Origin of the sequence: Xanthomonas graminis pv. graminis (genome assembly GCF_030168915.1) — a bacterium.
Lineage (GTDB): Bacteria > Pseudomonadota > Gammaproteobacteria > Xanthomonadales > Xanthomonadaceae > Xanthomonas_A > Xanthomonas_A translucens.
The window spans coordinates 401,379-516,228 of the sequence record NZ_CP076255.1 but is presented as its reverse complement, the minus strand read 5'-3'; the positions used below and the strand labels follow the sequence as shown (position 1 = coordinate 516,228).

Here is a 114,850-nt window from a genome sequence, read left to right as displayed (position 1 = left end):
GATCCACGGCTTGATGGAACCCATGCAGATCGCGCAGATGGAACGGATGTACGACCCGGCCACCGCCGCGCACAAGCTCGGCCGCGACAGCGGCGACGACTGGCAGATGTTCGGCCACTACATCATGAACAACATCAGCATCGGCCTGCGCACCTTCGCCAGCGGCCTGCTGGCCGGGCTCGGCACGGTGCTGGTGCTGTTGTTCAACGGCGTCACCATCGGCGCGGTGGCCGGGCACCTGCATCAGATCGGGTACGGCGTGACGTTCTGGCGCTTCGTCGCCGGGCATGCGCCGTTCGAACTGACCGCGATCGTGATCGCCGGCGGCGCCGGCCTGCAACTGGGCTTGAAGCTGCTGGCGCCGGGCCGGCGCCGGCGCATCGATGCGCTGGTCGAAGGCGGCACCATCGGCGCCAAACTGTGCCTGGGCGTGGCGTTCATGCTGCTGGTCGCCGCCTTCATCGAGGCGTTCTGGTCCTCGATCGGCGCGCTGCCGGCGGCAGTGAAGTACACCGTGTCCGGGCTGCTATGGACGCTGGTGCTGGTCTGGCTGTGGCGCGGCGGACGCGGCATGGCGGAGGCCGGCGATGCGGATTGAGCGCCTGGACGTGGTGCTGCGCGCACGCTCGGCCTGGGAGGCGATGGAGCTGGGCAGCGCGCTGGTGCGCCGCCATGCCGGCGCGATCTGGAAACCGTGGCTGCTGATCAGCGTGCCGCTGTTCGCGCTGCTCAATCTCGGCGCCTGGGCGATCGACCAACTCTGGCTGGCCGGGCTGCTGTTGTGGTGGCTGAAACCAGTGCTGGACCGGATCCCGCTGTTCGTGATCTCGCGCGGCGTGTTCGGCGACGTGCCAAGCGTGCGCGACACGCTGCGCGCGCAGCTGGGTTGGGGCTGGCGCCCGATGCTCGGCTACCTGACCTGGCGCCGGCTGAGCCCGGCGCGCACGGTGCTTATGCCGCTGGAGCTGCTGGAAGGGGCCAGTGCCGAACAGCAGCGGCAGCGCCGCCGCACCCTGGGCGGTGCGGTGTACGGGCATGCGCTGCTGCTGGCCAGCGTGTGCTGGCATTTCGAGGCGATGCTGCTGCTGGCGTGCATCGCCGCGATCGCGATGTTCGTGCCGGTGGACCTGCTGCCGGAAACGGCGCGCGCGGCGTGGGCGCTGATCGGCGATGAGAACCCGGTGTGGGCCGACGTCGGCCTGAACGCCTTCGGCTGGTTGGCGACGACGCTGATCGAACCGTTCTTCGTCGGCGCCGGTTTCGGCCTGTACCTCAACCGCCGCACCGAGATCGAAGCCTGGGACGTGGAAATGGCGCTGCGCCGGCTGCGCGATCGGCTGGGCGGCGCCGCACCGCTGCTGCTGGCCCTGGTCCTGCTCGGCGTACCGGGCGCCGCGTTGCGCGCGCAGACCGCAGCGCCGGGCAGCGAAGGCCCGGTCGCGGCCGACCCGCATGCGCTGTCCCCGCTCCGGCGACGGAAGCGCCGCACGACGCCGCCAACGCCGCGGACGACGGCACCGCGATGGGCGATCCGCACAAGGCTCAGGACGATGGAGATGACGAAGACGAAGACGCTGCCGAGCCTGCCGCGCTCGACGACATCTTCAACACCGTGCCCGCCGCCGACGCGCGCTTCGACCGCGCCGCCGACCGCGCCTACCAGGATCCGCTGCTGTCGGGCAAGCGCAGCATCGGCTACTGGAAGAAGCGCGACCGCAACGACGACGACGAGAAACCCAAGCCGGACAAGATCGATCCGCGCTTCGGCAAGGGCTTGCTGGCGAGCCTGGCGGCCGTGTTCGCGTTCGTCGGCGAATGGGGCATGTGGTTGCTGGCCGGCATGCTGGTGCTGGTCCTGCTGCTGACCGCCAAGCACTGGCTGCCGTGGATGCGCGGCAGCGTGCGCAAGCGTGCCGCGGTCGAGACGCCGGTGGCGCATGCGCCGGTGCTGAGCGCCGAGCCGCTGCCGGACGACGTCGCCACCCTCGCGCGGCGGCTGTGGCGCGAGGGCAGGCAGCGCGACGCGCTGGCGCTGCTGTATCGCGCCAGCGTGGCGACCGTGTGCGAACGGGCCAACCTGGTGCTGCCGCCCGGCGCCACCGAAGCGCAATGCCTGCGCGCCTCCAGGCGCCTGTCGGACGATGCCGACCGCAGCCTGTTCGCGCGCATGGTGCGCACCTGGCAATACGCCGCCTATGCCGGGCGTCTGCCCGACGACGACGCCTTCGCCGGCTTGCTCGACGAGCTGCAGCAGCAGTACCGGTGGCGCGCATGAACAGCGGCACCCGCAATGCGCTGATCTTCCTGCTCGGGCTATTGGTGACCAGCGTACTGGCGGCCTGGTTCCTGGGCCGCTACGAACGCGCCGAACGCGAACTGGCGCTGCCGCCGCGCGGCGAGGCCGCGTACAACCCGCTGTATGCGTTGCGCCAGACCCTGCGCGCCGACGGCGTGCGCGCCGAATCGCGGCAGCGCCTGGACCTGGCGGCGATGCGCCTGCAGTCGCACGACAGCGTGCTGCTGTTCGGCGACCCGCGCGCGCTGAGCAAGCCCGACAGCGATGCGCTGCTGGCCTGGGTCGAGCGCGGCGGCCACCTGATCCTGCGCACGCCGGCGGCCGACGGCGACGACGACAAGACCACGCTGCCTATCTTCGATGCGCTCGATGTCAGCCTGGAGGACGGCACGCCGGACGCCTGCCTGAAACTGGCCATTCCCGGGCAGCCCGAACACAGCGAGTTCTGCAACGGCCGGCGTTTCCAGGTCGACTATGACGCGGCGAGCAATCTGTGGGGCAGCGACGAGGACTACGCCTACGCGCGCCTGCCGTACGGCGACGGCAACGTCGACGTGCTGGCGGAGATGGACTTCCTGCAGAACGAGGATTCGCGCATGCGCAAGACCCTCGAAACCAAGGGGTCGCCGATGGAGGACTCGCCGTTCTTCCGCCAGGGCGGCCTGCGCGACGTGCCGCACCGCCTGCTGGCGCGGCAGATCCTGGCGCCCAACTACGGCCACGGCACCATCTACCTGATCTACTCCGCCGAACTGCCGTCGCTGTGGCGCACGCTGTTCACCCGCGGCTGGCCGGCCTGGGTGCCGGCGCTGTTGATGCTGCTGGCCTGGCTCTGGTCGCGCATGCAGCGCTTCGGTCCGCTGCGCGCCTCGCCGGCCGGCGACCGCCGCTCGCTGCTGGAGCACGTGCGCGCCAGCGGCGAGCACCTGTTCCGCAACGGCAAGTCCGCGCTGCTGTACGCGGCGATGCGCCAGGCGTTCCTGACCCGGCTGCGGCGCCGCGCACCGCTCGCCGCGGCGCTGCAGGGGCCTGCGCAGGCCGCGGCCATCGCCGAACGCCTGAACCTGTCGCCAGCGCAGGTCGAACAGGCGCTGCAGGCGCCAGCGCCGAAACAACACGCCGCCTTCCGCGATCGCATTCGCCTCCTCGTCCAGATGAGAAACCAGTTATGACCACCGCCCCCGCCGAATCCGTCGCCCCCCTCACCGGCCCCGCCCTGATCGAACGCGTCGAGGCGATCCGCGACGCGGTCGGCCAGGCCTTCATCGGCCAGCCGGAGGTGCTCGAGCAGATCCTGATCGCGCTGCTGGCCGGCGGCCACGTGCTGATCGAAGGCGTGCCCGGGCTGGGCAAGACCCTGCTGGTGCGCGCGCTGGCGCAGGCGCTGGAACTGAACTACGCACGCGTGCAGTTCACCCCCGACCTGATGCCCAGCGACGTCAGCGGCCATGCCGTGTACGACCCCAAGACCGAGAGCTTCAAGATCCGCCGCGGCCCGGTGTTCACCCACCTGCTGCTGGCCGACGAGATCAACCGCGCCCCGGCCAAGACCCAGTCGGCGCTGCTGGAAGTGATGCAGGAAGGCCAGGTCACCATCGAGGGAAAAGCGTTTCCGCTGGCGCCGCCGTTCCTGGCCCTGGCCACGCAGAACCCGGTCGAGCAGGAAGGCACCTATCCGCTGCCGGAAGCGCAGCTGGACCGCTTCCTGCTGAAGATCCTGATCGACTATCCGCAGCTCGAAGACGAAAAGCGCATGGTGGAAGCGGTCACCACCGGGCGCAGCGCCGGCGACTTCGACCTGTCGCAGGTGCCGCGCGTGCTCAGCGCCGAAGACGTGGTGGCGATGCAACTGGGCACCGCGGCGATCGCAGTGGACCCGCAGGTGATCGACTACGCGGTGCGCATCGTCGCCGCCACCCGCAGCTGGCCGGGCATCGCGCTCGGCGCCGGCCCGCGCGGCAGCATCGCGCTGATCCGCGCCGCGCGCGCGCAGGCGGTGCTGTCCGGCCGCGACTTCGTCACCCCCGACGACATCCGCGACATCGCCAAGCCGGCACTGCGCCACCGCATCGCGCTGGCCCCGGAACTGCAGATCGAAGGCCAGAGCGCCGACGACGCGCTGGGCGCGCTGCTGGCGAAGGTGGAGGCACCGCGGAAATGAGGCTCGGGACTGGGGACTCGGGACTCGGGACTCGGTGCTGGGTCGCGGCTGATCGTATGCAGGCATGGCACGCGACATGCGGCAGGTGCTTCACTTACGTTCCGCGCAGCGCCGTGCTGTTCCGGGTCCCGAGTCCCGAGTCCCGAGTCCCGGCGAGCCCCCCATGAGACCCGCCCCGCCCCTGCTAGCCCTGCTCGGCCTGTGGGCGCTGTGCGGCCTGGCCACGGCGCTGGAGTTGCTGCCGCTGTGGCCGTGGCAGGCGCTGGGGGCGGCGATCGCGGTGGTCGCCGCGCTCGATGCGTGGCGGCTGTGGCGCAGCCCCACCCCGCAGCTGCGCCGCGAATTGCCCGAAGCCTTGCCGCTGGGCGTGGAGCGCGAGGCCGGGCTGCGCATCGACAGCGCGCAACGGCAGACGCTGGACGTGTTCGATCTGGTGCCCGGCGGCTGGTGGATGCAGGGCCTGCCGCGGCGCGTGACCCTGCCCGCCGCCAGCGAAACCCGCCTCAGCTACCGGCTGCGCCCGACCGCGCGCGGCCGCTTCGACTTTCCCGGCACGCACCTGCGCCTGCACTCGGCCTGGCGCCTGTGGCGGCAACGGCGCGTGGCCGGCGCGGCGCAGACCGTGCGCGTGTATCCGAACTTCGCGCCGCTGACCCGCTTCGCCCTGTTCAGCGCCGAACAGGCCTCGCGGCTGGTCGGCGCGCACCTGAAGCGGCGCCGCGGCGAAGGCACCGACTTCCACCAGATGCGCGAATACCGGGTCGGCGACAGCCTGCGCCAGATCGACTGGAAGGCCACCTCGCGCGCGTGCAAGCTGATCTCGCGCGAATACCAGGACGAGAAGAACCAGCAGCTGCTGATGCTGATCGACACCGGGCGGCGGATGATGGCCAGCGAAAGCGGCCTGTCGCATTTCGACCACGTGCTCAATGCCGCGCTGGTGGTGTCGTACCTGGCGCTGCGCCAGGGCGATGCGGTGGGGCTGATGGCCAGCGGCGGCGACGCGCGCTGGGTCGCGCCGCAGCGCGGCATGGGCACGGTCGATGCGCTGCTGCGCGCCAGCTACGACCTGCAGCCGCAGGCGGTAGCCACCGATTACCTGGCCGCGGCGACCGAACTGTCGCTGCGCCAGCGTCGGCGTTCGCTGGTGATGCTGATCAGCAACGTGCGCGACGAAGACATCGAAGACCTGCTCGCCGCGGTGCGGCTGCTGCAGCGCCGGCATCTGGTGTGCGTGGCCAGCCTGCGCGAACGCGCGCTGGACCAGGCGCTGGCGCAGGACGTGCACGACCTGCAGCAAGCGGTGCAGGCAGGCGCGGTGGCGCGCTATCTGCAACAACGCGGCGACGCCCACGACGCGCTACGCAGCCACGGCGTGATGGTGCTCGACGTCACCGGCGAGGAGCTGCCGGGCGCGCTGGTGGAACGCTATCTCGCGGTCAAACGCGACGGATTGTTGTAGCGGCGCGTCCGCCGCGCGGACGATCTCGTAGACAAGTCGCCATGGCGCCGCACCGACGCCGGCCACGCGGCGGCTCGAAGTATTTCAAGACGAATTCGGCGTTCGATCACGCCGTGCTTCGCGCTGCGCGATGCAGATGACGATGCATCCCGCATTCATGTTTCCGCTTTCGTCATTTGCATAGTATTTGTGGCAGAAACTTTACCTGCGCCGTCATAAAAGCGTTCGCGGATAGTCATTTTGCGCCCCTATGGTCCTCGCCGCATTGAAGCGGTCTTCCTAGGCGGCATCGCGCCGCGCGCCGAAGTCAGGGGATATTTTCAGATGGAGTTGCGAATCTTCGCAGCGCTCGGCATGGCCGTGTGCAGCGTGCCGTGCGCCTTCGCCGCAGACGCGCCGACCGCGCGTTTCGACGTGATGGCCTACCAGGTGGTCGGCAACAGCGAATTGAGCGCAACGGAGATCGAGCGCGCGGTGTATCCGTTCCTCGGCCCGCAGCGCAGCGAGGCCGATGTGGAAGCGGCGCGTGCCGCGTTGCAGACGCTGTACGCCGGCAAGGGCCTGGCCACGGTGGCGGTGAGCATTCCCGAACAGGATGCCGGCAATGGGCTGGTCACGCTGCAGGTGAGCGAGCAGCGTATCGGCCGGCTGCGGGTGAATGGCGCCGATTATTTTTCTCCCGATGCGATCGCCGACAGCGCGCCGTCGCTGCAGGAAGGCACCGTGCCCGACTTCAACGCCGTGCAGCGCGACATCGTCGCGCTGAACCAGTGGCCGGATCGCCGCGTCACTCCCGACGTCAAACCCGGCATGCAGCCGAACACGGTGGACGTGGACTTGAACGTGGAGGACACGCTGCCGCTGCACGGCAGCCTGGAACTCAACAACCGCAACAGCGCCAACACCTCGGAACTGCGGCTGAGCGGTTCGGTGCGCTACGACAATCTGTGGCAACGCGGCCACAGCCTGACCTTCTCGGCGCAGACCGCACCGCAGCAGCCGTCCGATGCACGGGTCTTTTCCGCCTCGTACCTGGCGCGTTTCGGCGCATCGCCGTGGTCGCTGCTCGGCTACACGGTGCGCAGCGACAGCGAGATCGCCGCGATCGGCGGCTTCAACGTGATCGGCAACGGCAGCCTGTCCGGCCTGCGCCTGATCCGTGCGCTGCCAGCCGCTGCCGGTTTCTTCCATAGCCTGAGCATCGGCGCCGACTACAAGGACTTCAAGGAAGACACCCTGTTCGGCGGCGACCGCAGCTCCGCGCCGATCCGCTACCTGCCGCTCAGCGCCGCCTACAACGCCACCTGGAGCCAGCCGCGCGGCACCGACACGCTGGAGCTGACCGCGACGATGAACGTGCGCGGCGTCGGCGACGACAGCGCGCGCTTCGACATCAAGCGCTACAAGGCGCGTTCCAATTTCTTCCACCTGCGCACCGACGCCTCGCGCACGCGCAGCTTCGGCGGCGACTACCAGTGGTATGCGCGGCTGCAGACCCAGCTGGCGTCCGAACCGCTGATCAGCAACGAGCAATTCAGCATCGGCGGTATGGACAGCGTGCGCGGCTACAGCGAAAGCCAGGCGCTGGGCGACTACGGCGCCGCCGGCCAGTTCGAACTGCGCAGTCCCTCGTTCGCCTCCGCGGCCGGGCGCATGGTGCAGGAAGCGCGCGTGCACGCGTTCGTCGACGCCGGCTATGCGCGCATCCACGACCCGCTGCCCGAGCAGTCGGTCAGCGAAACCCTGGTTTCGACCGGACTGGGCGCGGCCTTCAAGGCATTCGCGCATCTCAACGGTGCGCTGGAAGTGGCTGCGCCGCTGTCCAGCCCCGGCGGGCACAAGCAGAAAGACATCAACGTGCTGTTCCGGCTGTGGAGCGAGTTCTGACGCCGGCGTCGTTCAAACATCAATCGGGGTAGATCGTGATCAGACTACGTATTTTCGTGCTGCTGGGGTTGTTGCTGCTCGCGTTGCCGGCGATGGCGGCGACATGGTGGGACGGCAAGTGGAACTATCGGGCCAAGCTCACCCTGGACACCACGTCCACCGGTGCGGCGCTGAGCCAGCTGTCCGGGCGCACCCAGGTGCTGGTGCGCCTGCACACGGGCAACTTCAATTTCGCCGATGCCAAGGCCGACGGCAGCGACGTGCGTTTCGTCGCCGGCGACGACCACACGCCGCTGAAGTACCACTTCGAGAAGTACGACGGCCTGGTCGACCAGGTGGCGCTGGCCTGGGTCGATCTGCCCGACCTGCCGGCCAATGCGAGCACGCCGTTGTACGTCTACTTCGGCAATCCCGAAGCCAGCGGCGGCAGCGACGCCAAGGGCAGCTACGATGCCGACACCGTGGCGGTCTACCACTTCGCCAGCGCGCAAGCCGCCGGCGCCGACAGCACCGCCTACGCCAACAACGCCGCCACGGCGCCGCCTCTGGCCGACGCCGCGCTGATCGGCGCCGGCCTGCGCATGGACGGCCGCGCGCCGGTGACGGTGCCGGCCTCGGCCTCGTTGAACTGGCCGGCAGCGCAGCCGGCGACCGTGTCGCTGTGGGCCAAGCCGGCCAGCGCCACTGGGTCGGGCGTGCTGCTGGCGCTGCCCGGCGTGCTCACCCTGCGCCTGGACGAAGGCCGCGTCCTGGCCGAGTTCGGCGCGACCGCGCAGATCGCCGCGACCACCGCGCTGCCGACCGATGCCTGGGCGCATGTGGCGCTGCGCAGCGACGGCAAGACCGCGACCCTGTTCGTCAACGGCCAGCCCGCCGGCGAAACCGCGGTGGCATTGCCAGCCAGCAGCGGCGGCCTGCTGCTCGGCGGCGAGCCCGGCGCGGCGCGGCCGAACTTCATCGGCCTGCTCGACGAGGTCGAAATCGCCAGGAACGCGCGCGCGATCGGCGCGATCGAAGCGGCGGCGCGCAGCCAGGGCGTGGATGCGCGGCTGCTGCGCTTCGATCCGGTCGAACAGCATTCCGGCGATGCCGGCCACAACTACTTCGGCATCCTGATCGCCGCGCTGACCCCGGATGCGTGGGCGGTGATCGGGATCCTGGGGGTGATGGCGCTGATCAGCTGGTGGGTGATGGTGCGCAAGGGCCTGTACCTCAACGCCACCGCCGGCGCCAACGCGCGTTTCCTGCATGCCTACCGCCAGCAGGTGGCCGCGCATCCGCTGCACGCGCCGCACTGGCAGCAGCTCGGCACGACCGCCGGCGTGCGCTCCAACCTGGCGCGGCTGCTGCAGGTCGGCCAGCAGGAGCTGCGCGAACGCCTGCAGGCCAGCGGCACCACTGTCGTGCGTCCGCAGTCGATCGCCGCGATCCGCTCGGCGCTGGATGCGGCCGCGGTGCGCGAAGGCCAGCGCATCCACAAAAGCATGGTGCTGCTGACCATCGCCATTTCCGGCGGCCCGTTCCTGGGCCTGCTCGGCACCGTGGTCGGGGTCATGATCACCTTCGCCGCGGTGGCCGCCGCCGGCGACGTCAACATCAATGCGATCGCGCCCGGCATCGCCGCCGCGCTGCTGGCCACGGTGGCCGGCCTGGCCGTCGCGATCCCGGCGCTGTTCGGCTACAACTACCTGCTCAGCCAGGCCGAAGCGGTCTCGGCGGACATGCAGGTGTTCGTCGACGAACTGGAAAAGCGCATCGCCGAAGACTATGCCGGCGACGCACCGGTCCGCACGGGCGGAGGCTGAGCCGATGAAGGTCCAAGGCAAGAAGCCCTACGACGACATCAACATCACGCCGATGCTGGATCTGGCGTACGTGCTGCTGGTGATCTTCATCATCATGACCACCGCCGCGGTGCAGGGCATCAAGGTCGAACTGCCCAAGGCCAGCGCGGCCAAGCCGCTGTCCGAGCCCAAGACCAAGGTCATCGCGATCGACAACAACGGCCAGGTCAGCCTGGACGCGGTGCCGGTGAGCATGGTCGAATTGGAACAGCAGCTACGCAACGCGCTGGCCAGCGATGCCGAGTTGCCGGTGATGCTGCGCGGCGATCGCACAGTGCAGTACGAGAAAGTGATGGCGGTGCTGGACCTGTGCAGCCGGCTCGGCATCGCCTCGATCGGTCTGGCCACGCAACGCCCGGCGGCCGGCTGAGTGAACACGATGGATCCCCTGCAGTACACCGAGCCGCCGCGGCGCTGGCTGAAAGTCGGCGCCGCGTTGCTCGCGCTGCTGCTGCTCGGCTGGCTGGTCTCGCTGCTGCTGCGCCCGCAGCAGGCGACGCCGGCGCGCGCGCAACCGCCGCGCATCACCCAGGTGATGCTGCCGCCCCCGCCGCCTCCGCCGCCGCCCAAACCCGATCCGCAGCCGCCCAAGCCGCAAGAACGGCCGCAGCCCTTGCAAGCCGCCGAGCCAACGCCACAACCCAAGCCGGATGCCGAGCCCACCCCGCCGGGCGACCCGCTGACCGCGCCGGCCGGTCCCGGCGACAACGCCTTCGGCCTGCAGGCCGGCAACGGCGGCGGCACCCGCATCGGCGGCAAGGGCGGCGGTGGCAGCCCGTTCGGCAGCTATGCGGCCAGCGTGCAGCGCGCGGTGCAGCAGCTGCTGCAGCGCGACGAACGCACCCGCAAGGGCCGCTACAGCGCCACCGTGGCGCTGTGGCTGAACCCGGACGGCAGCATCGGCCGCCTGCAGATCCTCACCTCGGCCGGCAAGCCGGAACTGGACGCGGCGATCGTGCGCGCGCTGCAGGACCAGCCGCTGCCGCAGCCGCCGCCCGCCTCCCTTCCCCAACCCATCCAGTTGCGCATCGGCGCGCTGGCGCCGGGCTGACGCCGCGTTTCGCATCAAGGACTCCCGCATGACCACTCCGTCTCCTCTCCACCGTCCGTCCCGGCTGCGCCTGGCGCTGCTGGCATTGCTGCTGGCGCCGGCCGCGGCCATGGCCCAGTCCGCGGCGCCCGCGATCGACCCGGCGCAGATCAACCCGCAGGTCACGCTGCGCTTGATCGACCTGCTGGTCGCCAAGGGCGTGATGACCCGCGCCCAGGCCGACGACCTGATCCGCGAAGCCTCCACCACCGCCGCACCCGCGCCTGCACCGGCGCTGGCCGGCGCCGCGGCGTACAAGACCCAGCCCGGCGCGGTGGTGGTGCCGTATGTGCCCGAGCCGGTGCGCCAGCAGATCAAGGACGAGCTGCGCGCCGAAGTCACCGCGCAGGCCAAGTCCGAAGGCTGGGCCGCCCCCGGCGCGTTGCCGGAATGGACCCAGCGCGTGCGCGTGTACGGCGACCTGCGGGTGCGCGGCGAAGGCGTGTTCAACGCCGACGACAACTACGCGGCCTTCCCCAACTTCGGCGCCATCAATGCCGGCTCCGGCTTCGATACGGTGGGCAGCAACAACGCCCCGTTCCTCAACACCACGCAGAACCGCAGCCGCATGCGCGTGCGTGCGCGGCTCGGGGTGAGCGCGCAGATCGCCGACTGGGTGCAGGCCGACCTGCGCCTGGCCACCGGCAGCGACCGCAGCCCGGTGTCCACCAACCAGACCCTGGGCGGCAACGGCAACCTGTCCAAGTATTCGCTGTGGCTGGACCGCGCCGCACTGCAGCTGACACCGATCGACGCCTTGACCCTGTCCTTCGGCCGCTTCGCCAATCCGTTCTGGAGCAGCGAGCTGGTCTTCGACAACGACCTCAACTTCGACGGCGTGGCCGCGCGCTACGACCTGGCCGACGCCGATGCGGAGTTCGCACCGTGGATCAGCGCCGGCCTGTTCCCGGTCTACAACACCGAGTTCGATTTCGGTTCCACCAGCACCAGCAAGACCCGCAGCCGCGACAAGTGGATGTACGGCGCGCAGTTGGGCATGCAGTGGCGCTTCGCCGACGCCATGGCGCTGCGCGTGGGCCTGGGCTACTTCCAGTACGACCAGTTCGAGGGCAAGCGCTCGTCGCCGTGCCTGGCGCCGACCTCGGCCGACAGCTGCGACACCGATGGTGCGCGGCCGCAGTTCCAGCAGTTCGGCAACACCTTGTTCGCGCTGCGCGACATCGTCGCCGATCCCGCCAACCCCAATGGCCCGCAACTGCAGTACTACGGCTATGCCAGCAAGTTCGGCGTGGCCGACCTGCATGCGCAGCTGCAGCTGGACCAGTTCGCCCCGGTCGCGGTGCTGGTCGAGGCCGACGTGGTCAAGAACACCCGCTACAATGCCGCACGCGTGCGCTCGCTCGGCCCGGTCAACAACCTCGGCGACCAGGGCGTGTTCGATGGCGGCGACATGGGCTACTACCTCAATTTCACCATCGGCCAGCCCAAACCGGTCAAGCCTGGCGACTGGAACTTCAGCGTCGGCTACAAGTATCTGGAATCGGACGCGGTGCCGGACGGCTTCACCGATTCGGATTTCCACCTGGGCGGCACCAATGCGCGCGGGCTGATCGTCGGCGGCAACTATGCGCTGGCGCGCAACACCTGGGTCGGCCTGCGCTGGCTCAGCGCCAACGAGATCTCCGGCGCGCCGTTCGCGGTGGACCTGCTGCAGCTCGACCTCGGCACGGAGTTCTGAGCATGCTCCGCCTTCCCTCCTCCCTGGCCTGCGGCATGCTGGCGGCGACGCTGCTCGCCGCCGCCCCGCTGCACGCCCAGGACAGCACCGAGACGCGATTGCGCGAAGCGCTGCGCGAGACCGGCACACGCCTGCGCAAGGCCGAAGCGGACCTGGTGCAGCAGCAGCTGGCCACCGCCGCCGCCGAACGCGAGCGCGATGCGCTGCGCGCCGCGCCAACGCCAACGCCAACGCCACGCGCCGCAAGCGCCGATCCGGGCCGCGCGGCCGCGCTGCAGCGGCAACTGCAACAGGCGCAGCGCGAACGCGACGCGGCACTGGCGCAACAGCGCGAACAGCAGCAGGCGCAGGCCAGGATCGCGCAGGCCGCAGCGCAGCAGGCGCAGACGCAGGCGACGCTGGAGGCGGAACTGCAGCGCCAGCGCGCGCGGATGGCGCAGTGCGCCACCGGCAGCGAGGCCTTGTACGCCACCGCGCGCGAACTGGCCGCGCTGTACCGCGACCCGGCGTTCGTGCGCTTCGTGCGCAGCCACGGCCGCGAGATGTTGGGCATGGCCCGGGTGACCCGCGAGAACCGCGTGCGCGCCCTGGAAGACCGCCTGGCCGAACAGCACGCGCAGACCCAGGCCTGCGCTGGCGCCACCGCGACCACCGCGACGGCCACGGCACTGCAGGACACCCCCCAATGAACCGCCGCGGCGCCGCGCTGGCATCGCTCGCGCTGGCCGCGCTGGCACTGCACGCGCACGCCGCGCCAACCACACCCGCGGCGACTGCGCCATGCGTGCAGGTGCGGATCGGCGAGGACGTCGCCGGCCACCTGGACTGCCTCAACCAGACGCTGCGCGCCGCGGCCGCCAGCGCCCGCCCCGGCGCCTCGCCGCTGGCCGCCGCCGCGACCACGCTGGATCCGCTGCAACGCGGGCAACCCACGCCGGCGGCGCTGCGCCAGCGCTACGGCGATGCCTACGGCCGCTCGCTGGTGCCGCAGCGGCCGCAGCCGCGCTACCTCCCCACTCCGTTCGCTCCGGCGCGCTGACGCGCCGCTACCGAGATCGCCGCCATGCCCCGCACCCGCCGCCGCACCCGCCGTCCCCTTCGCCTGCTGGTGCTAAGCGTGGCGATCTCGGCCGCCCTGGTCGGCCGCAGCCAGGCGCAGAGCAGCCCGTTCGTGCGCCGCGGCGCCGATCCTGGCGCGCAGGCCGCGGCCGCGGCGCAGCAGCAGGGCCTGCAATCGGCGGCGGCCAGCAAGCTGGCGCAGACCTCGCTGCAGGCGTTCCAGCGCGCCGCGCAGGCTCGCCAGGCCCTGGACGCGACCCAGGCCGCCGCGCGCGCCGCGGCGCAGGCAGCGCAAGCCGGCATGGTCCCCGATGGTCTCGGCAAGGGCGGCCTGCAACTGCCCGACGGCGCAGTCATCGATCCGGGCGCGGTGCGCAGCGACGATCCGCGCCTGGGCCAGCGCAACGTCTGGCTGGGCGCGCGCGCGCCGACCCAGCAGACGGTCGGCGGCGACACCCAGGTCACCATCCAGCAGACCCAGAAGAAGGCAATCCTCAATTGGGAGACGTTTAACGTCGGCAGCCGCACCGTGCTGCAGTTCGACCAGTCGGCCGGCGGCAGCGACGCGGCGCAGTGGATCGCGCTGAACCGGGTCAACGACCCGGGCGCGGCGCCAAGCAGGATCCTGGGCCGCATCCAGGCGCCCGGCCAGGTCTACCTGCTCAATCGCAACGGCGTGCTGTTCGGCGGCGCCAGCCAGGTCAACGTGCATTCGCTGCTGGTGTCGTCGCTGGATCTGTTCGACAGCAATCGCGCGCTCAGCGACCAGACCTTCCTCGCCCGCGGCCTGTTCGGCAGCAGCGGGCAGAGCGGCACGGTGCTGACCGGACTGGACAGCATGGCCGCCGGACAGACCCCGGGCGACATCCAGATCGACAGCGGCGCGCGCATCGCCAGCGGCAGCCAGGGCTATACCCTGATCGCCGCGCCGAACGTCGGCAATGCCGGCACGGTGACCGCGCAGGACGGGCAGGCGCTGCTGGCGGCGGTGCTGGGGCTGCGGCAGTCGCAGGAGCTGCAGACCCTGCTCGGCACCAGCAGCGGCAACACCATGCCGCTGGGCTTCAGCGGCTTTTTCTCGCCGACCGGCAGCGACAGCTCCGCAATCGGTTCGCTGGTCAACAGCGGCACGATCGCGGCGACCCGCGGCAACGCGACGCTGGCCGGCTACAGCGTGCAGCAGCGCGGCCTGGTCCAGGCCAGCACCAGCATCAGCCGCCCGGGCAGCGTGATGCTGCTGGCGATCAACCAGGACAGCACCTCAGGCGGCGATGCGCTGGCCAACTACAGGGGCGGTGCGCTGGAACTGGCGCCCGGTTCGGTCACCGCCACCTTGCCCGAGCACGATGGCGAAACCACCACCTCCAGCAGCGCCGCCGATCTGGCCTTCCTCGGTCCGCAGATGATCCTGGCGGGCGCCCAGGTGCAGTTGCGCGAGCAGTCGCTCACCTTCGCCCCGGGCGGCACCGTGAACCTGATCGGCCTGGGAAGCGAGACGACGCGGCTGCAGGGTCGCTCCCCACTCAACAACCGGCTGATGATCGATAGCGGCGCGCAGCTCAATGTGTCCGGCATCGCCGACGTGCGACAGGCGATGAGCAGCAACCTGATCCAGATCCCGCGCGTGGGCCAGAACGAACTGGCCGACGCGCCGCTGCAACGCGACGGCGCGCTGTTCCGCCAGTCGCTGCAATTCGATCGCCGCGCCAGCGGTGTGCGCGACGACGGCCAGGCCTGGGTCGGCAGCCCGCTGCTGAACGCGCAGGGCTATGTCGATCAGGTACCGCGCACGATCGACGAAATGCTGCTCGACGGCGGCACCATCAATATCGGCGCGCGCGACCTGGTGATCGCGCCCGGCGCGCAGGTGAACATGGACGGCGGCTACGTGCACATGCTCGGCGGCATGGTCGAAACGCCGCGCCTGCTCGGTGCCGACGGCCGCCTGTACGACCTGGCCAGCGCCGACCCGTCCATGCGCTACCTGGGCGTGGCCGGCACGCAGACCGTCGCGCACACGCGCTGGGGCGTGAGCGAACAGTTCAAAAATCCATTACTGGGCAGCCGCCGCTACTACGAGAGCGACTATCTGCAGGGCGGCGACACCGGGGCGCTGAACATCGAACTCGGCCGCCATTCCAGCGGTAGCGGACAGCAACCGGGCGTGGCGCTGCTCGCCGGCGATCTGTCCGCGCAGGCGCTCGCCGGGCGCTACCAGATCGGCAACGGCAGCGTGCCGCAGGGCGGCACGCTGCGCATCGACAGCGATGTGGGCCTGTACAACGCGACGATCGGCCTGTCGGTCAACGGCGACATCAGCCGCGAGCAACGCAGCTGGCGCATCGTCGACGACGCCACGGCGCTGCCGCAGGGGCTGACGCTCGGGACGCGCGCCGATGCGTTGCCGGGCAGCGCAGCCTCGGCGCAGGACCGCGACAATGCGCTGTTCTGGTCGCAGCTGTCCACGCGGATGGTCAACGGCAGCGGATTGCAGACGCTGACCATCGGCAACGCGCCGGTGATCGAGGTCGCCGCCGACGCGGCGCTGCAGGTCGCCGACGGCGGCGCGATTTCGCTGCAGGCGCAGCGCCTGCAGATCGACGGCACGCTGACCGCGCACGCCGGCAAGATCGCGCTGCAGAGCAGCGGCGGCTTCGCCTACGTGCAGGATCCGCGGCAAGTCGGCAACACACAGCAGTCGCTCGGCCACGGCGACCTGCTGCTGGGCGGCGGCGCGCGGCTGGACGTGAGCGGGCGCTGGATCAACGACGACCGCCGCTTCGGCAACGCTCCGCAGGGCAGCGCCTTCGTCGATGGCGGCAGCATCGCCCTCGATGCGCTGCAGGCACGGCTCACCGACGCGACCACCGGCCAGAACGTCGACCAGAGCGCATCGTTGCGAATCGCTCCCAGCGCCGTGCTCGACGCCTCCAGCGGCGGCTACGTCGATGCCGACGGCGCGCTGGCGATGCGCGACGGGCGGCCGCTCGGCCATGGCGGCGACATCGCGCTGCATACCTACGTGCGCCCATCCAACGAGAGTTCCGGCGCGCCCACCTACACCGCCAACAACCCGGTCGCCGACGGCGCCGGGCTGCTGCAGTTCGACCCGGCCAATCTGCGCGCGGACAACTTCGCCGGCGGCGGCACACTGAGCCTGCGCGCCTTCGGCGTGCAGATCGGCGGCAGCGCGCCAAGCGATGCGCGCGTGCTGCACCTGGATGCCGGTTTCTTCGCCGACAACAGCTTCGGCAGCTACGACCTGGCCGCCGAGCAGGACGCCACCCTCGTCGCCGGCACCCAGCTGCGGGTGAGCCAGCGCAACCTGCTCCCGAACCTGCAGGCGCTGCGCGGCGCCGCCAGCGGCAGCGACGTGGTCGCGGGTGCGGCGCAGGCCGGCGGCAATGGCTACGCCACGCTTGGCCAGCTGGATCCGTTCTATCGTCCCGCCACCGATTTCGCGCTGCGCGGTGGCGACTTCCTCGGCCGTGTCGCCGGCAATCCCAGCCTGAGCGGCGCCACGGGGCGAGTGCTACTCGACGAAGGCACGCAGCTGCTGCTGGATCCGGGCGCCAACGTGCGCATCGGCGGACGTGGCCAGGTCGAGGTGCTGGGCAGCATCCAGGCGCAGGGCGGCAGCATCGCCATCTCCGGCGACACCTCGCGCGACTCGGGCCTGTCCGCGGCGCCTGACGTGGACCGCGGCCCGGCGTATGCGGCGGCGGGCAAGGCGCTGTGGCTGGGCGCCAACAGCCGCCTGGATGTCTCCGGCATCGCCCTGCTCGATCCGCAGGCCGCGCTGCAGCCCGGCGCCAGCGGCCTGGTGCGGCCGCGCAGCGGACGCGTGCTCGACGGCGGCCACATCACCCTCAGCAACGACAGCGGCGCGATCGTGGTCGCCGCCGGCGCGCAGCTGGACCTGTCCGGCACCAGCGCGGTGCTGGACCTGCCCAGCGGCAAGCCCATCATCGGCGGCGGCGACACGCTGCAGGCGCAGCCCGTGGGCAGCGCCGGCGGGCGCCTGGACCTGGCCGCCAGCACCGGCCTGTACTTCGACGGCAGCCTCCACGCTGGCGGCGGCAGCGCGCAGGACCGCGGCGGCACCCTGGCCTTGCTGCCGCTGAACCTGGTCGACGGCAGCAACCAGGTATTGCCCGGTCCGAGCGGCGTGATCTTCACCCAGCACGACAGCCGCCTGCCGCAGGGCGCGCAGTCCGGCGCGCCGTTGCCGAACGCCACCGCCACGCCCGGCCCGCTGTACTTCGCCGCCGATCGCCTGAGCGGCAGCGGCATCGACACCCTGCTGGTCGGCGACCAGTCGCCGACCGGCACGTTGCGCCCGCAGGTGGCGGTCGGTTTCGCCGGCGACGTCGCGCTGTCGCTGGCCCGCGCGCTGGTGTTCAACGCACCGCGCTATGCGCTGCTGGCGAGCGATGCGACCGGTTTCGGCAGCCTGGCCGACAGCGGCCAGGTCAGCCTGAGCGCCGCCTACGTCGGCCTCAACGGGTGGCAGTCGCCGAACAGCCCGGCCGCAGTGCTGGCCGAACCGCAGGCGCCCGGCGCCACCACGCTGACGGTGAACGCCGCGCAGATCGATCTCGGCGGCCAGTTCGCGCTGGACGGGGTCGGCGAGGCGCGCCTGTCCAGCAGCGGCGCAGTGCGGTTCCACACGCCCGCCGCCTATGCCTATCTGCTCGACGCCAACGGCATCGCCACGCCGCGCGCAGGCGAACTGCTGACCGCCGGCAATCTGACCTTCAGCGCCGCGCAGCTGTATCCGGCCAGCGGCGAGACCTTCCTGGTGCGCGCGCTCGGCGCGCTCGGCAGCGACGGCAGCCGCGCCGAGACCCGCGTCCGCATCCAGGCCCAGGGGGACGCGCCGGCGCTGCCGCTGTCGGCCGGTGGTACCCTGGCGCTGGATGCCACCCGCATCGCGCAGGACGGACGCCTGCGCGCACCAAGCGGGCGGCTGCTGCTCGGTGTGGGCGCGCTCGACGACACGGCCACACGCGCGGTGTTCGGCACTCGCACGTTGACGCCGACGCTGGAGGTCAGCCTCGGTGCCGGCAGCCTCACCTCGGTGTCGCTGGAAGGCGCGACCCTGCCGTACGGCAGCACCGTGGACGGTTCGCAGTGGCGCTACGACGGCAGCACGCAAGGCAGCAGCACCGCGCTGAGCGCACCGCCACAGAAGCAGATCCGGCTGGACGCCGACAGCGTCGCGCTGGCGCCCGGCGCACGCGTGGACCTGTCCGGCGGCGGCGACCTGCAGGCCAGCGAGTGGGTGCCCGGCACCGGCGGTAGCCGCGACCTGCTGTCCTCGACCAACACCAGCTATGCCAGCGGCAACGCCACCCAGGTGCCGCTGTACGCGGACGGCCGCACGGTCTACGCGATCGTGCCCGGGGTGCAGACACCGGTCGCCGCCAGCGACGCGGCGTTCGAACAGAAGGGCGGCACGCCTGCACTCGGCAGCGCCGTGCATCTGAGCGGCGTGCCCGGCCTGGCCGATGGCGACTACACGCTGCTGCCGGCCAAGTACGCCACCCTGCCCGGCGCCTACCGGGTGGTGGCGCGCAGCGGCAGCACCGACGCCACCGCCGCGCAGAACCTGGTCGCGGCCGACGGCACCGCGGTGGTCGCCGGCTATCTGGTCGATACCCTGAGCGGCACCCGCAGCGCGCGCAGCCAGCTGTTCGACGTGCAGTCGGCGGCGACCTGGGGCCAGTACTCGGACTACACCCGCACCGGCGCCAATGCGTTCTTCGCCGCGCAGGCGGCCGGCACCGGCAACGCGACGCCGCAACTGCCGCGCGACGGCGGGCAACTGATCCTCGTCGCCGGCGACGCGCTGCGCCTGGGTGCGACGTTGAACACCGCCGCGGCCAGCGGCGGCAACGCCGCGCAGATCGATATCGCCGCGCGCGCGCTGCAGGTGCTCGGCACCGGCCAGACCGCCGCGGCCGGCTATGTCGGCGTGGAGGCGAGCGCGCTCAACGCGATGAATGCCGGCAGCCTGCTGCTCGGCGGTACCCGCGAGCAGAGCGCCGACGGCACCCGCCTGCAGGTCACCTCGCAACAGTTGCGGGTCAGCAACGACGCCGGCAGCGCGCTGCAAGCGCCGGAACTGCTGTTGGCGACCGCCGCCAGCGACGCTGCCGACGGCGGCCTGCGCGTGGACGCCGACAGCGTGCTGCGGGCCCAGGGCGGCAGCGGCGATCGCGCGGCCGCCACGCTGCTGATCGGCGAGGACGGCGGCAGCAGCGGCGACGGCACGCTGGTGCGCCTGTCCAGCCTCGGCGCGGCCACGATCGAACGGGCGAACGTGCCGGAGGCGACGCAGGCGCGCGCACGGCTGCAGATCGGCGCAGGCGCGCTGCTCGACGGCGGCGCGGCACTGAGCCTGGATTCCACCGGCGACAGCGCGATCGATGCCGGCGCGCTGTTGCGCGGCCAGCGCATCGATGCCAGCGCCGGCCACGTGCGGCTGGACGCGCAGGCGGCCAGCGGCGATGCCGACGGGCTGGTGCTGGGCGCCGGCAGCCTGGCCCAGTTCGCGCAGGCGAAGCAGGTCAACCTGCACAGCTACGGCGACATGGACTTCGCCGGCGGCCTGGACCTGCGCGTGAGCAATGCGCTCACCCTCAGTGCCGGCCGCTTCGTCGGCGACGGCCGCAACGTCAGCCTGAGCGCCGATCAGCTGACCCTGTCCAACCAGGGCGCCAGCGCGGCACCGGCCGACACCGTGTCCGGCGACGGCCTGCTGCACCTGCAAGGGCGCGAAGTCGCCTTCGCCGGCAGCGACAAACAGCTGACCGGGTTCGGCGCGGTCGCGGTGGATGCGGCGCAGACGCTGTACGTGCGCGACCGTGGTCAGTTCGATTTCGGCACGCGCGACGTGGACCTGCGCACCCCACTGCTGCTGGCCGACGCCGGTGCCGACCAGACCCTGCGCACCGGCGGCGCGCTGCGCCTGCAAGGCAGCGGCGGCAGCGTCAACGCGGCGCAACCGCTGGGCGGTCGGGTGACGCTGGTCGGCGCCAGCATCGACAGCAACGGACTGATCCGCGCCAATTCCGGCGGCATCGTCCTGCGCAGCAGCGAAGGCGCGGTGCGCCTGCACGATGGCGCCACGCTGGATGCGTCCGGCGTGGCCAGCACGTTCTTCGACACCACCAAGCCGACCCAAGGCGGCACGGTCACGCTGCAGGCCATGGCCGGCGACGTGCGCGCCGATGCCACCACCCGCATCGCCGTGTCGGCCGTGGGCAATGCCGATGCCGGCAGCGTCAACCTGTCGGCGGCGCAAGGCAAGGTGACCTTGCCCGGCACCCTCGACGGCCACGCCGCGCAGGGCCGCGGCGGGCGCTTCCTGCTCGATTCGGGCAGCGCGATCGTGCTGGATCCGCTGGCGGCGCAGCTGGCCGGCGGCGGCTTCGACGGCGCCATCGACCTGCATGCGCGCAGCGGCAACCTGCTGCTGTCGGCCGGCAACACGCTGCGCGCCGACGCGGTGACCCTGACCGCCGACGGCGGCGCCGACGCCAGCGGCCGCGATGCGGCGAACGGCAACATCGGCATCGCCGGCAGCATCGACGCCTCCGGCACGCAGGGCGGCAGCATCGCACTGTGGGGCCGTCACGGCGTGGCGATCGACGGCCAGCTGCTGGCCCGCGGCAGCGCCGCCGACAAGCGCGGCGGCACGATCACGCTGGGCAGCAGCGGCCGCGACGACGGCACCCTCAACGCCGACTACGGCTACCAGAACGTGCAGGCCGGCGCGGCCGGCAGCATCGCACTCGGCGCCGGCGCGGTGCTGGATGTCTCCGGCGGCAGCGCCGGCGGCCTGTCCGGCGGCAGCGTCGAGATCCGCACGCCGCTGCTCGCCGACGGCGAGGTCAACGTGACCGTGGCCAACGGCGCCAGCGTGCGCGGCGCGCGCGAAGTGGGCCTGGAAGCCTACGCGGTGTGGAGCACCACCGACGCCAGCACCGATCCGGTCAAACACTTCGACGGCATCGTCGATCCGGCCGGCTGGTACGACGCGCAGGGCGCGCTGCTGGCCGGCAGCTGGACGGACCTGGCCGGCAACGCGGTGGCGGCGCCCACCACGCCGGCGCAGGTCGCCGACTACCTCACCCGCTACGCATTCACCCCGGACAGCGCCAACGCCGCGCATCGCCAGTTCTACGGCTATGCCGACGACAGCGCCGGCACGCCCGGCACGCTGATGGGCTTCGTGCAACGTCCCGGCTTCGCGTTCGAAACGCGCCTGAGCAACCTGCCCAACCTGCGCGCGCGCCCCGGCATCGAGTTGCGCAATCCGGATCCGGCCATCAACGGCGGCGAGATCCGGGTGATGAGCAACTGGAACCTCGGCGCCGGCGCCAACCGCGACCAGCTGGACTTCCGCTACAACGGCAACGCGCCGGTGCTGACCCTGCGCGCCGAGGGCGGCGTGACCATCAAGGCCAGCCTCAGCGACGGCTTCTACCAGCTGCGCAATCCGTTCGGCGGCGGCGGCCCGCAGGGCACCTACAGCGGCGCGGCCAACGCCTACCAGACACTGCTCGACAACGCCTTCAACAACGCCTTCATCAGCATCGACGGCCTGCTCCCGGCGCCGCTGTCGGACCTCGGCGATCCCGACCAGGCCGCGCAGTATTACGGGCAATACCTGCAATTGCTGGACATGCTGCAGCAGCCGCACGACCTGGGCGGCCTGCCGATGAGCCTGCTGGAAGGGGTGATCTACAGCTATTCGCCGGACAACGGCTACCCGGTCCAGGACTACCCCGACCAGCCGCAGGCGCCGCGCGCGCCGACCTCGCCCGCCGACTACTCCACCTACCTGGCCGGCTACCAGAGCTATCTGCTCGACCTGTTCGCCTACAACACCGAGCTGTCCAACGCCGGCGTGTTCGGCCTGGCCACCCTGGCCCTGCCCGCCGCACCGGTGCTCGGCCCGCTGCTGCCGGCGGCCACCCACAACACCCCGTCGCTGCAGGCCAACGCCAGCAATCCGCTGCCGCTCGCCACCAGCAGCCTGATCGGCGGCGACAGCAGCCGCTACCGCATCGTCGCCGGCGCCGATTTCGCCGGCATCCGCCCCGATGCGCTGCGCGCCGGCAGCGACGCCGACGTGGTGCTCGACGGCCACCAGCGCTACCAGGAAAGCGGCAAGAAGGACGTCGTGCTGCCGACCGTGGTGCGCACCGGCACCGGCAGCATCCAGATCGCCGCCGCGCGCGACCTGCAGTTCGCCGACGCCGACGCGCCGGCCAGCATCTACAGCGCCGGCCAACCCGCCGCCGACAGCGCCGCCGACAGCGACATCCGCATCGTGCGCGGCGACGCCGCCAGCCGCAGCGCCGACCAGGTGGTCAGCGCGCAGGCCAATGCCGAGGCCGCCGGCGACCTGCTGCTGCAGGCCGGGCGCGACATCCTCGGCAACCGCCAGGTGTTCGATCGCGACGGCAGCCGCACCGGCGTGGTCGGCAACTACGTCGGCCAGTCCTGGTGGCCGTGGCTGCAGGTCGGCAATCCGGTCGGCGCCGATGGCGTCACCCCCAGCGCCGGGCTGATCAACTACGGCGGCTTCGCCCAGGGTGTGCTCAGCAGCGGCGGCGACGTCGCGGTGCAGGCCGGGCGCGACATCCGCGAACTGTCGGTGTCGCTGCCGACCAGCTACCGGCTGACCGCGCAGGGCCGCCAGACCTATGGCGGCGGCGACCTGCAGGTGCAGGCCGGACGCGACGTGCTCGGCGGCGACTATTTCGTCGCGCGCGGACAAGGCCGCCTGGACGCCGGCGGCAACCTGGGCAGCGCATTCACGCTGAGCGGCCAGGGCTACGACGCAACGGGGACGCTGCTGCAGGTGAGCAGCGCGGTCGATCCGGTGTTCGCGCTGCAGGACGGGCAATGGACGATCCATGCCGGCGGCGACGCCGCGCTCGGCGCCATCGTCAATCCCGGCTACGTACTGTCCTCCGGCGGCGTCGCCGCCTTGATGAGCGACAGCACGCGCGCCGGCACCGACTACGGCAGCGCCTCGGCGATCGCCATCGACACGTTGAACGGCGATATCCGCCTCGGCACGCTCAAGCTGCCGGCGGCGCTGTTCGGCAACGGCGCGCGCGATGCGAGCCGCGGCAACGACAGTCTCATTTTGAACGACGGCGTGTTCGACAACGTGCTGCCGGCCCGGGTGGAAGCGGTCGCCCACGCCGGCAGCCTGCAGTTCGAGACCGGCGGCCGCCTGTATCCGTCGGCGCAAGGGCAGCTCGAGGCGATGGCGCAAGGCGATATCCGTCTGTTCAACGACACCTTGGTCGCCGGCAAGAGCAGGTTGCAACTGGCGATGCTCGACGAAACCGGCAACTACGACGGCAACGACAATGCCGCCGGCAGCGGCGCGCAACTCGGCCTGCATCGGGACGACACGCAACCGGTGCGCCTCTACAGCCGCGACGGCGACGTGGCGAGCGGCTATGCGGCCGATGGCTTCATGCTCAATCCGCTGACCCTGCAATTGCCGAAACCGGCCGACATCCGTGCCGGGCGCGACATCGTCAACCTGGATCTGCGAGCGCGGAACTACCGGGCCTCGGACGTGACCTGGGTGCAGGCCGGGCGCGACATCCGCTACACCTCGATCCTCGGAGGGCCGCTTGGCGACCAGGCCGTTCGCTGGGGCTGGATGTCGCTCGACGGCCCGGGGACGTTCGAGGTGCAGGCCGGGCGCAATCTCGGCCCGCTGACCTCGGCCGAAGAGGCGATGAAGGGTCTGCGCATCGGTCTTGTCGACCGCAATGCCGGCGGCATCCGCACCACCTCCGGCGCCGACCTGGTGGTGCGCTACGGCGTGGCCAACGGCGAGGACGCCGACGCGCTGGCCGCGTTGTATCTGGATCCGGGCAGCCAGCAGAACACCGACACCTACCGGCAATGGCTGCTCGACTTCGTGCGCCAACATGCGCAGGACGCGTCCGCACCGGCCTCGACGCCGCTCGCGCAGCAAGCCGCGACCGAGCAGGACACGCCGACGCCCGCCGAGGCCTGGCGCCAGTTTGCCCAACTGCCCAGCGCCACCCGGCGCCTGCTGAGCGAACGCGTCTTCCTGGACGTGCTCAAACAGGTCGGCGAAGGCTACGCCGATCGGGCCAGCCCGGACTTCCAGAAATACACGCGCGGCTATGCCGCGATCGAAGCGCTGTTCCCGGCACGGCTGGGCTACACCCGCAACAATCTGGAAGGTGGCGCCAACGGCGCGGCGACCCGCAACGTCACCGGCACCCTGGACATGCGCGGCTCCACCCTGCAGACCCAGGCCGGCGGCGACATCCGCATCCTCGGTCCCGGCGGCGGGCTGCAGGTCGGCAGCGTGCTGGCGCCGCCGGTGGTGACCGATGCGCAGGGCAACGTGCTGATCGGTCCGGCGCAGCAAGGCATCCTAGCGGTGGGGCAAGGCGACATCGGCGTATTCACCGACGCCAGCGTGCTGCTGGCGCAGAGCCGCATCTTCACCCAGCGCGGCGGCGACCTGATGTTGTGGAGTTCCAACGGCGACATCAACGCCGGCAAGGGCAGCAAGACCAGCGCCGAGCGCGCACGTGCGCGCTACCTGTGCGACCAGGACCAGTACTGCGTGCTCGATGCCAGCGGCCAGGTCAGCGGTGCCGGCATCGCCACGCTGCGCCTGAACACGGACGATCCGCGCGGCAACGCGGTGCTGGTCGCCCCGCGCGGCACCGTCGATGCCGGCGACGCCGGCATCCGCGCCAGCGGCAACCTGATCGTGGCCGCGCAGTTCGTCGCCAATGCCGACAACATCCAGGTGCAGGGCGACACCGTGGGCGTCGGCACCGCGCGCAACGTCGACGGCGGCGCATTGAGCGCCGCCTCCAACGCCGCGGCGGCGGTGACCGATGCGGTCGGCGACCTGGCGGCGCGCGGAAGCTCCACGCCACGCGAAGCGCCCTCGGTCATCACCGTGCAGGTGCTCGGGTTCGGCGACTGCAAGGTGGACGATCCGCGCTGCCAGCCCGGTCCATGACAGTGCGGCGACACGGGCCGCGGCGGCGTTCAGGCGTCGCCGTGGCAAGCAGAAATTGGCGCATTTTGTAGACACCAATTCGCGTCTCTGAAAATAATCGAGTTGATCGTTAGCTTCCGATCAATTCATTATGTCATCGCTATGAAAATCAGGCCATTTCAGACTGCGCATCACAGGTAAATAAATATTCCGCCGAATGTCTCCGCATTATCATATTCCGAGCGCAACCTTTCTAGGCGCCAGTCGATGGCGCCAGCACGCTACAGGTAAAGAATTCCCCCGGATCCATTCCGTCGTTTTCTCACCAAGGAGAGAGGCAAGTGCTTAATCTTAATTTCCCCCGCGTCAGCGCGATCGCCATTGCGATCGCGACCCTGTCCACCGGTTCGGCCATGGCGGCCGAAAACCTCTACGGCGGCGGCGCCACCTTTCCGGCGCAGCCGTATGTCGGCAACACCTATACCGGCGTGACCCCGAACGCGCGCCTGTCGACCAATGCCGGCAACACCGCTGGTAGCGGCTTCACCACCGCGACCCTGGGCACCGGTTCGGTGTTCCTGACCTACAGCAACAGCAGCACCAACAAGGTGTCGTACTGCCAGACCGGCAGCGGCTTCGGCAAGAACACCGTGGCCGGCAGCACCGCCGCCAACCAGGCCTGCCAGGACTTCAGCGTGTCGCCGCTGGGCCTCAGCGGCGCCGCTGCCGCTCCGGACTTCATCGGCACCGACGCGCCGTACAGCACCGCCGACTACAACGCGTTCCTGGGTGGCGGCAACGCCACCAGCCGCGTCGGCATCGTCCAGGTCCCGACCCTGGCCGGCGCCATCGCGCTGCCGCAGAGCACCCCGACCGCCAGCTTCAACCTGAGCGCCGCCCAGGTCTGCCAGATCTACTCGGGCCTGATCAGCGACTGGAGCAGCGTGTCCGGCAGCGGCACCACCGGTCCGATCAAGATCGTCTACCGCACCGACGGCAGCGGCACCACCTTCGCCTTCACCAGCTACCTGGCGCGCACCTGCAACGGCACCAGCAACGTGCCGTCGGGCTTCGTCTTCAGCCCGAACCAGACCTTCAACTCGGCCCTGCCGGGCGGCACCAGCGGCGTGTACGGCTCGCGCGCGATCGGCGCCAGCGGCAACAACGGCGTGGTGACCTCGGTACGCGTCACCAACAGCAACGCACTGGGCTATGCCGACGTCGGCGAAGTGCTGCTGCAGTCGGCGCGCTACGTGACCGTTGCCGGCTTCGATCCGAAGAACTTCGGCAAGGATTCCAGCGGCAATCCTGCCCCGGTGACCCTGGCGGCGTCGGCGCTGCTGAGCGGCCGCGTGCTCGACGGTGCGACCGTCAACGCCGTGCCCGGCAGCGGCACCACCGCAGTGAAGAACTGCGTGCGCCTGGTCAATCCGACCGCCGCCATCACCAACACCTACCCGATCGCGGCGATCACCTACCTGGCCGGCTTCACCAGCGGCAACGGCAGCGCCGCGCACATGCAGGCGGTCAAGGACCTGTTCAACATCTTCTACAACACCAGCACCCGCCCGGCCTTGCCGCAGGGCTTCGCCTACCTGGGCGGCGTCACCGCTTCGGCGCAGAACACCGTCAACACCTGCGTGCAGTAACGGCAACGCTTCTGGCCAGGATGGCTTGCGACCGGCGGGCAGCGATGCCCGCCGGTTTTCTGTTTCCTGGGCGCTGCAGTCGATGCAGCGATGGGGACGTCGCGATGCGCCCCGTCTTTGCGCATCCCGCGGCCCCAGCGCGCAGCCGAACATCGGCGCAGGCCTGGCCGAGCGAGACCGGCGCCACCGGCAACGCCACTGCGCCGAAGGACGCTATGCCGAAGCCGGCGGCTCCTCCTGGTCGCGCAGAACCTCCTCCGACACCTGGATCGCGCCATTGATCCGCGTCAGCGTCTGCTGCAGATCGCTGCTGCGCGCATCCAACTGCTGCAGCTGCGCATCGCCCGCACGGCGCTCGTCCTTCAACTGCTGCAACCGTTGCGCGATCGAATGGCGATCCATGGCGTGGCACCTGCGTGGATGGGATCGCTACAGTAAACCAGCCGGCCCGGCTCCTGCAGGGCAGTGGCAACGGCACACAATCGCCATCGCCATGGCTGGATCATTCGGCACTGGCGGACAACCGACCTCACGCCGGCTCAGGCATACAGCACGCCCGGCCGCCCCGCTTCGACGATCGCATGCGGCACGAAGCGCGCACTGTCGCGGGTGATCGGGCCGTCGTCCTCGCGGATGCCGATGCCGCACGCGGTATCGCCGACGATCCAGCTGCCGACCATCGGATAGCGGCCGTCGAACGCCGGCAGCGGATGCGCCTGCTGCACGATGCACGGCCCGCCATAGGGACCGTCGCTCTCCAGCATGCGCCCATCGGCCAGATGCAGGGAAATGTTGGCGCCTTCGCGCGAATGCAGCGGCTTGCGCACCCAGCCCGGCGGCAGCGCGGCGCCGTCGTCGAACGCGGCCGGCAGCAGGTTGGGATGGCCGCGATGGCGCGACCACAGCAGCGGCAGGATGCCCTTGTTGCTCAGCACCGCCTTCCACGGCGGCTCCAGCAAGCGCAGGCCCGATCCCGGCAGGGCCTGGCCGAAACGTTCGGCGAACAGGTCTTCCAGCGGATACAGCTTGAACATGGCGCCGATCACCACGTCGTTCAGATCCGTATAGCGCCCATCCTCGGACAGGCCGATGTCCTCGATCGCGATCGCCTCGCCGAACAGCCCGGCCTGCGCCGCGCAATCGCGCAGGTACGCGACCGTACCCTGGTCTTCCTCCGAATCGCGCACCGCGGCGAAGGACAGCGGCGGCGGCAACTGCGCCGCCAGTTCGGCGAAGCGCTCCACCAGCGTCTCGTGGATCGAATTGAACTGGTCGGCGTCGTGCGCCAGGCGGCCCTGCGCACGCTGGTCTTCCAGCCACTGCCACTGGAAGAACGCCGACTCGAACAACGAGGTCGGCGTGTCGTAGTTCAGCTCGTACAGCTTGGCCGGGCCGCTGCCGTCGTAGGCCAGGTCCAGGCGCCCATACAGATGCGGATCGCGGCGCCGCCAGCTCTCGGCGATCCAGTCGCGGAACGCCGGCGGAATCGCCAGGCGCTGCATCAACTCCTCGCTGGCGACGATGTCGTCCACCAGCCCCATCGCCATCTGGTGCAGCTCGGCGCTGGGATCCTCCAGATCATGTTCGATCTGGCGCAGGCTGAACGCGTAATAGGCGCGTTCGTCCCAGTAGCGTTCGCCGCCGATGGTATGGAAGCGGAAGCCGCACTCGGCGGCCTGCGCGCGCCAGTCGCCGCGTTCGACGATTGCGATGCGTTGCATGTGCTTGCCTTGGTGGATCCGGGTAGAGAAAGTGGCGCGGCGGTCAGCCGCCGGCGCTGCCGCGCGCGCCGCTGGAGCCGCCGAAACCGCCACGGCTCACCGTGACCGCCCGGTTCGGCGTGGCGCCGATATGGGTCATGGTCTGGTTGCCGCGCAGACTGGCGGCCGCGGCCGCGCCGGCCCCGGCGGCAGCGGGCTGCTGCCACTGGCTCTGCCGGTCCTGATAGGCCGGCGCCGCATTGAAGCCGGCCATGCGGTTGCCATTGAGCATCTGCGACAGGAAGAACCCGGTCATCAACGGGCCGATGAACGCATGCCCCTGGCTGTCGCGCTGCTCCACGCAGCGCTCGGCCGAATACTCCTGCGCGCACTGCTCGCGGTTGGCGTACTTGGGCCCCTGCTCGGCCGACCGCTGCTGCGCCTGCTTGAACGCCTCGCGGCAGGTGCTGATGTCGTGGGTCTGCGCTGCACAGGCCTCCACCGAGGTGTACAGCCCCTCCTGGCGCTTGGCTTCGGGTGCGCAGGCGGTGAACAGCAGCGGCGCGGTGCCCATCAGCAACAGCGCGGCCTTCTTGGATCGCTTCATCGGTTCCCCCTCCCTGAGCACAGAACGCGATGATGCCTGGTTCCGTGCGGAGACGGAAATCGCCGGCACCGCGCAAGCCCATGCATCCGCAGCGCCCGGTCGCCGGATCGCGTAGCGCGGCGGCGTCCGCGCGCTCCACGTCAGGCGCCGGTTCATCGTCGGCAAGAGCAAGCGCGCAGGCCGCGTGATACTGTGGCAAATGGCCCTGTAAGGCGTGCAAAAAGGTTGCGAATGCAACCCTTTGCGGCCCGCCGGGCCGCCCGCTTCGGCCAGCCCGCCGCCCGCCTTCCGACCGCACGATACCCCCATGCCCGACTATCGCTCGAAGACCTCCACCCACGGCCGCAACATGGCCGGCGCGCGCGCGCTGTGGCGCGCCACCGGCATGCAGGACGCCGACTTCCACAAGCCGATCATCGCCATCGCCAACTCCTTCACCCAGTTCGTGCCCGGCCACGTGCACCTGAAGGATCTGGGCCAGCTGGTCGCGCGCGAAATCGAGCGCGTCGGCGGCGTGGCCAAGGAATTCGACACCATCGCCGTGGACGACGGCATCGCCATGGGCCACGACGGCATGCTGTACTCGCTGCCCAGCCGCGAGATCATCGCCGACTCGGTGGAGTACATGGTCAATGCGCACTGCGCCGACGCGCTGGTGTGCATCTCCAACTGCGACAAGATCACCCCCGGCATGCTGATGGCCGCCTTGCGCCTCAACATCCCCACCGTGTTCGTGTCCGGCGGGCCGATGGAAGCGGGCAAGACCAAGCTCGCCGACCACAACCTGGACCTGATCGACGCGATGGTGATCGCCGCCGACCCCAACGCCTCCGACGAAAAGGTCGCCGCGTTCGAGCGCAGCGCCTGCCCCACCTGCGGTTCGTGCTCGGGCATGTTCACCGCCAACTCGATGAACTGCCTGACCGAAGCGCTGGGCCTGGCCCTGCCCGGCAACGGCACCGTGGTCGCCACCCATGCCGACCGCGAGCAGCTGTTTCTGAAGGCCGGGCGCACCGCGGTCGAGCTATGCCACCGCTGGTACGGCGCCGAAGATCCGACCGCCCTGCCGCGCGGCATCGCCACGTTCAAAGCGTTCGAGAACGCGATGACCCTGGACATCGCGATGGGCGGCTCCACCAACACCATCCTGCACCTGCTCGCCGCCGCGCAGGAAGGCGAAGTGCCGTTCACCCTGCGCGACATCGACCGCCTGTCGCGGCATGTGCCGCAGCTGTGCAAGGTCGCGCCGAACATCCAGAAGTACCACATCGAAGACGTGCACCGCGCCGGCGGCATCCTCGCCATCCTCGGCGAACTGGCGCGCGGCGGCCTGCTGCATACCGACCAGCCCACCGTGCACAGCCGCACCCTCGCCGACGCCATCGCGCAATGGGACATCACCCAGACCGACGCCGAGGCCGTGCACACCTTCTACAAGGCCGGCCCGGCCGGCATCCCCACCCAGATCGCCTTCAGCCAGGCCACGCGCTGGCCGACGCTGGACGCCGACCGTGAAGCGGGCTGCATCCGCGACGTCGCCCATGCCTACTCGCAGGAAGGTGGGCTGGCGGTGCTGTACGGCAACATCGCCCTCGACGGCTGCGTGGTCAAGACGGCCGGCGTGGACGAATCGATCCACGTATTCGAAGGCAACGCCAAGGTATTCGAGAGCCAGGATTCGGCGGTCAAGGGCATCCTCGCCGACGAAGTGCAGGCCGGCGACGTGGTGGTGATCCGCTACGAAGGCCCCAAGGGGGGGCCCGGCATGCAGGAAATGCTGTACCCCACCTCGTATCTGAAATCCAAGGGCCTGGGTAAGCAATGCGCCCTGCTCACCGACGGCCGCTTCTCCGGCGGCACCTCCGGCCTGTCGATCGGCCACGCCTCGCCGGAAGCGGCGGCGGGTGGCGCCATCGGCCTGGTCCGCGACGGCGACAAGATCCTGATCGACATCCCCAACCGCCGCATCGACCTGCTGGTCGACGACACCGAACTGGCCGCCCGCCGCGCCGCCCAGGACGCGCAAGGCTGGAAGCCGGTGGAAGTGCGCCCGCGCAAGGTCACCACCGCGCTGAAGGCGTACGCGCTGCTGGCGACCAGCGCCGACAAGGGCGCGGTACGCGACAAGGCGATGCTGGACGGTTGAGGGGTTGCCATGAAGACCGTGGACTCCCACGGTCTTCATGGCATCCCGGTATTGCACTGTGGGAGGGGCTCTGGGTGGCCTCGGGCCATCAGTCCCGACGCGTGACCACAAACGCCCACAGCTGGGTTGCTGTTCTTGGCGGCAGGTCACTGACCGCCGGCGCCTAGCCCATCCAACGGACTGCGCACCGCCGAGGCCCCGCGCTCCAGCACATGCGTGTAGATCTGCGTGGTGGCCACATCCTTGTGGCCCAACAGCTCCTGCACGGCGCGGATCTCGAGGCCGGTCTCCAGCAGGTGCGTGGCAAACGAATGCCGCAAGGTGTGGCAGGTTGCCGGCTTGACGATGCCTGCACGGCGCCGTGCCGCCTGCACCGCACGCTGCAGCCTTTCCTCCGACACGTGATGCCGGCCCACTCGGCCACTGCGCGGATCCACCGATCGACGCGCGGCGGGGAACAGATACTGCCAGCCGGGCGCGACATCGGCAGTGGGATACTTGCGCGCCAGCGCATGTGGCAGGAACACCCTTCCCGCCCCCTCGGCGAGATCCGCGGCGTGCAGCAGCAGCGCCGGCGCGCGTTGCTGCATCAATTCCCCGCGCAGGCTGCGCGGCAGCGGCAGCGGCAGCGGCCGATCCTTGCCGCCTTTTGCGCATGCTGTAATGGCGAAGCCGCAGCCGACCACGGACCTGATCCAGCAGCTTGGGCGCCAGGCGCGCCGTTACGCCTGCATATCAAGGGTGTAATTCATACGCCTGCTCAACCGTCGGATAACGCAACCAGCATCGACGCCAAGACCCCCGCTTGCCATCCGGCAAGTCATTGTTACGAAGTAGGAATTCCGCCTTCCCAGACCTCCGGCGTTAGTCGATACTTGGTGCAACACTGCTTTTAGGCGGTTCAATTGTAGTTAGGCCGTGTTGGAGCAACAGCATCGGAGCTCGCATCTTCGACCAGTTCACTGACGCGCACGCAGTCGGCTCCGGACAGTGGTTCTCACCGTAACTTGCATCGGACAGTCCGCCGCTTCGTCATTTCGTGTCACTGCCGCGCGGCACTCATTGCGCCTGGCTTCGGAGCCAATAGGCCCCGTGGCATTGCGGCGCAAGCTTCATCCTGCAAGCTGTGGCACACTCGGCTCAGGCGGGCAATGCTGGGGAGCACGGTTGCGATCTCAACCGTTTCGGCCACTCACTGCCTAACAACTCATTCAAGCCGACGTTGCTTCGCAACGCGGCTTAATTCAAGCGTTAGGTGTGAGATCAAGCTCATGAGCTTCCTGACAATCATATCAATCGGATTCGCATTGGCGTCGGCCGGGGCTTGGCTCTACGCGAGCCGCGTAAAGGTTTCGCGTGAGGAAGTACTATCGCGGCGCCGTCGCGCTGCTGATAAAAGCGGCAACGCCACTGATCTCTCCGGAGTAACTTTTGACGGCTGGGAGGTTCGGGAGACCTTGGCCGCTCAATCCAGGTGGAACTCCATAGGTGCTGTAACCGCGGCTGCGTCAATCCTTAGCCAAGCTGTGGCCCAAGCGATTGCTCACACCTAACAACTCAATCAAGCCGAACTGGCTTCGCCAGTCGGCTTATCTCGGGCGTTAGTTTCTGGAGGAAGGATGCAGAGTCTTTCACAAAATCTACAACTTGAACGCTGCCCACACTGCTCAATTGCGGCACCGCACCTAAATAGCGTTCATCACTTCGACACAAAGCGACATGATGGAACAGATCCACGTAAGTGGCGGATCTATGTTTGTAGTACATGCGGCGGAGTAATTAGCGCTTGGGGTGTCAACTTCAACCAAGACGTCATCGATTACTTTCCCAGCTCTCACATCGTTGACCCAGAGATTCCGGATAGACCGCGCTCATATCTAAGTCAGGCCCAAGAGAGCCTTCATGCCCCAGCCGGCGCTGTAATGCTTTGCGCCAGCGCTGTCGATGCAATGCTAAAAGCCAAAGGCCTTGAGAATGGAAGCTTATATGCCAGGATCGAGGAAGCATCTACGTCAGGACTCATAACGACAGAAATGGCTACTTGGGCGCACGAGGTCAGGTTGGATGCCAATGATCAGAGACACGCCGACCAAGCAGCTACGTTACCGAGTGAGCAAGATGCCAAGCGAGTACTTGAATTCGCTTTTTCGCTCGCAGAATTCCTCTTTGTATTGCCCGCTAGAGTTATGCGGGGCATCCAAGCCAGCAGCTAACAATTCATTCAAGCCGATGCCACTTCGCGGCGCGGCTTAACTCAGGCGTTAGGTATAAGGGGAGAGTTCTATGCGCATCGTTATTTTTTCCATTACTGCTTTGGCTCTACTCGCAGGCTGCGACAAGCTCCAGCAACAACAAGAAGCCTCATTTGAGATCCGTGACTTCTCAACAAAAGAGGAAACAACCAAGGCCACCGAATATTCAAAAGAATGGAATGAATTCAAATCTACTGGAACGGTGGTCGCTCAAGGCATTCCCGCAGATCGGGCTGTGATTGCAATCTTCGAGTACAAAGACATTAGCGACAGTCCTAACCCAGAGTCACAGTATACAATCGCTCTTGTCCGCGGTGGGACGGGAAAAGTTGAAACTTCAAAAAGCAAATACGGTGAGATCAGCAGGCGCCCCAACTACCAATGGAGCGTGCTTGGGTGGCACGACATAAAGCCTGCAAGCGTCAAGGTCGTTAATTGAGGCTAGTCTGGCCTTATGTCTAACAATTCGTTCAAGCCGAGCCCAAATCGTGGCGGCGCCTTCGTGCCTACGCTACGCTAGCATGCAGTCGCCGCCCCGCTTCGGGCCGGCTTAACTCAGACGTTAGGTGCTATGGAAGATACTCATCTCCTCGGAGCTATGTACCTTGGTCACGCTGGATCCTTTCGGCACTGCATCAACGTGCTTCTCGCAGACATGGACAAAGACAAAAATGGCCTACCCGCAAAAATGGCCTGTCTTCCAGTCTATTACCTGGCTTCGCATGTGATTGAGCTTCTTCTAAAGGCTGCTTTGCTCAAACGCGACGTTACTTCGCAGGAACTTAAAGCGGTTGATACTAGGCAAAACCTTGCAAAGCTTGCAGAAATGCTTTCCGGCCTCGTCACAATCAGCAGCCAAAATCGGGCGTTGATTACCACCCTCAGCGATCAGCACAAACGTCATTTTCTACGCTACGGTGGACCCACGGCATTACCTCACCCAGAATGGCTAATGGAGGGTCTAGATGAGATCCTGCAGCTTTGCGCAGTTTCTGGAACTTCTGGGGTCGCGCCTAACAATTCATTCAAGCCGAACGCGCCTCGCGGGTCGGCTTAATTCAGGCGTTAGCACTCACATGGACAACATCGCTTTTTTCTTTAGGAACAAGCTTTCTGAGAATCGGTTTAGCGACTCAGTACTCGCTGCATTAAGTACGCCCTCCATCGACAGCGCACTATTGTGTAGCGGCTTCTTCCAAGAGGACTCTTCGTATAGCGTTAGTGCGAAGAGGTTTTCTAGCATATCGCGCTGCTGCCACAAAATTGACTTGACAACTGTCGGCTACTACAAGGGTGGCAAGCCAAGCTATACCGCATTTAACAAGGGGATCGCTAAACATTGCTGCAACACTTGTATCAACCACAAACCGCTCCGGCTTCCTGGAGACAAGTGGCACGCGAAAATATTCATTGGTAAAACACAAGGGGAACCCGTCATTGCAGCCATAGGTAGCAGCAATCTTACGCGACGGGCTTTTGACACAAAGAAAAACTTTAACTACGAGTGCGACGTGCTCTTCTGGGATGGAAGCAATAAATTAATTTCTTCGCGTATTTCTACAATTCTTGGAGAATCTCCAGATGAGTCCATGTCAATAGTTGTGGCGAAGGTGGATTACAGTCATCCCGTGAATAGAGTCCCCGTCACCGAGAAGCTCAAAGAGCTCGAGCGTGAGATTCTTAGCAAAGCAGTTCTAGTGGTATGAGTGCTAACAATTCATTCAAGCCGAATCCGCTTCGCGGCTCGGCTTAATTCAGGCGTTAGGCATTAAGGGATAGTTCTATGCGCATCGTTTTTTTTGCCATTATTGCTTTGGCTCTACTCGCAGGCTGCGACAAGCTCCAGCAACAACAAGAAGCCTCATTTGAGATCCGTGACTTCTCAACAAAAGAAGAAACAACCAAGGCCACCGAATATTCAAAGGAATGGAATGAATTCAAATCTACTGGAACGGTGGTCGCTCAAGGCATTCCCGTAGATCGGGCTGTGATTGCAATCTTCGAGTACAAAGACATTAGCGACAGCCCTAACCCAGAGTCACAGTACACAATCGCTCTTGTCCGCGGTGGGACGGGAAAAGTTGAAACTTCAAAAAGCAAATACGGTGAGATCAGCAAGCGCCCCAACTACCAATGGAGCGTGCTTGGGTGGCACGACATGAAGCCTGCAAGCGTCAAGGTCGTCAATTGAGGCTAGTCTGGCCTTATGTCTAACAATTCGTTCAAGCCGAGCCCAAATCGTGGCAGCGCCTTCGTGCCTACGCTACGCTAGCACGCAGTCGCCGCCCCGCTTCGGGCCGGCTTAACTCAGTCGTTAGGCCTACAGGGGAAAACAATGCGCCATCTAACTATCATTCCGCTTTTTCTGCTTTCCTTTTCGTCCGCTGCTTCACAGGACTACAGCTACTGCGAGGTCACCGGTCTTGCGCTCGGCGCCAACAAAGAGTTCGTAGGCTCCGTAGCCGCGCGCATCGTAGATCGTGAGGGTCTAACGGGGGAGCCTGACTGCCAAGCAGTCTGGCAAGACGCATACCGCACAGGCAAGCGTCTTTCTACTGGTGGCCAGTGGTCTGACCTGGACTCAGTTAAGTGGCGCAAGCTTCAAGACTTCGAGACCAAGGTCCTGGACAGCGTTATCAATGGCTTGCATCTTGGCTTGTAGGCCTAACAATTCATTCAAACCGAACCCGCTTCGCGGGTCGGCTTAATTCAGGCGTTAGACCGCATGTCAATCACTCCTGCAATCCAGACCCCAAGCCCCCTATCCGCTGAAGATTACGAGCGCATCTATCAAGTCATCCATGCGGTGCTTGAGGATCGCGCCAACACGCCACACGCATGTATGTTCTTCGCAATCGCCGGGTCTTTCATCCTCAACAAGCACCACGGCATAGCCGCAAGACCTGTTGCTGGCGCGTTCCTACTCTGTGTGGATGATGCTCCATCAGTTATTAGCATCGGCAAGAACGATGGGAACACCATTAGCTGGGATGAGAAAAACTTTCACATGTGGGTTCAAACAGAGCATCACATAATCGATTTCATTGCACCGGCGGATTCAACTCCGATTCGCAACGCTGTTGAGGACCTCCTCGGAGAAGACTTCGAGGGGCGTTTTGAATCCGAGTATCTTGCGCGGACGATTGTAGAGTCGCTGTTCGATCCATCGCAGGTGCGCATCGGTGATGGTGCTGAAATCGATGTGTCGTGGCAAGTACTGGCGCGTCAATCCGTTGGCATTTTCGTTGCTGCCTCGCTGCCATGCGCAGTACGGATCTGCAAAATAGAAGTCGCTCTGCAAGCAGGCGGCAATGAGCCGATGATCGGCGAATTCCTTGCCGTTGTCGGCGGTGAGGGTGTGCACCGTGTGGCCTAGGCCGCCCAGGCGCTGGACGATGGCGTTGCGCACGTTCTCGGCGGTGCCGTCAGGCGAGTAAGCCAGCAGATGCAGGCGACTGCGGCGTTCGGTCATGCTGACCACCACGGCCTTTCCGTGTGAGGCCCGGAGGGTATCCAGCTCCCAGTCGCCGATGCGGCTTCGCTGCTCCACCACGCTGGGGCGCTGTGTCCAGCTGCGCCGATGTGTCAGCTGTCCGCGGCCATCGCGCACGCCCCGCCGACGGCGCTTGCGGCGGCGCTTGCGTAGATGCGTGAACAACTGGCCACCGCGCTTGTGGTCAGCGTAGATGTGCCGATAGATCCATTCGTGACTGGCCAGGCCGGTGCGACCGGCAATCTGTTCCGGGCTGAAGTCCTCGCTCAGCAGGACCTCGATCTGTGCGATGCGCTCAGCGTCGATGCGTGGACGCCGGCTGGCCTGCGTGCGCCGATGCTCGCTGATGCGCTGTGCGTGATCTGGCAGATAGTGCCGAGCGTGCTGATTGCGGCGCAGTTCGCGGCTGATCGTGCTGGGCGCGCGCTCCAACGCATCGGCGATGGCCCGCATCGACATCCCGGTTTCATATAACGCATGCAAACGGTATCGTTCGGCCTGGTCCAGGCGGCTGGATGACATGGGCAACTCCACTTGGCGGTGAAGTCGCTCAAGTCAGGTCGCCGGGCCACTTCACAACCGTTGGTGTTGCGAATCGGAGTTGAAGCCGCCACCACTTTGAGCACTTCAACAACCATTACCCGGGCTTCGATCTCAATATCTACGATATTGGCATTGAGTACCTGACGGCTAAAGAGGCTTATGATCGGATCAAGTTCTTCCACGACAAGCCCATGACCGATTGGGGAACCCAATACGACTACTTTAAGGCACAGAACCAAGACTACCTTATTTACCAACGGATGTCTCAAGATCTAACGCCGCCATTTCCGCCGATCCTGATCCAATCAACTTTGCTGATCGATAATGGCTGGCGAGTCTATGGGCGCGACATTCACCTAATTGAGGGCACTCATAGAGTTGGCTACTTGCGCCGGATGCTTGAGCTTGGGGAGGTGCTTCCGAAAAGTGCACATAAGTTTGTCGTGCTTAGGCCGCGATTCAATGGCACTGCCTAACAATTCATTGAAGCCGACGCCGCTTCGCGGCGCGGCTTAACTCAGGTGTTAGGCCGTGGTGGAGCAACAGCATCGGTGCTCGCATCTTCGACCAGTTCACTGGCGCGCACGCGGTCGGCTCCGGACAGTGGTTCTCACCGTAACTGGCATCGGACAGTCCGCCGCTTCGTCATTTCGTGTCACTGCCGCGCGGCACTCATTGCGCCTGGCTTAGGAGCCAACAGGCCCCGTGGCATTGCGGCGCAAGCTTCATCTCGCAAGCTGTGGCACACTCGACTCAGGCGGGCAGTGCTGGGGAGCACGGTTGCGGTCTCAACCGTTTCGGCCACTCACTGCCTAACAACTCATTCAAGCCGACGTTGCTTCGCAACGCGGCTTAATTCAAGCGTTAGGCAGCAAGGAGAGATCATCGTGACTCAGACAGTGACCCCCGTCCTTCGGGTAACCAGCGCTTCCGCCAGTTTCCCGTTCTACGTTCAGGGCCTTGGATTCACCGTCGATTGGGAGTATCGGCACGCGCCGGATTTTCCGGTCTTTGCACAGCTTACTCGCGGGGACCAATCGATTTTCCTAAGAGAGCACGCAGACGACTGTCAGGTCGGTGGCGCCGTCTACTTTGCTGTTCCAGATGTAGACGAGTGCCATCAGGCGTTCCAAACAACGGGACTTGTTCAATCTGGCTCGCCGCGCAACACCGCATGGAAAACTCGCGAAATCTTGGTAGCTGATCCGGACGGCAACAGGCTCACCTTCTTCACTGAGCTCGCTGCCTAACAATTCATTCAAGCCGACGCCGCTTCGCGGCGCGACTTGACTCAGGCGTTAGGGCTCACAAGCAACTTCACACAACCCAGGTTGTTGCATGAAATTTTTCTATGAAATTGGCCGAATTTATGGGCGATGTGGCGTGGGGCACGCAGGGGCCAGGGCGCGGCGGCAGACGAGACAACGCCTAGGCAGCACTGCCCGGGGATGCCGCCGCACGAGCGGTATCTACTCCCTCTAGTCGATGCCATAGGCGTCGCCTGCATGCCCGCACTGAGGGCTCTGCGCTGTCTACTGCTTTCTGTGGATCTTTTCCTCCGCAAGTCTAGTTTCTGGCTTCTGCGACAATAGCTTCTCGCTGTTCGCTGAGCACTTGCGCTGCCGCCAAGTACACTTCGCAATGATCCTCACGGCTTTTTTTATTGCTTTGTGTGGTTCTCGGCTGGAGGGCAGTGCGTGCTGGTCAGCGGCCAGCCGCGTAACAATTCATTAAGGCCTAACCCGCTTCGCGGGCCGGCTCAACTCAGGCGTAAGGTCCCTGGGGAGAGTTCGTCCCCACATCAGGACTTTCGTTCCGACTTCACGCCAGGACCAAAGAAACCGTCACACCCAAACGGCATTGGAGGCATTAGGATTTGCCGGGTCACCCGGAGGCAAGGAAACACGCACATGATGAAGCTGGCAAGCGGGTTCCTGGTTTGCGCTCTGCTCACAAGCGCCGCCCACGCACAGAGCAACGCTGGCGATCAGAAAACCGATCCCGACCTCCCCTTCAACGTCGCCAAGGTCGCCAGCTTCGACCTGCCCTGGCGCATTGCCTTCCTGCCCGATGGCCGCATGCTCGTGACCGAGAAGGTCGGCCGCCTCCAGCTTGTCACGCCGGGTGGCGCCAAGACCGAGATCAAGGGCGTCCCGGCCAGCTATGTCGAAGGCCAGAACGGCATGTTGGGCGTCTTCCTTTCGCCACGCTACGCCATTGACCACAGTGTGTACCTTACCTATGTCGCGCCCGGCGACTATGGCGGCGGCCTGGCCATGGGCCGCGGCCAACTCGTTTTGGAAGGCAATCAGGCCCGGCTGCATAACTTCAAGGTCCTCTGGCGCCAAATGCCCACGGGCAAGGGGGGCCAAGCCGGCGCCCAGATCGCCTTCTCACCGGACGGCAAATACCTCTTCCTCACCGTGGGTGACCGCCAGCGCTTCACGCCGACCCAGGATCCCAATCAACCGGCTGGCAAGATTCTGCGACTGACGCTGGACGGCAAACCCGCGCCGGGCAATCCATGGGCAGGCAAGGTCGGTGCCGCCACCATTCCACTGATCGATCCGGCGGCCGATACCGAAGCAGCCAAGACGGCTCCGGTTGTCAGCACCTATACGTTCCCCGGCCCCAACCTCACGCCGGCCGAAACATGGTCCACCGGCCATCGCACACCTTACGGGCTCGCCTTCGCGCCTGACGGTCGACTGTGGGAGCTTGAGCACGGCCCCAAGGGCGGCGACGAACTGAACCTGATCCAGCGTGGCAAGAACTACGGCTGGCCGCTGGTGTCGTATGGCATGAACTACAACGGCGTGCCCATCCCCAGCCCGGACACGCGGCCCGATCTCGTCAAGCCCGTGATCTATTGGGTGCCGGTGATCGCACCAGGCAACCTCATGTTCTACAAGGGCAGCATGTTCCCGCAGTGGAAGGGCAGCGCCTTGATCAGCGGCCTTGCCAGCGGGGGAATCATTCGCGTTACCGTTGACCGCAACGGCGGCGCCAGCGCGGTCCAGCGCTGGAGCCTGGACAAACGCATACGCGATATCGAAGAGGCGCCGGATGGGTCGTTGTGGGTATTGGAAGATGCGCAACCCGGCGGTCTGTACCGGCTCACGCCGAAATAATGCCCTGCGGGGGGCCGGCGGATGAGGGTGAAACGCAACGTGTCCGGTAGTGCGATTTCCGTCGGGCTGGCCCGCGACGGCTTCAGGTCCTGATCGACATCGCCAACCGCCGCATCAACCTGCTGGTCAACGATACCGAACCGGCCGCCCGCCACGCCGCACAGGACGCGCAACGCGGGAAGCCGGTCGAAGTACGCCCGCGCAAGGTCACGACCGTGCTGAGGAGGTAGGCCAGCGCCGACAAGGGCGTGGTGCACGCCACGTTGAGCAGCCGGGCCTGATCGTTTGGGCGCTGTACAAGCATCTTTCGGGCTTGGAGGTCTATAGCTGCTCGGATCGTCAGCGCCCTTGACCTCAGTCACATCGATATCACGCCATGGCTCGGGCGGCGGCGTGGATGCTGCCTAAGCATTGCAGCCGAACTCGCCTCACGGATCGGCTTGACTCAGGCCTTGGCCCACTGGGCGGGTTCGTCGCCATATTTGGCGTTTTATCAGGCGCTTTGGCGCGTTCGTCGCACGCCAGTCGCCGCGTTGCCATGCAGCTGCGATGCTTCCGGTACCGCCCGCCGGCCAAAGGAGTCGCATTGTGAAAGCGCTGATTGCGGTAGTTGCCTGGTGCCTTCTGTTTGTTCTGTGCTGGCCGCTGGCCGTGCTGGCCTTGGTCCTGTGGCCAATCCTCTGGTTGCTCACCTTGCCGTTCCGCCTTGTCGGGATCACGTTCTGCGCTGTGTTCGCGCTTCTGCACGCCATCCTGTTCCTGCCTGCCCGCCTCCTCGGCTGGCGGCCGGGACACGCAGCGACGGCCTGACACTTCATTCAAGCGCAAGCCGCGGGCGGCCTGGCGTACGCCACTCGCAGAGACCTCCAAAGGAACCGCACATGCTCCGGCTCTTGTTGCTCGCACTGCTTGTGGTGTCCTTCAGCGCAAGCGCAATCGTCATTCGCGATGACGTTGACGACGCGAAGTATCGCGTTCCGGCGTCTGCGTTTCCTGCTCTAGTCGATATGCCTGGTGAGGGACATGGCGTGCTGATTGCACCGCAGTGGGTCGTGAGCGCGGCCCATGCGGTCACCTGGCAAGCGGACATCAAGCAGGTCACGCTCAATGGGATATCCAGGGACGTTGAACGTCTGGTGATACACCCCGGTTACAAGAAGCCTCCGCAAGCGCTGCTTGACCAAGCGCTGGCCACGTGGGATTGGACGCTTTTCAGGGTGGTGCTCTCTTCCTCCGATGACATCGCACTTCTCAAGTTGGCACGGCCCGTTACCGATGTCGCTCCAGCCGCACTCAACACGCGCAATGACGAGTTCGGCCAGACCATCAAGATCATGGGAAAAGGCGCGACGGGCAATGGCGTCACCGGATACCAATTCAGCAGCTCCCACCGCACGGAGCTTCGCCGCGCGTACAACACCGTCAGCAGCGCCGATGGCCGCTGGTTCTGCTATACCTTCGACAAGCCGTCGCACGCCCTGCCCCTCGAGGGCGGGTCGGGAAGTGGCGACAGTGGCGGACCCGTCCTTCTCCAGGCGGGCAAGGAGTGGTTCTTGGCCGGACTCACTTCATGGTCAGACCCTCAAAGCGCTATCAGGACGCCTGGGAGGTATGGTCAGATCAGTTGCAATGTCCGCCTGAGTCATTACAGCGAATGGATTGAAAGCATCATCTCCGAGCCTTAGGCGGTGCCAACACTTCCTTCAAGCCGATGCCGCCTTGCGGCGCGGCGCAACTCATCCGTCGAGCCGATGCCCAGACATTGCAGCCATTGCGGGTTGGAGCTTCGCGAGGTCGGGGACTTCCGATCCTGCTGGATTACCGTTTACGCGTGCCCAGGCAAGCGGCCGCTTCACGACTTCCTGGAGGTGGGCGATCCTCGGTGGACCTTTCCGCTCCTGGACCTCAATCCCGGCGTCAAAGACCGCCTGGTCAATGCGGACCCAGCACTGGTCGAGCTTGCCGTCTCCCGCATCCGAATGATTGACTACAAAACCGTCAGCATTGTCGACTTCGAGAAAACGCTACTCGGCGCGTTCTCGGAGCCTGGTAATGCCGCCGGGCAGTCCTGACATTTCGTTCAAGCCGACGCCGCTTCGCATTGCGGCTTGACACATGCGCGCCTGCAGAATGGACGGAGTGTGGGTGGGCGGCCTGGCGATCGACCAGGGTGGTTCCGGCAACGGCGCCGCCGTGCGCTCTTCGCCTGCCTTGCACTTCGCTGACCGTATCGTCCGCACACTTTGGTTTTGCCAGGATCTCCCAGATGCTTTCCTCCGCCCCACGTTCTCCCTCCCCGCTGCGGCCTTTCGCCGAGCGCGTCCTGGTCGTCATGGCGCTGGGCGGTTTGGCCCTGCTGGCCTACCAACTCTCCGAACTGCTGCTGGTCGTGTTCGGCGCGGTGGTGGTGGGCGTGCTGCTGCACGGGCTGGCGTCGACGTTGCGCAAGCGGCTGCCGGTGCCGGAATGGGCCGCACTGGGCCTGGTGATCCTGTCGTTGGTGCTGATCCTGTCGTCGATCGTGTTGCTGTTCGGTGCGGAAGTCGCCGCCCAGATCGACGCGTTCCGCACTACGCTGCCGGCGGCATGGAACAAGTTCCATGCCTGGTTGCAGTCCGGCCCGCTCGGGCCGCAGATCGAGAGCATCCCCGACCAGTTGCGCGACGGCGCTTCGACGCTGGCCACGCATGCCGGGGCGATCGTGCTGTCGGCCGGCGGCGGGATCACCGATGCGGTGCTGATGATCGTCGGCGGCGTCTATCTGGCGGCGCAGCCCAAGCTGTATCGGCGCGGACTGCTGCGGCTGCTGCCGCGCGACCGCCGCGATGTCGCCGACGAAGCCTTGACCGCCAGCGGAAAGGTATTGCGCGCCTGGCTGGGCGGTCAGTTCCTGGCGATGCTGGTGATCGGCAGCCTGACCGGGTTGGGACTGTGGCTGCTCGGCGTTCCGGTGGCACTCGGCATCGGCCTGCTGACCGCGCTGCTGGACTTCATTCCGATCGTCGGCCCGATCGTGGCCGCGGTCCCGGCGGTGCTGCTCGGCTTCACCGTCAGCCCGCAGGTGGCACTGGGGGCGCTGCTGGTATTCGTGGTCCTGCAGCAGCTCGAGGGCCATGTGCTGCAACCGCTGATCCAGGCGCGTGCGGTGGACCTGCCGCCGGCCTTGCTGCTGTTCTCGCTGTTCGGCATCGGCGTGCTGTTCGGGCCGATGGGCGTGGTGTTGGCAGCGCCGCTGACCGTGGTGCTCTATGTGCTGGTCAAGCACTTGTATGTCCACCACGCCCTGGACGATGCCGACGGTGCGGTGCCGGCGGAGTGATCCGTCGGAGTGGCGCGGCGGGGCTGTCGGCGCGGCGTCCCGCCGACCGTGCCCGACAGAACTGAGCCGGCGCGTGGCCGCCCTGTTGCCAGCACCCCGGCGATGTGCAACGGTCGCAGCCGCGTAGAGTCCGTTCTCTTGTCGATGATGCCGTTGCGCAGCGGCGCTCCATAAGGATGCTCTCCGATGCACCATGCCAGCCTCCGCTACGACAGACCGCTGATTCGCCGAGCCGTGGCGAGCTTCTGCTGGCGCGTCGTCGGGCTGCGCTATGTCGTCGCCCTGGCCTTGGTGGCGGCGTCCCTTGTCGTCCTCGTCCGCGGCGGCAACGCCTCCTGGTTGGTCGGCCTCTTGGCAAGCGCACTCGCGCTCGGCATCGCCTTTCCTGTGGCGCTCTACGCCACCCACTACCGCAATGCGCTGCGCAGGCTCGATGCAATGGGCGCTCCCGTCGGCACGCTCGAAGCATCCGCAAGCTCGTTGTCGCTGTCCTCTGCTGCCGGCACCACGACACTGCCCTGGTCCGCAGTCTGCGACGTGTGGCGATTCGAATCCTGTTGGCTGCTGCTGCTTTCGAAGTCCCAGTTCGTCACCTTGCCGCTCGCCGACCTGAGCGCGGAGACCGCGGAGTTCATCCGTACCCAGGTTCTGGCTGCGGGAGGCAAGGTTTCCTGATGACGCATTCGACCGAGGCCACAACGGCAAGCGGATGAAGCAGGACGGCTGGCGCTGGTAAGCTGACACTCGCGTCAGACCACGCGTGCAATTGCCCGATGCGCAGCGGACCCGGATCGCGGCGGCGGCGGCCTTTTCCACATCGACCGCTGGTTCCCGATGCAGCGCTGCTGGCAGGTGGCGCTCGCGATGCGGTGAACGGCCGTTCGCCCGGACCGGTCCGCGGCCGTGCGAACGTGCGAACGTGGGGGTTAGGCTAGCACTCCGTCCTGTTGCGAAGCCTTGCCGATGCCTTGCGTCCCGCCGCTGCGAATCGGCCTGATCTCCGATACCCATGGCCTGCTGCGGCCGCAGGCGCTGGCGGCGATGCGCGATTGCGTGGCCATCGTGCATGCCGGCGACATCGGCAAGCCGGAGATTCTCGATGCGCTGCGCGCGCTCGCGCCGTTGCATGCGATCCGCGGCAACATCGATACCGCGCCCTGGGCGCAGGCGCTGCCCGACACGCTGGACATCGACATCGTGGGCATCCGCCTGCATGTGCTGCACGATCTGAAGACGCTGGCGCGCGATCCCGCCTGCGTGGACGTGGTGGTCAGCGGGCATTCGCACAAGCCGCTGCTGCAGAGCCGCGACGGCGTGCTGTACGTCAATCCCGGCAGTGCCGGACCGCGCCGTTTCAGCCTGCCGATCGGGGTGGGCTATCTGCATCTGCAGGCGGACGGCATCCGCGGCGAGCTGCACGCGCTGACCTGAAACGGCGCTGCAAAAATCTACGGAACAACGCGCGACCTAGCGCGGCGCCGGCGGCCGGCTTGCGCGTTTGCCAGCCTTGGCCGGTTTGGAGGCGGGCAATGCCTGCGCGGTGGCGCGCAGCAGGCGCTGCAGCACGGTGCGGTCCTCCAGTCCCTCGTCGATCAGGTAATGCGGCTTGCCACCCGGATACGGCGCCTGTTCGACCACCTCGCCGAGCAGCGCGCGCCCGGCGGCGGTCGGCTTGACGAACACCTGGTTGTCGCAGACGAAGGCCACCACCTTGCCGTCCAGGTACAGCGCATATTCGCCGAACATCTTCTTGCAGGTCAGCGCGGCGCCGAGCGCCGCCTGTTCCAGGACGTAATCCACGTAGCTGGCATCGGACGCCATGGTGTCGCTCTGCGCTTGGGTCGATACCGGATTCTGCATCGCGGCCGGCAAAGCGCAAGCGACGCCGGAGCGCGCCGCACATTGCAAAGCGTCCTTCGCCACGCCGCTACGCCCCTGTCCGGGCGCCGAAACCCGTAGCCGCAGCGGCCGCCGGCGAGCGACACTGCAGCGCGTCGCCGATCCATGGTCACTGGCCGCATCGGCACATGCGCCACTGGAATTGATATTTGTTATAAAGTAACAATCCCGCCCCCCAACAGCCTTCCCGGAGCACGCATGCGCCGCCTCATCCTGGCTTCCAGTCTTGCCCTCGCGGTCTGCGCCTGCTCGCAGCAGGCCGCCGCTCCCGCCGCCAAGGACGCGCCCGCCGCGCAGACGCCGGCGGCGGCGGCCGCGCCGCCGGCGCTGATCCCGCGCGACGTGCTGTTCGGCAACCCGGAGCGCAGCGGCGTGCAGCTCAGCCCGGACGGCAAGACCCTGAGCTGGCTGGCGCCGGTGGACGGCGTGCTCAACATCTGGATCGCACCGGCCGATGCGCCGGACAAGGCGCGCGCGGTCACCCACGACAGCGGCCGCGGCATCCGCTCCTATTTCTGGTCGTTCCTGCCCAATACCCTGCTGTACATGCGCGACAGCGGCGGCGACGAGAATTTCCATCTGTTCGCGCTCGATCTCGCCGCGGGCGGCAGCGGTCGCGACCTCAGCGACTTCCCCAAGACCCGCGCGCGGGTGGTGGCGGCCAGCCGCAAGCACCCGGAGTCGATCCTGGTCGGCATGAACGATCGCGACGCGCAGTGGCACGACCTGTACCGGGTCGATCTGGCCAGTGGCAAGCGCACGCTGCTGCAGAAGAACACCCAGCAAATCGGCGACTACCTGGCCGACGACGACTACCAGGTGCGGCTGGCGACGCGCTCGCGCGAGGACGGCGGCGAAGATCTGCTGCAACCCGACGGCAAGGGCGGCTGGCACAAGCGCGAAGAGATTCCGTTCGAGGATGCGCTGACCACCGCGCCGTCCGGCTTCACCGCCGACGGCAAGACCCTGTACTTCCTCGATTCGCGCCAGCGCGACACCTCGGCGCTGTACGCGGTGGACGTGGCCAGCGGCACGCGCAAGCTGCTGTTCGAGGATGCGCGCGCGGACGTGGGCGGCACCCTGACCGATCCGCGCAGCGGCGTGGTGCAGGCGGTGGAATCCAATTACCTGCGCCCGGAATGGAAGGTGCTGGACCCGGGCATCGCCGCGGACATCAAGCAGCTGCAGGCGATCGGCCCGGGCGAGATCTCGGTGCTGACCCGCACCCAGGACGACCGCACCTGGATCGTCGCCTACTCGGCCGCCGATGCGCCGGCCACGTTCTACCGCTACGACCGCGTGCCGTCCGGGCAAGGCAAGCTGACCAGGCTGTTCGCCGCGCGCCCGGCGCTGGAAGGACAGCCGCTGGTGCCGCAATGGCCGCAGGAGATTCGCTCGCGCGACGGCCTGACCCTGGTCAGCTACCTCACCCTGCCGCGCGAGGCCGATGCCAACGGCGACGGCAAGGCCGACAGGCCGGTGCCGCTGGTGCTGTTCGTGCACGGCGGGCCATGGGCGCGCGACGATTACGGCTACAACGGCTACAACCAGTGGCTGGCCAACCGCGGCTATGCGGTGCTGCAGGTCAACTACCGCGGCTCCACCGGCTTCGGCAAGCGCTTCACCAACGCCGGCGACGGCGAGTGGGCCGGCAAGATGCACGACGACCTGCTCGATGCGGTGCAATGGGCGGTGCAGCAGGGCGTCACCACCAAGGACCAGGTCGCGATCATGGGCGGCAGCTATGGCGGCTACGCCACGCTGGTCGGGTTGAGCTTCACCCCGGACGTGTTCAAGTGCGGCGTGGACATCGTCGGCCCGTCGAACTTGAACACCTTGCTCAGCACCCTCCCGCCGTACTGGAAATCCGGCTTCGAACAGATGGCGCGGCGCATCGGCGATCCGCGCACCGCGGCCGGCAAGAAACTGCTGGAAGACCGCTCGCCGCTGAGCCGTGCCGACCGCATCGCCAGGCCGCTGCTGATCGGTCAGGGCGCCAACGATCCGCGGGTCAAGCAGGCCGAGGCCGACCAGATCGTCAATGCGCTCAAGGCCAAGCAGATCCCGGTCACCTACGTGCTGTTCCCCGACGAGGGCCACGGCTTCGCCCGGCCGGAGAACAGCAAGGCCTTCAACGCGGTCAGCGAAGCGTTCCTGGGCAAGTGCCTGGGCGGACGCACGCAGCCGTTCGGCCAGGACCTGGTCGGCTCCAGCCTCAGCGTGCCGGACGGCGCGGCGCAGGTGCCGGGCCTGGAGGACGCGTTGAAGTCGCATACGCAGAGCGTGCGCAAGTAGGTCCTCGCCGACGCCGCTGCGTGCTTCCCGTCGTGCACGCAGCGGCGCCGTCGCGGTAGCGCCACGGCGGCGATGGCGCATTGCGCCGCGGGGATCCGCGCCCGCAGTGCGCGATGACCTCGCCTACCAGTCGGTCGGCGCGTAGTCCTTCAGGAACTGCCCCCACACGTGCTCGCCGGTATTGAAGCCGTGGATGATCGGATCGACGATGCGCGCGGCGCCGTCGACGATGTCCAGCGGCGGGTGGAAGCGCTCTTCCTGCACCTTGCGCGCGGCGATCTCGGCCGGATCCTCATCGGTGACCCAGCCGGTATCCACGCTGTTCATGTGGATGCCGTCGTTCTGGTAATCGGCCGCCGAGGTCCGGGTCATCATGTTCAACGCGGCCTTGGCCATGTTGGTATGCGGATGCCGGGTGGTCTTGAAGTTGCGGTAGAACTGCCCTTCCATCGCCGACACGTTGACGATGTGCTTGTCGCGCTCGGGCGTGCGCAGCATCAGCGGCTTGAGCCGCGCGTTGATGATGAACGGGGCGATGGCGTTGACCAGCTGCGTCTCCAGCAATTCCACCGACGGCACTTCGGCCATCAGCAGGCGCCACGAGTTGCGCCCACGCAGGTCCACCTGCTGCAGGTCCTGGTCCAGCCGGCCTTCGGGAAACAGGTGCTGCTGGCCGAGCAGTTCGTCGGCCAGCAGCGGCACCTGCGACAGTTCGGCGGCACGGGTCAGCCCGTCGGCGCCGCTGATGCCGTGGCCCTGGCCCGCCGGCAGCGTGGTCGCCGACGCCGCCGGCAGCAGTTCCGGGCTGCGCAGGCCTTCGTAATGGCCGACCAGGCGGCGCACGTGCTCGGGCAGTTCGTGCAGCGCGGCGGTCTCGCCGGCCATCATGTGCGCGTAGAACTGCGGCGGCCGGCGCACGGTCTGGCAGGCGTTGTTGACGATGAAGTCCAGCCGCGCGCGCGTGGCCATCAGTTGGCTGCAGAACGCTTCGACGCTGGGCGTGTGGCGCAGGTCCAGGCCGAACACCTGCAGGCGGTGGCCCCATTCGGCGAAATCCGCTTCCTGCGCGTAGCGCGCGGCCGAATCGCGCGGGAAGCGCGTGGTCACGATCAGCTCGGCGCCGGCGCGCAGCAGCTTCAGCCCGGCCTGGTAGCCGATCTTGACCCGGCCGCCGGTCAGCAGCGCCACGCGCCCGCTCAGGTCGGCGGTCTCGGTGCGCTTGAAGTAGTTCAGTTCGGCGCAGGGCGGACACATCTGGTCGTAGAAATGGTGCAGCTGGGTGAACTTCTGCTTGCACACGTAACAGTGGCGCAGCTCGGGCGACTGCGCCGCCGCCGGCGCTTCGGCTGCGGCATTGCTGGCGTCGTGCAGGCCCGCGGCATGCGGCGGGAAGTAGTTCGGCGTGCTGAACACCGGCTTGCGCCGCAGCGCGCGGATGCCGGTCTGCGCGAGCAGCGCTTCGGCCTTGCGCACCTTTTCCTGGTGGCGTTCGCGCGCCTGCTGCTTGAGCAGCTGCCGGCGCGCCTTGGGCTCGGGGTGGTAGACCTTGGCGACGACCTGGTGCAGGCGCACGCGGTCGGCCTCGGGCAGCGCGTCGAGCACGCTGCGGTCGGCATCGATGGCTTCGAGCAGATCCAGGGCGACGCGCAGGCGCTCGCTCAGGGGCAGGTCGTCGGTGGCAGGGGGCGAGGCGGTGGTGTTCAAGACGGATCCAGGAAGGAGCGAAGGCACGACAGCGCGGCGAGCGCCGCCGGCGATGCGGCGTGCCCGGTAGGTGCAGCGAACGGGCAGCGTCAGCGCGAAGCGTGTTTCAGGAAGCCGTCGTTGCCCGGCAGGGCGGGTATTTTCGCCGATCCCGGGGCTTCGGCGCCATGGTCGGCGGCTGAACCACCGTGCTCGCCTGCAGCGCCCCGGCCATGCCTGGGCGCACCGCGCTCCTCCTGGGTGGTTCAGCGCGCCGGTGCCTGCGCGAATTCGCCGCGCTGCAGCTTGGCCACGTCGTTGCCCTGCGCGTCCTTGGCCTGCAGGTCGGCGCCCTTGGCGGCGAGGTCCTTCAACACCTCGGTGCGCTGGAACAGCGCCGCGTACATCGCCGCGGTCTGGCCGGCGTTGTTGCGCTGGTCGGGCGCGCAATCGGCCTGCATCAGCCGCTTGGCGATGGCCAGCTCGCCCTTGAAGATCGCGCCCATCAGCGCGGTGTTGCCGCGCTTGTCCTGCGCGCACGGATCGGCGCCGGCGCGCAGCAATTGCTCCACCGCCGGCTGCTGGCCGTGGTAGGCGGCCAGGATCAGCGCGGTATAGCCCTTGTCGTCGCGGGCATTGAGGTCGTAGTGCGCATGGATGAACTCGGCCAGCATGTCCTGGCGGCCTTCGCGCGCGGCGTCGAAGAAGTAGTCGCGCAGTTGCGCCTGAATCTTGGCCGGGTCGGCGGGTGCGGGCGCGGCAATCGCCGAGGTGGCCACCAGGCTCAGGACGAGAAGAAAGAAGCGACGCATGTTCGGTCTCCGGCAAGGAAGGCGCAGCGCGGCGCGGGTAGGCGCCGCCGCGCTGCGCAGTGAACGATCAATCCTGCAACTGCGCGGCCAGCTGCCTGACCCGCGCCAGGTCGCCCTTGGCGACGCGGGCGACGCCGCTGCCATAGGCCGGATCGGCCTTGTACAGGAACGACAGCATGATGTGCTTGCTGGCGTCGTCGGTGCCGGCCAGCGATTCGCCGAAGCTCTGGATCAGGTCCTGCTGCTCCTTCTTGCTGTAGCTGCGGAACAGGTCGCCGGCCTGCTTGAAGTTCTGCTCGCGGACGATCTTCGCCTGCTGGGTGCTGCCCGACAGCGGCAGCTGGCTGTAGCGCGCGTTCGGATTCTGCGGGCGCGGGGCGAGCCGGCTCGGCTCGTAGTTGACGCCGCTGGCGCTGGCGCCGGAATTCATCGCGCCGTCCTGATTACCGTTGTCGACCGCCACCCGCGGCCGGTTCACCGGCAGACTCAGGCCATTGGTGCCGACGCGGTACAGCTGGGTATCGGCATAGGAGAAGATGCGCCCCTGCAGCAGGCGGTCTTCCGACGGCTCGATGCCCGGCACCAGGTTGGCCGGCGCCATCGCCACCTGTTCGGTCTCCTGGAAGAAGTTGTCCACATTCCTGTTCAACACCAGCTGCCCGATCTTGCGCTCGGGTACGCCCGGCCAGATCTTGGTCGCATCCAGCGGATCGAAGTCGAACTTGGCCAGCTCGTCCGGCTTCAGGACCTGGATGTACAGGTCCCACTTCGGATAGTCGCCCTGCTTGATCGCGCCGACCAGGTCGTTTGTCAGGTGGCTGTAGTCCTTGCCCTGCACCTGCGCCACCTGCTTCGGATCCAGGTTCTTCAGGCCTTGCAGCGATTTCCAGTGGAACTTGACGTAGTGCACCTCGCCCTGCGCGTTGACCAGCTTGTAGGCGTGCACGCCGTTGCCGTCCATGAAGCGGTAGCCGGCCGGCGTGCCTTCGTTGGAATACAGCAGGGTCAGCGTGCGCGTGGCCTCGGGCACGTGCGAGAAGAAATCGAAGCGGCGTGAATCGTCGTCCAGGTTGGTGCGCGGATCCGGCTTGAACGCGTGCACCATGTCCGGGAACTTGATCGCATCGCGGATGAAGAAGGTCGGGAAGTTGTTGCCGACCAGGTCCCAGTTGCCTTCGCTGGTATAGAACTTGGTGGCGAAGCCGTGCGGGTCGCGCAGCGTCTCCGGCGAATGGTTGCCGTGCACCACCGAGGAGAAGCGCACGAACACCGGGGTCTTCGCGCCGGCAGTGAACACCTTGGCTTTGGTCAGGTCGGAGATGTCTGCGCTGGCGGTGAACTCGCCATGCACGCCGGTCCCACGCGCATGCACCACGCGCTCGGGGATGCGCTCGCGGTCGAAGCGCTGCAGCTTCTGGATCAGCTGCACGTCCTGCAGCAGGGTCGGGCCGGTGGCGCCGGCGGTCTGCGAGTTCTGGTTGTCGCCAACCGGCGCACCGTTGTCGCGGGTGAGGGTGGACTGCGCGAACCCGACGGGGACGATCAGGGCCTGCGACAGCAGGGCGAGCACCAACAGTGTTCCAGGGCGCATGGCGTCAGCTCGTGTTGAGGGAACTGGAGCATGGCGGTGCAGTCGCAGGCTGAGAATTCGTTAGTTGCTATCGCTGCGATAGGCACGATGCATGCGCGCCTGCCCTTGTGACTGCGGTACTCGCCCATATGCGTTGCGCTTTGCACTTCGTGGCAGGGGCGCATCGCACTAGCGGCGCGATGCGAGGCAAGCGACATCAAAATGTAGACAGCGCGCGGCCCTAGCCGATCACCCGCTTGAACGGCGGCAGCGCATCGATGATGCGCTTGCCGTAGCGCTTGGTCAGCAGGCGCGAATCGAGAATGATGACCCGGCCATGGTCGCTGGAACTTCGGATCAGGCGCCCGGCGAACTGGGTCAGCGTGCGCAGCGCGTGCGGCACCGCGATCAGGTTGAAGGCGTTGAGGCCGCGGCTTTCGAACCACTCGCCGAGGGTGGCGGTCTGCGGGTCGGTCGGCACCGCGAACGGCACCTGGGTGATGACCACGGTGGTGCAGGCCTCGCCGGGCAGGTCCAGGCCTTCGCCGAAGGAATTCAAACCGAACAGCACCGAGCCTTCGCCGGCGCCGATGCGGCGCATGTGCTCGCCGATCATCTGCGACTTGGAGCCGTCGCCCTGCACCAGCACGCGGTTGCGCTGCGCGATCGGCAATAGGTCGGCCACCTTGAGCATCTTCCAGCGCGAGGTGAACAGCACGATCGAGCCCTTGCCCCAGTCCAGTTCCTTGACCAGATAGCGTGCGACCTCGCGCGGATGGCCTTCGCGGTCGTCCGGCGCCACCGGAAATTTCGGCACGATCAGCTCGGCCTGGTTGGGCAGGTCGAACGGCGAGGACAGCGACACCATCTCCGCATGCGCGGGCAGGCCGTTGTCGATCGCCAGCGCCTGGAAATCGCCGCCGCCGGTCAGCGTGGCCGAGGTCAGCACCGCCGAGTCCACCTCGCTCCACAACAGCGCGCGCAGCACTTGCGCGGCCGACACCGGCGAGCAATGGCAGACCAGGTCGGCATCGCGCGACAGGGTGATCCAGCGCGCCATCGGCGCCTGCCCGTCCTGGTCCTCGCGGCGCCAGCCCAGCCACAGCGCGTATTGCTGCTCGACCATCTCCAGGGCCATGCCCAGGCTGCGCTGCAAACGCTCCTTGGCCGCGTCCTCCTGCTTGGACTTGCTCACCAGCTGGTGCGCGGCCTGCACCCAGTTGAGCAGCGCGGCGGTGTCCTGCGCCTGCGCATTGATGAAGGGTTTCCAATCCTCGGGCAGGCGACCGTTGGGCGCGCGCCACATCGGCTCTTCCTGGCCTGGCTCCGGCACCCAGGCGCGTTCGATCTCGGCGCGAAAGGTTTTCAGCCCCTTGCTGACCTGGGTGGCCAGTTCGATCGCCTCGTTCGGCAGCTGGTTGCCGATGCTGTCCTTGTCGGCCAGCCGGTAGGCGGCGCCGACCAGCGCCTGCAACCGGCCGGTACGCCGCGCCATGTCGTCCAGCGCCAGGTTGGCCGCGCCCTGGTCGATGGCGACGCCGGCGATGTGGTGGCCTTCGTCGAGCACCAGCAGCATGTCCGCCGGCGGCGCGATCAGCGGCTGGCCGTTGTCGCTGTCGCCCAGCGCCAGCGCCGACAGCAGCAGCGCATGGTTGGTGACCACGATCTGCGCATCGCGCACGTCGCTGCGCGCCTTCAGCACCGGGCATTGCACCGCGAACGAGCAGCGGCGCCCGGCGCAGCCAGCGGCGTTGGTGGTGATGCGCGCGCGCAGCGACGCCGGAATCGGTTCCGGCGCGGTGTCCAGGTCGCCGTTCCAGGTCTTGTCGGCGTAGGCCTTGGCCAGCGCGCGCGCCTGCTCGGCCTCGGCCGGGCTCAGCGGGCGGTCGTACAGCGGCGCCTCGTCCTCGAACATGCTGTTCTGCGCGGCTTCGCCATGCAGCTCGGCGACGTTGCGCGCACACAGGTAGCGGGTGCGGCCCTTGGCCAGCGCCACCGTCGCCTCGATGCCGGTAGCCTTGAGGAAGGCGGGGATGTCGCGTTCCACCAATTGCGACTGCAGCGCCACGGTGCCGGTGCTGATCACCAGCTTCTTCTTGCTGGCCAGCGCGATCGGCACCCCGGCGGTGAGATAGCCCAGGCTCTTGCCGACGCCGGTGGGCGCCTCGGCCACGCCGACGCCGCCGCTGGTGCCCAGCGCGCGCGACACCACGCCGATCATCTGGCTCTGCGCGCGGCGCACCATGAAGCCGGGCGTGTTGGCCTGCAGCTTGGTGTAGGCGTCGCGGATGCCGGCCTTCATCTCGTCGGTCAACTGCCGCGTGGGTGCTGCCTTTTCCATGCCGCCTGTCTGCTCGTGCCGGGGATCGGCCGGCTATTTTCCCAGGTCTGGGCGCCGCGTGCCGGGGAAAGGTGAACGGCCCGGCCACCGATGCCGCGCGCAGCCGGTCAGCGCGGCAACGCCAGGCGCAGCGCCAGCACCACCAGCAGCATCGCCACCGCATGCAGCAGGGTGAACACCGTCTGCATGATGCCGAACCAGACCCCGTAGGTGGCGTAGCTCCCGCCCTGCTCGAGGATCAGCATCGGCAACAGCGCGGCTACCGTGCCACACAGCCCGCCGATCAGCAGCAGGCTCACTCCCCACAGGCCCAGGGTGCGCGCGCGGCAGGGACGGCGCGTGGCCAGCAGCACCAGGCCCGTGCCGAGGATGATCAGGATCGGCAGTTGCAAGCCCACCGTGGCCAACAACTGAAACACGAATGCAGTGTCCATGGGATCTCCGTGGAAGCTGAAGGACAGCGCCGGAGCGCCCGTGTCAGTCGGCGCTGACCAGCACCGCGTCGCGCGCGCGCAGCGCGGCGTAGACCGGGTCGGTGTCCGGGCGCACGCCGTGCCAGCGCTCGAAGCTCTCGGCCGCCTGTTCGACGAGCATGCCCAGGCCGTCCACGGTATCGCGGCAGTGCGCCGCACGCGCCCAGGCCAGGAACGGGATCGCCACCTCGCCGTAGTTCAGGTCCACCGCCAGGGTCATGCTGTTGACCAGCGACAGCGGCAGCGAGAAGCCCGCGCTGTCGTCGCGACCGGCGGCAGTGGCATTGACGATCAGTTCGAAGTCGCCCTGCTCGCGCAGGTCTTCCCAGTAGCGGGAGACGGCGCGCGCCGGGTCGCCCAGCGCATCGACCAGCGCATCGGCGCGCTCGGGCGAACGGTTGACGATCAGCAACTGCTGCACGCCGGCGTCCAGCAGCGCCGGCGCCACGCCGCGCGCGGCGCCGCCGGCGCCGAGCAGCAACGCGCGGCGGCCGCGCAGGTCCAGGCCGTTGCGCCCGGTCAGGTCGCGCACCAGGCCGGCACCGTCGGTGTTGTCGCCGTGCCACTGCCCGTCGCGGAAGCTGAGCGTGTTGACCGCCCCGGCGCGCTGCGCGCGCTCGCTGTGGACTACGCTCAGCGCGTAGGCGGCTTCCTTCAACGGCAGGGTCACGTTGGCGCCCACGCCGCCTTCCGCGGCAAACGCCGCCAAGGCTGCCGTGAAGCCGTCCGGCAAAGCGTCGATCGCGTCGTACTGCAGGGCGATGCCGGTCTGCTTGGCGAAGTCGGCATGGATGCGCGGCGACAGCGAATGGGTGACGGGATGGCCGAACACGGCATAACGGGATGTGGGCATGGAACGCTCGTTGGTTGTTTTAGACTGGTCGCGACATCCGAAGGAATCCGACATGCGGACCCCCGCCCTGCCGCTCGCGCTGGCCGCGAGTTTACTCTGCGCGCCATCGGCATTCGCACTTTCCGAGTTCGGCATCGAGGGCATGGGCGTGGTCTCGAGCAAGGCCGACGAGACCCGCGCCAGCGTTTCCGCAGATGGTCAGCGCATCGTCTGGGCCAGCCCCGACCGCGCCGGCGGGCCCGGCGGCGGCGACCTGTGGCAGGCCACGCTGCGCGACGGGCGCTGGGCCGACCCGCAGCCGTTGCCGGCGCCGCTGAACGCGCCAAGCGCCGACGCCGACCCGTTCTTCAGTACCGACGGACACTGGCTGTACTTCGCTTCCGATCGCGCTGGCGGCCACGGCGGCAGCGACCTGTACCGCGCACCGGTACTGGCCGACGGCCGCTACGGCCCGCCGCAGAACTTGGGTGCGGCGGTGAATTCGCGCGGCGACGAACGCGCGCCGACGCTGTCGCTGGACGGCACCCGGCTGCTGTTCGCCAGCGCCGGCCACGGCGGCGCCGGCGGCATGGACCTGTTCGTGGCGCGGCTGCAAGGCGAGGCCTTCGGCCAGCCAACGCCGCTGGACGGCATCAACAGCGCCGACGACGAAACCGATGCCGCCTGGCTGGGCGACGGCCGCGCGCTGCTGTTCGCGCGGTCGCGCAAGGCGCAAGGCACGCAACTGCTGCTCGCGCTGTGCGCCAGTGGGCGCTACGTGCAGCCGCAACCGCTGCCGCTGTCGTTCAACAGCGCCGACGGCGATACCCGCGGTGCGGTGCTGGATGCCTCCAAGCCGAGCGAACTGCTGGTGGTCGGCAGCGCGCGCGCACCGAAGGCCGGCAAGCGCGATATTTACCGGATGAAGGCGCCGGCGGCGAGCGGCAGCGGCGAGTGTGCGGGTGTGCGTTGACGGCGACGGAGGTCGCCGGCGAAACCTGCGCGTGCCGCAGGCCGGTTGCTGCATCTGCGTTTCAACGCGCCGTTGCAACGGATCGCTGATGCGGTTGGTCGCGGCTGAAGCCGCTCCTACAAAAAAGCCGCGCGCATTTTCTGCCTTTGTAGGAGCGGCTTCAGCCGCGACAGACGCAGCGATGGAAACGCCACCGAATTCGATCCGGGGCCGAAAACTCCCCCCGAATCGCTCCCCTGCCTCAGACCTCAATACACATCGCGCCGATACCGCCCATCCGCGCTGAGTGCATCCAGCGCGTCCTCGCCCAGGATCTCGCGCAAGGCCGCATCCACGCCGCGGGCCATGCTGTCCAGGCTGCCGCAGACATGCAGCGTGGCGCCACGCGCGAGCCAGGCGCGCACCTCGTCGGCAGCATCGCGCAGGCGATCCTGCACATAGACCTTGCCCGGCTGGTCGCGCGAGAACGCCAGGTCCAGCCGCTGCAAGTGGCCGCTGTGCTGCCATGCCTGCAATTCCGCGCCGAACAGCGCGTCGTGCGCGGCGTTGCGTTCGCCGAACAGCAGCCAGTGGCCATGCACGCCGGCAACCTCGGCCTCGCGCAGCAGGCTGCGCAGACCGGCGATGCCGGTGCCGTTGCCGATCAGCAGCAGCGGCGTATCGCCGTGACGGCGGAACCCAGGGTTGGCGCGCACCCGCGCCTGCAGCGCGGTCTGCAGCGGCGCATGCAGGCACAGCCAGCCCGAGCCCAGGCCGGCACTGCCGTCCTCGCGTCGGGTCAGGCGTACCACCAGTTGCAGCAGGCCGTCGGCCGGCACCGAGGCGATCGAATATTCGCGCAGCGGCAATGGCGGCAGCGCATCAAGCCAGGCCTGCAGATCGTGCGCGTCCCCAGGCGGCGACAAGGCGCGATCGGCCAGCGCCGCCTGCAGCGGCAGCGCCACCCCGCCCGCGCGCAGCGGCGTGTCGGCCGCCAGCCCGTGTGCGGCGAGCCAGGCAAGCACCGCGTCGGGCGCGTGGCAGGGCTGCACTTCCAGGATGTCGCCTGCCTGCCACTGCGCCTGGGGCGGCGGCAGCAGATCGATGCGCCATACCGGCGCGCCGGCACTGCCGGGATTGAGCAGCGCGCGTCCGGCCAGGCGCCACTCCAGCGCCAGCGGCGCCTGCAGCGCCGGCGCCGCTTCCGCCACGCCGGTGACCGCCGACAGCTGCCGCTGCCACTGCGCCAGCGCCTGCGGATCGGCGTTGTCCACTTCCACCGCCGGAAACAGCGCCTGCGCGCCCTGCGCGGCCAGCCACTGCTCCAGCCGCCGCGAGAACCCACAGAAGCGCGCGTACTGGCGATCGCCCAGCGCCAGCAGCGCATAGCCGAGCTCGGGCAGGGCCTGCGCCTGGCGCAGCACCTCCTTCTCGAAGCCGCGCGCCGGGTCCGGCGCCTCGCCGTCGCCGAAGGTGCTGACCACGAACAGCGCACGCCGCACACCGCGCAGTTGCGCCGCATCCAGCTGCGCCAGCGACTGCACCTGCACTGGCACGCCCGCCGCCTGCAGCTGACCGGCGGCCTGCCAGGCCAGGCGTTCGGCGAATCCGCTCTGGCTGGCGAAGCCCACCAGCCACGGCTCGGCGGCGGCCGGCGCCACCGCGCCCAGGCCGCGCCGCGCGTGGTGCAGCGCGCGCTTCTTGCGCCGCCGGTCCAGGTACAGCAGCCAGCCGGTGACGAAGAACAAGGACAGGCACAGGCTCGCCAGCATCACCACCACGCGCCCGGCCAGGCCGAAGAAACTGCCGGTATGCAGGGCGAACACGCTGCTCAGCACCTGCCGCCCCAGCGGCTGCTGCCGGTAGTCCAGACGGCGCAGGATGCGGCCGCTGCGCGGATCGATCTCCAGGCCGTCGAAAGCCCGGCTGTGCACCGGATCGGCGGCCAGGTAGCGCGCGCTCAGCGGCTGCCCGGCGCGGCTGGGTAGGCGCAGGTCCAGGTAGGCGCGGCGCACGCCCGGCAGCGCATCGAGCGTGGCCTGCAGCCGCGCATAGTCCAGCGCCGGCGGCTTGCCGACGCGGCCGCGGCCGCCGCCGGCGCCGTCGGCGTTGTCCGCGCGCTCGCCGCCGAGCACCACCACCAGCCCCTGCCGGTACCAGTCGTAGGACCAATACAGCCCGGTCAGCGCGCTCGACAGGTAGATCACCAGGCACCAGGTGCCGATCACCGAATGCAGGCTCCACAGGAAACTGCGTCCCTGCCGCTTCCATTCCACCACCCACCAGGCGCGCCAGCTCCACCACTGCCGCGGCCAGCGCAGGTACAGCCCGGACAGGCAGAAGAACAGCAGCGCAATCGCGCAGGCGCCGGTGACCGCCTTGCCGCGCTCGCCGGCAAGCAGATGCCGATGCAGGTCCTCGACGAACGCGAAGAAGCCGCTCAGCCGCGGCTCCGGCAGCGTGTGGCCGGTATAGGGATCGAAGTACAGGCGCCCGCCGTCGCGGCCGCCCAGACGCAGGTTGGACGGACGCGTGCCGGTGGGGTCGATCAGCATGCGCGTGGCCCGATGCGTGCCGCCCAGGTCCAGCCGCCGCGCCAGCTCGGCCAGCGGCAACGGCGACTCGCCGGCCGCGTGGCGCGCGGCCGCCGCGGCCAGCGGCGGGTTGGCCCAGCGCACGATCTCGTCCTCGAACGCCAGCGTGGCCCCGCTCAGCCCCATCACCGACAGCACCAGCCCGGCGCTGATGCCGAACAGCCAGTGCAGCTGGAACAACAGCTTCTTGGTCACGGCAAAAGACACGTCGAGGGGGGCGGCTGCGCATTGTAAATGAGAACGCTTATCGGATCCGCTGCGGGCCGGCCCGCCTCGCCCCCATAAGCGTGACCGATAACGCATTTGCCATGCGAGGCACATCTAATCGTCACCGCAGCGACATCGCCCCTCGCCAGTTTCTTCACTCCCCTTGGCTAGCGAGGTACGCGATGTCCTTCTCTCTGCGCGGTTGTCTGGTTCTGCTTGCGTTGTTCACGGCCCAAACGGCGATGGCCGCCACTAGTTGCGCCACCCTGTACGCAGGCGGCAAGCCGCCGAGCGTGGATGCCTCGCTGAGCGCCCGCACCACCGAGGTCTGCCACAGCGAATACGCGATCCTGGCCTCGGGCGTGACCAAGGGTCCGCTGTACTCGGCCGAGCACCTGACCGACCAGCAGGTCGCCGGCGCCGAGTCGATCGGCCGGGTCGGTTCGTTCCATGAGGAAACCGCCATTCCCGCCGCCGACCGCTCCAAGAGCTCGGACTACACCAACACCGGTTTCGACCGCGGCCATATGACCCCGGCCGGCGACGCCTCGACCGAAAGCACGGAGAAGGAAACCTTCTCGATGGCCAACGTGGTCCCGCAGGACCACAAGCTCAACACCGGCGAATGGGCGCGTATCGAAGAGCAGGTGCGGCAGCTGGCCAAGCAGCGCGGCGAGATCTACGTGGTGACCGGCCCGGCCTTCGACAGCAACGCGAGGACCATCGGCACCGACAAGGTGGAAGTGCCCGAGTACGTGTGGAAGGCGGTGTACGAGCCGGGCGTGGGCGCGGCCGCCTACCTGTGCGTGAACGACGACAGCATCAACTGCGATGTGGTGTCGATCGACGACGTGATCACCATGGCCAGCGTCGATCCGTTCCCGTCGATCTCCGCGGCGATGAAGTCCACGCCGATCGCGTTGACGATGCCGTAAGGCCGGGACTCGGGACTCGGGACTCGGGACTCGCCAATAGCGTCATGCTCGGCTGAGCGGTTGTCGAGGTTGCCGGGCAATTGCTCGCAACACGCCGAAGCGACCGCGTGCGTGCCTCAGCCCACGTGCGCGGTCATCGCTTCCGCCAGCGCCGCGAATACGACGCTGCAGGCGGCGCTGCCGCGCAGGTCCTGGTGCATGGTGATCCAGGTGTCCAGGCCGATGCGTACCTGCTGCGCCAGCACCGGCACCAGGTTCGGCGTGCGCCGGGCCAGGGCCGCCTGGCAGAAGCCGATGCCGCAGCCGGCGCGGATCAAGGCCAGTTGCGCCAGGTCGCTGTCGGCGCGCAGCGCGAACGCCTCGCGGCGCCATCGCGGCAGCCCCGCACGTGCGGCACGCAGGAACGGCGTCTCCGCATCGAAGCCGACCAGCGCGTGCTGCATGAGCTCGTCCAGGCTGTGCGGGCTGCCGTGCCGGGCCAGGTAGTCCGGATGGGCGTACAGGCCGAGCGCGATCTCGCCGATGCGGCGGGCGATGAGCAGATCCTGCTGCGGTCGGGTCATGCGCACCGCCACGTCGGCCTCGCGGTGCAACAGGTCCTGCACGCGATTGCTCAGCACCAGTTCCAAGCGCAGCTGCGGATGCGCGCGGCGCAATGCGGCCAGCGCCGGCGGCAGCACTTCGGCGCCGACGATCTCGCTGGCGGAGATCCGCACCGTGCCCTGCACCGCCTCGCCGTGGCGGCCGGCCGCGCGCTGCAGCGAGGCGGCGATGCTGCCCATGGCCTGCGCATGGCCGCGCAGCGCCAGCGCCGCATCGGTCGGCAGCAAGCCGCTCTGCGAGCGCACGAACAACGGCACCGCCAGCGCTTTTTCCAGCGCCGCCACATGCCGGCCGACGGTGGGCTGGGTCAGATCCAGCGCACGCGCCGCCGCCGACAGCGAACCCTCCTCCAGCACCGCGAGGAAGGACCGGTACAGCTCCCAACCGATGGCGTTGTCCATACACAAATGTATAGCTGATGGCCGATGTTCGCCAATTCCTTTGGGCTGCAGCGGCGACCACACTGATCGCCTTCCCCGCAAACGGAGCATCCGCATGGCAACGATCTCTACTGCCCTGGTCCTGGGCGCCAGCGGCGGCATCGGCGGCGAACTGGCGCGCCAACTGCGCGATGCCGGCTGGCATGTGCGCGCCCTGCAACGCGCACTGGCGACCGCCAGCGAAACCCGCGACGGCATCCACTGGCTGCGCGGCGACGCGATGCGCCGCGAGGACGTATTGCAAGCCGCGCACGGCTGCGCGGTGATCGTGCATGCGGTCAATCCGCCCGGCTACCGGCGCTGGTCCGACCTGGTGCTGCCGATGATCGACAACACGATTGCCGCGGCCTGCGCCGAAGGCGCGACCATCGTGCTGCCGGGCACGGTCTACAACTACGGCCTGGAGGCCTACCCGGCACCGGACGAAGACGCGGCGCAGACCCCGGCCACGCGCAAGGGCGCGATCCGGGTCGCGCTGGAGCGGCGCCTGCAGGCCGCCACCGCGCACGGCGCGCGGGTCATCGTGGTGCGCGCCGGCGACTTCTTCGGCCCGCGCGTGAGCAATAGTTGGTTCGCGCAGGGAATGGTGAAACCGGGGCGTCCGGTCGCCAACGTGACGCTGCCGGGCGATCCGGGCGTCGGCCACCAATGGGCGTACGTGCCGGACGTGGCGCGGACCATGCTCCGGTTGCTGCAGCAGCGCGACGCGCTTCCGGCGTTCGCGCGCCTGCATATGGACGGACACTGGGACGCCGACGGCACGCAGATGGCCGCGGCGATCGCCCGCGTGCTGCAGCGCCACGGCATGGCGCCGCCGAAGACCGGCCGCTTCCCGTGGTGGCTGCTGACCCTGGCCACGCCGTTCTGGCCGCTGGCGCGCGAACTGCGCGAGATGCGCCCGCTGTGGCGCCATCCGCTGCGCATGCGCAACGCGCGCCTGCTGCACACGCTAGGCGACGAACCGCACACGCCACTGGACGAAGCGGTGGAGGCGACGCTGGTCGGGTTGGGCTGCCTGACAGGGGCGCCATCAATGCCGCTGGCGCATCCATCGTCCACACCGACGTCCGCGTAACTGCGGAGCCTATGTCTGCAAGTTTTTCCCTGCGCGCATCCTGCCTTTGCAGGAGCAACTGTCTTAGTCGCGACGAGCGCAGCGGCGCGCCTTCCGACTTCGGACGTTGTCGCGGCTGAAGCCGCTCTTACAGTGCACCCAGCCGGCGATCCGCAGGGCGTTGTAGGAGCGGCTTCAGCCGCGACCGGGCGTTACCGGTAGGAATCGGTCGCGGCTGAAGCCGCTCCTACAACAAGCCGCATCATCTGCACCGAACGTACGCCACCGCCTCAGCGCGCCTCGCGCAGCCAGCGCGCCACCTGCGGCGCGAAATAGGTCAGCACGCCATCGGCGCCGGCGCGCTTGAACGCCATCAGCGATTCCAGCACGCACTTGCGCTCGTCCAGCCAGCCGTTGGCGGCGGCGGCCTTGAGCATCGCGTACTCGCCGCTGACCTGGTAGGCGAAGGTCGGCACGCGGAATGCATCCTTCACCCGCCGCACCACGTCCAGGTACGGCATGCCGGGCTTGACCATGACCATGTCCGCGCCCTCCTCCAGGTCCAGCGCGATCTCGCGCATGGCCTCGTCGCCGTTGGCCGGGTCCATCTGGTAGGTGGTCTTGTCGGCCTTGCCGAGGTTGCCGGCGCTGCCGACCGCATCGCGGAACGGGCCATAGAACGCGGAGGCGTACTTGGCCGAATAGGCCATGATGCGCACGTGCAGGTGGTCGTCGGCATCCAGCGCGCGGCGGATCGCGCCGATGCGCCCGTCCATCATGTCCGAGGGCGAGACGATGTCCACGCCGGCCTGCGCGTGCGACAGCGACTGCTTGACCAACGCCTCGACGGTGATGTCGTTGAGCACGTAGCCGCGCGCGTCGATGATGCCGTCCTGGCCGTGGGTGGTGTAGGGGTCCAGCGCCACGTCGGTCATCACCCCCAGTTCGGGGAAATGCGTCTTCAGCGCGCGCACCGCACGCTGCGCCAGGCCATCGGGATTCCAGGCTTCGGCGGCGTCCAGACTCTTGCCGGCCGCGTCGATCACCGGGAACAGGTCGATCACCGGGATCCCCAGTTCCAGCGCGGTCTCGGCCTCCTTCAGCAATTCGTCGATCGACAGCCGCGCCACGCCCGGCATCGAGGCGATCGGCGCGCGGCCGGGCAGCTCGTGCACGAACACCGGCCAGATCAGGTCGTCGGCGGTCAGGGTGTTCTCGCGCATCAGCCGGCGCGAGAAATCGTCGCGGCGCATGCGCCGGGGGCGGTAATGGGGATGGGCCACGTGAGGCTCCTGCAGGGACGGATCGGGCGGCGCGCACGCGGCAACGCGGGGCGGCGCCCGGTCTACCGAGCCGCGCCGCACGCACCGGCGCGAACGGTGACGGCCGCCGCAGCGATCGTCACCGCCGAATGTTACGCCTGCCGGCCGCCTGTGGGCGGCGCCATGCTGCAACACGGCATGCGCCGTGCCCGGCTGCGCTGGCTAGATCACACCGCCGCCCAGGCTCAGCCGGATCACCCCGACCACGATCACCAAGCCGTTGAGGATCAGCCCGGTCTTGGCGCGGCCGCGGTTCGGGGCCGAGGTGAACAGCAGGCCGATCGCGGCAATGATCGCGCCGACCGCGGCGAACGGAATCACGAACCAGTTGCCCCAGCCCAGCAGCGGGATGAAGGCCAGGATCATCCACAGCAACGCCACGATGCCCCACACCAGACTGATCACGCCCATGCCGCCGCCCTTCGCTGAATGCCAGTGCGCACCATAGCGCGCGCCCCCGCCGGCGCAAACCAACTCTTGGCACGGGACTCACGGCAGGCGTGCCACGGTGGCGCGGCAATGGCGGGTACGTCGCGGTTCACTGGTCGCGCCTATCATCGCCTCGTATCCGATCCACGGGGGTAATGCCATGAACGTCCGACCGCTGTTGCCGCTGGCGCTGCTGTGCGCGCTGGCCGGTTGCGCCAGTTCCTCCAAGGTGATGGTCGGTGCGCCGCGTCCGCCGATCGACCCGGCCCTGGTCCAGATCTATTCGACCCCGCCGCTCGGCGCGGTCGACATCGCCCAGCTCGAATCGTCCAGCGCGGCCGGCTTCGGCACCCAGGGCCAGACCGATGCGGCGATGGCGCGGCTCAAGCGCGAGGCGGCCAAGCTCGGCGCCAACGGCGTGGTGCTGATGGGCGTGGCCTCGCAGCGCTCGGGCGGCGGCGTATCGATCGGCGGCGGCAGCTACGGCGGCCACGTCGGCGGCGGCCTGGGCATCGGCATCCCGACCACGCAGAAGCGCGCCGCCGGCATGGCGATCTGGGTGCCGCCGGGGGCGCAGGCGCCGGCGGCGCCAGAGTCGCAGCCCAAACAGCCTCTGCCGCCGGAGCAACGCTGAGCGTCTCCTTGCAGTGCAACCCGGCGCGGTTTTTGCCGCCGGAGCGCCGTTCGCCCCGACAATCGGCCGGCCAAGGTCGCAAGCCGACCCATGTCGGCCCAACTCCGACGTCCGGCTTCAACCGCTCCCTGGGCCGGCGCAGCGGCCGAGGCGCAGGCGGCCCTCGCCCGACAGCCCTTGTAAGCTATTGGCCGGATTATAGTATTCTTCGACCCGTGGACATTTCAGCGACCTGTCAGGCCTGCGGGTTGGGACCCGCAAAGGTAATGGCAGTTCGTTAGCCTGAGCACCCGGTAAACACCGTCATTGATAGAAGGAATCGTTATGAAACGTTGGATATGGATATTGGTCGGCGTGATTGGACTGCAGACCAGCGCGACTGCCTCGACGCCTCACGTGCAGCTGGTGTGCCGCGATGACGATCCGTTCTTGTTCTGCACGAAAGGGTGCCTGCCACCCGACTACGCCTGGAAGCCGCTGAACCCGATCCAAGGGACTTGGTTGCCGATTTCTCCTCCGTACTGCACTGGCCCGTATGTAGTAAGCAATTACTGCATTCCATGGACTCAGAAAGCGATCCAGGCACTCGCCCAATATGAGTCGATCTGCCCAGGCGCTTTCAAACAGGGGAAATGGACTGGCACCAAACCACCCGAATTAGTTCCTGAACCACATTGAATCACAGACAGCTCGCGTGCGATGTGGCCTACAAGTGCACGAAACACAAGGGTTGCCCGGTCGGCGGAGACAGGAGCCAGCGACTGAACAAGATGTCAGCATCAAGAAATGTTTCAGAAGAGCATTGATGGGCACTATTTGTGTCGCTGCGCCATGTAGCGCAGCGACATAGATATTGTTGTGATCACGTCACTTCCGCTGCGCCGGAACGAATATCTCGTCCACCGCCGTGGCCAGCTGGTCCGGCGGCAGCAGTCCCTGGTCGAGCAGGAAGTTGTTGAACTTCAGCCGGTCGAACTTCGCGCCCAGCGCCAGTTCGGTGCGCATGCGCAGTTCCATGATGCGGCTGTAGCCGTAGAAATAGCTGCCGGCCTGGCCGGGCGCGCGCATCATGTAGCGGTCCAGTTCCTGCCGCGCCATCGCCGGCGACAGGCCGACGTCGTTCTCCAGCACCAGGCGCGCGCGTTCGCGGTCGGTCAGGCCCAGGTTGAGCATCGGGTCGAGCATGGCGCGCGCGGCGCGCAGCAGGCGGAACTGCAGCGCGATCAGCTGCCCGTCCAGCGGTTCGTACGGCACCATTTCGGCCTCGGCATACAGCGCCCAGCCCTCGACGTTGACCGAGTTGAACGCGAACATGCTGCGCGCCAGCGACACGCCGCGCTCGACCATCGCGGTGAACTGCAGTTCGTGGCCGGGCCGGCCCTCGTGCGCGCTCAGCGTCCACGCCGCCGAGCCGAAGCTGAAGTCGTCGTAGTGCTCGCCCTTGCCGGCCGTATCCGGATTGCCGAGCGGCAGCACGAAGGTGCCCTGCTCGCCGGTATTGCCGACCAGCGGCGCCGGGCGGAAATGCGGCGCCGGTTGCGCCGCGCTCTCGGCCGCCGAACCCAGCCGCATTTGCATCGGCCGCTGCGGCACATCGACGATGCGCTGCTGGCGGATGATCGGATCGATCTGGGCGATGACGCCGCGGTAATGGGTTTCCAGCTTGTCGTTGGCGATGGTGTCGCGCTTGAGCGCGCGGATCACCGCGCGGTAGTCGCCGGGATCGTCGAGCTTCAGGCCCTTGGCCTTGGCCACCAGCGGCGCCAGCTGCTGCATCGCCGCGCGGGTCTCCATGAACTCCAGCTGCGCGCGCTGCATCAGCAACTGCGGCGCGATGTCGATGCCGACCTGCTTGAGCTGGAAGGCGTACAGCTCCGGCGGCAGGCGCGCGTCCTCGCGCGCGTTCGGCAGCACCACCTTGCGCGTCCAGGCGGCGTAGTCCTTGAACTGTTTGTCCATCGCCGCCAGCGCCGGGTCGGCGCCGTCGATCCTGTAGGTCGCGAACAGTTCGCGAATACCCTTGGCATAGGTGTCCACGTTGCTCAAGGCCTGCTCGACCTCGCGCCGGGTCGGCGGCAACAGCGAACCGTCGGCGCGCTTTTCCTCGTAACGCTGGCGCGCCAGCAGCAGTGTGGAAGTGCTGCCGGGCAGCAGGCCGACATAGCGCTGCAGCCGGTCCAGCGCCTTGGCCCGGCGCGCCGCCGGCACCTGTTCGGACAGCAGGTTGTTGAGCCCGCCGAACACCATCTGCGGCGCATCCTGCCACGGCAGCAGCAGGCGCTCGTTCAAGGCGCTGCCTTCGGCCGCCTGGTCGGCGGCATGGATCATGATCGCCAGATCCTGGCGCACGTTGGGGTCGCGCTCGACCTCCCGCTTCTCCTGCAGCGCGCGCCGGGCTTTGCCGAGCGCGTCGCGATAGCGGCGCGCATTATCCGGCCCCAGGTCGGCGACCTTGTCGTCATACCCCGGCACACCGAAGAAGCTCACCTCCTCGGGTTGGAACGGCGCCTGCGCCTGCAGCAGGATCTGCGCGAAGTCGTTGCTGCGCTTCACCCATGCCGGGCCGGCGGCCGCGGCCGACGCGGTAGCCGGCGCGGCCTGCGCGAGGACAGGCAGTGGCGCGACCAGGGCCAGCGCGATGGCGAGGACGAGTGGCTTCATCGGCGGATCTCCAGCGGGACGATGCGGCGACCGTACGCGGCGCGCGTGCGGCCGGCAAGCTGCCGTAGGTCATGCCCGCGTCGGGTAGCCGGCGATCGCGCGCGAAACGGACGCGGTCAGGGTAGCGACCCGAATTGCGCGATGGCCGCTACAGGCACGCGACAGGCACGCGACGCGTACACACGGCGACACCGTCTGCGATCGGCAGCACGGCGACAGCGCGATGCACGGCATCCCTCCTGCCCGCGCAACGCAGCGACTCGACGGAACGGCCGGGCGGCTTGCGTCCCGTCTGCAAGCGCGGCGCACGCCGCGGCCGCAAGTGAGCTTAGTGCGTGCTATGCGCCTCGGCCGGCGCAGACGGATCCACTTCGGCCTGTTTCTCGCTGGCCGCATCCGCGTCGGAACCGGACTCGGCATCGGTTTCGCCGACGTCATCCTGGTCCGGCGCGACATCCTTGAGCAGCGGAATCGCCTCGCCGGCGTCGGGCAGCACCTGCAGCGTCGTGTAATGCCATTGGCCGGCATGGCGCTCGGCTTCGATGTACAAGGTGCCGTTGCCGCGCGCGCCGTGCAGCGACACGCTGAAATTGGCGCTGCCGGTGCCGTTGCTGGTGGAAATGCTGCCGCTGGGGATGATCCCGTCCTTGACCGGCGCGCCCAGCGCCGCGATGACCCGCTGGTCGCGCTGCGCGGCCATCAGGCCGACGCGGTACGGCTCGGACGCCTTGGTGACGCGCGCGATGCCGAGCACGAACACCGCCATCGAGGCAAGCAGCATCGCGCCGAGCAGCAACGCCAGCAGCGGCACCGCCCATTTCCAGTGGCGTGCCCACCAGCCCTTGCGGGCCGCTGTCGGCGGCGCGGCGGCAGTGGGATCGGACAAGGGCGAAGCGGGCAGCGGCGGCGGCGTGGACATGCAGACCTCCTTTTCGGCGAGCGTGGGTGCGGACGGCGGTCAGGGCTTCAGGCAACGCGCCAGAAACGCTTCGGTGGTGCGATAGAAGTGCAGCGCATTGCTGCCGGATAGGCCATGCTTGGCGCCGGGATAGGTCATCAGCTCGAACAGCTTGCCGCGTTTCTGCAGCTCGCTCATCAGCGAGGTGGAGTTGGTGAACAACACGTTGTCGTCGGCCATGCCGTGGATCAGCAGCAACTGCGAATTCAGGCCGTCCAGATGCGCGGCCACGCGGCTGTCGCGATAGCCGTCCGGATTGGCCGCGGGCAGGTTCATGTAGCGCTCGGTGTAGTGGCTGTCGTACAGCCCCCAATCGGTCACCGGCGCGCCGGCCACGCCGCAGGCATAGGCCTCGCTGTGCTTGGCCAGCAGCATCAGGGTCATGTAGCCGCCGTTGGACCAGCCGAACACGCCGATGCGCGCGGCATCCACCCACGGCTGCGCCTTCAGCCAAGCCACGCCGCGCAGCTGGTCGTCCACTTCCACCGTGCCCTGGCGCTGGTACAGCGCGCCGCCGAAATCGCGGCCGCGGCGCGGGGTGCCGCGGTTGTCGACCGAGAACACGATGTAGCCATGCTGGGCCAGATACTGGTCAAACAGCCCCGGCCAGACGTCGAACACGGTCTGCGAGGAAGGGCCGCCGTAGACGTAGACCACCACTGGATAGCGCTTGGCCGGGTCGAAGCCGGCCGGCTTGGTCAACCGGTAGTGCAGCGGGGTCTTGCCGTCGGCCGCGGTGAGGGTGCCGAACTCGACTGGACGCTGCGCATCGCGGTACTTGCTGTAGGGATGCTGCGGATCGGCCAGGTCGTTGACCAGCAGCGTGGCGATCTTTTCGCCGTTGGCGCGGAACAGTTCGATCTGCGGCGGCGTGGTGGTATTGGACCAGCTGTCGACGTAGACGCTGGCGTTCTTGGCGAAGCTGGCCCGATGATTGCCATTGGGCTTGGACAGCCGCTCGATCGCGCCGCCGGACAGCGGCACCGCATAGAGATGGGTCTGGGTCGGCGACTCCTTGGTCGCGGCGAAGTACACCTTACCGGCAACCTCGTCCACCGCCAGTACACCGTCCACGATCCACTCGCCTTGGGTCAGCGGCACCAGCTTGCGCCCGTCTTCCGACGCCAGGTACAGGTGCTCGTAGCCGCTGCGTTCCGAACCCCAGACGAAGCGCCCGTCCTTGAGGAAATGCAGGTCGTAGTTGAGCGGCACCCAGGTCTTGCTGGTCTCGGTGACCAGCACGCGCTGCTTGCCGCTGGCCAGGGTCGCCTCGATCAATTCGAGCTTTTTCTGGTCGCGCGACTGGCGCTGGAAGGTCAGCCGCTGCGGATCGCGCCAATCCACTCGCGCCAGGTAGATGTCCGGGTTCTTGCCCAGGTCGATCCACTGCGGCTGCGCGTCGGCGCGCGGCGCGATCGTGCCCAGCTGGATCGTGACGTTGGGCTGCCCGGCCTGCGGATAGCGCTGCTCGATCACCTCGGTGTGGTCGGCATACACCTCCGGACGCTTTTGCACCGGCACGCCGGATTCGTCGATGCGCGCGAAGGCGATCGCCGAATCGTCCGGTGCCCACCAGTAGCCGGTGTGGCGGCCCATTTCCTCATCGGCGACGAACTCGGCCACGCCGTTGCCGATCGTCTCGCTGCCGTCGCGGGTCAGCTGGTGCTGCTGGCCGCTGGCCAGGTCGATCACCCACAGGTTGCGCGCACGCACGAAGCTGACATAGCCGCCCTTCGGCGAGATCTTCGGATCGGTGGCGAAGCCTTCGCCATGGGTCAGCTTGCGCACCGCGGCGCGGCCGGTCTTGCGCAGATCGTACAGATACAGCTCGCCGCCGAGCGGGAACAGCAGCGCATGCGCATCCGGCGCCCACTGGTAATCGACGATGCCGGCATAGGCGGAAATGCGCTGGCGCTCGCGCCGCGCCTTTTCCTCGTCGCTCAGCGTCTCGGTGCCGGGCAGCACGACCTTCGCGTCCACCAGCAGGCGGGTCTGGCCGCTGGCGATGTCGTATTCCCACAGATCGAGCTGGTTGCGGTCGCTGTCCTTGCCGCGCAGGAAGGTCACCCGCGAACCGTCGGGCGCGACCTGCGGCTTCATCAAGGTCGGCCCGGACAGCGGCTTGCTGCCGGCGATGGCGTCCAGGGTCAGTTTTTCGGCGTGCGCGGGAACCAGAGACGTGGCGAGCATGAGGGCGAGAGCGGCGAATACGGAGCGCATGAAGTTTCCTGGGGGATTACGGAGCGCAGCGATCATGCGCGCCCGTCCAGGGTTTTAAAAGCGTGTCCCGTACCAGTTCAGCGCTGGCCGAACAAGTGCTTGCGTTCGGCGTCGCTGAGCGGCTTGCCGGCGTTCGGGTTGACCTGCTGCTTCAGCGCGTAGGCGCGCTGCGTGGCCGGGCGCGCACGAATGGCGTCGTGCCAGCGCTTGAGGTGCGGGAACGCGGCATAGTCGGGGGCGAGTCCGTTGTACACCTCGATCCACGGATAGCTGGCCATGTCGGCGATGCCGTATTCGGCGCCGGCCAGATAGTCGCTGTGCGCCAGGCGCCTGTCGAGCACGCCGTGCAGGCGCCGCACCTCGGCGTTGTAGCGGTCGATCGCGTAGCCGATCTTCTCCGGCGCATACACGTTGAAGTGGCCCATCTGCCCGCTCATCGGGCCGAGCCCGGCCATCTGCCAGAACAGCCACTCCAGCGCGACGATGCGCCCGCGCGGATCGGCCGGCAGGAAGCGCCCGGTCTTCTCGGCCAGGTACAGCAGGATCGCGCCGGACTCGAACACGCTCTGCGGCGCGCCGCCGTCGGCCGGCGCATGGTCCACGATCGCCGGCATCTTGTTGTTCGGCGAGATCGCCAGGAACGCCGGCGCGAACTGCTCGCCGGCACCGATGTTGACCGGCTTGATGGTGTAGTCCAGCCCGGCCTCTTCGAGCAGCAAGGTGACCTTGTGGCCGTTGGGCGTGGGCCAGTAGTAGAGATCGATCATGGCGGCGGTCCGGAAAGGGGGCGTCCAGTGTAGCCGTGGCGCGCGCTTGGCAGCATCCCGGCGGGCCAGTACCCTGCGCCTTCCTGCACCGCAGCATCCGATACCACGTCATGAGCCCGCCTGCGCCCGCGACGCCCCGCCTCAACCCGCTGTCCAGTCTGATCTTCGCCTCGCGCTGGCTGCAGTTGCCGCTGTACCTGGGGTTGATCGTGGCCCAGGGCGTCTATGTGTTCCTGTTCGGCAAGGAGTTGTGGCACCTGATCCACGAGGCGCCGAGCCTGGGCGAACAGCAGATCATGCTGATCGTGCTCGGCCTGATCGACGTGGTGATGATCTCCAACCTGCTGGTGATGGTGATCGTCGGCGGCTACGAAACCTTCGTCTCGCGGCTGGGCCTGGAAGGCCATCCGGACCAGCCGGAGTGGCTGAGCCACGTCAACGCCAGCGTGCTGAAGGTGAAGCTGGCGCTGTCGATCATCGGCATCTCCTCGATCCACCTGCTCAAGACCTTCATCGCGGTCGGCGCGCTGGGCGGCATGCCGCTGTGCTCGCCGGACCAATTGGCCAGTGCGGCGGCCACGGTGGACCTGAAGAGCTGTGCGACGCTGACCCAGACCGGCGTGCTGTGGCAGACCATCATCCACGGCATCTTCATCCTGTCGGCGATCGGCATCGCCTGGACCGACCGGCTGATGTCCGCGCCGGCGAAACCGGCGCACTGACCTCGCGTGCACGCGCTCACGCTTTTGCGGCGGTCGCCACGCGGCGGTCAAGCACGCGGCGGAAGTGGATGCTAGATTGATGGGCGGGGTGCGCTGGCAGGGAACGGGGGAGCCGTGCCGGCTGCATGGGAGAACCGCCGCTGCGTATTTCATTGCCATCACCGGGGAGTAGGGGGAAGCATGTTGCAGGTCACGACATTCGCGAAGGCGCGCCGCATGGCGCCGGTCTTGCTGCTCGCCGCGCTGGCGGCCTGTTCCAGGCAGGAAGACGCCGCGCCGGCCGCCACGCCGGCGGCGGCACCCGCAGCCACCGCGCCGGCCGCGCCGCCGGTCTCGGCCAAGGTGCAGTCGATGGGCACCGAGCAGTTGCACGCATCGGCCAGCCAGGCGCTGCGCGAGAACCGCATGTACGCGCCGGCCGGCAACAACGCGGTCGAGTACTACCTGGCGTTGCGCGACAAGCAGCCGGACGACGCCGGGGTCAAGAGCGCGCTGACCGACCTGATGCCGTACACGTTGATCGCCGCCGAGCAGAGCATCAACCGCGAAGACTTCGCGGAAGCGCAGCGGCTGGTCGCGCTGATCGAGAAGATCGACAGCCAGGCGCCGGCATTGCCGCGGCTGAAGCTGGGCGTGAGCAACGGCATGCAGTCCGCGGCGCAACGCAGCCACGAAGAGACCGACAAGGTCAAGAAGGAGGCCGAACAGAAGACCAAGCTGTTGGCCGAGCAGCAGAAGCAGGCGCAGCAGCAGGCCAGCGAGGCGCAGGCCGCGCAGCAGATCGCCGCGCAACAGGAAGCCGCGCGCCGCGAAAGCGCACGCCAGGAAGCCGAGCGCCAGGCCGCCGCTGCGCGCAGCGCGCCGACACCGGCCCCTGCCGCGGCCCCGGCCCCGGCCGCACAAGCTGCGGCACCTCCAGCGGCAGCCGCCGCCAGCCCCCAATCGCTGCGCGCGATCAGCACCCCGGCGCCGCGCTACCCGCCCGACGCGCTGCGCTCGGGCACCGCCGGCGAAGTGCTGCTGGAGATCACCGTCGGCACCGACGGCTCGGTCACCAGCGCGCGCGTGCTGCGCGCCACCCCGCCACGGGTGTTCGATCGCGAAGCGCTGACCGCCACCAAGCGCTGGCGCTTCGAGCCGGTCAGCGCGCCGGTCACGACGCGGCGCACGTTGGCGTTCAATCCCGGCGGTTGAGCGTGCAAAAAGCCCGGCATGTGCCGGGCTTTTTATCGGGACTCGGGACTCGGGACTCGGGACTCGGGACCCGTAAGAGCGAAGCCGCTTTAGCGCGATGATCCTGCAGCACAGGTGGTCGCCGCTTTTTCCGAGTCCCGGGTCCCGAGTCCCGCCCAATCACCCCGATATCGCCAACCGCTCCTGCCGGTAGCGGCGCACCGCGGCCAGCCACAGCACCGCGGCCAGGCCGAAGCCGGCGGCCAGGTATACCGCCCAGATCTGCAGGTCGATCGGTTCGCGGCGGATGATCTTCAACAGCATCTGGTTCTGCGCCAGGAACGGCACCGCGAACTGCCATAGCGTGGTCTTCAGCGGATACACCATCAACGCGTAACCGGGCAGCATCGGCAGCAGCATCAGCCAGGTCATGTGGCTCTGCGCTTCCTTCATGCTCTTGGCCGCGGCGGCCAGCACGGTCAGCAGCGAGGTGCCGATGAACAGCATCGGCAGCAGCACGAACAGCATCTGCAACATCGCCACGAAACCGACGTTGAGCTGGCGGCCGATGCCGCTGGCCACCTGCGCGCTGAGCTTGAATGCGAGCAGGGTCAGCAGCAGCGAGGCAAGCCCGACCACGCAGGCGGCGGCGATCTTGCCGCTGACGATGGCGCCGCGCGAGGCCGGCGTGGCCAGCAGCGGCTCCAGCGATTGCCGTTCGCGTTCGCCGGCGGTGGCGTCGAGGATCAGGTAGGCGCCGCCGATGAACGAGGTGATGCTCAGCAACACCGGCAGCAGCATCGCCAGCAGCACGCCGCGCTTGGCCTCGGCCGTGGCCAGGTCCTGGACCGCCATGTCCAGCGGCCGCGCCACCTGCGCATCGACGCCGCGCGCCAGCAGCCGCAGCGCGCCGACCTGCTGGCTGTACATGCTCAGCGCCGTCTGCACCCGCGTGGTCGGGATGTCGGCATCGCGGCGGGTGCTGTCCTTGATGATCTCCACCAGCGCCGGCCGCCCCTCGCGCCAGGCATTGGCGTAGTCCTCGTCGATCTTCAGCGCCAGGTCCACGTCCTGGCTGCGGATCGCCGCGGTCAGGTCCTTGGGCGGCGCGACCGCGTTGAGGCCTTGCGCGGCGAGGAACGCGACCAGGTTCGGCGCGCGTTCGCGGCCGATCACCGGGATGTCCAGCGGCTTGTCGATCTGGGTCCTGACCCGGCTCTCGGCCAGCGCGCCCATGCCCAGGATCAACGCCGGATACAGCAGCGGGCCGAGCAGCAGGGCCAGCGCCAGGGTGCGGCGGTCGCGCGAGAGATCGCGCAATTCCTTGCGCATCACGGTGAACACGGTTCGAAACAGGCTCATGCGTGCAGTCCCTCTTCGCTGCCGATCGCCTTGACGAAGGCGTCTTCCAGATTGTCTTCGCCGGTCAGGGCGCGCAGTTCGTCGGCGGTACCGGCGGCTACCACCGTGCCCTTGGCGACGATGACGATGCGATCGCACAGCGCCGCCACCTCCTGCATGATGTGGCTTGAGAAGATCACGCAGCGCCCCTCTGCGCGCAGCCCGCGCAGGAAGCCGCGCATCGCGCGGGTGGTCATCACGTCCAGGCCGTTGGTGGGTTCGTCGAGGATCACGTTGCGCGGGTCGTGGACCAGCGCGCGCGCGATCGCGGTCTTGGTGCGCTGGCCCTGGCTGAAGCCCTCGGTCTGGCGGTCGAGGATGTCGTCCATGTCCAGCGCCGCCGACAGCAGCCGCGTGCGTTCGGCGATGCGCGCCGCCGACAGCCCGTGCAGTTCGCCGAAGTAGGCGATGTTCTCGCGCGCGGTCAGGCGCTTGTACACGCCGCGCGCGTCGGGCAGCACGCCCAGCGCGCGACGCACCGCCAGCGGATCCTTGCCCACGTCGATGCCGTCCACCCGCACCTGGCCCTGGTCGGGCGTCATCAGCGTGTACAGCATGCGCAAGGTGGTGGTCTTGCCGGCGCCGTTGGGGCCGAGCAGGCCGGTGATCTGGCCGTCGGCGGCGGTGAAGCTGACCCCTTGCACCGCCTGCACGGTACCGGCCTTGGTCTTGAACGCCTTGTGCAGATTGTCGGCGACGATCATGCGCGGTCCTCCCTGCGAAACGCTGCGCGGCTCATGGTTCCCATCCGTTGAACGAAGTGAAGGCCGGCACGCCGCTCATCGCGTCCAGGCAGGTGGCGTCGAGCTGTTTGGCGTCGGCGTTCTCGAAGAACTGGCTCAGCAGCTTGGGCATGCAGCCCAGGGTCATGGTGCCGTGGCCCTGGCCGCGCACCACCAGGTGGCGGCCGTTGGGCAGGCCCTGCAGCACGCGCGCGGCGTAGCGCGGCGGGGTCACCGGATCCAGTTCGCCGGAGGTCAGCAGCACCGGCAGTTCGGAGGTGAACGGCGCGGTGAAATCGGCCGGACGCGTCCCGGTCGGCCATGCCGGACAGGCGGCGAAGAACATCTGCGCCACCTCCGGACCGAGCAAGGTGTCGGCGGCAGCGGCGGGTGGGTGGTAGCGGTCGGCATCCTCGGCGCAGATCACCGACCACTGCATGCCGCGGTTCATCTGCCCGTCCAGTTGCTTGCCCATCATCTTCGCCAGCGACATCAGCGGCGCATAACGCTCGTGCGCGGCCTCGTCCAGCACCAGCGGCAACAGCGAGGCGGTCTGCGGCGCATACGAGAACGAGAACGCCAGGCTGGTGACGGTATCGGCGGTCACCCGGTCGTGCTTGCTCTCGCCGCTGGCCGGATCGCGGTAATCCACCTGCGCCGGCGCCTGCCGCAACCGCTCCACCACCGTGCGCAGCTGCGCGCGGGTGTCCGTGGGAAAGCGCTTGGCGCAGGCCGGGGTGGCCCGGCACTGTTCGGACTGCAGCTTGATCGCATCCTCGAAGGTGGTGGCGAACTCGCCGCCGACCACCAGGTCGTTCGGCGCCACGCCGTCGATCACCACGCTGCGGGTATGCGCCGCATAGCGCGCCGCGTACTGCTGGGCGACGCGGGTGCCGTAGGAACCGCCGATCAGGTTGAGCTTGTCCGTGCCGAGCGCGGCGCGCACGGCGTCCAGGTCGGCGATGGCCTGGGTGGTGGTGTAGTAGCGCGGGTCGGCGCGGCCCTGCAGCGACTGCGCGCACCGCCCTGCATAGGCGAGCAACTCGTCCTTGGTGGGCGCGCGCGCCGGATCGGACAGCTGCATTTCCTTGCCGTCCGCGCCAAGGCAGGTCAGCGGATTGGATTGGCCGGTGCCGCGCTGGTCGATCAGGAACACATCGCGGCGCTTGCGGGTTTCGCGCAAGGCCATGTCGACGATGCTGGCCACCTCGGTCGCCGCCTGACCCGGGCCGCCGGCCAGGAAGAACACCGGATCCGGATCGCTGCCGCCCTGGCCGGTGACCGGCAACCAGGCGATGTTGAGCGCGATCTTGCGCCCGCCGGGCAGCGCCGGATTCTCCGCCACCGGCATGCGCGTGCATTGCGCCTCGACGTTGTTGGCCGCGACCGGACTGGTCAGCGTGCAGGGGTGGAAGCGCAGCATCCCGTAGCTGCGCCCCGCGTTCTGCGGCGCCGGCACGGCGGCGCCCTGGCAGGCGGCGAGCAGCAAGGTCGCCGCCACGACGGCGAGCGGTCTGCAGGGGTGTCGCATGGTTCGCATCCTTGAGGTCATGAGGTGCAGGATGCCATGCGGGAGCATGGCGTCGTAGGCGACCGATGGCAGGTCGCAGGGACTACTCGGAATCGTCGAACAGGAACACCTGTTCGATGCTGTGCGCGAACAGCCGCGCGATCCGGAACGCCAGCGGCAGGCTCGGATCGTACTTGCCGGTTTCCAACGCGTTGATGGTCTGCCGCGACACGCCCAGCCGCTCGCCCAGCTCGCCTTGCGACCAGCCGCAGGCCTCGCGCAGTTCGCGGATGCGGCTGTTCATTGATAGCGGCGCGCATTCACGCCTTTGGCGATGCCGTAGATCGCGCACAGCAGCGGGAACACCCACAGCATCGCCGCCGCTGCCGGCACTGCGATCGTGCCCGACGCCTGCAGGAAACCGGCGGTCATGTAGCCACCGGCGACCAGCCCGGCGGCGATGGCGATGGACTCCAGTTCGATGCGCCGCTGCATCTCGTCGGAGTCGCGCACAAAGCGCGCCACCGCACGGATCACCAGCGCCACCAGCAGCGCCGGCAGCAGCGCGATCAGCACCCGCGCCCAGTCCGCCTGCACGCTGTCGAGCAGGCGCTTCCAGCACAGCATCACCACGACGTACAGCAACATCGGCGGACCCAGTTCACGGTAGTAGCGGCGCGCCAGCGCCGGCACCGCGCTGTCGCGCAGGCTGCCCGACGACGACCACAGCATCAGCGCCAGCAACATGCCGCCGATGCACACACCGAACCACAGCCCGCGAAAGTAATCGTCGCCGCGCAACCACCGCAGCCACGGCGTGACCGCGAGCAAGGCCACGCTCACGCTCAGCACCACGATCGCGCTGCGCTTGCAGCGGGTCACGGCCGCACTCCGGCACCGGCAAGGCACGGATGACGGCGAACGGAGACTCCCACGACATTTTCCATACGACCCCCTGTCAAGCAAGCTTTACAGGAGGATGCGCGTGGACCGCGCCTCTGTCAAGCGTCCTTTACAGGCGGCGACAACCGAAATGACGTCGTGCTCGGTATGGCCCGCGCTGTCGGAGGGAAGCTCGGCCAGTCGGTGCGGCGGCAGCCGCGGCCGGCACGCTGCCGGCCATGCAGGCGCGCGGCCTGGCCGGCCGGTGCCGCGCAGCCGCTACTTGCTGCTGACGTACTTCTCGCGGCGGATGTGCTGCACCGGCAGGCCGGCCTCCTTCAGCGCATCGAAGCAGGCATCGACCATGTTCGGATTGCCGCACAGATAGGCGATGTCGCCGTCGGCCTGCGGCGCGAACTCGGCCAGGAACTGCTGCACGTAGCCGTGGCGCACGTCCGCATGCGGCGCGTCGGGCAGCTCGCGCGAGAAGCACGGTACGAAGCGGAACCCCGGATGCGCGTCGGCGAAGGCGCGGAACTCGTCGCCGTACAGCAGCTCGGCAGGCGTGCGCGCGCCCAGCAGCAACACCACCTCCGCGCCGCGCTCGGCCATCGCCGCTTGCAGCAGCGGCAGCATCGAGCGGTACGGGGTGACGCCGGTGCCGGTGGCGATCAGCAGGTAGCGGCGGTTGCTGTCGCCCTGGCCGAGGCAGAAGCGGCCGTAGGGACCGCTGGCCGACACCTGGCCGCCGATCTCCAGGCCTTCGAACAGGGCCGTGGCGGCGCCACCGGCGACGAAGCTGACCGCGATCTCGACCGTCGCATCGGCCGGCTGCGCCGGGTCATGGCGGGTCGCCAGCGAGTAGCTGCGCTTGGTCGCGGTGCCGTCGGCATAGTGGAAGTGCACCTGCACGAACTGGCCGGGCACGAACGGGAGCGGCTGGCCGTCGTCGCGGACGAAGCGGTAGTGGCCGACGGCCGGGGCCAGCATGTGGCGGTCGACCAGTTTCAACGGGAATTGGGCAGGCACGCGGATGCAACAGTCTATGGCCGGGGCCGAGCCCACGAGGTCTTCTATAATAGCGGCTGCATTTCTTCAGCGCCGTCAACACGGCGCGAAAGGTCCGCCTTGAATCCCGCCTCCCCGCTCCCCTCCTCCGCGCCGGTGCCCGCGCTGCGCGTGCGCGAGCTGCGCAAGACCTACGACAACGGCGTGCAGGCGCTGCACGGCGTGTCGCTGGATGTGCTGCCCGGCGACTTCTTCGCCCTGCTCGGCCCCAACGGCGCCGGCAAGTCCACCCTGATCGGCATCATCAGCTCGCTGGTCAACCTCAGCGCCGGCCAGGTCGAGGTGTTCGGCACCGACCTGGCCACCCAGCGCAGCGCGGCGATGCGCCTGCTCGGCCTGGCCCCGCAGGAGATCAACTTCAACCTGTTCGAGAACCCCTTCGACATCCTGGTCAACTACGCCGGCTTCTACGGCCTGACGCGCGCGCAGGCCGAGCGGCGGGCCGAAGTGGAACTCAAGCGCGCGCACCTGTGGGAGAAGGCGCAGGTGATGAGTCGCACCCTGTCCGGCGGCATGAAGCGGCGGCTGATGATCGCCCGCGCGATGATGACCCAGCCGCGCCTGCTGATCCTGGACGAACCCACCGCCGGCGTGGCCATCGAGATCCGCCGCGACATGTGGCGGCTGCTGCGCGAGATCAACGCCGCCGGGACCACCATCATCCTGACCACGCACTACCTGGAGGAAGCGGAAAACCTGTGCCGCAACCTGGCGATCATCGACCGCGGCCGTATCGTCGAACAGGGACCGATGCGCGACCTGCTGGCCAAACTCGACGTGGAAGGCTTCCTGCTCGACATCGACGGCGCACTGCCGGCGCAGCTGCCGGCGATCGAGGGCACCACCCTGCTGGCGCAGGACGCGCACACCCTGGACCTGGACATGCCGCGGGCGATGGACCTCAACCGCGTGTTCGCCGCGCTCGGCGCCGCCGGCATCCGCGTGCGCTCGATGCGCACCAAGAGCAACCGCCTGGAGGAACTGTTCGTGCGCCTGACCGGCGACCACCCGGACGGCGCAAGCGGCCCGGCGCCGGATTCGCCGCCGCCGCCGCCCGCCGCCTGACCCCTCTTTCGCTGGACACCAATGAACACCACCGCCAAACCGCAATCCCCCCTTCCCGAGACCACGCCGGCCCAGCGCAACTGGGTCGCGCTGGGCACCGTGGTGCGCCGCGAGGTCAAGCGCATCCTGCGCATCTGGGGCCAGACCCTGGTGCCGCCGGCGATCACCATGACCCTGTACTTCCTGATCTTCGGCGGGCTGATCGGCTCGCGCGTGGGCGACATGGGCGGCTACAGCTACATGCAGTTCATCGTCCCCGGCCTGGTGATGATGAGCGTGATCCAGAACAGCTACGGCAACATCAGCTCCAGTTTCTTCGGCGCCAAGTTCGGCCGCCACATCGAGGAACTGCTGGTCAGCCCGATGCCGAACTGGGTGATCCTGTGGGGCTATGTGGCCGGTGCGGTACTGCGCGGGCTGATGGTCGGCGTGCTGGTGCTGATCGTCGCCATGTTCTTCACCCCGGTGCGCATCCCGCACCCGCTGGTGACGCTGACCACGGTGCTGCTGGGCGCGACGATCTTCTCGCTGGCCGGCTTCATCAATGCCGTGTACGCGAAGAAGTTCGACGACGTGGCGATCGTGCCGACCTTCATCCTGACCCCGTTGACCTACCTGGGCGGCGTGTTCTATTCGGTGAAGCTGCTGCCCGGCTGGGCCGAGGCGGCGACCCACGCCAACCCGATCTTCTACATGGTCAACGCCTTCCGCTACGGCCTGCTGGGCAGCAGCGACGTGCCGGTGTGGGTGGCCTATGCGCTGATGCTGAGCTTCGTCGCGGTGCTCAGCGCGCTGGCGCTGTGGCTGCTGAAGCGTGGGGTGGGGTTGCGTAGCTGATCGGCGTGCGGCCCTGACGTATGCAGTATGTAGCCCGCGTGTTGCGGGCCGCACAGCAGGAACAACCCACATCCGATACACGGCGCGCCTCGCGGTAGCGGAACGACGCGAGGCGCGGCGGGTGCGCCTGAATCGCGCTCGGGACAAGGCATCGTCGGCATCGGCAGCGCAGCCACGTTCGACGGCAGAGCAGCTGCAGCGCGCGCCTGCCGAGAAAGCGACAGTCCAATCCCCCAGCGTCCGTGCTACGAAAGCCCCGCGTTCGTACGGCCGCTGGCCGACTGCGCCGCTGAACTGCGCGATCCCGTTGCACGGGAGCAGCGACGAGGCGACAGACGACCAACCTTCGAGAGCGTACGGCCTATCCCACTAATACGGAAAAATTGGGATATTCATTCCGATTTTTGCGCAACGGCGCCGCGCGCCCGGAAATCCAGGGAATGGCCGTATTCCCTATTCATCCAGATGGATGTCAGCGATGCAACCTTTTTGTATCAAAAATTCTCAGGATCGAGCTTGCCTGTGCGCTTTAGTCAACCAACACGCTGGCATTCCGAAATCAGCACAGAGTGAATCAATTGATGAAACGTCGCGCCTGAATTTTGACCAATTTCCGGGATGTGCATATCATATTTTGTCAACGTATTAACGTCATTTTTCTTGTTCCAGCAATTTGTTGACGCTAAAGTTTCATCGTCCGAGAAACATTTGTCAGCGATGTCAAATGTGCGGACCAAAGATCACTTCACAGCTATGCACATTTCACTTATGCAACCCACACGCCTACACGCAACCGCGCGGACGTAAGTGTGCGGCCGGTCCAGTAGGCGCCAGAGCCAAGGAGAGGATTCAATGAAACACCAACGCAGGCACATTCGTTTCGGCCGCAACCAGCTCGGCCAGGGTATGACCGAGTACATCATCATCGTGGCCCTGATCGCGATCGCGGCGATCGGCGTGTTCACGTTCTTCGGCGGCACCGTCCGTAGCCAGGTCGCCGGTATGGCGCAGGAACTGTCGGGTAAAGACGCCAAGGAGATGATCGGCCGCGCTGGCACCAATGCTGGTCAGGCACAGCAGCAGGCACAGAACGACAAGGGCATGGCCAAGTACAACGGCAACAAGTAAAGCCCTTGCCACCATCTGCCCGAGCAAGGGCAGATGGTGGCCTGTTATCGGTTGTGCAGGCAGCAGCCATAGGCAGGCCCCTGCGCTTTAGTGAGTAACCCAATCCATGGAACCCAGCCGGGCACGATGCGCATGCGTCGCGCTCTGCACGGGATGTTGCCTGAAGGAAGCCGCATGGTGATCATCGTCGCCGCCGCCCCCCCCGACCACGAATGCCGCGCCAGCGCCAGCGTGCACCCGTTCCAGGATGGAAGGGCAGGCCATGCCGATGGTGCTGGTGTTTTTGATGGTGCTGTGCGTTGGCTTGCTGGTGACATTCAACACTGGCCAGGTGGTCGGCAAGAAAGTCGAACTCACCAACGCCGCTGATGCCGCGGCGTACAACATCGCTATCGAGCAGGCGCGCGCGCGCAATTTCGCGGCCTATCTGAATCGCGGACGCGTTGCCAATGAGGTGGCGGTCGCGCAGATCGTCAGCCTGAACTCCTGGCTGACCATGGTCCATTCCACCACGGTCCACTTCGAAAAATTCAACAAGTTCGCCGAAGTCCTGCTGTTTTGGGTACCTGGCCTAGAGGAAGCGCTGATCGCCATTGATCGCGCAATGACCGTGCTTAACAGAGCCATCAAGGCCTTCCGAACCATCTTTCTGCAGGCCGCGAATACCACCACGACCTGGCTGGACCAGGCACTCGACCACCCCTATTCGTTGGCCGCCGAGGCAGCAACAAGCACGTTCGCGTCAGAAGACAACGTCTTCACGATGGCGAGCACAGTGGTCAAGGACAACGTGCCAGATGCCGACCTGACGACGGCCGGCAAGTTCCTGCTTGCAAACAACGTTCGCTTGGCCGGCAACCAACTTCAATCCTATGATCCTGGCCGTGGCACAGGTCTGAGACGTGTCAATCAAGGCGGCGAGCGTTATCGCAATGTCGTGATGGCGTCTCGCGACACGTTCACGCGCGCGCGCGACGGCACCGCGTTCGGGGTGTTCAACAACAATGGCGGCACCGACATGGTCGAGTATGATCGCTGGTCGGGGGTAGACGCCTTTCAGTTCCAGCTGCCCTTGTTCTTGAAGACCTTCAAGTTTCCAATCGGCTGGGGCGGTACCCAGGCGGTGAGCGGGCGCAAACCGAATTTCTTCGCCGGCATGAACAATGGGCAGGGTTGGCAATCCCCCTATGACGGTCACCGCTACCAAGCCTACAACGGCACCCGCAGTAGCGATATCGCTGGCAGATTCATCGAAGGCGACCCCGCTGTCGCGCCGGAATTCAGGCGCGACAGGGCATTCATCATTGGTTATCGCTATGGCATCAGCCCCCGGTATCACGACGTCAAGGACACCTATTCGCAAAGTCCTGATGGCCCCAACGCGGGGCCGATCTATACCGTCGAAGTGGGTACTCAGATCGCCAAGGCTCGTACCAGTTCCGCGCTGAAGATCGGGAACGGACGCATGCAACTCAACGACGAGGCGCACGGCGAGCAACTGCGTGCGATGGCAAGCGCGCAGGTCTACTTCAACCGGCCCTATGAACTCAGCGCCTTCCGGCGCTCGGTGTGGGGCAGAGGCGATGGAAAGTTCGAAAAAGGCAGCCTGTTCAGCCCTTACTGGCAGGCACGCCTGGTGAAGACTCCCGATTTTGACCGTAGATTCCTGGTGGCTGCTCCATGATGTTATCGACCAACCGACTTCGCCCCTTGGCACTTGTGTGCATGGCTTCTCTCGCTTTCACCGCAGGTTGCCAATCGCATGATGCGGCAGAAGGCAATAGCGGCGAAGAATCTTCGTCCTCCGAAAGTGGCGTCAAGTTACTACCCGCACTCCACGTGATCCTGACATGGGAATCGCGCATGGGAGGCGAAAACTGGGAGCGCAAGAACTATCAGGCGAAGCTGGATGCCTGTCGTAGTTCAGGCATGCCTATGCGTGCGCTCTCCGCAGAAGAAGAGGCGAAGCTGGGAACAGGCGAGGTCGAGATCATGATCGACGCCCACCGCCAGTTCGCACATCAGGTCAGTTGGACGCTTGGCGTCGACGGCGACAGCGCGCAAGCCACCTGCATGATCAAGCTTGAGCAACACACGGATAAGAGCAGTGTCGAAGACACGAGCGGCATGTACACCGCGCTGGATAGCGACGCCCGAACCCAAGAGCGTCAGAATGTTCAGTCAATTGGCTGGAAGTTGGCGGGCGAGAGCCAGATCAAGGGACAGCCGTGCACGCGCTGGCAAAACGGCAAGCAGGAAGTGTGCATGTGGTCTGGCGGCATCAAGTGGGGCTTTTCCGATTCGCCAGCTGATGTTGCTGGCTGCACGGTTGACGGCGCAGGCAACTATCTGCAGTCCATTCCACTGGACGCAAAGCCGCTCCAGGGTGGCAACGGTTGCTTGCTGCAGGTCAAATCGTTCAGCCTCGGCAGCGGCCTGATTCCTTCCAACGTGGCGGGTGGGAAGGAAGAAAATTAGGAGGACGCAGGATGAAGACGACGTTCTTTTCACCAGCGCGCAGGATGCGCGGACAGGGGATGGTGGAGCTGGCGGTGTGTGCCGCCTTGCTCGTGCCGCTGTTCCTGCTGATTCCCGTCGTCGCCAAACTGGGGCATAGCAAGCAGATGGCGATGCAGGCTGCACGCAATGCCGCCTGGGAGGCCAGCGTGGCCAACAACTATCAACCGCCGGGCCGCGCGCTGTTGCAGCAACGAGCGCTGGACCGCAGCTTTGCCGATGCCGATACGCCAATTACTAGTCGCGTGTCTAGCAGCAGTGGCGCTTTCGCCGACCAGATGCTCAATACTTTTTCGAACAGGAAGCTACTGGAAAAAAGCGACCTGTCAATCACGCGGACCAGCAACGGCGGTTCGCCCGGCTATGTCGACAACGCGGCCGCGCTGGTACCGCAGAATTTTGCCGACAACGCGTTCCCCCCCAATCGCAACGGCTATGTCACTGCAGAGGTGGCACTGAACTATCGCGACCTGAAGACAACGGATGGGCGACCTGCGCGTTTCCTGGAACCGCTGGACAATCTCAATCTGGTCGACAAGCGCCACCAGACCCTGTTGACGGATGCCTGGAATGCTTCCGGTCCGCGCAGCGGACCGCGTAGCGTGGTCAGCGCAGTGCGTCCGTTGGCGCCGGTGTCGTACTTCAGTGGTCTCGATCGCATCTTCGACATGGTAAAGCCGTTAAAGCCCATCCTGCCGATGGTCGGCTCCCTCGGCGACCTGGAACTGGGCACCATCGAGCCGGACATCGTGCCCGCGGACAAGCTGGCAAACTCTCCGATCAAGCCGGTCAAGCCATGAGCGCGCGGGTCTGCCATCGCATGCGCACGAGCGCGCTGGGCGCGCTGCTGTCCGGTCTGGCGTCGCAGCCGGTGCGTGCCGTGGACTGGCCCGACGTCCCGGTCCCGGACGCGGCCTCGGGGCCTGATTAGCGCTGTGTCTCAGCTGTCGTACGCAGTTGCTGCTCTGTGAGCCTTCCCGCGCCGGCCAGGGCACTGGCCAGGCGCGGCACCATGGCGGCCAGGTTGAAGCGGCGATTGAAGCGGTAGGCATGCGCATGCAGGTAGCGCGCGCCGTATTTGGGGAAGTCCACCGCATGGTGGGTGCCGCTAAGCGCCGTTTTGAGATTGCCCAGGATCGTATTGACCCAACGCAGACGAGGCTGCTGGACGCCTTTGCGGCCGCTTCCGGTCACGATGGCATCGTGGGTCAGGCCTGCCCAGCCCACACCGGTGAACGCTGTCAGCCCATCACTGACGACATGGGTGCCCGGTGCCAGTGCCTGCTGAGCCCACGTGTGCACGACGCTTCTTCGGAAGCTGGAGACCACATCCAGGCGGAGATAGCGCGGGCGCCCTTGATGCAGGGAAACCGCTGCAATAAACGGCACTTTATTGCGCCACTGCGGTTGGCCTGGACCACCGGCGCGTTCGCCGCCCAGATAGGCATCATCGATCTGGACCTCTCCGTCGAGCCGGCGTGACTGCTCACGATCGGCCATCGCCGACATCACTTTGTGCTTGATCCGCCATGCAGTGCGATAGCACACGCCCAGTTGCCGAGCCAGTTCCAGCGCAGCAATTCCGTTCTTGGCTTGGCTCACCAGATAGATGGCCAGCCACCACACCCGCAAGGGAAGCTTGGTGTCTGCCATGGGCGTGCCGGCGGTCAAGCTGGTCTGTACCCGGCAGCGCGCGCACTGCCACAGGTGCTGGCGTCCCCGCTCAAAGCCACTGGCATGCGTGTGTCCGCACTGCGGACACACGAAGCCATTGGGCCACCTGGCCTGAACCAAGGCCTCGACACATTGCGCCTCGGAGCCGTAGCGGCTCAGAAAAGCCGGAATCGAAAGCCCCTTTTGGAACTGGATCCGATTGAGCGTCATCGCCGTATCTCACTGAAGAACCTGCATTTCTAAACCAAGGCAGCATCACCAGCTGAGACACAGCGCTAATCAGGGCCTCGGGGGAGGTCGTGTCCGATCACATGCTCTACAACGGCATCGCGATGCGCGCCAGCCGTTTCAGCGTCGCCCAGTCGCCGCGGCAGGTCGAGCAGTTCTATCGAAAGGAATGGGGCGATCTGGTTGTGGCGACGCCGGCCGGCAGCAAGACCGTGCTCGGCCACATGACCAAGAGCGGCTATTACATCACGGTGGAACTGAGCGGCGACGCCAATCGCACGCAGGGCCAGATCGGGGTGATGGAAATTCCGAAGAAGGATCTTCCCGCCGGCGAGGTCGGCAAAGGCTTCGGGCGCCTACCTGACACGCAGGTCGCCGAGGACATCGTCTACATGGATACGCCGCGTCACGTCAGGACACTGAGCATGCTCAACCGCTATACCCCGCTGCAGAACCAACAGTACTACGCGCGGCACTTCGCGGCGCAGGGCTATGCCCGCGACGGCTCTTCGTCGGCGTGTACGGCGAGCAGCCCGCATTGCGTTTCCCGTTTCACCCGGCAGGACGATCGCGTGACGGTCACCGCGAGCCGAGGGCAGACCGGCACCGTGATCGTGGCGGTGGTCGAATGAACGCGCTCGCCGTGCCTGGCCGACACCTGCAACGCGGCCAGTCCACGATCGAATACACCGTGGTGGTCGTGGCCCTGGCGATCGTGCTGATCGCCAAGCCCGATGTGATCACCGAACTGGCGACAGCCCTGAAAGATCTCTATGCCGCCTTCGTCTACGCCATCTCGGCGTCCGACGTGCCGGTGGGTTGATCCCCTTCCCTCGCGATGACCCACCCGACGGCGCCTCTTCATGCAGAAACCCAAACTCAGCAAGAACGTCCTTTTCATCCTGATCGCGGTGGTCATGGCCGGCCTGGCCGCCTTCATCGCGGTCAGCTACATCCGCACCACCGTGGCCGAACGCACCCAGGACAATCGGCCGATGGTCGACGTCGCGGTACCCGTGAACGATCTGCCGCAGGGGACGATCCTGCAGGGCAGCGATCTGGCCCTGCGCACGGTCCCTGCCGAATTCGCGCCCGCCGATGCGGTCACGCCGGACAACCACGCCCAGTTCGAAGGCAGGATGCTGCGGGCACCGGCGCGTGGCGGCGCACCGCTGAGCGCCAGTGCCCTGGTCCCGTTGTACGACCAGTTCTCGCGACTGATTCCCAGGGGCAAGGTCGCCTACACGATGAGCGTGGACGAGAACAATTCGATCTCGGGCATGATCGCGCCAGGCGACCTGATCGACATCTTCTTCGTCAAGGACGCCCCCACCGGCAGCGATGGTGGCGCTGGCGGCCAGGCAGCGGGCGCGCAGGTGTTCCCGCTGCTGCAGAAGATCAAGGTACTGGCGGCCGGCAGCCGCATCGGCGAGGTGCCGACGCCGAAGGAAGGCGAGGAATCCAACACGTCCACCGGCTTCTCCAGCGTCACCCTGGAGCTGGATCAGTACCAGGCCAAGCAGTTGGCCGTCGCCTCCAAGGTGGGCGCGGTCCGCGTGCTGTTGCGCGAAGTACAGGACACCTCGCCCGGCGCGGCGACGGGCATGAGCGAGAGTCAGTTGTTGCGATCGCTGGGATCGGGCGATCCGGAGAGCATGGGCAGCGGAAGCAGCCGCGTGGAATTCATCATTGGCGGAAAGGGTTGAGCATGAGGCAAGCAGCACGCCGTCGCAGGAGCAAGGCCGGGACATCGGCGCCATGGTTGGCCGGCTTGCTGCTGGCGGGCATCGGCGGATGGAACGCATCGGCCCAACAGGCCGCAACGTCCGCGGCGGCGACACAGCCCGCCGGGCAGAGCACCGCAGCAGCGGCCGGCCAGACGACGGAAATCCCGTCGGCGGAGCAGGCGCGGCTGATGGCGCAAGGCCGCCAGGTAGACCAGCTCAAGCAGGCGGCCGAATCGCCGATCCAGGAACTGGGCAACAGCGGCTCGACGGCGGGCGGCGGCGTCGCCCTGGCCGGCGACAGGAAGCCCTCGATCGCGCCGCTCATCCAGCCGTCGCAAAGCATCTATGCCGGCGAGGCAGTGGTGCGGCGCGTGCCGGGTGCACTGCGCCGTATCGCGGTCGGCGACGGCGAGGTCCTGAGCGTCTTCTCGGTCGGCAAGTCGGAGTTGGTGATGATCGGCACCAAGCCCGGCGACACCAACGTGCACTTGTGGATGTCCGATGGCAGCCAGCGCGACGTCAACGTGACGGTGAGCGGCAGCAAGTCCGAGGGTGCTGCGGACACCGTGCGTGAACTGCTGGGCAATACGCCGGGCGTCGCCGTGCGGGCCATCGGCGCCAATGTGGTGATCTCCGGCAACGACATCGATGCCGCTACAACGGCGAAGATCCAGGCCTTGCAGAAGATCTACCCGCAGGTGTTGAACTTCGCCGGGGCCGACCCGGTGGGCATGCGGCCGATGGTGCAGATGGACGTGTCCATCATGGAGTTCAACAAGAACGCCGTGGAGGATCTGGGCATCCGCTGGGACAGCACCATCGATGGTCCGATCGGCGGCCTGATCCGCGACGTGACCACGAACAATTACTTCCGCGTGCTGCCGCAGGACAACCAGACCTTTCAGGACATCAAGGATCGGTTGCCCACCAAGCTGCCCGGGCCGCAGGGCTACTTCGGCATCGCCACAACGATCGCCTCGAAGATCAACCTGCTGATGAGCCGCGGCAAGGCCTGGGTGTTGGCGCAGCCCAAGCTGAGCGCCAAGAGCGGCAGCAATGCGACCTTCCTGGTCGGCGGCGAAGTGCCGATCGTAGTGCCTTCGGTGCTTGGGCAGACCCAGATCGAATACAAGGAATACGGCATCCGTCTCAACATCAACCCGACGGTCAATTCCTCCAATCAGGTCAACACCTCGATCATGGCGGAAGTCAGCAGGATCGATCCGTCGGTGTCGGTGCAGGGCGTGCCCGGCTTTCTGACCCGGCGCGTCGAGACCGAACTGAACGTCAATGCCGGCCAGACCATCGTCATCTCCGGTCTGCTCGATCGGGAGGCCTCCAAGGCCGTGGACAAGATGCCGCTGCTGGGCGACATCCCGATCCTGGGCAAGCTGTTCCGCTCCGACGGCTTCCGTGGCAATAAGACCGAACTGGTGGTCTTCGTGACCCCGCGCATCGTCAGCCCGACCTCGCCGGAGAACCTGCAGGATCTGCGGCGTGGCGACGCGATCGAGAAAGCGTTGCAGGACGACATCAACCCCAGACAAGACAAGTTGATCAAGTAATTCCCACGCAGCGCGAAGGGTCCACCGTCATCATGTTCACAGTGCTGATCACTACCCCAGGAGGCGATACGCGACAGGTCAAATGCATGCACCGCGAGTGCGGCATCGGCCGCGCCGATGCCAATCTGGTCATGCTGCAGGGCTGGAACATTGCCGGCAAACACGCCACGTTGCTGCGCGAGGAGGAAGGCGTGTTCATCCTGCCGCTGGGCGGGCGCGAGCCGATTACGCTCAACGGCAAGGTGGTGCTGGCCAAGCAGGGCCCGATCGACGGCAGCGACGAGAGCCGCATCGGCCAGTACATGCTCAAGGTCAGCGGTGACGAGGCGCGCATCGCCAGGCAGACGCCGGCCGCCAACGACGGTAGCGCGGCCAGGGCCGCGGAGGCGGCGGCATCGACGACCGAGGCCACCTCCGCCGCTGCGCCTGCCGTGCCTGCGGCGACCGACATGGTCGTGGCAGGCCCGCCGCCGTCGGACATCGCGACCTGGAGAACCAAACTGCACATGGCGCTGGTGCAGCAGATGGATCTGCGGCGTATGGATGTGCGCAGCATGGGCGACAGCGCGCTGCGCGACAGCACGATCAACCTGATCGACGACATCCTCAAGCGTGAGTTCAGCGATCTGCCCGCCGACATCAACCCGCGCCGGCTGGCCAAGCAGGTGCTGGACGAGGCAATCGGACTGGGGCCGCTGGAAGATCTGATCGACGACCCGACCGTCACCGAAATCATGGTCAATGCCCACGACGACATCTTCATCGAGCGTGCCGGGCGCATCCAGAAATCGGACGTGGTGTTCTCCAACGAACGCGCCTGTCTGGCCGCGATCGAGCGGATCGTTACCCCCTTGGGGCGGCGCATCGACGAAAGCTCGCCGCTGGTCGATGCGCGCCTCAAGGACGGATCGCGCGTGAATGCGGTAATCCCGCCCGTCGCCCTGCGCGGGCCGAGCATCAGCATCCGAAAGTTCGCCACGCGCCGGTTGATGGGCGAGGACTTGCTGAAGTACGGCTCGCTGAACCAGGCGATGCTGGATTTCCTGATCATGGCGGTGCGCGAGCGCCGCAACGTCGTGGTGTCCGGCGGTACCGGCTCGGGCAAGACCACCCTGCTGAACATCCTGTCGAACTTCATCCCCGATGGCGACCGCGTGGTGACCATCGAGGATGCGGCCGAACTCAAGCTGGTGCAGCCCAATCTGGTGGCGCTGGAGGCGCGTCCCGCCAACATGGAGGGCAAGGGTCAGATCACCATCCGCGACCTGGTCAAGAACGCGCTGCGCATGCGCCCCGACCGCATCGTGGTCGGCGAGTGCCGCGGCGGCGAATGTCTGGACATGCTGCAGGCGATGAACACCGGCCACGAAGGCTCGCTGACCACCGCGCACGCCAACAACCCGCGCGAGACGCTGTCGCGCCTGGAGGTGATGGTGATGATGGCCGGCATGGAACTGCCCATGGCGGTCGTGCGCGAACAGATCGCCTCGGCGGTCAACCTCATCGTGCACCAGCGCCGCTATCCCTGCGGCTCGCGCAAGGTCAGCCACATCACCGAAATCACCGGCATCGAAAGCGGCACCATCCAGATGCAGGATCTGTTCCTGTTCAAACCCACCACCTACCCTGATTAGCGCTGTGTCTCAGCTGGTGATGCTGCCTTGGTTTAGAAATGCAGGTTCTTCAGTGAGATACGGCGATGACGCTCAATCGGATCCAGTTCCAAAAGGGGCTTTCGATTCCGGCTTTTCTGAGCCGCTACGGCTCCGAGGCGCAATGTGTCGAGGCCTTGGTTCAGGCCAGGTGGCCCAATGGCTTCGTGTGTCCGCAGTGCGGACACACGCATGCCAGTGGCTTTGAGCGGGGACGCCAGCACCTGTGGCAGTGCGCGCGCTGCCGGGTACAGACCAGCTTGACCGCCGGCACGCCCATGGCAGACACCAAGCTTCCCTTGCGGGTGTGGTGGCTGGCCATCTATCTGGTGAGCCAAGCCAAGAACGGAATTGCTGCGCTGGAACTGGCTCGGCAACTGGGCGTGTGCTATCGCACTGCATGGCGGATCAAGCACAAAGTGATGTCGGCGATGGCCGATCGTGAGCAGTCACGCCGGCTCGACGGAGAGGTCCAGATCGATGATGCCTATCTGGGCGGCGAACGCGCCGGTGGTCCAGGCCAACCGCAGTGGCGCAATAAAGTGCCGTTTATTGCAGCGGTTTCCCTGCATCAAGGGCGCCCGCGCTATCTCCGCCTGGATGTGGTCTCCAGCTTCCGAAGAAGCGTCGTGCACACGTGGGCTCAGCAGGCACTGGCACCGGGCACCCATGTCGTCAGTGATGGGCTGACAGCGTTCACCGGTGTGGGCTGGGCAGGCCTGACCCACGATGCCATCGTGACCGGAAGCGGCCGCAAAGGCGTCCAGCAGCCTCGTCTGCGTTGGGTCAATACGATCCTGGGCAATCTCAAAACGGCGCTTAGCGGCACCCACCATGCGGTGGACTTCCCCAAATACGGCGCGCGCTACCTGCATGCGCATGCCTACCGCTTCAATCGCCGCTTCAACCTGGCCGCCATGGTGCCGCGCCTGGCCAGTGCCCTGGCCGGCGCGGGAAGGCTCACAGAGCAGCAACTGCGTACGACAGCTGAGACACAGCGCTAATCAGGACCACCTACCACGGCCCGGACGGCAAGGTCGCCGGCAACTTCGTCGCGACCGGCGCCGTGCCCGAGTTCTACGAAGAGCTCGCCGAACGCGGCGTGTCGGTGGACCTGGGCATCTTCCGCAACCAGGGAAGCGCGCGCTGATGGCACTTTGGCTGATCGCCCTGCTGGTGTTCGCCGGGACCGTGATGGCGTTCGTGCTGATCGCGCGCTCCGGCGAGCGGTTCCTGAAGCGCTACCGCGAAAGCTTCATGGACCAGGCGCGCATGAACCTGACGGACATGTTTTTGTTCCTGGATCCCGCGCAGGTCTACATGATCAGCGCGGTGGTGATGGTGCTCGTTCCGCTGATCATCTGGATGCTGACCGGCAGCCTGATCATCGCGGTGCTGATCGGCATCTTCCTGATCTTCACGCCACGCAAGATCTACGCGTTCCTGCGCAAGCGCAGGCTGGAGCAGATCCAGGAGCAGCTTCCCGACGCGCTGCAGATGCTGTCCAGCAGCCTGCGCGCCGGCGTCGGCTTCGCGCCGGCGATGGAGATACTGGTCCAAGACGGGCAGCCGCCGCTGGCACAGGAACTGGCGCTGGTGCTGCGCGAACAGCACATGGGCATTCGCGCCGAAGAGGCGATGGAGAATTTCAGCAAACGCGTCCCCATCACCGATGCCGAGCTGTTCGTCTCGGCGGTCAATATCTCGCGCGAGGTCGGCGGCAACCTGGCCGAAACCCTGGCGACACTGGCCGAGACGCTGCGCCGGCGCCTGACCATGGAGAAGAAGGTCAAGTCGCTGACCGCGCAGGGCCGCCTGCAGGGCATCGTGATGGCGATGCTGCCGGTGTTCCTGATCGGCTATCTCAGCCTGATGTACAGCGAAACCATGCGGCCCATGTTCCACAACTGGCACGGCTGGGTGGTGATCAGCATCTGCCTGGTCATGGAATACCTGGGCTACCGCCTGTGCAAGAAGATCATGACGATCGACGTATGACGTGGATGCTCGCCCTCGTCGCGCTTCTGGCCGCCGGTGCCGTCGCGCTGGTGGTCATCGGCACGCGCGGGGTGATCCGCGAAGTCGAGCTCGAAGACCGTACCTACTACGATCCCCTGCCGCGGCTGATGCAGTTGATGTGGCCGCTGGTGACCGTGCTGACCCGGCGCATCGCCCCGCATCTGAGGGTCGCGCAACTGGAGCAGACCCATCGGCACCTGCAGGCGGCTGGCCAGGACTACACCCTGTCGCCGGAAGAATTTTACGGCTTGCGCATGGCCAGCGCGCTGGTGGTGATCGCCTTCTTCCTGCTGTGCACCGGAATGCTCGGCCATCTGGGCATCGGCTCGGGCCTGATGTGCCTGATGTTCGGCGGCCTGCTCGGCTGGCTGTACCCGGCCCTGTGGCTGGGCGAACGCCGCAAGGCGCGGCACAAGACCGTCGTGCGCGACCTGCCGATCTATCTGGATTTCATCACCATGTCGGTCGAGGCCGGCCTGAACGTCACCGGCGGCATCGAGCAGGCGGTGGCCAAGGGCCCCGCCGGCGCGCTGTCGCAGGAGTTCTCGCGCATGCTGCGCGACCTACGCGCCGGCTTGCCGCGTGCCGAGGCATTGCGGCGCATGGCCGAGCGCATGGACATCGCACAAATCACCAGCTTCACCAGCGCGCTGATCCAGGCCGACAGGGTCGGCGCCAACCTGAGCGATACGCTGCGTGCGCAAGCCAACCAGCGCCGCGAGGAACGCTTCCTGCGCGCCGAGAAGCTGGCGCTGGAGGCGCCGGTGAAGATGATGCTGCCGCTGGTCATGTTCTTCTTCCCGCTGATCTTCCTGTTCCTGGGCTACTTCATCTACTTGAAGATGCTGCAGGAGGGCATCCTGTGAAGCGCGGATGCATCGAACGCAGCGGCGGCACGTCGATCCCGCGCGTGTGGGCGGCGGACACCTGGTGGTCGCGCGCGCGCGGGCTGCTGGCGCGCCCGGCGCTGGCCGCGGACGGATCGGAGGCCTTGCTGATCCGCCCCTGCGCCAGCGTCCACACCATCGGCATGGTCTACCCGCTGGACCTGGTATTCCTGACACGCGACAACGCCGTGCTGGAGTGGCGCGAGAACGTCAAGCCGTACCGGGCCGCGCTGTGCCGACACGCCGCGGCCACCATCGAGTTCCATGGCGGTGCGCTGGACCGCCTGCAACCGCAACGCGGCGAACACTGGCACTGGCGCGCCACCACGCTCGCGCCTTCGGACACGGGAGCCTGGTCATGAAAGCACGCGTCCGCGCACCGCGCAGCCGCTCGTCGATACGCGGCCAATCCATGGTGGAACTGGTGATCATCACGCCGGTGCTGTTGTTCCTGTTGTTGGCCGTTATCCAGGCGGTACTGCTGTACCGGATGAAGTCCACGCTCGATTACGCCGCGCTGCTGGCCGCGCGTGCCGGCGCGGTGAGCGGGGTGGATCGCATGCAGATGCGCAACGGTTTGGCCAAGGGCATGATGCCGCTGTACGCGCACGACACCGGGCAGGCCGCGCTGGAACTGGCGTACGGCAAGGCGTTGGCCGACCTTACGCTTCACGGCCACATTACCGTCATCAATCCGACCCGCGCCGCGTGGAACAACTTTCGGGAGCGCCAGTACGACGGCCGCTATGCGCTGCCCAACGACACGCTCGCCTATCGCAGCGACGCGGTCGGCAGCAGCGGCGTCAACGTCCAGGACGCCAACATCCTCAAGGTCAAGGTGGTCTATGACGCGCCCTTGGTCGTTCCTTTCGTCGGCTGGGTGCTGGGAGGAAAGTCGGAATATCTGAAACCTGACACGTTCGAATCGTCCACGCTCCCCGCTTTCAGCAAGCGCCTTCCGATCGAGAGCTACGCCATCGTGCGCATGCAGTCGCCGATCTATAAGCAGGGGAATCTGGACCAGTGATGCAGAGATTTTCACTGCTGGCCTCGGTTGCGCTGCTGTGCCAGACCATCGTCGGCGCGGCCTGCGCCGCGGATGGCGCCTTGTCCGGCGTGGCGCAGGTCATGACCAATCAGTTGGGCAGCCTGAGCCGGATCCAGCCGCGCGGCGCCTCGCAGCTGGTGACGGTCTATTTCCGCGACGATGCGCTGCGCATCCAGTTCAAGGATGCCAGCGGCACGCCGTATGCGCTGATCCTGGCGAAGGACGCGCCAGCCGGCTGGATCGTCGGCCAGCAGGGCGGCGCCATGCCGGTCCCCGGCATGCGCTGGCCGCTGCGCTTCGACCCGGAACACCCCTGCGCGGGCCTGGGCATCTTCGCCGACTGCCGGCGTAGCGACAGCGGTCTGCGTGCAGGCCGGCCCGCGGTGCAGTGGCGCTATCGCCTGGTCAATCCGGGCGGCCCGGGGATGACCCGGCAGGGCACGATGTGGCTGGACCGCGAGACCGGTCTGGTGCTCACCTACCGCAGCAAGACCGGACTGGAGCAACCGCAGCAGTGGGACATCCAGCACGTCGAGTACGGCCCGCAGGCGGATGCGCTGTTCCAGCCGCCCGACCTCGCGCGCTGATCCAGTCTTCGCATCCTGCTGCGCGGTGCACCGCCCGCAGCCGGTCGAGGCGGGTTCGTGGTTCCGCGGCAAGATCGACCGATCCCGCCGTTACACTATTTTCGTTCGTCCCCCGACCAAGGAGTATCTCTGTGAAAAAAGCAGTAGCGGCGACGTTGGCACTGGCCATCCTGGCGAGTCTGAGCGCCTGCAAGAAGCACGAGCAGACCGCGCATCCCGACGATCAGGCGGCGCCCCCCGCGGCGACCGCAAGCGGCGCGCAGGAAGCTCCCGCGCAGCACGCCGCCGCCAATACGACGTTCGACCCGGCCAGCCTGCCAGTGTCCGACGTCCCGTTGGGAGATTTCCCTTACATCGCGCTGCCCACGGGATATGTCACCGGCAACAAGCCGGATGGCGCCGACTTCGATCAGGTACCGTTCTGGACCGGCGATCGACTGCAACCGGTCGAGGGCAAGGTCTGGTCGGCGCATATCAATGCGGCGGAAGGCAAAACGTTCTCGGACATCGAGCTGGAACGCAACATCGAGGCCGTGGTCACCGCGCTCGGTGGCAAAAAGATTTTCGACGGACGGATTCCAGAAGCCGCCACGCAGAAAATCTCGGAATGGCCGCGGGATTTCGCCACCAAGTACAACAGCGGCCTGGGCGATGTCTGGAACAACCCGGCGCAGGTGTTCGTGGTGCATCGCGCCGATCGCGATATCTGGATTCACCTGTGCAGCTACCAGTTCGGCGGCGGCCTGCTGATCGCCGAGACCAAGCCGCTGCAGGTCACCGCCAGCCTGCTGCCTGCCAGCGAACTGAAGACGCAGATCGACAAGACCGGCAAGGTCGCGCTGCACGTCAACTTCGCCACCGACAAGACCGACATCCTGTCGGATTCGCAACCGCAGATCGCGCAGGTCGTGCAGTTGCTCAAGCAGGACGCCGCACTGAAGCTGGCCGTCAACGGCTACACCGATGGCACCGGCGACCCCGCGCACAACAAGACGCTGTCGGAAGGCCGGGCCAAGGCGGTCGTCGCCGCCATTACCGCCCAGGGTATCGATCCGGGCCGGCTGTCGTCTGCTGGGTTCGGCGACGCCGACCCGGTCGCCGACAACGCAACCGAGCAGGGCAAGTCGCAGAACCGCAGGGTCGAACTGGTCAAGCAGCCCTGAGTGCGCGAAGCGCTGCGGCGTCCCGTCGCGGGTGATGCCGGTGCATTCGGCGCAGCTTTACGGAGGCTGCGCCGAGCACCCATGCGGCCGCCGGCTGGCGCTATCCATCCGCCACGCAGGGACCCGACGGCACCACCAGCGGCACGCTGTGGTTGGACAGCAGCCGCCTGTTGCCCGGCGATCGCGGCCGCATCGGCACGCGTCGCGACGAACGCAGCCTACGCGTGGATGCGGTCAGCGACGCGCCCGTGCCCGTGCCCGCCGAGATCTTCGCCCGCCGGACGGCTTGCGCACGCCGCACACGCGCGGCGCATCACACTGAACCAGGCCGGCGCCGCTGCTACCATCGGCGCATGCGCATCCTGATCCTCGGCGCCGGCGCGACCGGCGGCTATTTCGGCGGACGCCTGGTCCAGGCCGGCGCCGACGTCACCTTCCTGGTCCGTCCGGCGCGGGCCGAGCGCCTGCAGCGCGACGGCCTGCGCATCCGCAGTCCGCGCGGCGATGCCGACATCGCGGTGGCCGCGCTGACCGCGGACACGCTGCCGGCAACCGCTGCCGCGCAGCCATTCGACCTGGCGATCCTCAGCTGCAAGGCCTACGACCTGGACAGCGCCCTGGACGCGCTGGCGCCGGCGATGGCCCACGGCACCGCGTTGCTGCCGATCCTCAACGGCCTGCGCCACTATCCGCTGCTGGACACCCGCTTCGGGGCCGGCCGCGTGCTCGGCGGGCTGTGCTTCATCAGCGCCACGCTGGACGCGGACGGCAGCATCCGCCACCTGGCCAAGCCGGCCTCGCTGACCTTCGGCGAGCGCGACGGGCGCGGCGCCGACAGCGCGCGCGTGCGCGACCTGGCCGCCGCCTGCACGCAGGCCGGCATCGACCATGTCGCCACGCCGCGGATCGCGCAGGAACAGTGGATCAAGTACACCTTCCTGACCGCGCTGGCTGCGGCCACCTGCCTGATGCGCGCGCCGACCGGCCGCATCGTCGCCAGCGACGACGGCGTAGCGCTGCTGCGCGGGCTGTATGCCGAATGCACGGCGGTCGCCGCCGCCGCAGGCGAGCCGGTGCCGGACGCGGCGCAGGCCAACGCGCTGCAGTTGCTGACCCAGCCCGGCTCGCCGATGAAGGCGTCGATGCTGCGCGACCTGGAAGCCGGGCAGCGGGTGGAAGCGCAGCAGATCGTCGGCGATATGCTGGCGCGCGCCCGTGCAACCGGCCATGCCGCGCCCTGGCTGATGGCCGCGTACTGCCATCTGCAGGCCTACCAGGCCGCACTGTCGCAGAACTGAAGGTCGGACGCGCGCGTCTGGGGCAGCGCACTGAGTGCAGCATGGCCAACGCCGAAAGTAGGGGCCAAAGCCCCTCCGACACGTGTTGCCAGCCTGCTGGCCGCTCCCCCTGTAGGAGCGGCTTCAGCCGCGACCGAGGACCCAGCAAACCCACAACGTCCGACGCGGGTCCAGATCCAGACCGAAGCCCCGCCACAGCGCGACCAAGCGGCTTTCCATCATTCGTGCAGGAGCGGCTTCAGCCGCGACAGGCGAAGCAGCGGACCTGCAGCGTCCGACGTCGTATCGAAGCCGAAGTCGCTCTCCCATAGCGCCCGACCAGGTAGCACACGCCGCGGCGCGGCGGCAACTTCGAGCCGTCCCGCAGAAGCGCAACGCACGCCGGCCATGCCACGCCTGCCGCTGGTCCGCACCCGCATTACCCATCTTCGCATGCCGCTGACGTCCGCCGCGCCTATGCTCGCCGACCTGACCACGGCGAACGGCGATGAAGTTCATGGAAAAACTCTTCCGCGGCGGCCATTTCGTCATCATCCTGCTGTTCCTGCTGTGCGCCGCCGGCCTGGTGGCGATGGCGGTGCTGGAGCTGTGGCACGGCCTCACCCCCGGCGGCGACCTGGTGATCCGCGACCGCTTCAACGTGGTGCTGGAGGCGATCGGCCTGCTCACCGTGGCGCTGGTGACGCTGGAACTGGGCCAGACCATCTTCGAGGAAGAGGTGCAGCGCGACGTCAAGGTCAGCGGCCCGACGCGGGTGCGCCGCTACCTGTCGCGGTTCTTCGTGGTCATCGTCATCGCCCTGGCGATCGAGACGCTGGTGTCGATCTTCGAACTGATGCACGACGATCCGGCCAAGCTGCCCTACGCCACCGCGGTCGGCCTGTGCGCGGCGCTGCTGCTGATCGCCTGGGGCGTGTTCGTCAAGCTCAACCGCAGCGCCGAGGAACTGGAACCGGAAGCGATGGCCGAGGCCAAGCGCGAGGACGCGCAGGTCGAATAGCGCGGAGTCGCCCCACAGAAAACCGGCAGGCCATGATCCCTGTAGGAGCGGCTTCAGCCGCGACAGGGGTCCCCGATAATGCCGGTCGCGGCTGAAGCCGCTCCTACAAGATTCGGCACAGGACAGGCCCGCATCGCCACGCACAACGGCGATCGCCGCAGCCGCACGGCGGACTCCGCTCACCCGGCGTCAGGCAAGCGGAAGAACCCGCGCGCGGTGGCAGTGGTCGACGCTGCGGTCGCCGCCACATCCTCGCCGCGGTCGCGCGCCAGTTCCCCGGCGATGTGCGCCAGGAACGCCGGCTCGTTGCGCCGGTCCTTCGGCAGCGGCGTGAGCGTGCGCGGCAGCAGATACGGCGCGTCGGTCTCGATCATCAGCCGCGATGCCGGGATGTGCCTGACCAGTTCGCGCAGATGCGCGCCGCGGCGCTCGTCGCACAGCCAGCCGGTGATGCCGATGTGCCAGTCGCGATCCAGGTAGTCGAACAATTCCTCGCGCGTGCCGGTGAAGCAATGCACCACCGCCGCGCCGAGCTTGCCGTCGAACTGGCGCATCAGCGCCAGGAAGTCCGCATGCGCGTCGCGCTGGTGCAGGAACAGCGGCTTGCCGGTGTCGGCGGCCAGCTGCAGCTGGCGCTCGAAGGCGCGGTGCTGCGCCGGGCGCGGCGCGAGGTCGCGGAAGTAGTCCAGCCCGCACTCGCCGACCGCCACCACCTCGGCCTGCGCATGCAGCGCGCGCAGTTCGGCATCGCATTCGGCGGTGTACTCGAGCGCGTGGTGCGGATGCACGCCCGCGGTGGCGTAGAGGAAGCCTGGGTGCTGCTGCGCCAGCTGCAACGCCAGCGGCGAGTGCTCGCGGCTGGCGCCGGTGACCACCAGCTGCGCGACGCCGGCATCGCGCGCGCGCTGCAGCACCGCCTCGCGGTCGCGATCGAAGGAGTCGTGGGTGAGGTTGGCGCCGATATCGATCAGAGTCATGCGGAGATGCCGAGGAAGCCGGGCAGGAAAGCGGGAGATTGTACGGGGCCGGCGCTACCGGCGAGATGGGCGCGCTCTACAGCGGCGCGGCCGATCCGTATCCTTGGCCGATGGCCTCTCCTGTTTTTCCGATCGATCCGCTGCTGCCGCAGATCCGCGACAGCCTCGCCGCGCATCCGCGGCTGGTGCTGGAAGCCCCGCCCGGCGCCGGCAAGACCACCCAGGTGCCGCCGGCGCTGCTGGACGCGCCGTGGCTGCAGGGCCGCCGCATCGTGATGCTGGAACCGCGCCGGGTCGCCGCGCGCAGCGCCGCCACGTTCATGGCCCGGCAGCGCGGCGAGGCGCCGGGCGAGACCGTGGGCTACCGCATCCGCTTCGAGAACAAAGTCTCCGCGCGCACCCGCATCGAGGTGGTCACCGAAGGCATCCTGACCCGGATGCTCCAGGACGACCCGATGCTCGACGGCGTCGGCGCGCTGCTGTTCGACGAATTCCACGAACGCCACCTGGCCGCCGACCTGGGCCTGGCGCTGGCGCTGGACGTGCAGGCGCAGGTGCGCGAGGACCTGCGCATCGTGGTGATGTCGGCGACGCTGGACGGCGAACGCCTGGCGCAGTTCCTGGACGCGCCGCGGCTGTCCAGCGACGGCCGCAGCTATCCGGTGGAGATCGCGCATTTCCCGGCGCGGCGCGAGGAAGCGCTGGAAGCGCAGACCCGCCGCGCCATCGACCATGCGCTGCAGCAGCATCCCGGCGACGTGCTGGTGTTCCTGCCCGGGCAGCGCGAGATCGCGCGGGTGCAGGCGGCGTTGGAGGCGGTTGGGGTGGGGTTGGGCGTGCCCGCATCGGGGGCCGCTTCTGGCGCCCCTGCCTCCGGCACCGCCTCGGGCGCACCCTCATCCGGCGCTGCGCGCCACCTTCTCCCGGGGGGAGAAGGGAATGGCGGTGTCGATGTGTTGCCGTTGCATGGCGAGCTGCCGGTCGAGCAGCAGGCCAAGGTGCTGCAGCCCGATCCGCACGGCCGCCGCCGCGTGGTGCTGGCGACCAACGTGGCCGAGTCCTCGGTGACCCTGCCCGGCGTGCGCGTGGTGATCGATGCCGGCCTGGCGCGCGAGCCGCACTACGATCCCAACAGCGGTTTCTCGCGGCTGGACGTGACCGCCATCGCCCAGGCCTCGGCCGACCAGCGCGCCGGTCGCGCCGGCCGCGTCGCCTCCGGCTGGGCCTACCGGCTGTGGCCGCAATCGCAGCGCCTGGAGGCGCAGCGCCGCGCGGAAATGCTGCAGGTGGAACTGGCCGGGCTGGCGTTGGAACTGGCGGCCTGGGGCAGCGATGCGCTGCGCTTCGTCGATCCGCCGCCGGCCGGCGCGCTGGCCGCCGCGCGCGAACTACTGCAGCGGCTCGGCGCCTTGAGCGAGAACCATGCGATCACCGCGAGCGGCCGGCGCATGCTGGCGCTGGGCACCCACCCAAGGCTGGCGGCGATGCTGCTGGCCGCGCCGAATGCGCGGGCGCAGGCGCTGGCCTGCGACCTGGCCGCGCTGGTCGAGGCGCGCGACCCGCTGCGCCAGGGCGGCGACGCGCTGGCGGCGCGCTGGCGCGCACTGGCCGGGTTCCGCCGCGGCCGCGCCCCGCACGACGCCAACCGTGGCGGCCTGGCCGCGATCGACGCGGCGGCCAGACAATGGCGGCGGCGCCTGCGCAGCGACGCCACGGCGCCGGACAGCGTGGAAGCGCACGAACTCGGCGACCTGCTCGCCCACGCCTTCCCCGACCGCATCGCCACCCGGCATCCGGTCGATCCGCTGCGCTACCTGCTGGCCAACGGCCGCAGCGCGCGCCTGTTCGACAACAGCGACCTACGCGGCGAGCCATGGCTGGTCGCCACCGAACTGCGCTACGAGGCCAAGGACGCGCTGCTGCTGCGCGCCGCGCCGGTGGACGAAGCGCGGCTGCGCGCGGATTTCCCGCAGCGCTTCGTGCAGCAGGACGTGGTGCGCTGGGACGCCGAGCGGCGCGCGCTGAGCGCGCTGCGCGAAACCCGCTTCGACCGCATCGTGCTCGACAGCCGCCCAGCCGGCCGCGTCGATCCGGCGCATGCGGCAGCAGCGCTGACCGAGGCGGTGCGCGAACTCGGCCTGCAGGCGCTGCCGTGGAGCGAGCCGCTGAACCAGTGGCGCGCACGCGTGGTCGCCCTGCGCACATGGATGCCGGAGCTGGGGTTGCCTGATCTCGGCGACGCAGCGTTGCTGGAAAGCCTGGACGCTTGGCTGCGCCCGGCCTTCGCCGGCAAGACCCGGCTCGATGCGCTCGGTAAGGACGACCTCGGCGAGGCGCTGAAGTCGCTACTGCCGTGGGACCAGCGACAGGCCGTCGAACGCCACGCGCCGACGCGGATCACCGTACCCTCGGGCATGGAGCGGCGCATCGACTACGCGCTCGACCACGCCGGCCAGCCGCAACCGCCGGTGCTGGCGGTGAAACTGCAGGAACTGTTCGGCCTGGCCGACACCCCGCGCGTGGCCGACGGCCGCGTGCCGCTGCTGCTGCACCTGCTCTCGCCGGGCGGGCGTCCGCTGCAGGTGACCCAGGACCTGCGCAACTTCTGGTCCAGCACCTATCCGGAAGTGAAGAAGGAAATGAAGGGCCGCTATCCCCGCCACCCATGGCCGGACGATCCGTGGACCGCCACCGCCAGCCATCGCGCCAAGCCGCGCGGCACCTGATCTCCCGCAGCGGCGCATTCAGCCGGCAGACGATTCCACAGCGGCGCGCTAACGCGGTCTATACGGTGTCCAGGGGACACTGCGTTCCTTATTCCTGCCAGTAGGGACCCCCCATGAGCAAGCTCACCATCATCACCGACCGCGCGCTGGATCTCGCCAGCCATGCCGGCGACAGCCTCCGTCACATCGGACCGCAGGCCAACAAGTGGTTGCACTCCGGCGCGGCCATGGGCGCGCTCAAGACCGGTGCGGCGCTGGGTGCGGTGAAGTCCGGCACCAGGGCCGCGCGGACTGCGGTACGGCGCAATCCGGTCGTCGCCATTGCGGCGGCCGCGGTGGGCGTGGGCCTGCTCGGCTATGCGATCTACCGCAAGCGCCAGCGCGACAAGAGCGCGCCGATCGAAGGCGATTCGCAGCGCATCGAAGCCAGCAAGCGCGGCAATGCCAGCGCCCGCCGTTCGGCCGCACGCACCTCGCGCCGTGCCACGGCCGCGCAGGACGCCACCGAAGAATAAGCATTGCGGCAGCGCCGCTGGCGACAGCGACGCCGCAGAAAACAGCGGCCGGGACGACGTTCCGGCCGCTTTTTTTTGTGCGCGCCGCCTCGATGCACGCGACACGTTTCTGTAGGAGCGGCTTCAGCCGCGACAGATCGATCGGTAAAAGCGTCGCGGCTGAAGCCGCTCCTACAAGGGCGTTGCTGCTGGCGCTACAGCGCCCGCCACGCGCCCGGCGCCAGCCCTTCCAGCCGGTGCGCGCCGATCGCCGCACGCACTAGACGCAAGGTCGGCAAGCCGACCGCGGCGGTCATGCGCCGCACCTGGCGGTTGCGCCCTTCGCGCAGCACGATCTGCAGCCAGGCATCGGGCACGGTCTTGCGAAAGCGCACCGGCGGATCGCGTGGCCACAGCGCAGGTGCCGTCTCCAGCACATCGGCCTGCGCCGGCGCGGTCGGCCCGTCGTTCAACACCACGCCATCGCGCAGCCGCTGCAGTTGCTCCGGCTGCGGCACGCCTTCCACCTGCACCCAGTACGTCTTCGGTTGCTTGTGCCGCGGATCGGTGTAGCGGTGCGCCAGCGCGCCGTCGTCGGTCAGCAGCAGCAAGCCTTCGCTGTCGTAGTCCAGCCGTCCCGCCGCGTACACGTCGGCGGGCAGGCCGAACCCGGCCAGCGTGCGCCGCGGCGGTGCGCTGCGATCGGTGAACTGGCACAGCACATTGAACGGCTTGTTGAACGCGATCAGCATTGCGGCAGAGGCAGGCGGGCGGAGGGAAACGGAGCGGACAGCACGACACGCCGCATCGCACACCGCGCGCGCATTCTCCCACGCGCGCTCCCCGTTCCGCTCGCCATCGCCGCCATCGCCTCCATGCCTGCGCAGGCCGCGGGCATGGATCCCCGCGCTACGGCTTGACGAACTTCAGCGTCATCCGGTCGCTCTCTCCGATCGCCTTGTACTTGGCGTCGTCGGCGGCAGCGTGTTCGTTGCTCGGCGGCAGCGTCCACACGCCGCCCGGGTAGTCCTTGCTGTCGCGCGGGTTGGCGTTGAGCTCGCTCTTGCCGGCCAGCTTGAAGCCGGCCGCCTCGGCCATCGCGATCACCTGCGCCTGACCGACATAACCGCTCTTGTCGTCGGCCGGCACGTCGGCCTTGGCACGGTGCTCGACCACACCAAGCACGCCACCGGACTTGAGCACCGCGTAGAAGCCCTTGAACATGCCCTCGGCCTGGCCGGACATGCGCCAGTTGTGCACGTTGCGGAAGGTCAGCACCAGATCGGCCGAGCCAGCCGGACCAAATACCGGCGCGGTCGGCGAATACGCCACAAACTTGGCGTGGTCGTACTGCGCCGGCGCGGCGGCGAACTTCTGCTCCAGCGTCGCACGCGCCTTCTGCTGATACTCGCGGCCGCGCCCTTCCGGCACCGCGCTCGGATCGACCACCGCGGCGATGTACTGGCCGCGCTCGCGCAGGTACGGCGCCAGGATTTCCGCATACCAGCCGCCGCCCGGAGTGATCTCGATCACCGTCTGGGTCGGCTTGATGCCGAAGAACGCCAGGGTCTGCCCCGGGTGGCGATAGGCATCGCGCTCGACATAGACGCGGTCGCGCCAGCTGCCGTCGATGGCGGTCTGCAAGGCCGCATCCGGCGCGGGCAAGCTGGCGCTGTCGGCAGGCTTGATCGCCTGTGCGGCCGGGATCGCCAGCGTCGCGGCAATGGCAAGGGTACAAGCGCAGGCAAGCGTGGTGCGAAGGCTCATGGCGTACGTCCGTTGTCGGTGTGATGCGAGCCTATCACGCATGCGCGCACGCCCGAATGTTGTCTACGCGTTAGCGCGAATCACGCAAACGGAACGCTGTTTTCGCGACCATCGCCCCGATACCGAAACCTTGGACGACTATCCTGTCGCCCTTCCCCACAGCGGAGCGTTCCCCATGCTGCACACGCGCGAACTCGGCCGTTCCGGCCTGCACGCGGCGCCGCTCGCCTTCGGCGGCAATGTGTTCGGCTGGAGCGCCGACACCAAGACTTCCTTCGCCTTGCTCGACGCCTTCGTCGAAGCGGGCTTCAACCTGATCGACACCGCAGACGTGTACGCGGCCTGGGTGCCCGGCAACCGCGGCGGCGAGTCGGAAACCATCATCGGCCAGTGGCTCAAGCGCAGCGGCAAGCGCGACAAGGTGCTGATCGCGACCAAGGTCGGCAAATGGGCCGAGCGCCCGGGCCTGTCCGCCGACAATATCGCCGCGGCGGTGGACGAATCGCTGCAGCGCCTGCAGACCGACGTGATCGATCTGTACCAGGCGCACGAGGACGACGAGTCGGTGCCGCTGGAAGCCTCGCTGGCCGCGTTCGGGCGGCTGATCGAGCAAGGCAAGGTGCGCGCGATCGGCGCTTCCAACTACAGCGCCGAACGCCTGGCCGAAGCGCTGAAGGTGTCCGCGCAATATGGTTTGCCGCGCTACGAGACCTTGCAGCCCGAGTACAACCTGTACGACCGCGCCGGCTACGAAGCCGGCCTGGAACCGCTGGTGCGCGAGCAGGGCCTGGGCACGCTGTGCTACTACGCGCTGGCCCGCGGCTTCCTCAGCGGCAAGTACCGCAGTCCCGCCGATGCGGCGAAGAGCCAGGCGCGCGGCGACAGCGTGATCGCGCGTTACCTCAACGCGCGCGGCCTGCGCATCCTGGCCGCACTCGACGACATCGCCGGCAAGCATTCGGCCACGCCCACCCAAGTGGCCCTGGCGTGGCTGATCGCGCGTCCCGGCATCGCCGCGCCGATCGCCAGCGCCACCAGCCTCGAACAGTTGCAGCAGTTGCTGGCCGCCGCGCGCCTGGCGCTGTCGGCCGACGATCTTGCGCAACTGGATTCCGCCAGCAAGGAAACCGTATGAGCACCGCTGCCCACACCACCCGCGTGGTCCTCGCCTCGCGTCCGCAAGGCGCGCCGACCGCGCAGAATTTCCGCATCGAACAGGCGCCGCTGGCCGCGCCCGGTCCCGGCCAGGTGCTGTTGCGCAATCGCTGGCTGTCGCTGGATCCGTACATGCGCGGGCGCATGAGCGATGCACCCTCGTATGCGCCGCCAGTGCAGCTGGGCGAAGTGATGGTTGGCAGCACCGTCGCCGAAGTGCTGGAATCGCACCATCCCGACCTCAAGCCCGGCGACCTGGTGCTGGTGCAGAGCGGCGGTTGGCAGACGCATCTCGTCGCCGATGGCGCCGGCCTGCGGCGCAAGCTCGATCCGCAGTCGCCGTTGCCGCCGAGCACCGCGCTCGGCGTGTACGGCATGCCCGGTTTCACCGCCTATGCCGGCCTGCATGAGATCGGCAAGCCGCAGAGCGGCGAAACCGTGGCGGTCGCCGCCGCCACCGGCCCGGTCGGCGCCAGCGTGGCGCAGATCGCCCGGTTGCGCGGCGCCAAGGTCATCGCCATCGCCGGCGGCGCCGACAAATGCCGCTACCTGCGCGAGGAACTCGGCGTGGACGTGGCGCTGGACCATCGCGCCACGGATTTCGCCGAGCAATTGCGTGCCGCGGCGAAGGACGGCATCGACGTCTATTTCGAGAACGTCGGCGGCCACGTCTTCGACGCGGTGCTGCCGCTGCTCAACGATTTCGCGCGGGTGCCGGTGTGCGGCACCATCGCCACCTACAACAGCAAGGGCGACTTGCCGCCCGGGCCGGACCGCCTGCCGGCGCTGATGGGCCAGGTGCTGCGCCAGCGGCTGACCGTGCGCGGCTTCATCGTCGGCGATTTCGTCAAGCTCTATCCCGAATTCCTGCGCGAGATGGGCGCATGGCTGGCCGACGGCCGCGTGCGCTACCGCGAGCATGTCGTGCACGGGCTGGAGAACGCGCCGCAGGCCTTCATCGACATGCTCGGCGGCGGCAACTTCGGCAAGCTGGTGGTGCAGCTGGACGAGCGCGGGGACTAGGATTCGGGATTGGCGAACCTGCGCTGCGCGGTCGCGGCCACGCGGCGACTGTCTCTGCGGCACGGCCGCACCGGCTATTGCAACAGGAAGCGCAGCAGCGCGTCGTTGAAGGCGTACGGCGATTCCACATTGCACAGATGCCGGCCATGCACCTGGGCGAAGCTGCCGCGCGCCGCCTGCGCGGCGATCGCCTGCAGATCGGCTGGCGGGCAGACGGGATCGTCGTGCCCGGCCAGCGCCAGCAGCGGCGTGGCGATCTCGCCCAGGACGCCACGGAAGTCGGCGCTGGCCAGCGCCTCGCAGCAGGCCGCATAGGCCTGCGCATCGGTGCTCAGGAAGCTCGCCAGGATCGCCTCGACCGTCGCCGGCTGCATCTCGACGAAGGCCGGGGTGAACCAGCGCTCACGGGTGCCGGCGAGCAACGGCGCCAGTCCGTCGGCCTGCACCTGCGCGATGCGCGCCTGCCAGCCTTCCTCGGTGCCGATCCTGGCCGCGGTCGCGCACACGGTGAGCGTATGCAGGCGCGCGCCGGCGTGGATGCCCAGCCACTGCCCGGTCAGCCCGCCGATCGACAGCCCGCAGAAATGGGTGCGCTCCACCGACAGTGCATCGAGCAATGCCAGTACATCGCCGGCCAGGTCCTCGAGCCGATACGGTCCCGGCGCCGCGCTCGAGGCGCCGTGGCCGCGGCGGTCGTAGCGCAGCACCCGGTAGTACGGTGCCAACGCGTCGATCTGCGCGTCCCACATGTGCAGATCGGTGCCGAGCGAATTGCAGAAGGTCAGCCATGGACGGCCTTCGCTGCCGTCGATGCGGTAATGCAGGCGATGCGTCGGAAGTTCGAGCAAGGGCATGGCGGGCGATGTCGGCTAGGGAGGGAGCCGCACGCGACCAGCGGCCGCGATCGGCGTCTGCAAGTCTAGCCTCCCCGTGCCCAGCCGGCATATCGAGCCGACTGCAGGCCGCAGCGCCGCTACGGCCCGCCCCGGCCTGGGTCATTTGGTCGCAGCATCCCAATGCTCCTGGAGCTTGCCGTTCTGGATGCGGAACATGTCGAACCAGGTGGTGGTGTAGGTCTTGGTCGCGTCCTTGGGATCGGGCAGCGTGCGTACCGACACCAGGGTCACGTAGTCGCCCTCGGCGAGAATCGCCACCAGCGGCAATTGCACGCGCGGCTTGATCGGCTGCGGTTTGACGAATGCGGTCAGGAACTGCAGGAACGCATCGCGGCCATTGGCGACGGTTGGATTGTGCTGGATATAGTCCTCGGCCATGTACATCGGCGCGTACTCGGTGTGCCCGGCTTCGAACACGATGCGCCAGAAGTCGTAGACCAGGCGCTTGTTCGCCGTGGTCCGCGCATCCGATCCCTGCAGCAGCTGCTGGTGGTTGGCATTGGCGGTGACAGCGGTTTGCGCGAACGCGCAGGCGGCCGGGAACGCGAGCAGCAAGGCGAGCAGAGACGCATACAGACGAATTTTCATTTCGATGACTCCATGGGGGAAATGGCTTGATCGCAGCTTCCATCCGGTGGCCAAAAGGTAAGTGACTGGCGGCTGGAGGACGCACCGCGAGCCTAACAGTGCGCATGGCGCCAGGTCGGCCATCAGCACTGGAAAATCGAGCGATTTGCCGATGAATTTTTCCGCTCTGCGGAGCCGGCCACAGTAACCAAAACACCAGAATTGAAAACGGATATTGACCAATCCGTTGCTGCACGGACACAGGGAAGTGTTGCTGGCGAGGCGCGCAAGCGCTGCGTCCAGGCGGGCGGCCGCAAGCGGTTCGACGCAAAAATTGCCGTCTGGAAAGAAGCGGCAATCGGGAACCTGCGTGTAATCGATGCTGGCGGCCGGGACGATATTCCTATCCGGCGCGCACGGCGCTGCCGTCGCATCTGCCTGCGTCCTGGATGTGCCGTTTCCAGCCGGCGTTAGCGCGGAGGTGGAGCGGTGGCCTTGCCCACTGGTCGCCGGTTCGATTCCGGCACGTCGTGCAACGCATGCGCCGCGGCCGCCGCAGCGACGCCGTGCGCGTACCTGCAGCGGTTTTTGCAGCGTTCTGTGCCGCGTTGCCGCGCCCATGGCGCGCGCAGCACGGCGTCAGCGAGCGCGGCCTGATGGATCGCAACCGGCGTTTCGAGCGTGTGCTCGCGCACGGCGTCTACCGCCTGTTCGACGTGGCGTCGGAGATGCGGCGGCCGTCTTCGATGATCTGCACGCGCTGCAGGCCGATCCCGGCGTGCCATCGGCGGCGGCCAGACCCCTGTCCGCTCATCTCGCTGATCGGTTCAGCGATTGGCGCGCGATGTCGTCGTGCAGGCGCAAATCGCGGGAAATATCCGCTAGGATCGCAGCGACAGGGGGGTAGCTTCGAGAGGAGTCCTACCCATGCAGACCGCTTCCGCTCTCGCTCGTCCTGCCCATGCTCGGCGCACCGTCGATCTGGAGGCCGAAATGACCTACTGGCGGCAGGCGCATGCCAATGGCCGCCTCGGTCACCATGGTTTCTCCGACTACGCCTCGCTGCTGAAGATGGGCTACGACGTCTATCTGGCCTATCCGCGCGCCACCGAGGCGCAGCTGTATCGCGTGCTGCAAGAGTCCTATCGCCACCTGGCGCCGTCGCTGTCGGTGCCGTGGGACGAAGCGCGCTGGCTGGTCCGCCATGCCTGGCACCATCTGCAGCAATCCGGTCGCAGCCACTGACGCCGGGCGCGGCAGGCCTGGGACAGGGCATCGCACTGCGGACTGCAGCGCGATGCGCCCTGATCACACACATCTGTCATTGCGCCACGGCAGCGGTTCACCGTGACGGCATGCGCGCGGATCCTCGCCGGTGTAGTAGACCTCGGCATCGGCCGGCAGCGCCGCTGCGCCGTAGCGCTCGACGGTAGCCGCGACCACCGCGTGCAACGCCGGTTCGCGCTGGAAGGCGGCGACCGCGGCCAGCTCCGCCGGCGTGGCACCGCCGATGCGCCAGGACTGCTCGAGCACGCCGCACAGGCGCGTGCCGTCCTGGGTGATGCCGTCGATCACGTCGTAGTTGCGGCGCGATGCGTAGAAACCGGGATAGGCCGCGGCGACGCAGCGATCGTAATGGCGCGCCTTCAACACCGCCTCGCGCTGTTGCGATGGCAACGTGCGTTCGAGCAGCGCGTCCAGGGTGCCGCGGATCACGAACAGTTGCGAGCCGCCGTAGGTCTCGCGGCCAGCGCCGTCCGCGGTGACCGATTGCGTGCCGTAGTAGGCGATGGTCATGCCGGCGCAGTCCACTTCGCCGACGCTGAAGGTCGTCGAGCGGTCCAGTTGCCGCTCCAGCACCACGCCCTGCTGCGCCAGATCCGCCGACGCCAACGCGTCCAGCGCGGTATCCAATGCGAGCGCGTCGTGCAGCAACAGCTGGCCCTGCCCGGCGATGCCATGCGGCAACTTCAAGCGCACCTGGCCGCCGCCGCACAGGCGCGCATAGGCCACGCGCGCGTCGGCTGCCGAGAAGGCGGTGTAGCCGGGCACCGTCGCCGCGCCCAATGCGCCGCCGAGCGCATGGTTCCAGCCCTGCGGCGCAGCCGCGCCGGGATCGACCAGCGGATGGCTGATCGCCTTGGTGGCGACGAACGCATGCGGCACCACGCCACCGAGCAGGTCGGCCGCCGCGCGCACACCCAACTGCTGCGCCTGTGCGGCGGTCAAGGTGTCGTCCGGCACATGGAAACCGTTCTGTGCCGCGCCCGCATCCTGCAACGGCAGCCGCATCAGCCGCGCCACTTCGGCGGCGATCCAGGCGTGCGTGGCGACCTCATGCCCGCCGGGCGGATGCATGCGTACGCTGCAGCGACGGACATGGTCGTATGCGCCAGATGGCACCATGCGCGGCTCTCTACGCAAAGAGGACAGGAGGTCAAGCACGGGCATCCCCGTACAGCAGCAGACCCAGCCCCATCCCGAGCAACGCCAGCACGGCAAGCAGCAGCCAGCGCGGCACAGAAGCGCGCCATTGTTGCCACCAGGCCCGCGCTTCGGATGTGCCCACCGGCGCGGCGGCGGGCGGACGCGAGCGGCACGGCGGCGAAGCGGACGGCGGCGCGGAATGGCGGGAGGGGACGACCATAGGCCCAGGCTGTCCGCCACCGCGTTGCGGATGGGTGAACGCGGCGTGCCGGGCGCGTCAGCGACGCGGCGGCAACGAGGCGGATACCGCGGCGCGGCGGCGCCGAAATGCAGCCTCCGTTATCGCCGGGCATGTTGGACATCTGGGTGCCGTAGGCCACCCGCCTACGCCCGCACCGCAGATTCTTGGGCGTCGGCTCAGGCCGACAACCAGCGCGCAGCCACCTGCGCATCGATCCGGTGCTTGCCGGCCAGTGCCTGCATGCCCTGCAGCGTGGCCTGCACCGCGCTGGCATAGCCGCTACGCCATAGCTCGGCACGCGACTGGCGCGAGGATGCCTCGGCCAGCGCCAGCGCGAAGGCCTGCACACGCGGATCGGCCAGCGTGGCACGGTCCAGGAACGATTGCTCCGGTGCGATCACATCCACCGGCGCCAGCCAGGCATCGGCGACCAGTTCGGCCACGCCGACCCGGTGCGACAGCTGATGCATCGCGCTCAGGGTCTCGTGCAGCATCTCCAGATACGCCCACTGCCACAGCGCCGCCTTGCGTTGCGGATCGGCCTGGTCCAGCGCGGACAAGGCGGCGTCGACATGGTCGATGCGTGAGTCGTTCATTCGCTGGCGCTCCACGTCGCGCAATCTGATGGTCACATTCTGCGCGCAAAGAGTGAGGAGATGTGAGCCGCCGCCTCTCCGGCACTGGGACGGCGCGTTGCGTGGTTCTGCCTGGGCAGGCATCCCATCGGCTGGGGATGATCGTATCGGACGGCAGCGTATTTTTCGCCGCCTGCCCGCAGGCCGGCATGCAGCGCTGCAACCATCGCAGCACGCACAAGTGCGAAGCAGCGCAAGACCGACATGGGCGCAACTGTTTTATACTGGCGCGGCACGCAGCGCATCGCAGCGTGCGCTCTTCCGCTCCCCACACCACGCCATGACGCCACCCTGACACCCGCGCTGCGCTTTCCACGCTGTCCCCAAGCGGGACGCCCGGTGTGTTCTGGCTTTCCATTCGTGTAGCGCCGCCCTGCGACGGGCGCGGCGTCAGGAGCGTTTTCTCGTGACTCTCTATCCCCCGCTGCGCAAGCAATGGTTCGGCAACCTCCGTGGCGACGTGCTCGCCGGCCTGGTCGTGGCACTGGCGCTGATCCCCGAAGCCATCGCCTTCTCCATCATCGCCGGGGTCGATCCCAAGGTCGGGCTGTACGCCTCGTTCTGCATCTGCGTGGTGATCGCCTGCGTCGGCGGCCGCCCGGGCATGATCTCCGCCGCCACCGGCGCGATGGCGCTGCTGATGGTCGGCCTGGTGAAGGACCACGGCCTGCAGTACCTGCTGGCGGCGACGCTGCTGACCGGCGTGCTGCAGATCCTCGCCGGCGTTCTGAAGCTCGGTGCGCTGATGCGCTTCGTGTCGCGCTCGGTGATCACCGGTTTCGTCAACGCCTTGGCGATCCTGATCTTCATGGCGCAGCTGCCGGAACTGATCGGCGTGCCGGCGCTGGTGTATCCGCTGGTGGCGCTGGGCCTGCTGGTGATCTACGGCCTGCCGTGGCTGGCGCAGCGCACATTCGCCGGGCTGGGCCTGTGGCTGCTGGTGCTCGGCGCCGCGCTGACCGCGGGCAGCCTCGATCCGCGTGCGCTGTACGCGGTGGCCGCGATCGGTGCCGCCGCGCTGCTGCTCGGCCATCGCTGGACGCGCACGCTCGCATTGCCGCCGCCGCTGGTGGCGATCGTGCTGCTGACCGGCATGGCGCTGTACTTCGGCATCGCCGTGCCCACCGTCGGCGACAAGGGCCAGTTGCCCGACAGCCTGCCGACGTTCCTGCTGCCCGACGTGCCATGGACCCTGGACACGCTGAAGATCGTGTTCCCGGTGTCGGCGACGATGGCGGTGGTCGGCCTGCTCGAATCGATGATGACCGCGCAGATCGTCGACGACATGACCGACACCCCCAGCGACAAGAACCGCGAATGCATCGGCCAGGGCGCCGCCAACATCGCCAGCGGGCTGATCGGTGGCATGGCCGGCTGCGCAATGATCGGGCAGTCGGTGATCAACGTGAAATCCGGCGGCCGCGGCCGCCTGTCGGCGCTGGTCGCCGGCAGCGTGCTGCTGATGCTGGTGGTGTTCGCCGGCCCGTGGGTGCGGCAGATCCCGATGGCGGCGCTGGTGGCGGTGATGATCATGGTCTCGATCGGCACCTTCAGTTGGCGCTCGCTGGCGCAACTGCGCACGCATCCGAAGAGTTCCAGCCTGGTGATGCTCGCCACCGTGGCGGTGACCGTGGCCACCCACGACCTGGCGCGCGGCGTGCTGACCGGCGTGCTGCTGTCGGCGCTGTTCTTCGCGCGCAAGGTCGGGCGCATGCTGGACATCGCCAGGACCGAGGACGCCGATGGCGGCCATACCTACCGCATCGGCGGCCAGCTGTTCTTCGCCTCGGCCGGCAGCTTCGCCGCCGCGTTCGACTATGCGCACGCGCCGGCGCGGGTCACCCTCGACCTGTCGCAGGCGCATCTGTGGGACATCAGCGCCATCGGCGCGCTGGACAAGGTGGTGCTGAAGTTCCGCCGCCATGGCGCGCAGGTGCAGGTGATCGGACTGAATACGGCCAGCGCGGCCATGGTCGGGGACCTCGGCACGCATCATCGTGCCGACGCAGGTGCGGC

At 67.7% G+C, this 114,850-nt stretch carries 98 protein-coding genes, 1 tRNA gene and 2 pseudogenes (2 of these 101 only partly in view); 66 read left to right on the top strand and 35 right to left on the bottom strand.

What is annotated here, in order from left to right; translation table 11 throughout:
- The 15 genes from KHF85_RS02190 to KHF85_RS02120 all read left to right on the top strand — a co-directional run.
- Window positions 1-598, top strand: the 3' portion of a protein-coding gene (locus KHF85_RS02190) for a stage II sporulation protein M (RefSeq protein WP_284568350.1). The gene continues 428 nt to the left of window position 1, outside the view; only the last 598 of its 1,026 coding nucleotides appear in the window; its start codon lies beyond the left edge, outside the window; it ends in the stop codon at window positions 596-598.
- Complete coding sequence (locus KHF85_RS02185) at window positions 588-1,865, top strand: hypothetical protein (protein WP_284568349.1); 1,278 nt, start codon at window positions 588-590, stop codon at window positions 1,863-1,865. Before KHF85_RS02190 ends, KHF85_RS02185 begins: the two co-directional genes overlap by 11 nt.
- Window positions 1,796-2,275, top strand: a complete 480-nt coding sequence (locus KHF85_RS02180; RefSeq protein WP_284568348.1) for a protease — start codon at window positions 1,796-1,798, stop codon at window positions 2,273-2,275. The genes KHF85_RS02185 and KHF85_RS02180 overlap by 70 nt, the downstream gene beginning before the upstream one ends.
- Window positions 2,272-3,468 (top strand): DUF4350 domain-containing protein, encoded by a 1,197-nt coding sequence (locus KHF85_RS02175; protein ID WP_284568347.1) that lies wholly within the window; start codon window positions 2,272-2,274, stop codon window positions 3,466-3,468. Before KHF85_RS02180 ends, KHF85_RS02175 begins: the two co-directional genes overlap by 4 nt.
- Window positions 3,465-4,457, top strand: coding sequence for an AAA family ATPase (locus tag KHF85_RS02170; RefSeq protein ID WP_284568346.1), 993 nt, complete (start codon window positions 3,465-3,467; stop codon window positions 4,455-4,457). Before KHF85_RS02175 ends, KHF85_RS02170 begins: the two co-directional genes overlap by 4 nt.
- Window positions 4,458-4,620: 163 nt before the next feature.
- Window positions 4,621-5,919, top strand: coding sequence for a DUF58 domain-containing protein (locus tag KHF85_RS02165; RefSeq protein ID WP_284568345.1), 1,299 nt, complete (start codon window positions 4,621-4,623; stop codon window positions 5,917-5,919).
- Between the two features lie 324 nt (window positions 5,920-6,243).
- Window positions 6,244-7,806: a ShlB/FhaC/HecB family hemolysin secretion/activation protein gene (locus tag KHF85_RS02160; RefSeq protein WP_284568344.1), complete on the top strand. Its 1,563-nt coding sequence runs from the start codon at window positions 6,244-6,246 to the stop codon at window positions 7,804-7,806.
- A gap of 35 nt (window positions 7,807-7,841) precedes the next feature.
- Window positions 7,842-9,611, top strand: coding sequence for a DUF2341 domain-containing protein (locus tag KHF85_RS02155; RefSeq protein WP_284568343.1), 1,770 nt, complete (start codon window positions 7,842-7,844; stop codon window positions 9,609-9,611).
- A 4-nt stretch (window positions 9,612-9,615) separates the two neighbouring features.
- Entirely contained in the window at window positions 9,616-10,020 is a 405-nt protein-coding gene (locus tag KHF85_RS02150; RefSeq protein WP_009595178.1) for an ExbD/TolR family protein, read from the top strand.
- A gap of 9 nt (window positions 10,021-10,029) precedes the next feature.
- Window positions 10,030-10,701, top strand: a complete 672-nt coding sequence (locus KHF85_RS02145; RefSeq protein ID WP_284568342.1) for a TonB family protein — start codon at window positions 10,030-10,032, stop codon at window positions 10,699-10,701.
- 28 nt (window positions 10,702-10,729) lie between these two features.
- A complete protein-coding gene (locus tag KHF85_RS02140; protein WP_284568341.1) occupies window positions 10,730-12,439 on the top strand; it encodes a putative porin in 1,710 nt (569 codons plus the stop codon).
- A 2-nt stretch (window positions 12,440-12,441) separates the two neighbouring features.
- Entirely contained in the window at window positions 12,442-13,128 is a 687-nt protein-coding gene (locus tag KHF85_RS02135; protein WP_284568340.1) for a hypothetical protein, read from the top strand.
- Window positions 13,125-13,478: a hypothetical protein gene (locus tag KHF85_RS02130; protein WP_284568339.1), complete on the top strand. Its 354-nt coding sequence runs from the start codon at window positions 13,125-13,127 to the stop codon at window positions 13,476-13,478. The genes KHF85_RS02135 and KHF85_RS02130 overlap by 4 nt, the downstream gene beginning before the upstream one ends.
- 24 nt (window positions 13,479-13,502) lie before the next feature.
- The gene (locus KHF85_RS02125) at window positions 13,503-25,553 is read left to right on the top strand and encodes a filamentous haemagglutinin family protein (protein ID WP_284568338.1); all 12,051 of its coding nucleotides are present in this window, start codon (window positions 13,503-13,505) and stop codon (window positions 25,551-25,553) included.
- A 320-nt stretch (window positions 25,554-25,873) separates the two neighbouring features.
- A complete protein-coding gene (locus KHF85_RS02120) occupies window positions 25,874-27,181 on the top strand; it encodes a PstS family phosphate ABC transporter substrate-binding protein (protein ID WP_284568337.1) in 1,308 nt (435 codons plus the stop codon).
- Between the two features lie 213 nt (window positions 27,182-27,394).
- Here the strand turns inward: KHF85_RS02120 and KHF85_RS02115 are convergent, their stop codons facing one another.
- The 3 genes from KHF85_RS02115 to KHF85_RS02105 all read right to left on the bottom strand — a co-directional run bounded on the left by KHF85_RS02115 (window position 27,395) and on the right by KHF85_RS02105 (window position 29,488).
- The gene (locus tag KHF85_RS02115) at window positions 27,395-27,583 is read right to left on the bottom strand and encodes a hypothetical protein (RefSeq protein WP_284568336.1); all 189 of its coding nucleotides are present in this window, start codon (window positions 27,581-27,583) and stop codon (window positions 27,395-27,397) included.
- Between the two features lie 137 nt (window positions 27,584-27,720).
- Window positions 27,721-28,902 (bottom strand): glutathionylspermidine synthase family protein, encoded by a 1,182-nt coding sequence (locus KHF85_RS02110; protein WP_284568335.1) that lies wholly within the window; start codon window positions 28,900-28,902, stop codon window positions 27,721-27,723.
- A gap of 43 nt (window positions 28,903-28,945) precedes the next feature.
- The gene (locus KHF85_RS02105; protein ID WP_284568334.1) at window positions 28,946-29,488 is read right to left on the bottom strand and encodes a DUF1190 domain-containing protein; all 543 of its coding nucleotides are present in this window, start codon (window positions 29,486-29,488) and stop codon (window positions 28,946-28,948) included.
- Window positions 29,489-29,795: 307 nt separating this feature from the next.
- Between KHF85_RS02105 and ilvD the strand changes: the two genes are divergently transcribed.
- Window positions 29,796-31,634: a dihydroxy-acid dehydratase gene (gene ilvD, locus KHF85_RS02100; RefSeq protein WP_284568333.1), complete on the top strand. Its 1,839-nt coding sequence runs from the start codon at window positions 29,796-29,798 to the stop codon at window positions 31,632-31,634.
- A gap of 146 nt (window positions 31,635-31,780) precedes the next feature.
- On the opposite strand, the pseudogene KHF85_RS02095 reads toward ilvD, so the two are convergent.
- A pseudogene (locus KHF85_RS02095) lies at window positions 31,781-32,284 on the bottom strand (tyrosine-type recombinase/integrase); the annotation flags it as partial.
- A gap of 969 nt (window positions 32,285-33,253) precedes the next feature.
- On the opposite strand from KHF85_RS02095, the gene KHF85_RS20570 reads away from it, so the two are divergent.
- From KHF85_RS20570 to KHF85_RS20565, 6 genes and pseudogenes are all read left to right on the top strand, one after another.
- The gene (locus tag KHF85_RS20570) at window positions 33,254-33,847 is read left to right on the top strand and encodes a DUF4145 domain-containing protein (RefSeq protein WP_409976641.1); all 594 of its coding nucleotides are present in this window, start codon (window positions 33,254-33,256) and stop codon (window positions 33,845-33,847) included.
- 70 nt (window positions 33,848-33,917) lie between these two features.
- Window positions 33,918-34,325 carry a hypothetical protein gene (locus KHF85_RS02090; RefSeq protein ID WP_237652834.1) on the top strand — a complete coding sequence of 136 codons (408 nt, stop codon included), beginning with the start codon at window positions 33,918-33,920 and terminating at the stop codon, window positions 34,323-34,325.
- Window positions 34,326-34,541: 216 nt separating this feature from the next.
- Window positions 34,542-34,943 (top strand): hypothetical protein, encoded by a 402-nt coding sequence (locus tag KHF85_RS02085; RefSeq protein WP_237652833.1) that lies wholly within the window; start codon window positions 34,542-34,544, stop codon window positions 34,941-34,943.
- Between the two features lie 19 nt (window positions 34,944-34,962).
- The gene (locus tag KHF85_RS02080) at window positions 34,963-35,592 is read left to right on the top strand and encodes a phospholipase D-like domain-containing protein (protein WP_284568332.1); all 630 of its coding nucleotides are present in this window, start codon (window positions 34,963-34,965) and stop codon (window positions 35,590-35,592) included.
- A 77-nt stretch (window positions 35,593-35,669) separates the two neighbouring features.
- On the top strand, window positions 35,670-36,077 hold the full coding sequence (locus KHF85_RS02075) for a hypothetical protein (RefSeq protein ID WP_237652831.1): 408 nt from the start codon (window positions 35,670-35,672) through the stop codon (window positions 36,075-36,077).
- 534 nt (window positions 36,078-36,611) lie between these two features.
- Window positions 36,612-36,887: pseudogene (locus tag KHF85_RS20565) on the top strand (DUF2026 family protein); the annotation flags it as partial.
- Between the two features lie 57 nt (window positions 36,888-36,944).
- On the opposite strand, the gene KHF85_RS02070 reads toward KHF85_RS20565, so the two are convergent.
- Window positions 36,945-37,901: an IS30 family transposase gene (locus KHF85_RS02070; protein WP_009597007.1), complete on the bottom strand. Its 957-nt coding sequence runs from the start codon at window positions 37,899-37,901 to the stop codon at window positions 36,945-36,947.
- Window positions 37,902-38,113: 212 nt separating this feature from the next.
- On the opposite strand from KHF85_RS02070, the gene KHF85_RS02065 reads away from it, so the two are divergent.
- The 9 genes from KHF85_RS02065 (at window position 38,114) to KHF85_RS02025 (ending at window position 45,803) form a co-directional block, all read left to right on the top strand.
- On the top strand, window positions 38,114-38,398 hold the full coding sequence (locus KHF85_RS02065; RefSeq protein WP_284568331.1) for a hypothetical protein: 285 nt from the start codon (window positions 38,114-38,116) through the stop codon (window positions 38,396-38,398).
- Window positions 38,399-38,809: 411 nt separating this feature from the next.
- Window positions 38,810-39,172 carry a bleomycin resistance protein gene (locus tag KHF85_RS02060; RefSeq protein WP_284568330.1) on the top strand — a complete coding sequence of 121 codons (363 nt, stop codon included), beginning with the start codon at window positions 38,810-38,812 and terminating at the stop codon, window positions 39,170-39,172.
- Window positions 39,173-39,832: 660 nt separating this feature from the next.
- Entirely contained in the window at window positions 39,833-41,053 is a 1,221-nt protein-coding gene (locus KHF85_RS02055; protein ID WP_284568329.1) for a PQQ-dependent sugar dehydrogenase, read from the top strand.
- Window positions 41,054-41,641: 588 nt separating this feature from the next.
- The gene (locus tag KHF85_RS02050) at window positions 41,642-41,863 is read left to right on the top strand and encodes a membrane protein (protein WP_038234516.1); all 222 of its coding nucleotides are present in this window, start codon (window positions 41,642-41,644) and stop codon (window positions 41,861-41,863) included.
- Between the two features lie 71 nt (window positions 41,864-41,934).
- Window positions 41,935-42,738: a trypsin-like serine protease gene (locus KHF85_RS02045; protein WP_284568328.1), complete on the top strand. Its 804-nt coding sequence runs from the start codon at window positions 41,935-41,937 to the stop codon at window positions 42,736-42,738.
- A 66-nt stretch (window positions 42,739-42,804) separates the two neighbouring features.
- A complete protein-coding gene (locus tag KHF85_RS20455) occupies window positions 42,805-43,125 on the top strand; it encodes a hypothetical protein (RefSeq protein ID WP_345782174.1) in 321 nt (106 codons plus the stop codon).
- 260 nt (window positions 43,126-43,385) lie between these two features.
- Entirely contained in the window at window positions 43,386-44,372 is a 987-nt protein-coding gene (locus KHF85_RS02035) for an AI-2E family transporter (RefSeq protein ID WP_186008698.1), read from the top strand.
- A gap of 186 nt (window positions 44,373-44,558) precedes the next feature.
- Window positions 44,559-45,047 (top strand): YcxB family protein, encoded by a 489-nt coding sequence (locus tag KHF85_RS02030; protein WP_284568327.1) that lies wholly within the window; start codon window positions 44,559-44,561, stop codon window positions 45,045-45,047.
- A 288-nt stretch (window positions 45,048-45,335) separates the two neighbouring features.
- Window positions 45,336-45,803: a metallophosphoesterase family protein gene (locus tag KHF85_RS02025; RefSeq protein WP_284568326.1), complete on the top strand. Its 468-nt coding sequence runs from the start codon at window positions 45,336-45,338 to the stop codon at window positions 45,801-45,803.
- 36 nt (window positions 45,804-45,839) lie between these two features.
- On the opposite strand, the gene KHF85_RS02020 is transcribed toward KHF85_RS02025, so the two are convergent.
- Window positions 45,840-46,193, bottom strand: a complete 354-nt coding sequence (locus KHF85_RS02020) for a TfoX/Sxy family protein (protein WP_284568325.1) — start codon at window positions 46,191-46,193, stop codon at window positions 45,840-45,842.
- Between the two features lie 276 nt (window positions 46,194-46,469).
- On the opposite strand from KHF85_RS02020, the gene KHF85_RS02015 reads away from it, so the two are divergent.
- Window positions 46,470-48,566: a S9 family peptidase gene (locus tag KHF85_RS02015; protein ID WP_284568324.1), complete on the top strand. Its 2,097-nt coding sequence runs from the start codon at window positions 46,470-46,472 to the stop codon at window positions 48,564-48,566.
- A 123-nt stretch (window positions 48,567-48,689) separates the two neighbouring features.
- Here KHF85_RS02015 and KHF85_RS02010 read toward each other — a convergent pair whose 3' ends face one another.
- The 6 genes from KHF85_RS02010 to aroE all read right to left on the bottom strand — a co-directional run bounded on the left by KHF85_RS02010 (window position 48,690) and on the right by aroE (window position 56,298).
- On the bottom strand, window positions 48,690-50,270 hold the full coding sequence (locus tag KHF85_RS02010; RefSeq protein WP_284568323.1) for an SDR family NAD(P)-dependent oxidoreductase: 1,581 nt from the start codon (window positions 50,268-50,270) through the stop codon (window positions 48,690-48,692).
- A gap of 245 nt (window positions 50,271-50,515) precedes the next feature.
- Complete coding sequence (locus tag KHF85_RS02005; protein WP_284568322.1) at window positions 50,516-51,061, bottom strand: ankyrin repeat domain-containing protein; 546 nt, start codon at window positions 51,059-51,061, stop codon at window positions 50,516-50,518.
- 67 nt (window positions 51,062-51,128) lie between these two features.
- Window positions 51,129-52,652: a catalase KatB gene (gene katB, locus KHF85_RS02000; protein ID WP_284568321.1), complete on the bottom strand. Its 1,524-nt coding sequence runs from the start codon at window positions 52,650-52,652 to the stop codon at window positions 51,129-51,131.
- Window positions 52,653-52,872: 220 nt separating this feature from the next.
- Window positions 52,873-54,972, bottom strand: coding sequence for an ATP-dependent DNA helicase DinG (gene dinG / locus KHF85_RS01995; RefSeq protein ID WP_284568320.1), 2,100 nt, complete (start codon window positions 54,970-54,972; stop codon window positions 52,873-52,875).
- 107 nt (window positions 54,973-55,079) lie between these two features.
- Window positions 55,080-55,406: a hypothetical protein gene (locus tag KHF85_RS01990; RefSeq protein ID WP_064540226.1), complete on the bottom strand. Its 327-nt coding sequence runs from the start codon at window positions 55,404-55,406 to the stop codon at window positions 55,080-55,082.
- A 43-nt stretch (window positions 55,407-55,449) separates the two neighbouring features.
- Entirely contained in the window at window positions 55,450-56,298 is an 849-nt protein-coding gene (gene aroE / locus KHF85_RS01985; RefSeq protein ID WP_064540224.1) for a shikimate dehydrogenase, read from the bottom strand.
- A gap of 52 nt (window positions 56,299-56,350) precedes the next feature.
- Here aroE and KHF85_RS01980 point away from each other — a divergent pair, with 52 nt between their 5' ends.
- Window positions 56,351-57,250, top strand: coding sequence for a TolB family protein (locus tag KHF85_RS01980; RefSeq protein WP_284568319.1), 900 nt, complete (start codon window positions 56,351-56,353; stop codon window positions 57,248-57,250).
- 248 nt (window positions 57,251-57,498) lie between these two features.
- Here the strand turns inward: KHF85_RS01980 and KHF85_RS01975 are convergent, their stop codons facing one another.
- On the bottom strand, window positions 57,499-60,018 hold the full coding sequence (locus KHF85_RS01975; RefSeq protein ID WP_284568318.1) for a sulfite reductase flavoprotein subunit alpha: 2,520 nt from the start codon (window positions 60,016-60,018) through the stop codon (window positions 57,499-57,501).
- Window positions 60,019-60,212: 194 nt separating this feature from the next.
- Here KHF85_RS01975 and KHF85_RS01970 point away from each other — a divergent pair, with 194 nt between their 5' ends.
- Window positions 60,213-60,965, top strand: coding sequence for a DNA/RNA non-specific endonuclease (locus KHF85_RS01970; protein WP_284568317.1), 753 nt, complete (start codon window positions 60,213-60,215; stop codon window positions 60,963-60,965).
- A gap of 116 nt (window positions 60,966-61,081) precedes the next feature.
- Here KHF85_RS01970 and KHF85_RS01965 read toward each other — a convergent pair whose 3' ends face one another.
- Window positions 61,082-61,969: a LysR family transcriptional regulator gene (locus KHF85_RS01965; protein WP_284568316.1), complete on the bottom strand. Its 888-nt coding sequence runs from the start codon at window positions 61,967-61,969 to the stop codon at window positions 61,082-61,084.
- Window positions 61,970-62,063: 94 nt separating this feature from the next.
- Here KHF85_RS01965 and KHF85_RS01960 point away from each other — a divergent pair, with 94 nt between their 5' ends.
- On the top strand, window positions 62,064-63,083 hold the full coding sequence (locus KHF85_RS01960) for an NAD-dependent epimerase/dehydratase family protein (RefSeq protein WP_284568315.1): 1,020 nt from the start codon (window positions 62,064-62,066) through the stop codon (window positions 63,081-63,083).
- 269 nt (window positions 63,084-63,352) lie between these two features.
- Here the strand turns inward: KHF85_RS01960 and hemB are convergent, their stop codons facing one another.
- On the bottom strand, window positions 63,353-64,345 hold the full coding sequence (gene hemB / locus KHF85_RS01955) for a porphobilinogen synthase (protein WP_064540283.1): 993 nt from the start codon (window positions 64,343-64,345) through the stop codon (window positions 63,353-63,355).
- Window positions 64,346-64,546: 201 nt separating this feature from the next.
- Window positions 64,547-64,795: a hypothetical protein gene (locus tag KHF85_RS01950; protein WP_003471133.1), complete on the bottom strand. Its 249-nt coding sequence runs from the start codon at window positions 64,793-64,795 to the stop codon at window positions 64,547-64,549.
- Window positions 64,796-64,973: 178 nt separating this feature from the next.
- Here KHF85_RS01950 and KHF85_RS01945 point away from each other — a divergent pair, with 178 nt between their 5' ends.
- Both KHF85_RS01945 and KHF85_RS01940 read left to right on the top strand, forming a co-directional pair.
- A complete protein-coding gene (locus KHF85_RS01945) occupies window positions 64,974-65,447 on the top strand; it encodes a hypothetical protein (protein ID WP_064540285.1) in 474 nt (157 codons plus the stop codon).
- Window positions 65,448-65,771: 324 nt separating this feature from the next.
- Complete coding sequence (locus KHF85_RS01940) at window positions 65,772-66,125, top strand: hypothetical protein (RefSeq protein WP_081275049.1); 354 nt, start codon at window positions 65,772-65,774, stop codon at window positions 66,123-66,125.
- Window positions 66,126-66,314: 189 nt separating this feature from the next.
- Here KHF85_RS01940 and KHF85_RS01935 read toward each other — a convergent pair whose 3' ends face one another.
- The 4 genes from KHF85_RS01935 to KHF85_RS01920 form a co-directional block, all read right to left on the bottom strand.
- Window positions 66,315-68,108: a DUF885 domain-containing protein gene (locus tag KHF85_RS01935; RefSeq protein ID WP_284568314.1), complete on the bottom strand. Its 1,794-nt coding sequence runs from the start codon at window positions 68,106-68,108 to the stop codon at window positions 66,315-66,317.
- Window positions 68,109-68,436: 328 nt separating this feature from the next.
- Complete coding sequence (locus KHF85_RS01930; RefSeq protein WP_284568313.1) at window positions 68,437-69,027, bottom strand: cytochrome c oxidase assembly factor Coa1 family protein; 591 nt, start codon at window positions 69,025-69,027, stop codon at window positions 68,437-68,439.
- 39 nt (window positions 69,028-69,066) lie between these two features.
- Entirely contained in the window at window positions 69,067-71,286 is a 2,220-nt protein-coding gene (locus tag KHF85_RS01925; RefSeq protein WP_284568312.1) for a S9 family peptidase, read from the bottom strand.
- A 77-nt stretch (window positions 71,287-71,363) separates the two neighbouring features.
- Complete coding sequence (locus KHF85_RS01920) at window positions 71,364-72,053, bottom strand: glutathione binding-like protein (protein WP_284568311.1); 690 nt, start codon at window positions 72,051-72,053, stop codon at window positions 71,364-71,366.
- 110 nt (window positions 72,054-72,163) lie between these two features.
- On the opposite strand from KHF85_RS01920, the gene KHF85_RS01915 reads away from it, so the two are divergent.
- Window positions 72,164-72,775: a TIGR00645 family protein gene (locus tag KHF85_RS01915; RefSeq protein WP_284568310.1), complete on the top strand. Its 612-nt coding sequence runs from the start codon at window positions 72,164-72,166 to the stop codon at window positions 72,773-72,775.
- Window positions 72,776-72,955: 180 nt separating this feature from the next.
- Window positions 72,956-73,969, top strand: a complete 1,014-nt coding sequence (locus KHF85_RS01910; protein WP_284568309.1) for an energy transducer TonB — start codon at window positions 72,956-72,958, stop codon at window positions 73,967-73,969.
- Window positions 73,970-74,128: 159 nt separating this feature from the next.
- Here KHF85_RS01910 and KHF85_RS01905 read toward each other — a convergent pair whose 3' ends face one another.
- From KHF85_RS01905 to KHF85_RS01880, 6 genes are all read right to left on the bottom strand, one after another.
- Complete coding sequence (locus KHF85_RS01905; RefSeq protein WP_284568308.1) at window positions 74,129-75,310, bottom strand: ABC transporter permease; 1,182 nt, start codon at window positions 75,308-75,310, stop codon at window positions 74,129-74,131.
- Window positions 75,307-76,053 carry an ABC transporter ATP-binding protein gene (locus KHF85_RS01900; RefSeq protein ID WP_284568307.1) on the bottom strand — a complete coding sequence of 249 codons (747 nt, stop codon included), beginning with the start codon at window positions 76,051-76,053 and terminating at the stop codon, window positions 75,307-75,309. The genes KHF85_RS01905 and KHF85_RS01900 overlap by 4 nt, the downstream gene beginning before the upstream one ends.
- Window positions 76,054-76,084: 31 nt before the next feature.
- Window positions 76,085-77,602 (bottom strand): alpha/beta hydrolase, encoded by a 1,518-nt coding sequence (locus KHF85_RS01895; RefSeq protein WP_284568306.1) that lies wholly within the window; start codon window positions 77,600-77,602, stop codon window positions 76,085-76,087.
- Window positions 77,603-77,684: 82 nt separating this feature from the next.
- Complete coding sequence (locus tag KHF85_RS01890) at window positions 77,685-77,885, bottom strand: helix-turn-helix transcriptional regulator (RefSeq protein WP_284568305.1); 201 nt, start codon at window positions 77,883-77,885, stop codon at window positions 77,685-77,687.
- Window positions 77,882-78,463, bottom strand: a complete 582-nt coding sequence (locus KHF85_RS01885) for a hypothetical protein (RefSeq protein ID WP_284568304.1) — start codon at window positions 78,461-78,463, stop codon at window positions 77,882-77,884. The genes KHF85_RS01890 and KHF85_RS01885 overlap by 4 nt, the downstream gene beginning before the upstream one ends.
- Before the next feature lie 279 nt (window positions 78,464-78,742).
- Window positions 78,743-79,453, bottom strand: coding sequence for an FAD-binding oxidoreductase (locus KHF85_RS01880; protein ID WP_058360896.1), 711 nt, complete (start codon window positions 79,451-79,453; stop codon window positions 78,743-78,745).
- A 138-nt stretch (window positions 79,454-79,591) separates the two neighbouring features.
- On the opposite strand from KHF85_RS01880, the gene KHF85_RS01875 reads away from it, so the two are divergent.
- From KHF85_RS01875 to KHF85_RS01850, 6 genes are all read left to right on the top strand, one after another.
- A complete protein-coding gene (locus tag KHF85_RS01875; protein WP_284568303.1) occupies window positions 79,592-80,596 on the top strand; it encodes an ABC transporter ATP-binding protein in 1,005 nt (334 codons plus the stop codon).
- A 21-nt stretch (window positions 80,597-80,617) separates the two neighbouring features.
- Window positions 80,618-81,433: an ABC transporter permease gene (locus KHF85_RS01870; RefSeq protein ID WP_284568302.1), complete on the top strand. Its 816-nt coding sequence runs from the start codon at window positions 80,618-80,620 to the stop codon at window positions 81,431-81,433.
- A gap of 852 nt (window positions 81,434-82,285) precedes the next feature.
- Window positions 82,286-82,561 carry a pilus assembly protein gene (locus tag KHF85_RS01865; RefSeq protein WP_284568301.1) on the top strand — a complete coding sequence of 92 codons (276 nt, stop codon included), beginning with the start codon at window positions 82,286-82,288 and terminating at the stop codon, window positions 82,559-82,561.
- 262 nt (window positions 82,562-82,823) lie between these two features.
- Window positions 82,824-84,245 carry a pilus assembly protein TadG-related protein gene (locus tag KHF85_RS01860; RefSeq protein ID WP_284568300.1) on the top strand — a complete coding sequence of 474 codons (1,422 nt, stop codon included), beginning with the start codon at window positions 82,824-82,826 and terminating at the stop codon, window positions 84,243-84,245.
- Between the two features lie 41 nt (window positions 84,246-84,286).
- Window positions 84,287-85,039: a hypothetical protein gene (locus KHF85_RS01855; protein ID WP_230950752.1), complete on the top strand. Its 753-nt coding sequence runs from the start codon at window positions 84,287-84,289 to the stop codon at window positions 85,037-85,039.
- A gap of 11 nt (window positions 85,040-85,050) precedes the next feature.
- Complete coding sequence (locus KHF85_RS01850) at window positions 85,051-85,878, top strand: TadE family protein (protein WP_284568299.1); 828 nt, start codon at window positions 85,051-85,053, stop codon at window positions 85,876-85,878.
- Window positions 85,879-86,005: 127 nt separating this feature from the next.
- On the opposite strand, the gene KHF85_RS01845 is transcribed toward KHF85_RS01850, so the two are convergent.
- Window positions 86,006-86,962: an IS1595 family transposase gene (locus tag KHF85_RS01845; RefSeq protein WP_284566649.1), complete on the bottom strand. Its 957-nt coding sequence runs from the start codon at window positions 86,960-86,962 to the stop codon at window positions 86,006-86,008.
- An 89-nt stretch (window positions 86,963-87,051) separates the two neighbouring features.
- On the opposite strand from KHF85_RS01845, the gene KHF85_RS01840 reads away from it, so the two are divergent.
- The 14 genes from KHF85_RS01840 (at window position 87,052) to KHF85_RS01775 (ending at window position 99,926) form a co-directional block, all read left to right on the top strand.
- Window positions 87,052-87,612, top strand: a complete 561-nt coding sequence (locus tag KHF85_RS01840; RefSeq protein WP_284568298.1) for a hypothetical protein — start codon at window positions 87,052-87,054, stop codon at window positions 87,610-87,612.
- Window positions 87,609-87,803: a hypothetical protein gene (locus tag KHF85_RS01835; RefSeq protein WP_284568297.1), complete on the top strand. Its 195-nt coding sequence runs from the start codon at window positions 87,609-87,611 to the stop codon at window positions 87,801-87,803. The genes KHF85_RS01840 and KHF85_RS01835 overlap by 4 nt, the downstream gene beginning before the upstream one ends.
- Window positions 87,804-87,843: 40 nt before the next feature.
- Window positions 87,844-88,686 carry a Flp pilus assembly protein CpaB gene (gene cpaB, locus KHF85_RS01830; RefSeq protein ID WP_284568296.1) on the top strand — a complete coding sequence of 281 codons (843 nt, stop codon included), beginning with the start codon at window positions 87,844-87,846 and terminating at the stop codon, window positions 88,684-88,686.
- Window positions 88,687-88,895: 209 nt separating this feature from the next.
- Window positions 88,896-90,272, top strand: a complete 1,377-nt coding sequence (locus tag KHF85_RS01825; protein ID WP_284568295.1) for a type II and III secretion system protein family protein — start codon at window positions 88,896-88,898, stop codon at window positions 90,270-90,272.
- An 86-nt stretch (window positions 90,273-90,358) separates the two neighbouring features.
- Entirely contained in the window at window positions 90,359-91,906 is a 1,548-nt protein-coding gene (locus tag KHF85_RS01820) for an ATPase, T2SS/T4P/T4SS family (RefSeq protein WP_284568294.1), read from the top strand.
- A 65-nt stretch (window positions 91,907-91,971) separates the two neighbouring features.
- On the top strand, window positions 91,972-92,928 hold the full coding sequence (locus KHF85_RS01815) for an IS1595 family transposase (protein ID WP_284566649.1): 957 nt from the start codon (window positions 91,972-91,974) through the stop codon (window positions 92,926-92,928).
- A gap of 145 nt (window positions 92,929-93,073) precedes the next feature.
- Window positions 93,074-93,922 carry a type II secretion system F family protein gene (locus KHF85_RS01810; RefSeq protein WP_284568293.1) on the top strand — a complete coding sequence of 283 codons (849 nt, stop codon included), beginning with the start codon at window positions 93,074-93,076 and terminating at the stop codon, window positions 93,920-93,922.
- Window positions 93,919-94,809: a type II secretion system F family protein gene (locus KHF85_RS01805; RefSeq protein WP_003480289.1), complete on the top strand. Its 891-nt coding sequence runs from the start codon at window positions 93,919-93,921 to the stop codon at window positions 94,807-94,809. Before KHF85_RS01810 ends, KHF85_RS01805 begins: the two co-directional genes overlap by 4 nt.
- Entirely contained in the window at window positions 94,806-95,192 is a 387-nt protein-coding gene (locus tag KHF85_RS01800; RefSeq protein ID WP_284568292.1) for a DUF192 domain-containing protein, read from the top strand. The genes KHF85_RS01805 and KHF85_RS01800 overlap by 4 nt, the downstream gene beginning before the upstream one ends.
- Window positions 95,189-95,857, top strand: a complete 669-nt coding sequence (locus tag KHF85_RS01795) for a TadE family protein (protein ID WP_142742913.1) — start codon at window positions 95,189-95,191, stop codon at window positions 95,855-95,857. Before KHF85_RS01800 ends, KHF85_RS01795 begins: the two co-directional genes overlap by 4 nt.
- Complete coding sequence (locus KHF85_RS01790) at window positions 95,857-96,465, top strand: hypothetical protein (protein WP_284568291.1); 609 nt, start codon at window positions 95,857-95,859, stop codon at window positions 96,463-96,465. The genes KHF85_RS01795 and KHF85_RS01790 overlap by 1 nt, the downstream gene beginning before the upstream one ends.
- Before the next feature lie 155 nt (window positions 96,466-96,620).
- Window positions 96,621-97,628, top strand: a complete 1,008-nt coding sequence (locus KHF85_RS01785; RefSeq protein WP_284568290.1) for an OmpA family protein — start codon at window positions 96,621-96,623, stop codon at window positions 97,626-97,628.
- Between the two features lie 353 nt (window positions 97,629-97,981).
- Window positions 97,982-98,926, top strand: a complete 945-nt coding sequence (gene panE / locus KHF85_RS01780; protein WP_284568289.1) for a 2-dehydropantoate 2-reductase — start codon at window positions 97,982-97,984, stop codon at window positions 98,924-98,926.
- 487 nt (window positions 98,927-99,413) lie between these two features.
- A complete protein-coding gene (locus KHF85_RS01775) occupies window positions 99,414-99,926 on the top strand; it encodes a hypothetical protein (protein WP_064540326.1) in 513 nt (170 codons plus the stop codon).
- 179 nt (window positions 99,927-100,105) lie between these two features.
- Here KHF85_RS01775 and KHF85_RS01770 read toward each other — a convergent pair whose 3' ends face one another.
- Complete coding sequence (locus tag KHF85_RS01770) at window positions 100,106-100,903, bottom strand: TatD family hydrolase (RefSeq protein WP_284568288.1); 798 nt, start codon at window positions 100,901-100,903, stop codon at window positions 100,106-100,108.
- 110 nt (window positions 100,904-101,013) lie between these two features.
- Between KHF85_RS01770 and hrpB the strand changes: the two genes are divergently transcribed.
- Window positions 101,014-103,629, top strand: coding sequence for an ATP-dependent helicase HrpB (gene hrpB, locus KHF85_RS01765; protein WP_284568287.1), 2,616 nt, complete (start codon window positions 101,014-101,016; stop codon window positions 103,627-103,629).
- Window positions 103,630-103,742: 113 nt separating this feature from the next.
- Entirely contained in the window at window positions 103,743-104,144 is a 402-nt protein-coding gene (locus KHF85_RS01760; RefSeq protein WP_284568286.1) for a hypothetical protein, read from the top strand.
- Between the two features lie 194 nt (window positions 104,145-104,338).
- Here KHF85_RS01760 and KHF85_RS01755 read toward each other — a convergent pair whose 3' ends face one another.
- Together KHF85_RS01755 and KHF85_RS01750 are read right to left on the bottom strand one after the other, a co-directional pair.
- Window positions 104,339-104,875 carry a pseudouridine synthase gene (locus tag KHF85_RS01755; protein WP_284568285.1) on the bottom strand — a complete coding sequence of 179 codons (537 nt, stop codon included), beginning with the start codon at window positions 104,873-104,875 and terminating at the stop codon, window positions 104,339-104,341.
- A gap of 157 nt (window positions 104,876-105,032) precedes the next feature.
- On the bottom strand, window positions 105,033-105,890 hold the full coding sequence (locus KHF85_RS01750; protein WP_284568284.1) for a class I SAM-dependent methyltransferase: 858 nt from the start codon (window positions 105,888-105,890) through the stop codon (window positions 105,033-105,035).
- A 175-nt stretch (window positions 105,891-106,065) separates the two neighbouring features.
- Between KHF85_RS01750 and KHF85_RS01745 the strand changes: the two genes are divergently transcribed.
- Window positions 106,066-107,025: an aldo/keto reductase gene (locus KHF85_RS01745; RefSeq protein WP_284568283.1), complete on the top strand. Its 960-nt coding sequence runs from the start codon at window positions 106,066-106,068 to the stop codon at window positions 107,023-107,025.
- Window positions 107,022-108,068: an NADP-dependent oxidoreductase gene (locus KHF85_RS01740; RefSeq protein ID WP_284568282.1), complete on the top strand. Its 1,047-nt coding sequence runs from the start codon at window positions 107,022-107,024 to the stop codon at window positions 108,066-108,068. The genes KHF85_RS01745 and KHF85_RS01740 overlap by 4 nt, the downstream gene beginning before the upstream one ends.
- Before the next feature lie 74 nt (window positions 108,069-108,142).
- Here the strand turns inward: KHF85_RS01740 and pcaD are convergent, their stop codons facing one another.
- Window positions 108,143-108,922 carry a 3-oxoadipate enol-lactonase gene (gene pcaD, locus KHF85_RS01735; protein WP_284568281.1) on the bottom strand — a complete coding sequence of 260 codons (780 nt, stop codon included), beginning with the start codon at window positions 108,920-108,922 and terminating at the stop codon, window positions 108,143-108,145.
- 141 nt (window positions 108,923-109,063) lie between these two features.
- Window positions 109,064-109,552, bottom strand: a complete 489-nt coding sequence (locus KHF85_RS01730; RefSeq protein WP_284568280.1) for a nuclear transport factor 2 family protein — start codon at window positions 109,550-109,552, stop codon at window positions 109,064-109,066.
- A gap of 443 nt (window positions 109,553-109,995) precedes the next feature.
- Here KHF85_RS01730 and KHF85_RS01725 point away from each other — a divergent pair.
- Window positions 109,996-110,064 (top strand) — tRNA-OTHER (locus KHF85_RS01725).
- A gap of 394 nt (window positions 110,065-110,458) precedes the next feature.
- Window positions 110,459-110,776, top strand: coding sequence for a hypothetical protein (locus tag KHF85_RS01720; protein ID WP_284568279.1), 318 nt, complete (start codon window positions 110,459-110,461; stop codon window positions 110,774-110,776).
- 63 nt (window positions 110,777-110,839) lie between these two features.
- Here KHF85_RS01720 and KHF85_RS01715 read toward each other — a convergent pair whose 3' ends face one another.
- From KHF85_RS01715 to KHF85_RS01705, 3 genes are all read right to left on the bottom strand, one after another.
- Window positions 110,840-111,937, bottom strand: a complete 1,098-nt coding sequence (locus KHF85_RS01715) for a DUF3182 family protein (protein WP_409976640.1) — start codon at window positions 111,935-111,937, stop codon at window positions 110,840-110,842.
- A 31-nt stretch (window positions 111,938-111,968) separates the two neighbouring features.
- Window positions 111,969-112,178: a hypothetical protein gene (locus KHF85_RS01710; protein WP_284568277.1), complete on the bottom strand. Its 210-nt coding sequence runs from the start codon at window positions 112,176-112,178 to the stop codon at window positions 111,969-111,971.
- 197 nt (window positions 112,179-112,375) lie between these two features.
- Entirely contained in the window at window positions 112,376-112,795 is a 420-nt protein-coding gene (locus KHF85_RS01705; RefSeq protein WP_053835059.1) for a hypothetical protein, read from the bottom strand.
- A 445-nt stretch (window positions 112,796-113,240) separates the two neighbouring features.
- On the opposite strand from KHF85_RS01705, the gene KHF85_RS01700 reads away from it, so the two are divergent.
- Window positions 113,241-114,850 carry the 5' portion of a SulP family inorganic anion transporter gene (locus KHF85_RS01700; RefSeq protein ID WP_284568276.1) on the top strand. The gene runs 13 nt beyond the window's last position, so 1,610 of the gene's 1,623 nt are visible here — the first part of the coding sequence; it begins with the start codon at window positions 113,241-113,243; the stop codon falls past the right edge of the window.

Excerpts from the sequence above, each read along its gene's own strand:
- KHF85_RS01890 (WP_284568305.1), bottom strand. The coding sequence starts at position 77,885 with ATGAACAGCCGCATCCGCGAACTGCGCGAGGCCTGCGGCTGGTCGCAA.
- KHF85_RS01970 (WP_284568317.1), top strand. The coding sequence starts at position 60,213 with ATGTCCTTCTCTCTGCGCGGTTGTCTGGTTCTGCTTGCGTTGTTCACG.
- KHF85_RS02070 (WP_009597007.1), bottom strand. The coding sequence starts at position 37,901 with ATGTCATCCAGCCGCCTGGACCAGGCCGAACGATACCGTTTGCATGCG.
- KHF85_RS01775 (WP_064540326.1), top strand. The coding sequence starts at position 99,414 with ATGAAGTTCATGGAAAAACTCTTCCGCGGCGGCCATTTCGTCATCATC.
- KHF85_RS01835 (WP_284568297.1), top strand. The coding sequence starts at position 87,609 with ATGAACGCGCTCGCCGTGCCTGGCCGACACCTGCAACGCGGCCAGTCC.
- KHF85_RS01720 (WP_284568279.1), top strand. The coding sequence starts at position 110,459 with ATGCAGACCGCTTCCGCTCTCGCTCGTCCTGCCCATGCTCGGCGCACC.
- KHF85_RS02020 (WP_284568325.1), bottom strand. The coding sequence starts at position 46,193 with ATGGCGTCCGATGCCAGCTACGTGGATTACGTCCTGGAACAGGCGGCG.
- KHF85_RS01810 (WP_284568293.1), top strand. The coding sequence starts at position 93,074 with ATGGCACTTTGGCTGATCGCCCTGCTGGTGTTCGCCGGGACCGTGATG.
- KHF85_RS01855 (WP_230950752.1), top strand. The coding sequence starts at position 84,287 with ATGGCTTCTCTCGCTTTCACCGCAGGTTGCCAATCGCATGATGCGGCA.
- KHF85_RS02025 (WP_284568326.1), top strand. The coding sequence starts at position 45,336 with ATGCCTTGCGTCCCGCCGCTGCGAATCGGCCTGATCTCCGATACCCAT.
- KHF85_RS02015 (WP_284568324.1), top strand. The coding sequence starts at position 46,470 with ATGCGCCGCCTCATCCTGGCTTCCAGTCTTGCCCTCGCGGTCTGCGCC.
- KHF85_RS01930 (WP_284568313.1), bottom strand. The coding sequence starts at position 69,027 with ATGTCCACGCCGCCGCCGCTGCCCGCTTCGCCCTTGTCCGATCCCACT.
- KHF85_RS02035 (WP_186008698.1), top strand. The coding sequence starts at position 43,386 with ATGGCGCTGGGCGGTTTGGCCCTGCTGGCCTACCAACTCTCCGAACTG.
- KHF85_RS01755 (WP_284568285.1), bottom strand. The coding sequence starts at position 104,875 with ATGCTGATCGCGTTCAACAAGCCGTTCAATGTGCTGTGCCAGTTCACC.
- KHF85_RS02090 (WP_237652834.1), top strand. The coding sequence starts at position 33,918 with ATGCGCATCGTTATTTTTTCCATTACTGCTTTGGCTCTACTCGCAGGC.
- hrpB (WP_284568287.1), top strand. The coding sequence starts at position 101,014 with ATGGCCTCTCCTGTTTTTCCGATCGATCCGCTGCTGCCGCAGATCCGC.
- KHF85_RS01850 (WP_284568299.1), top strand. The coding sequence starts at position 85,051 with ATGAAGACGACGTTCTTTTCACCAGCGCGCAGGATGCGCGGACAGGGG.
- KHF85_RS20570 (WP_409976641.1), top strand. The coding sequence starts at position 33,254 with ATGCAGAGTCTTTCACAAAATCTACAACTTGAACGCTGCCCACACTGC.
- KHF85_RS01815 (WP_284566649.1), top strand. The coding sequence starts at position 91,972 with ATGACGCTCAATCGGATCCAGTTCCAAAAGGGGCTTTCGATTCCGGCT.
- KHF85_RS01870 (WP_284568302.1), top strand. The coding sequence starts at position 80,618 with ATGAACACCACCGCCAAACCGCAATCCCCCCTTCCCGAGACCACGCCG.
- KHF85_RS02055 (WP_284568329.1), top strand. The coding sequence starts at position 39,833 with ATGATGAAGCTGGCAAGCGGGTTCCTGGTTTGCGCTCTGCTCACAAGC.
- KHF85_RS01770 (WP_284568288.1), bottom strand. The coding sequence starts at position 100,903 with ATGACTCTGATCGATATCGGCGCCAACCTCACCCACGACTCCTTCGAT.
- KHF85_RS01940 (WP_081275049.1), top strand. The coding sequence starts at position 65,772 with ATGAAACGTTGGATATGGATATTGGTCGGCGTGATTGGACTGCAGACC.
- KHF85_RS01950 (WP_003471133.1), bottom strand. The coding sequence starts at position 64,795 with ATGGGCGTGATCAGTCTGGTGTGGGGCATCGTGGCGTTGCTGTGGATG.
- KHF85_RS02165 (WP_284568345.1), top strand. The coding sequence starts at position 4,621 with ATGAGACCCGCCCCGCCCCTGCTAGCCCTGCTCGGCCTGTGGGCGCTG.
- KHF85_RS02085 (WP_237652833.1), top strand. The coding sequence starts at position 34,542 with ATGGACAAAGACAAAAATGGCCTACCCGCAAAAATGGCCTGTCTTCCA.
- KHF85_RS01915 (WP_284568310.1), top strand. The coding sequence starts at position 72,164 with ATGAGCCCGCCTGCGCCCGCGACGCCCCGCCTCAACCCGCTGTCCAGT.
- KHF85_RS01760 (WP_284568286.1), top strand. The coding sequence starts at position 103,743 with ATGAGCAAGCTCACCATCATCACCGACCGCGCGCTGGATCTCGCCAGC.
- KHF85_RS01730 (WP_284568280.1), bottom strand. The coding sequence starts at position 109,552 with ATGAAAATTCGTCTGTATGCGTCTCTGCTCGCCTTGCTGCTCGCGTTC.
- cpaB (WP_284568296.1), top strand. The coding sequence starts at position 87,844 with ATGCAGAAACCCAAACTCAGCAAGAACGTCCTTTTCATCCTGATCGCG.
- KHF85_RS02140 (WP_284568341.1), top strand. The coding sequence starts at position 10,730 with ATGACCACTCCGTCTCCTCTCCACCGTCCGTCCCGGCTGCGCCTGGCG.
- KHF85_RS02080 (WP_284568332.1), top strand. The coding sequence starts at position 34,963 with ATGGACAACATCGCTTTTTTCTTTAGGAACAAGCTTTCTGAGAATCGG.
- panE (WP_284568289.1), top strand. The coding sequence starts at position 97,982 with ATGCGCATCCTGATCCTCGGCGCCGGCGCGACCGGCGGCTATTTCGGC.
- KHF85_RS01935 (WP_284568314.1), bottom strand. The coding sequence starts at position 68,108 with ATGAAGCCACTCGTCCTCGCCATCGCGCTGGCCCTGGTCGCGCCACTG.
- KHF85_RS02030 (WP_284568327.1), top strand. The coding sequence starts at position 44,559 with ATGCACCATGCCAGCCTCCGCTACGACAGACCGCTGATTCGCCGAGCC.
- KHF85_RS01980 (WP_284568319.1), top strand. The coding sequence starts at position 56,351 with ATGCGGACCCCCGCCCTGCCGCTCGCGCTGGCCGCGAGTTTACTCTGC.
- KHF85_RS01845 (WP_284566649.1), bottom strand. The coding sequence starts at position 86,962 with ATGACGCTCAATCGGATCCAGTTCCAAAAGGGGCTTTCGATTCCGGCT.
- KHF85_RS01990 (WP_064540226.1), bottom strand. The coding sequence starts at position 55,406 with ATGGACACTGCATTCGTGTTTCAGTTGTTGGCCACGGTGGGCTTGCAA.
- KHF85_RS02150 (WP_009595178.1), top strand. The coding sequence starts at position 9,616 with ATGAAGGTCCAAGGCAAGAAGCCCTACGACGACATCAACATCACGCCG.
- KHF85_RS01910 (WP_284568309.1), top strand. The coding sequence starts at position 72,956 with ATGTTGCAGGTCACGACATTCGCGAAGGCGCGCCGCATGGCGCCGGTC.
- KHF85_RS01965 (WP_284568316.1), bottom strand. The coding sequence starts at position 61,969 with ATGGACAACGCCATCGGTTGGGAGCTGTACCGGTCCTTCCTCGCGGTG.
- KHF85_RS02115 (WP_284568336.1), bottom strand. The coding sequence starts at position 27,583 with ATGGATCGCCATTCGATCGCGCAACGGTTGCAGCAGTTGAAGGACGAG.
- KHF85_RS02125 (WP_284568338.1), top strand. The coding sequence starts at position 13,503 with ATGCCCCGCACCCGCCGCCGCACCCGCCGTCCCCTTCGCCTGCTGGTG.
- KHF85_RS01960 (WP_284568315.1), top strand. The coding sequence starts at position 62,064 with ATGGCAACGATCTCTACTGCCCTGGTCCTGGGCGCCAGCGGCGGCATC.
- KHF85_RS01715 (WP_409976640.1), bottom strand. The coding sequence starts at position 111,937 with ATGGTGCCATCTGGCGCATACGACCATGTCCGTCGCTGCAGCGTACGC.
- KHF85_RS01900 (WP_284568307.1), bottom strand. The coding sequence starts at position 76,053 with ATGATCGTCGCCGACAATCTGCACAAGGCGTTCAAGACCAAGGCCGGT.
- KHF85_RS02130 (WP_284568339.1), top strand. The coding sequence starts at position 13,125 with ATGAACCGCCGCGGCGCCGCGCTGGCATCGCTCGCGCTGGCCGCGCTG.
- KHF85_RS01860 (WP_284568300.1), top strand. The coding sequence starts at position 82,824 with ATGCCGATGGTGCTGGTGTTTTTGATGGTGCTGTGCGTTGGCTTGCTG.
- katB (WP_284568321.1), bottom strand. The coding sequence starts at position 52,652 with ATGCGCCCTGGAACACTGTTGGTGCTCGCCCTGCTGTCGCAGGCCCTG.
- KHF85_RS01795 (WP_142742913.1), top strand. The coding sequence starts at position 95,189 with ATGAAAGCACGCGTCCGCGCACCGCGCAGCCGCTCGTCGATACGCGGC.
- KHF85_RS01925 (WP_284568312.1), bottom strand. The coding sequence starts at position 71,286 with ATGCGCTCCGTATTCGCCGCTCTCGCCCTCATGCTCGCCACGTCTCTG.
- KHF85_RS01945 (WP_064540285.1), top strand. The coding sequence starts at position 64,974 with ATGAACGTCCGACCGCTGTTGCCGCTGGCGCTGCTGTGCGCGCTGGCC.
- KHF85_RS02145 (WP_284568342.1), top strand. The coding sequence starts at position 10,030 with ATGGATCCCCTGCAGTACACCGAGCCGCCGCGGCGCTGGCTGAAAGTC.
- KHF85_RS02045 (WP_284568328.1), top strand. The coding sequence starts at position 41,935 with ATGCTCCGGCTCTTGTTGCTCGCACTGCTTGTGGTGTCCTTCAGCGCA.
- KHF85_RS02110 (WP_284568335.1), bottom strand. The coding sequence starts at position 28,902 with ATGCAACGCATCGCAATCGTCGAACGCGGCGACTGGCGCGCGCAGGCC.
- KHF85_RS01865 (WP_284568301.1), top strand. The coding sequence starts at position 82,286 with ATGAAACACCAACGCAGGCACATTCGTTTCGGCCGCAACCAGCTCGGC.
- KHF85_RS01820 (WP_284568294.1), top strand. The coding sequence starts at position 90,359 with ATGCACCGCGAGTGCGGCATCGGCCGCGCCGATGCCAATCTGGTCATG.
- KHF85_RS02175 (WP_284568347.1), top strand. The coding sequence starts at position 2,272 with ATGAACAGCGGCACCCGCAATGCGCTGATCTTCCTGCTCGGGCTATTG.
- KHF85_RS02170 (WP_284568346.1), top strand. The coding sequence starts at position 3,465 with ATGACCACCGCCCCCGCCGAATCCGTCGCCCCCCTCACCGGCCCCGCC.
- KHF85_RS02075 (WP_237652831.1), top strand. The coding sequence starts at position 35,670 with ATGCGCATCGTTTTTTTTGCCATTATTGCTTTGGCTCTACTCGCAGGC.
- KHF85_RS01825 (WP_284568295.1), top strand. The coding sequence starts at position 88,896 with ATGGCGCAAGGCCGCCAGGTAGACCAGCTCAAGCAGGCGGCCGAATCG.
- KHF85_RS01745 (WP_284568283.1), top strand. The coding sequence starts at position 106,066 with ATGCTGCACACGCGCGAACTCGGCCGTTCCGGCCTGCACGCGGCGCCG.
- KHF85_RS02065 (WP_284568331.1), top strand. The coding sequence starts at position 38,114 with ATGACCGATTGGGGAACCCAATACGACTACTTTAAGGCACAGAACCAA.
- KHF85_RS01805 (WP_003480289.1), top strand. The coding sequence starts at position 93,919 with ATGACGTGGATGCTCGCCCTCGTCGCGCTTCTGGCCGCCGGTGCCGTC.
- aroE (WP_064540224.1), bottom strand. The coding sequence starts at position 56,298 with ATGCCCACATCCCGTTATGCCGTGTTCGGCCATCCCGTCACCCATTCG.
- KHF85_RS02135 (WP_284568340.1), top strand. The coding sequence starts at position 12,442 with ATGCTCCGCCTTCCCTCCTCCCTGGCCTGCGGCATGCTGGCGGCGACG.
- ilvD (WP_284568333.1), top strand. The coding sequence starts at position 29,796 with ATGCCCGACTATCGCTCGAAGACCTCCACCCACGGCCGCAACATGGCC.
- KHF85_RS01920 (WP_284568311.1), bottom strand. The coding sequence starts at position 72,053 with ATGATCGATCTCTACTACTGGCCCACGCCCAACGGCCACAAGGTCACC.
- KHF85_RS01905 (WP_284568308.1), bottom strand. The coding sequence starts at position 75,310 with ATGAGCCTGTTTCGAACCGTGTTCACCGTGATGCGCAAGGAATTGCGC.
- KHF85_RS02005 (WP_284568322.1), bottom strand. The coding sequence starts at position 51,061 with ATGCGTCGCTTCTTTCTTCTCGTCCTGAGCCTGGTGGCCACCTCGGCG.
- KHF85_RS01750 (WP_284568284.1), bottom strand. The coding sequence starts at position 105,890 with ATGAGCCTTCGCACCACGCTTGCCTGCGCTTGTACCCTTGCCATTGCC.
- pcaD (WP_284568281.1), bottom strand. The coding sequence starts at position 108,922 with ATGCCCTTGCTCGAACTTCCGACGCATCGCCTGCATTACCGCATCGAC.
- KHF85_RS01880 (WP_058360896.1), bottom strand. The coding sequence starts at position 79,453 with ATGCTGGCCCCGGCCGTCGGCCACTACCGCTTCGTCCGCGACGACGGC.
- KHF85_RS01705 (WP_053835059.1), bottom strand. The coding sequence starts at position 112,795 with ATGAACGACTCACGCATCGACCATGTCGACGCCGCCTTGTCCGCGCTG.
- dinG (WP_284568320.1), bottom strand. The coding sequence starts at position 54,972 with ATGGAAAAGGCAGCACCCACGCGGCAGTTGACCGACGAGATGAAGGCC.
- KHF85_RS02160 (WP_284568344.1), top strand. The coding sequence starts at position 6,244 with ATGGAGTTGCGAATCTTCGCAGCGCTCGGCATGGCCGTGTGCAGCGTG.
- KHF85_RS02105 (WP_284568334.1), bottom strand. The coding sequence starts at position 29,488 with ATGAAGCGATCCAAGAAGGCCGCGCTGTTGCTGATGGGCACCGCGCCG.
- KHF85_RS01710 (WP_284568277.1), bottom strand. The coding sequence starts at position 112,178 with ATGGTCGTCCCCTCCCGCCATTCCGCGCCGCCGTCCGCTTCGCCGCCG.
- KHF85_RS20455 (WP_345782174.1), top strand. The coding sequence starts at position 42,805 with ATGCCCAGACATTGCAGCCATTGCGGGTTGGAGCTTCGCGAGGTCGGG.
- KHF85_RS01790 (WP_284568291.1), top strand. The coding sequence starts at position 95,857 with ATGCAGAGATTTTCACTGCTGGCCTCGGTTGCGCTGCTGTGCCAGACC.
- KHF85_RS01740 (WP_284568282.1), top strand. The coding sequence starts at position 107,022 with ATGAGCACCGCTGCCCACACCACCCGCGTGGTCCTCGCCTCGCGTCCG.
- KHF85_RS02185 (WP_284568349.1), top strand. The coding sequence starts at position 588 with ATGCGGATTGAGCGCCTGGACGTGGTGCTGCGCGCACGCTCGGCCTGG.
- KHF85_RS01895 (WP_284568306.1), bottom strand. The coding sequence starts at position 77,602 with ATGCGACACCCCTGCAGACCGCTCGCCGTCGTGGCGGCGACCTTGCTG.